The sequence below is a fragment of the Acinetobacter sp. IK40 genome, from assembly GCF_035615075.1.
Lineage (GTDB): Bacteria > Pseudomonadota > Gammaproteobacteria > Pseudomonadales > Moraxellaceae > Acinetobacter > Acinetobacter courvalinii.
Genome location: NZ_JANBOE010000002.1, coordinates 115344 through 230686, shown reverse-complemented (window position 1 = coordinate 230686; position 115343 = coordinate 115344). Strand labels below are relative to the sequence as shown.

General features: G+C 40.5%; 123 protein-coding genes and 2 pseudogenes (2 of these 125 cut by a window edge). 48 read left to right on the top strand and 77 right to left on the bottom strand.

All coding sequences use genetic code 11. The features are described from left to right. A protein-coding gene (locus tag MSG93_RS05110) for a hypothetical protein (protein ID WP_005285978.1) crosses the window boundary here: on the bottom strand, positions 1–646 show its 5' portion. 278 nt of this gene lie to the left of the window's left edge; only the first 646 of its 924 coding nucleotides appear in the window; it begins with the start codon at positions 644–646; its stop codon lies off the left edge, out of view. Beyond that, a complete protein-coding gene (locus tag MSG93_RS05105; RefSeq protein WP_126687321.1) occupies positions 646–1218 on the bottom strand; it encodes a DUF6932 family protein in 573 nt (190 codons plus the stop codon). Before MSG93_RS05105 ends, MSG93_RS05110 begins: the two co-directional genes overlap by 1 nt. Positions 1219–1403: 185 nt before the next feature. On the opposite strand from MSG93_RS05105, the gene MSG93_RS05100 reads away from it, so the two are divergent. From MSG93_RS05100 to MSG93_RS05085, 4 genes and pseudogenes are all read left to right on the top strand, one after another. Next, positions 1404–1622: a hypothetical protein gene (locus MSG93_RS05100; protein ID WP_324620842.1), complete on the top strand. Its 219-nt coding sequence runs from the start codon at positions 1404–1406 to the stop codon at positions 1620–1622. Between the two features lie 12 nt (positions 1623–1634). Beyond that, a complete protein-coding gene (locus tag MSG93_RS05095; RefSeq protein WP_324620841.1) occupies positions 1635–2300 on the top strand; it encodes a hypothetical protein in 666 nt (221 codons plus the stop codon). A 19-nt stretch (positions 2301–2319) separates the two neighbouring features. Next, complete coding sequence (locus tag MSG93_RS05090; RefSeq protein ID WP_005285987.1) at positions 2320–2568, top strand: CPCC family cysteine-rich protein; 249 nt, start codon at positions 2320–2322, stop codon at positions 2566–2568. A gap of 30 nt (positions 2569–2598) precedes the next feature. Then, a pseudogene (locus tag MSG93_RS05085) lies at positions 2599–2685 on the top strand (SOS response-associated peptidase); the annotation flags it as partial. A gap of 77 nt (positions 2686–2762) precedes the next feature. Here the strand turns inward: MSG93_RS05085 and MSG93_RS05080 are convergent. The 11 genes from MSG93_RS05080 to MSG93_RS05030 form a co-directional block, all read right to left on the bottom strand. Beyond that, on the bottom strand, positions 2763–3389 hold the full coding sequence (locus MSG93_RS05080; protein WP_324620840.1) for a glycine zipper domain-containing protein: 627 nt from the start codon (positions 3387–3389) through the stop codon (positions 2763–2765). 340 nt (positions 3390–3729) lie between these two features. Continuing rightward, positions 3730–4323, bottom strand: coding sequence for a DUF4142 domain-containing protein (locus MSG93_RS05075; protein ID WP_324620839.1), 594 nt, complete (start codon positions 4321–4323; stop codon positions 3730–3732). Positions 4324–5425: 1102 nt separating this feature from the next. After that, complete coding sequence (locus MSG93_RS05070; protein ID WP_324620838.1) at positions 5426–5770, bottom strand: hypothetical protein; 345 nt, start codon at positions 5768–5770, stop codon at positions 5426–5428. Between the two features lie 380 nt (positions 5771–6150). Further along, a complete protein-coding gene (locus tag MSG93_RS05065) occupies positions 6151–7170 on the bottom strand; it encodes a spore coat U domain-containing protein (protein ID WP_324620837.1) in 1020 nt (339 codons plus the stop codon). After that, positions 7161–9620 (bottom strand): fimbria/pilus outer membrane usher protein, encoded by a 2460-nt coding sequence (locus MSG93_RS05060; protein WP_324620836.1) that lies wholly within the window; start codon positions 9618–9620, stop codon positions 7161–7163. The genes MSG93_RS05065 and MSG93_RS05060 overlap by 10 nt, the downstream gene beginning before the upstream one ends. Positions 9621–9629: 9 nt before the next feature. After that, positions 9630–10334: a molecular chaperone gene (locus MSG93_RS05055; RefSeq protein ID WP_324620835.1), complete on the bottom strand. Its 705-nt coding sequence runs from the start codon at positions 10332–10334 to the stop codon at positions 9630–9632. 71 nt (positions 10335–10405) lie between these two features. Continuing rightward, positions 10406–10936 carry a Csu type fimbrial protein gene (locus tag MSG93_RS05050; protein ID WP_005286003.1) on the bottom strand — a complete coding sequence of 177 codons (531 nt, stop codon included), beginning with the start codon at positions 10934–10936 and terminating at the stop codon, positions 10406–10408. 615 nt (positions 10937–11551) lie between these two features. Next, complete coding sequence (locus MSG93_RS05045; protein ID WP_324620834.1) at positions 11552–11998, bottom strand: hypothetical protein; 447 nt, start codon at positions 11996–11998, stop codon at positions 11552–11554. Between the two features lie 295 nt (positions 11999–12293). Next, positions 12294–12611 (bottom strand): hypothetical protein, encoded by a 318-nt coding sequence (locus MSG93_RS05040; RefSeq protein WP_005230641.1) that lies wholly within the window; start codon positions 12609–12611, stop codon positions 12294–12296. Between the two features lie 374 nt (positions 12612–12985). Further along, positions 12986–13228, bottom strand: coding sequence for a hypothetical protein (locus tag MSG93_RS05035; RefSeq protein ID WP_005230642.1), 243 nt, complete (start codon positions 13226–13228; stop codon positions 12986–12988). A gap of 223 nt (positions 13229–13451) precedes the next feature. Next, the gene (locus MSG93_RS05030) at positions 13452–14219 is read right to left on the bottom strand and encodes a helix-turn-helix transcriptional regulator (RefSeq protein WP_324620833.1); all 768 of its coding nucleotides are present in this window, start codon (positions 14217–14219) and stop codon (positions 13452–13454) included. A gap of 101 nt (positions 14220–14320) precedes the next feature. On the opposite strand from MSG93_RS05030, the gene MSG93_RS05025 reads away from it, so the two are divergent. After that, a complete protein-coding gene (locus tag MSG93_RS05025) occupies positions 14321–15457 on the top strand; it encodes a multidrug effflux MFS transporter (RefSeq protein ID WP_324620832.1) in 1137 nt (378 codons plus the stop codon). A 69-nt stretch (positions 15458–15526) separates the two neighbouring features. On the opposite strand, the gene MSG93_RS05020 is transcribed toward MSG93_RS05025, so the two are convergent. The 4 genes and pseudogenes from MSG93_RS05020 to MSG93_RS05005 all read right to left on the bottom strand — a co-directional run bounded on the left by MSG93_RS05020 (position 15527) and on the right by MSG93_RS05005 (position 18322). Continuing rightward, a complete protein-coding gene (locus tag MSG93_RS05020) occupies positions 15527–15742 on the bottom strand; it encodes a hypothetical protein (protein WP_005230645.1) in 216 nt (71 codons plus the stop codon). Positions 15743–15762: 20 nt separating this feature from the next. Next, positions 15763–15939: pseudogene (locus MSG93_RS05015) on the bottom strand (phage head morphogenesis protein); the annotation flags it as partial. A 58-nt stretch (positions 15940–15997) separates the two neighbouring features. Next, the gene (locus MSG93_RS05010) at positions 15998–17275 is read right to left on the bottom strand and encodes an ISL3 family transposase (protein ID WP_000610830.1); all 1278 of its coding nucleotides are present in this window, start codon (positions 17273–17275) and stop codon (positions 15998–16000) included. 12 nt (positions 17276–17287) lie between these two features. Next, positions 17288–18322, bottom strand: a complete 1035-nt coding sequence (locus tag MSG93_RS05005; protein ID WP_086264315.1) for a permease — start codon at positions 18320–18322, stop codon at positions 17288–17290. Between the two features lie 111 nt (positions 18323–18433). Between MSG93_RS05005 and MSG93_RS05000 the strand changes: the two genes are divergently transcribed. After that, entirely contained in the window at positions 18434–18748 is a 315-nt protein-coding gene (locus tag MSG93_RS05000) for an ArsR/SmtB family transcription factor (RefSeq protein WP_008294929.1), read from the top strand. A gap of 103 nt (positions 18749–18851) precedes the next feature. Here MSG93_RS05000 and MSG93_RS04995 read toward each other — a convergent pair whose 3' ends face one another. The 3 genes from MSG93_RS04995 to MSG93_RS04985 form a co-directional block, all read right to left on the bottom strand. After that, positions 18852–19862, bottom strand: coding sequence for a minor capsid protein (locus MSG93_RS04995; protein ID WP_324620831.1), 1011 nt, complete (start codon positions 19860–19862; stop codon positions 18852–18854). Positions 19863–20186: 324 nt separating this feature from the next. Next, the gene (locus MSG93_RS04990; RefSeq protein WP_324620830.1) at positions 20187–20606 is read right to left on the bottom strand and encodes a hypothetical protein; all 420 of its coding nucleotides are present in this window, start codon (positions 20604–20606) and stop codon (positions 20187–20189) included. A 327-nt stretch (positions 20607–20933) separates the two neighbouring features. Continuing rightward, positions 20934–22067 (bottom strand): OmpW/AlkL family protein, encoded by a 1134-nt coding sequence (locus tag MSG93_RS04985; protein ID WP_262764401.1) that lies wholly within the window; start codon positions 22065–22067, stop codon positions 20934–20936. A gap of 489 nt (positions 22068–22556) precedes the next feature. On the opposite strand from MSG93_RS04985, the gene MSG93_RS04980 reads away from it, so the two are divergent. The 5 genes from MSG93_RS04980 (at position 22557) to MSG93_RS04960 (ending at position 26067) form a co-directional block, all read left to right on the top strand. After that, the gene (locus tag MSG93_RS04980) at positions 22557–23357 is read left to right on the top strand and encodes a hypothetical protein (protein ID WP_324620829.1); all 801 of its coding nucleotides are present in this window, start codon (positions 22557–22559) and stop codon (positions 23355–23357) included. 166 nt (positions 23358–23523) lie between these two features. Then, the gene (locus MSG93_RS04975) at positions 23524–23760 is read left to right on the top strand and encodes a hypothetical protein (protein WP_324620828.1); all 237 of its coding nucleotides are present in this window, start codon (positions 23524–23526) and stop codon (positions 23758–23760) included. 252 nt (positions 23761–24012) lie between these two features. Continuing rightward, positions 24013–24420, top strand: a complete 408-nt coding sequence (locus tag MSG93_RS04970) for a hypothetical protein (RefSeq protein ID WP_005230660.1) — start codon at positions 24013–24015, stop codon at positions 24418–24420. A gap of 6 nt (positions 24421–24426) precedes the next feature. Next, positions 24427–25248 (top strand): hypothetical protein, encoded by an 822-nt coding sequence (locus MSG93_RS04965; RefSeq protein WP_005230662.1) that lies wholly within the window; start codon positions 24427–24429, stop codon positions 25246–25248. A gap of 225 nt (positions 25249–25473) precedes the next feature. Further along, entirely contained in the window at positions 25474–26067 is a 594-nt protein-coding gene (locus tag MSG93_RS04960) for an undecaprenyl-diphosphatase (protein WP_324620827.1), read from the top strand. Positions 26068–26429: 362 nt separating this feature from the next. On the opposite strand, the gene MSG93_RS04955 is transcribed toward MSG93_RS04960, so the two are convergent. The 12 genes from MSG93_RS04955 to MSG93_RS04900 all read right to left on the bottom strand — a co-directional run bounded on the left by MSG93_RS04955 (position 26430) and on the right by MSG93_RS04900 (position 36563). Beyond that, the gene (locus tag MSG93_RS04955) at positions 26430–26690 is read right to left on the bottom strand and encodes a hypothetical protein (protein ID WP_005230671.1); all 261 of its coding nucleotides are present in this window, start codon (positions 26688–26690) and stop codon (positions 26430–26432) included. 172 nt (positions 26691–26862) lie between these two features. After that, complete coding sequence (locus tag MSG93_RS04950; protein WP_324620826.1) at positions 26863–27960, bottom strand: LLM class flavin-dependent oxidoreductase; 1098 nt, start codon at positions 27958–27960, stop codon at positions 26863–26865. 190 nt (positions 27961–28150) lie between these two features. Beyond that, the gene (locus MSG93_RS04945; RefSeq protein WP_324620825.1) at positions 28151–28849 is read right to left on the bottom strand and encodes a histidine phosphatase family protein; all 699 of its coding nucleotides are present in this window, start codon (positions 28847–28849) and stop codon (positions 28151–28153) included. A 189-nt stretch (positions 28850–29038) separates the two neighbouring features. Then, a complete protein-coding gene (locus MSG93_RS04940; RefSeq protein ID WP_324620824.1) occupies positions 29039–29911 on the bottom strand; it encodes an MBL fold metallo-hydrolase in 873 nt (290 codons plus the stop codon). Between the two features lie 2 nt (positions 29912–29913). Beyond that, the gene (locus tag MSG93_RS04935) at positions 29914–30333 is read right to left on the bottom strand and encodes a DUF6691 family protein (RefSeq protein WP_324620823.1); all 420 of its coding nucleotides are present in this window, start codon (positions 30331–30333) and stop codon (positions 29914–29916) included. Further along, complete coding sequence (locus MSG93_RS04930; protein ID WP_324620822.1) at positions 30333–30749, bottom strand: YeeE/YedE family protein; 417 nt, start codon at positions 30747–30749, stop codon at positions 30333–30335. Before MSG93_RS04930 ends, MSG93_RS04935 begins: the two co-directional genes overlap by 1 nt. Before the next feature lie 135 nt (positions 30750–30884). Further along, positions 30885–31361 carry a DUF6438 domain-containing protein gene (locus MSG93_RS04925; RefSeq protein WP_005230682.1) on the bottom strand — a complete coding sequence of 159 codons (477 nt, stop codon included), beginning with the start codon at positions 31359–31361 and terminating at the stop codon, positions 30885–30887. Positions 31362–31520: 159 nt separating this feature from the next. Then, the gene (gene ispD / locus MSG93_RS04920) at positions 31521–32225 is read right to left on the bottom strand and encodes a 2-C-methyl-D-erythritol 4-phosphate cytidylyltransferase (RefSeq protein ID WP_324620821.1); all 705 of its coding nucleotides are present in this window, start codon (positions 32223–32225) and stop codon (positions 31521–31523) included. Continuing rightward, complete coding sequence (ftsB, locus tag MSG93_RS04915; protein ID WP_005230686.1) at positions 32209–32580, bottom strand: cell division protein FtsB; 372 nt, start codon at positions 32578–32580, stop codon at positions 32209–32211. The genes ispD and ftsB overlap by 17 nt, the downstream gene beginning before the upstream one ends. Before the next feature lie 125 nt (positions 32581–32705). Beyond that, positions 32706–33995 carry a phosphopyruvate hydratase gene (gene eno / locus MSG93_RS04910; protein ID WP_005230688.1) on the bottom strand — a complete coding sequence of 430 codons (1290 nt, stop codon included), beginning with the start codon at positions 33993–33995 and terminating at the stop codon, positions 32706–32708. Between the two features lie 45 nt (positions 33996–34040). Next, positions 34041–34898 (bottom strand): 3-deoxy-8-phosphooctulonate synthase, encoded by an 858-nt coding sequence (gene kdsA / locus MSG93_RS04905; protein ID WP_005286061.1) that lies wholly within the window; start codon positions 34896–34898, stop codon positions 34041–34043. Positions 34899–34931: 33 nt separating this feature from the next. Then, on the bottom strand, positions 34932–36563 hold the full coding sequence (locus MSG93_RS04900; protein ID WP_005230692.1) for a CTP synthase: 1632 nt from the start codon (positions 36561–36563) through the stop codon (positions 34932–34934). A 370-nt stretch (positions 36564–36933) separates the two neighbouring features. Here MSG93_RS04900 and MSG93_RS04895 point away from each other — a divergent pair, with 370 nt between their 5' ends. Further along, positions 36934–37440 carry an internalin gene (locus MSG93_RS04895; RefSeq protein ID WP_324620820.1) on the top strand — a complete coding sequence of 169 codons (507 nt, stop codon included), beginning with the start codon at positions 36934–36936 and terminating at the stop codon, positions 37438–37440. A 73-nt stretch (positions 37441–37513) separates the two neighbouring features. Here the strand turns inward: MSG93_RS04895 and MSG93_RS04890 are convergent, their stop codons facing one another. From MSG93_RS04890 to MSG93_RS04875, 4 genes are all read right to left on the bottom strand, one after another. Beyond that, positions 37514–38599 (bottom strand): YheT family hydrolase, encoded by a 1086-nt coding sequence (locus MSG93_RS04890; RefSeq protein ID WP_262767822.1) that lies wholly within the window; start codon positions 38597–38599, stop codon positions 37514–37516. Between the two features lie 14 nt (positions 38600–38613). Then, positions 38614–39333, bottom strand: a complete 720-nt coding sequence (locus tag MSG93_RS04885; RefSeq protein ID WP_324620819.1) for an SGNH/GDSL hydrolase family protein — start codon at positions 39331–39333, stop codon at positions 38614–38616. Between the two features lie 39 nt (positions 39334–39372). Continuing rightward, positions 39373–39780, bottom strand: a complete 408-nt coding sequence (locus MSG93_RS04880; protein WP_005286072.1) for a nuclear transport factor 2 family protein — start codon at positions 39778–39780, stop codon at positions 39373–39375. Between the two features lie 67 nt (positions 39781–39847). After that, positions 39848–41872 carry an NADPH-dependent 2,4-dienoyl-CoA reductase gene (locus MSG93_RS04875; RefSeq protein WP_324620818.1) on the bottom strand — a complete coding sequence of 675 codons (2025 nt, stop codon included), beginning with the start codon at positions 41870–41872 and terminating at the stop codon, positions 39848–39850. Between the two features lie 124 nt (positions 41873–41996). Here MSG93_RS04875 and MSG93_RS04870 point away from each other — a divergent pair, with 124 nt between their 5' ends. Together MSG93_RS04870 and MSG93_RS04865 are read left to right on the top strand one after the other, a co-directional pair. After that, entirely contained in the window at positions 41997–42557 is a 561-nt protein-coding gene (locus MSG93_RS04870) for a PadR family transcriptional regulator (protein WP_005230699.1), read from the top strand. Then, positions 42557–43477, top strand: coding sequence for an alpha/beta hydrolase (locus MSG93_RS04865; RefSeq protein ID WP_324620817.1), 921 nt, complete (start codon positions 42557–42559; stop codon positions 43475–43477). Before MSG93_RS04870 ends, MSG93_RS04865 begins: the two co-directional genes overlap by 1 nt. Positions 43478–43524: 47 nt before the next feature. Here the strand turns inward: MSG93_RS04865 and MSG93_RS04860 are convergent, their stop codons facing one another. Beyond that, on the bottom strand, positions 43525–44568 hold the full coding sequence (locus tag MSG93_RS04860; RefSeq protein WP_324620816.1) for a 3-deoxy-7-phosphoheptulonate synthase: 1044 nt from the start codon (positions 44566–44568) through the stop codon (positions 43525–43527). A gap of 614 nt (positions 44569–45182) precedes the next feature. Between MSG93_RS04860 and MSG93_RS04855 the strand changes: the two genes are divergently transcribed. After that, entirely contained in the window at positions 45183–46754 is a 1572-nt protein-coding gene (locus tag MSG93_RS04855) for an ATP-binding cassette domain-containing protein (protein ID WP_324620815.1), read from the top strand. 55 nt (positions 46755–46809) lie between these two features. Here the strand turns inward: MSG93_RS04855 and MSG93_RS04850 are convergent, their stop codons facing one another. The 5 genes from MSG93_RS04850 to argC all read right to left on the bottom strand — a co-directional run bounded on the left by MSG93_RS04850 (position 46810) and on the right by argC (position 52447). Beyond that, the gene (locus MSG93_RS04850) at positions 46810–47172 is read right to left on the bottom strand and encodes a YnfA family protein (RefSeq protein WP_005257818.1); all 363 of its coding nucleotides are present in this window, start codon (positions 47170–47172) and stop codon (positions 46810–46812) included. Then, positions 47172–49457 carry an ATP-dependent Clp protease ATP-binding subunit ClpA gene (gene clpA, locus MSG93_RS04845; RefSeq protein WP_005230711.1) on the bottom strand — a complete coding sequence of 762 codons (2286 nt, stop codon included), beginning with the start codon at positions 49455–49457 and terminating at the stop codon, positions 47172–47174. The genes MSG93_RS04850 and clpA overlap by 1 nt, the downstream gene beginning before the upstream one ends. A gap of 673 nt (positions 49458–50130) precedes the next feature. Beyond that, positions 50131–50544, bottom strand: coding sequence for an ATP-dependent Clp protease adapter ClpS (gene clpS, locus MSG93_RS04835; protein ID WP_165569270.1), 414 nt, complete (start codon positions 50542–50544; stop codon positions 50131–50133). A 22-nt stretch (positions 50545–50566) separates the two neighbouring features. After that, a complete protein-coding gene (locus tag MSG93_RS04830; protein ID WP_420714301.1) occupies positions 50567–51316 on the bottom strand; it encodes a DUF6776 family protein in 750 nt (249 codons plus the stop codon). Positions 51317–51397: 81 nt separating this feature from the next. Beyond that, on the bottom strand, positions 51398–52447 hold the full coding sequence (argC, locus tag MSG93_RS04825; RefSeq protein ID WP_324621015.1) for an N-acetyl-gamma-glutamyl-phosphate reductase: 1050 nt from the start codon (positions 52445–52447) through the stop codon (positions 51398–51400). A 295-nt stretch (positions 52448–52742) separates the two neighbouring features. Here argC and MSG93_RS04820 point away from each other — a divergent pair, with 295 nt between their 5' ends. From MSG93_RS04820 to MSG93_RS04810, 3 genes are all read left to right on the top strand, one after another. Beyond that, positions 52743–54260 carry a hypothetical protein gene (locus MSG93_RS04820; RefSeq protein ID WP_324620814.1) on the top strand — a complete coding sequence of 506 codons (1518 nt, stop codon included), beginning with the start codon at positions 52743–52745 and terminating at the stop codon, positions 54258–54260. 145 nt (positions 54261–54405) lie between these two features. Beyond that, complete coding sequence (gene phoA / locus MSG93_RS04815; RefSeq protein WP_324620813.1) at positions 54406–55890, top strand: alkaline phosphatase; 1485 nt, start codon at positions 54406–54408, stop codon at positions 55888–55890. A 121-nt stretch (positions 55891–56011) separates the two neighbouring features. After that, positions 56012–56623: a CDP-alcohol phosphatidyltransferase family protein gene (locus MSG93_RS04810; RefSeq protein WP_324620812.1), complete on the top strand. Its 612-nt coding sequence runs from the start codon at positions 56012–56014 to the stop codon at positions 56621–56623. Here MSG93_RS04810 and MSG93_RS04805 read toward each other — a convergent pair. Both MSG93_RS04805 and rpiA read right to left on the bottom strand, forming a co-directional pair. Next, positions 56620–57315, bottom strand: coding sequence for a SprT family zinc-dependent metalloprotease (locus MSG93_RS04805; protein WP_324620811.1), 696 nt, complete (start codon positions 57313–57315; stop codon positions 56620–56622). The genes MSG93_RS04810 and MSG93_RS04805 overlap by 4 nt on opposite strands. Beyond that, positions 57315–57986: a ribose-5-phosphate isomerase RpiA gene (gene rpiA / locus MSG93_RS04800; protein WP_004772412.1), complete on the bottom strand. Its 672-nt coding sequence runs from the start codon at positions 57984–57986 to the stop codon at positions 57315–57317. The genes MSG93_RS04805 and rpiA overlap by 1 nt, the downstream gene beginning before the upstream one ends. 104 nt (positions 57987–58090) lie before the next feature. Between rpiA and ilvA the strand changes: the two genes are divergently transcribed. The 3 genes from ilvA to MSG93_RS04785 all read left to right on the top strand — a co-directional run bounded on the left by ilvA (position 58091) and on the right by MSG93_RS04785 (position 61774). Then, positions 58091–59629, top strand: a complete 1539-nt coding sequence (gene ilvA, locus MSG93_RS04795; RefSeq protein ID WP_324620810.1) for a threonine ammonia-lyase, biosynthetic — start codon at positions 58091–58093, stop codon at positions 59627–59629. Between the two features lie 155 nt (positions 59630–59784). Then, positions 59785–60435: a potassium channel family protein gene (locus tag MSG93_RS04790; protein WP_005286116.1), complete on the top strand. Its 651-nt coding sequence runs from the start codon at positions 59785–59787 to the stop codon at positions 60433–60435. 1 nt (position 60436) lies between these two features. Beyond that, the gene (locus MSG93_RS04785; protein WP_005230730.1) at positions 60437–61774 is read left to right on the top strand and encodes a TrkH family potassium uptake protein; all 1338 of its coding nucleotides are present in this window, start codon (positions 60437–60439) and stop codon (positions 61772–61774) included. Here the strand turns inward: MSG93_RS04785 and MSG93_RS04780 are convergent. Genes MSG93_RS04780 through MSG93_RS04770 form a run of 3 tightly spaced genes read right to left on the bottom strand, consistent with a single transcriptional unit; the run spans position 61762 to position 66416 of the window. After that, positions 61762–62289: a cysteine peptidase family C39 domain-containing protein gene (locus MSG93_RS04780; protein ID WP_324620809.1), complete on the bottom strand. Its 528-nt coding sequence runs from the start codon at positions 62287–62289 to the stop codon at positions 61762–61764. The two genes, MSG93_RS04785 and MSG93_RS04780, sit on opposite strands and share 13 nt — an antisense overlap. After that, a complete protein-coding gene (locus MSG93_RS04775; RefSeq protein WP_005286121.1) occupies positions 62290–63456 on the bottom strand; it encodes a phospholipase A in 1167 nt (388 codons plus the stop codon). It abuts the gene before it with no gap. Between the two features lie 20 nt (positions 63457–63476). Beyond that, positions 63477–66416 carry an insulinase family protein gene (locus MSG93_RS04770; RefSeq protein WP_324620808.1) on the bottom strand — a complete coding sequence of 980 codons (2940 nt, stop codon included), beginning with the start codon at positions 66414–66416 and terminating at the stop codon, positions 63477–63479. Positions 66417–66846: 430 nt separating this feature from the next. Here MSG93_RS04770 and MSG93_RS04765 point away from each other — a divergent pair, with 430 nt between their 5' ends. From MSG93_RS04765 to MSG93_RS04715, 11 genes are all read left to right on the top strand, one after another. Then, positions 66847–67860 (top strand): adenosine kinase, encoded by a 1014-nt coding sequence (locus MSG93_RS04765; protein WP_032873212.1) that lies wholly within the window; start codon positions 66847–66849, stop codon positions 67858–67860. Positions 67861–67876: 16 nt separating this feature from the next. Continuing rightward, complete coding sequence (locus MSG93_RS04760; RefSeq protein WP_104021878.1) at positions 67877–68182, top strand: Rieske (2Fe-2S) protein; 306 nt, start codon at positions 67877–67879, stop codon at positions 68180–68182. Between the two features lie 22 nt (positions 68183–68204). Then, complete coding sequence (locus MSG93_RS04755) at positions 68205–68816, top strand: OB-fold-containig protein (protein WP_005230735.1); 612 nt, start codon at positions 68205–68207, stop codon at positions 68814–68816. Positions 68817–69370: 554 nt separating this feature from the next. After that, complete coding sequence (gene cydP, locus MSG93_RS04750; RefSeq protein ID WP_004653758.1) at positions 69371–69562, top strand: cytochrome oxidase putative small subunit CydP; 192 nt, start codon at positions 69371–69373, stop codon at positions 69560–69562. Next, positions 69562–71139: a cytochrome ubiquinol oxidase subunit I gene (locus tag MSG93_RS04745; RefSeq protein ID WP_005230736.1), complete on the top strand. Its 1578-nt coding sequence runs from the start codon at positions 69562–69564 to the stop codon at positions 71137–71139. The genes cydP and MSG93_RS04745 overlap by 1 nt, the downstream gene beginning before the upstream one ends. Next, positions 71136–72281, top strand: a complete 1146-nt coding sequence (gene cydB, locus MSG93_RS04740) for a cytochrome d ubiquinol oxidase subunit II (protein ID WP_324620807.1) — start codon at positions 71136–71138, stop codon at positions 72279–72281. Before MSG93_RS04745 ends, cydB begins: the two co-directional genes overlap by 4 nt. A gap of 14 nt (positions 72282–72295) precedes the next feature. After that, the gene (gene cydX / locus MSG93_RS04735) at positions 72296–72397 is read left to right on the top strand and encodes a cytochrome bd-I oxidase subunit CydX (RefSeq protein WP_000270276.1); all 102 of its coding nucleotides are present in this window, start codon (positions 72296–72298) and stop codon (positions 72395–72397) included. Positions 72398–72401: 4 nt separating this feature from the next. Continuing rightward, the gene (locus MSG93_RS04730) at positions 72402–72698 is read left to right on the top strand and encodes a cyd operon YbgE family protein (RefSeq protein ID WP_324620753.1); all 297 of its coding nucleotides are present in this window, start codon (positions 72402–72404) and stop codon (positions 72696–72698) included. A gap of 202 nt (positions 72699–72900) precedes the next feature. Next, positions 72901–73158 carry a hypothetical protein gene (locus tag MSG93_RS04725; RefSeq protein WP_324620752.1) on the top strand — a complete coding sequence of 86 codons (258 nt, stop codon included), beginning with the start codon at positions 72901–72903 and terminating at the stop codon, positions 73156–73158. 1 nt (position 73159) lies between these two features. Next, on the top strand, positions 73160–73447 hold the full coding sequence (locus tag MSG93_RS04720) for a hypothetical protein (protein WP_005286141.1): 288 nt from the start codon (positions 73160–73162) through the stop codon (positions 73445–73447). 2 nt (positions 73448–73449) lie between these two features. Next, a complete protein-coding gene (locus MSG93_RS04715; protein WP_324620751.1) occupies positions 73450–75108 on the top strand; it encodes a PepSY-associated TM helix domain-containing protein in 1659 nt (552 codons plus the stop codon). Between the two features lie 95 nt (positions 75109–75203). Here MSG93_RS04715 and MSG93_RS04710 read toward each other — a convergent pair whose 3' ends face one another. Together MSG93_RS04710 and MSG93_RS04705 are read right to left on the bottom strand one after the other, a co-directional pair. Further along, entirely contained in the window at positions 75204–75893 is a 690-nt protein-coding gene (locus MSG93_RS04710; RefSeq protein ID WP_005230747.1) for a DUF2057 family protein, read from the bottom strand. A gap of 1180 nt (positions 75894–77073) precedes the next feature. Next, on the bottom strand, positions 77074–77535 hold the full coding sequence (locus MSG93_RS04705) for a hypothetical protein (RefSeq protein ID WP_324620750.1): 462 nt from the start codon (positions 77533–77535) through the stop codon (positions 77074–77076). A gap of 422 nt (positions 77536–77957) precedes the next feature. Here MSG93_RS04705 and MSG93_RS04700 point away from each other — a divergent pair, with 422 nt between their 5' ends. Then, entirely contained in the window at positions 77958–78446 is a 489-nt protein-coding gene (locus MSG93_RS04700) for a pyridoxamine 5'-phosphate oxidase family protein (RefSeq protein WP_324620749.1), read from the top strand. Between the two features lie 209 nt (positions 78447–78655). Here the strand turns inward: MSG93_RS04700 and MSG93_RS04695 are convergent, their stop codons facing one another. The 5 genes from MSG93_RS04695 to MSG93_RS04675 form a co-directional block, all read right to left on the bottom strand. Further along, on the bottom strand, positions 78656–79252 hold the full coding sequence (locus MSG93_RS04695; protein WP_005230755.1) for a nitroreductase family protein: 597 nt from the start codon (positions 79250–79252) through the stop codon (positions 78656–78658). A gap of 132 nt (positions 79253–79384) precedes the next feature. Further along, on the bottom strand, positions 79385–79975 hold the full coding sequence (locus MSG93_RS04690; protein ID WP_324620748.1) for a tetratricopeptide repeat protein: 591 nt from the start codon (positions 79973–79975) through the stop codon (positions 79385–79387). A gap of 101 nt (positions 79976–80076) precedes the next feature. Further along, positions 80077–81192 (bottom strand): signal recognition particle-docking protein FtsY, encoded by a 1116-nt coding sequence (gene ftsY, locus MSG93_RS04685; protein WP_324620747.1) that lies wholly within the window; start codon positions 81190–81192, stop codon positions 80077–80079. A 116-nt stretch (positions 81193–81308) separates the two neighbouring features. Next, the gene (locus MSG93_RS04680; protein ID WP_005230763.1) at positions 81309–81638 is read right to left on the bottom strand and encodes a hypothetical protein; all 330 of its coding nucleotides are present in this window, start codon (positions 81636–81638) and stop codon (positions 81309–81311) included. A gap of 113 nt (positions 81639–81751) precedes the next feature. Continuing rightward, positions 81752–82111, bottom strand: coding sequence for a hypothetical protein (locus tag MSG93_RS04675; protein WP_005230764.1), 360 nt, complete (start codon positions 82109–82111; stop codon positions 81752–81754). 226 nt (positions 82112–82337) lie between these two features. On the opposite strand from MSG93_RS04675, the gene MSG93_RS04670 reads away from it, so the two are divergent. The 3 genes from MSG93_RS04670 (at position 82338) to MSG93_RS04660 (ending at position 83853) form a co-directional block, all read left to right on the top strand. After that, positions 82338–82571 carry a hypothetical protein gene (locus MSG93_RS04670; RefSeq protein WP_005230766.1) on the top strand — a complete coding sequence of 78 codons (234 nt, stop codon included), beginning with the start codon at positions 82338–82340 and terminating at the stop codon, positions 82569–82571. Positions 82572–82905: 334 nt separating this feature from the next. Beyond that, on the top strand, positions 82906–83283 hold the full coding sequence (locus MSG93_RS04665) for a DUF2750 domain-containing protein (protein WP_009512710.1): 378 nt from the start codon (positions 82906–82908) through the stop codon (positions 83281–83283). A gap of 138 nt (positions 83284–83421) precedes the next feature. Then, positions 83422–83853, top strand: a complete 432-nt coding sequence (locus tag MSG93_RS04660) for a CBS domain-containing protein (protein ID WP_005230768.1) — start codon at positions 83422–83424, stop codon at positions 83851–83853. Positions 83854–83912: 59 nt separating this feature from the next. On the opposite strand, the gene MSG93_RS04655 is transcribed toward MSG93_RS04660, so the two are convergent. After that, on the bottom strand, positions 83913–85127 hold the full coding sequence (locus tag MSG93_RS04655; RefSeq protein WP_324620746.1) for an aspartate aminotransferase family protein: 1215 nt from the start codon (positions 85125–85127) through the stop codon (positions 83913–83915). Between the two features lie 164 nt (positions 85128–85291). On the opposite strand from MSG93_RS04655, the gene grxD reads away from it, so the two are divergent. Then, positions 85292–85633, top strand: coding sequence for a Grx4 family monothiol glutaredoxin (gene grxD / locus MSG93_RS04650; RefSeq protein WP_004772459.1), 342 nt, complete (start codon positions 85292–85294; stop codon positions 85631–85633). 51 nt (positions 85634–85684) lie between these two features. Here the strand turns inward: grxD and MSG93_RS04645 are convergent, their stop codons facing one another. Beyond that, positions 85685–86008 (bottom strand): hypothetical protein, encoded by a 324-nt coding sequence (locus tag MSG93_RS04645; RefSeq protein ID WP_324620743.1) that lies wholly within the window; start codon positions 86006–86008, stop codon positions 85685–85687. An 88-nt stretch (positions 86009–86096) separates the two neighbouring features. On the opposite strand from MSG93_RS04645, the gene MSG93_RS04640 reads away from it, so the two are divergent. Together MSG93_RS04640 and MSG93_RS04635 are read left to right on the top strand one after the other, a co-directional pair. Further along, positions 86097–86525, top strand: a complete 429-nt coding sequence (locus MSG93_RS04640; RefSeq protein ID WP_324620742.1) for a guanosine-3',5'-bis(diphosphate) 3'-pyrophosphohydrolase — start codon at positions 86097–86099, stop codon at positions 86523–86525. 55 nt (positions 86526–86580) lie between these two features. Continuing rightward, positions 86581–87501: a LysR family transcriptional regulator gene (locus MSG93_RS04635; protein WP_324620741.1), complete on the top strand. Its 921-nt coding sequence runs from the start codon at positions 86581–86583 to the stop codon at positions 87499–87501. A 31-nt stretch (positions 87502–87532) separates the two neighbouring features. On the opposite strand, the gene map is transcribed toward MSG93_RS04635, so the two are convergent. Then, positions 87533–88327, bottom strand: coding sequence for a type I methionyl aminopeptidase (gene map, locus MSG93_RS04630; protein WP_005286186.1), 795 nt, complete (start codon positions 88325–88327; stop codon positions 87533–87535). A 358-nt stretch (positions 88328–88685) separates the two neighbouring features. Between map and brnQ the strand changes: the two genes are divergently transcribed. Both brnQ and MSG93_RS04620 read left to right on the top strand, forming a co-directional pair. Next, entirely contained in the window at positions 88686–89987 is a 1302-nt protein-coding gene (gene brnQ, locus MSG93_RS04625) for a branched-chain amino acid transport system II carrier protein (protein ID WP_005286189.1), read from the top strand. 422 nt (positions 89988–90409) lie between these two features. Beyond that, entirely contained in the window at positions 90410–90670 is a 261-nt protein-coding gene (locus MSG93_RS04620; protein ID WP_005230776.1) for a hypothetical protein, read from the top strand. Positions 90671–90684: 14 nt separating this feature from the next. Here the strand turns inward: MSG93_RS04620 and MSG93_RS04615 are convergent, their stop codons facing one another. Next, complete coding sequence (locus MSG93_RS04615) at positions 90685–91140, bottom strand: hypothetical protein (RefSeq protein WP_324620740.1); 456 nt, start codon at positions 91138–91140, stop codon at positions 90685–90687. 136 nt (positions 91141–91276) lie between these two features. On the opposite strand from MSG93_RS04615, the gene MSG93_RS04610 reads away from it, so the two are divergent. Together MSG93_RS04610 and MSG93_RS04605 are read left to right on the top strand one after the other, a co-directional pair. Next, positions 91277–92134: an alpha/beta fold hydrolase gene (locus MSG93_RS04610; protein ID WP_324620739.1), complete on the top strand. Its 858-nt coding sequence runs from the start codon at positions 91277–91279 to the stop codon at positions 92132–92134. A 642-nt stretch (positions 92135–92776) separates the two neighbouring features. Continuing rightward, complete coding sequence (locus MSG93_RS04605; RefSeq protein WP_005230779.1) at positions 92777–93241, top strand: MarR family winged helix-turn-helix transcriptional regulator; 465 nt, start codon at positions 92777–92779, stop codon at positions 93239–93241. Between the two features lie 50 nt (positions 93242–93291). Here MSG93_RS04605 and MSG93_RS04600 read toward each other — a convergent pair whose 3' ends face one another. The 5 genes from MSG93_RS04600 to MSG93_RS04580 all read right to left on the bottom strand — a co-directional run bounded on the left by MSG93_RS04600 (position 93292) and on the right by MSG93_RS04580 (position 99574). Continuing rightward, entirely contained in the window at positions 93292–93957 is a 666-nt protein-coding gene (locus tag MSG93_RS04600) for an SOS response-associated peptidase (protein WP_005230780.1), read from the bottom strand. Positions 93958–94035: 78 nt separating this feature from the next. Beyond that, on the bottom strand, positions 94036–94656 hold the full coding sequence (locus tag MSG93_RS04595; protein WP_005230781.1) for a 2OG-Fe(II) oxygenase: 621 nt from the start codon (positions 94654–94656) through the stop codon (positions 94036–94038). Between the two features lie 181 nt (positions 94657–94837). Further along, a complete protein-coding gene (locus MSG93_RS04590; RefSeq protein ID WP_324620738.1) occupies positions 94838–97000 on the bottom strand; it encodes a malate synthase G in 2163 nt (720 codons plus the stop codon). A 290-nt stretch (positions 97001–97290) separates the two neighbouring features. Then, positions 97291–98436, bottom strand: a complete 1146-nt coding sequence (zapE, locus tag MSG93_RS04585) for a cell division protein ZapE (protein WP_009512745.1) — start codon at positions 98434–98436, stop codon at positions 97291–97293. A 118-nt stretch (positions 98437–98554) separates the two neighbouring features. Continuing rightward, a complete protein-coding gene (locus MSG93_RS04580; RefSeq protein ID WP_324620737.1) occupies positions 98555–99574 on the bottom strand; it encodes an AraC family transcriptional regulator in 1020 nt (339 codons plus the stop codon). A gap of 155 nt (positions 99575–99729) precedes the next feature. On the opposite strand from MSG93_RS04580, the gene MSG93_RS04575 reads away from it, so the two are divergent. Both MSG93_RS04575 and MSG93_RS04570 read left to right on the top strand, forming a co-directional pair. Next, entirely contained in the window at positions 99730–101244 is a 1515-nt protein-coding gene (locus MSG93_RS04575; protein WP_324620736.1) for an NAD(P)/FAD-dependent oxidoreductase, read from the top strand. Between the two features lie 220 nt (positions 101245–101464). Next, positions 101465–102691, top strand: a complete 1227-nt coding sequence (locus tag MSG93_RS04570; protein WP_324620735.1) for a multidrug effflux MFS transporter — start codon at positions 101465–101467, stop codon at positions 102689–102691. Between the two features lie 26 nt (positions 102692–102717). Here MSG93_RS04570 and MSG93_RS04565 read toward each other — a convergent pair whose 3' ends face one another. After that, positions 102718–103293, bottom strand: a complete 576-nt coding sequence (locus MSG93_RS04565; protein ID WP_199973032.1) for a TetR/AcrR family transcriptional regulator — start codon at positions 103291–103293, stop codon at positions 102718–102720. A 208-nt stretch (positions 103294–103501) separates the two neighbouring features. Here MSG93_RS04565 and MSG93_RS04560 point away from each other — a divergent pair, with 208 nt between their 5' ends. After that, positions 103502–104419 (top strand): lysine exporter LysO family protein, encoded by a 918-nt coding sequence (locus MSG93_RS04560; protein WP_324620733.1) that lies wholly within the window; start codon positions 103502–103504, stop codon positions 104417–104419. Between the two features lie 12 nt (positions 104420–104431). Here the strand turns inward: MSG93_RS04560 and pyrF are convergent, their stop codons facing one another. Together pyrF and MSG93_RS04550 are read right to left on the bottom strand one after the other, a co-directional pair. Beyond that, complete coding sequence (gene pyrF / locus MSG93_RS04555; protein WP_005230791.1) at positions 104432–105112, bottom strand: orotidine-5'-phosphate decarboxylase; 681 nt, start codon at positions 105110–105112, stop codon at positions 104432–104434. 113 nt (positions 105113–105225) lie between these two features. Then, entirely contained in the window at positions 105226–105774 is a 549-nt protein-coding gene (locus MSG93_RS04550; RefSeq protein ID WP_005230792.1) for a helix-turn-helix domain-containing protein, read from the bottom strand. Between the two features lie 89 nt (positions 105775–105863). Here MSG93_RS04550 and MSG93_RS04545 point away from each other — a divergent pair, with 89 nt between their 5' ends. Next, entirely contained in the window at positions 105864–106520 is a 657-nt protein-coding gene (locus MSG93_RS04545) for an AzlC family ABC transporter permease (protein WP_005230793.1), read from the top strand. Then, positions 106517–106843: an AzlD domain-containing protein gene (locus tag MSG93_RS04540; protein WP_324620731.1), complete on the top strand. Its 327-nt coding sequence runs from the start codon at positions 106517–106519 to the stop codon at positions 106841–106843. Before MSG93_RS04545 ends, MSG93_RS04540 begins: the two co-directional genes overlap by 4 nt. Before the next feature lie 83 nt (positions 106844–106926). Here MSG93_RS04540 and MSG93_RS04535 read toward each other — a convergent pair whose 3' ends face one another. From MSG93_RS04535 to gspJ, 11 genes are all read right to left on the bottom strand, one after another. Then, on the bottom strand, positions 106927–107292 hold the full coding sequence (locus tag MSG93_RS04535) for a lipopolysaccharide assembly protein LapA domain-containing protein (protein ID WP_005230795.1): 366 nt from the start codon (positions 107290–107292) through the stop codon (positions 106927–106929). A 14-nt stretch (positions 107293–107306) separates the two neighbouring features. After that, positions 107307–107609 (bottom strand): integration host factor subunit beta, encoded by a 303-nt coding sequence (locus MSG93_RS04530; protein WP_004653854.1) that lies wholly within the window; start codon positions 107607–107609, stop codon positions 107307–107309. Between the two features lie 156 nt (positions 107610–107765). Next, entirely contained in the window at positions 107766–109448 is a 1683-nt protein-coding gene (gene rpsA / locus MSG93_RS04525) for a 30S ribosomal protein S1 (protein ID WP_004639293.1), read from the bottom strand. 115 nt (positions 109449–109563) lie between these two features. Continuing rightward, positions 109564–110244, bottom strand: coding sequence for a (d)CMP kinase (cmk, locus tag MSG93_RS04520; protein ID WP_005230798.1), 681 nt, complete (start codon positions 110242–110244; stop codon positions 109564–109566). A gap of 9 nt (positions 110245–110253) precedes the next feature. Then, positions 110254–110694 carry an SRPBCC family protein gene (locus MSG93_RS04515; RefSeq protein WP_005286233.1) on the bottom strand — a complete coding sequence of 147 codons (441 nt, stop codon included), beginning with the start codon at positions 110692–110694 and terminating at the stop codon, positions 110254–110256. A 66-nt stretch (positions 110695–110760) separates the two neighbouring features. Continuing rightward, positions 110761–111270 (bottom strand): tRNA adenosine(34) deaminase TadA, encoded by a 510-nt coding sequence (tadA, locus tag MSG93_RS04510; protein WP_324620722.1) that lies wholly within the window; start codon positions 111268–111270, stop codon positions 110761–110763. Positions 111271–111276: 6 nt separating this feature from the next. Next, positions 111277–112401 carry an enoyl-CoA hydratase/isomerase family protein gene (locus tag MSG93_RS04505; protein WP_171067740.1) on the bottom strand — a complete coding sequence of 375 codons (1125 nt, stop codon included), beginning with the start codon at positions 112399–112401 and terminating at the stop codon, positions 111277–111279. Next, the gene (gene ung, locus MSG93_RS04500; protein WP_005230812.1) at positions 112398–113111 is read right to left on the bottom strand and encodes a uracil-DNA glycosylase; all 714 of its coding nucleotides are present in this window, start codon (positions 113109–113111) and stop codon (positions 112398–112400) included. Before ung ends, MSG93_RS04505 begins: the two co-directional genes overlap by 4 nt. A 43-nt stretch (positions 113112–113154) precedes the next feature. Next, complete coding sequence (locus MSG93_RS04495; protein WP_005286237.1) at positions 113155–113751, bottom strand: 6-pyruvoyl trahydropterin synthase family protein; 597 nt, start codon at positions 113749–113751, stop codon at positions 113155–113157. Between the two features lie 107 nt (positions 113752–113858). Then, positions 113859–114818 (bottom strand): type II secretion system minor pseudopilin GspK, encoded by a 960-nt coding sequence (gspK, locus tag MSG93_RS04490; RefSeq protein ID WP_202739916.1) that lies wholly within the window; start codon positions 114816–114818, stop codon positions 113859–113861. A 4-nt stretch (positions 114819–114822) separates the two neighbouring features. Next, on the bottom strand, positions 114823–115343 hold the 3' portion of the coding sequence (gspJ, locus tag MSG93_RS04485) for a type II secretion system minor pseudopilin GspJ (protein ID WP_324620720.1). Its footprint extends 94 nt past the window's final position; 521 of the gene's 615 nt are visible here — the last part of the coding sequence; its start codon lies beyond the right edge, outside the window — the gene reads right to left on this strand; it ends in the stop codon at positions 114823–114825.

Below are 115343 nucleotides of genomic sequence, written 5' to 3'. Positions count from 1 at the left end.
GCGCAAAAGAAATTTGTTTACTATCCTGAAATCTGAAAAAGTGATTATCGAATTCCAATCCACATCTTGCATCTTGTTCATCTAAAAAACTTAGAAACTCATGAATTTTTGATATAGCTCTTGGATGTATCTCTTCAAGAATATCAATTAATTCATCATCTGTCCCAGTAGCGGCTAACTCAAATAAGGTCCTAATATTATTAATCGCCTTTTCAGTAATTGAAACTTCAGGACATAAATCAGTTTGATCTGGTCTTGGTAGCTCTAACTCAAAACCAAACGATCCAATGGCAGTTCCAGTGATCATAAGCTGATTCAAGTTGCTATGTGGTATTTTACCTTTAAAATGGAACTCACCAGTTAATCCTGCTGATATTGCAGAAACAGCATCAGAGAATATCTTTGTGGCCTTCGTTGCAAAACTAGCGGAAATAGCTTCACTACCGATAACAGGATTACCTCGAAACGTTAATTTCGCTCTTTTTACGATATGGTAAGGATTGGCTGATTCCAAACAGTTCTCGACCTCTTCAAGCCTATTTTCCAATCCATATCTATCAATAACATTCTCTTCTGGAATATTTGCTAATAACTCTTTAAGAGTATTTCTTTCCGCAGTAAGGTTAGCATACATAAGAGCATTCATTACGCTATACCTCCTTTGCAATTAAGTAAAACTATAGCTTGTTGATCTTCCTCATAATTAAGTGGCACTTCTAGAAATCCTTTCCATAAATTATCACTTTTACGATGTGACCACATGCTATACCAATAAGTGATGCGTTGAATTAACTCATAAGTTAAATTTTGCCCTAAAATCACTGGATATGCATCAACTTTAAAGTTCAACTTAGTAAGTTTTGTTGTAAATAAATCTTTTGTTTTTGGCAAAAAACTTAGTTGTGTTTCACCATTTGGAAGATGAAAAAAGGTAACAACATCAATATCATTAGGAGGCCTATTTTCCAAAGTTTCTATGTTAGTTGTAAAACTACCATTTAGCCATTGATAACCAGATGCTAAGCCCGCTTTATATAATTCTGCTCGATATCGTAATAAACCGTCTAAAATTGCTCTTCTTTCTTCTGTGTACGCAAATAACTCAATCAAATTAACAATAGAAATTGTATACGGAGATCTATGAGGACTTGTTCCATCATTTTCATCAATAGGAGGAATTACACCTGCCATGTTAAAGATTTGAGGTTTAGTATCCATAATTACTTATTATTCCTTCCCAATACTCTGAATTAATACGACTTTACAGAGTAATCAACTTATCTAATCCATTAAACTATAACTCATATTGGGGTATGTTGTGCTACCATTTGGCGCATAAATTATGGCATTTTAATTCACCAAACTATTTTTAGTAAAATTTACACTGTGTTTAAGTGGTAATAATGAAGTTTATTCTATTAGTAATATTTTTATTTATTCCTTTTTCTTTGCAAGCTAAAAATTGCTCTGACTTTGGAACTCAAAAAGAAGCACAAGCTTGGTATGAGCAAAGAAAAAAATCTGGGCAAACTGGCTGGAAAAGCTTAGACCACGATGGAGATAGTAAAGCATGTGATTGCTTACCAGGTGGGAATGGCAAGAATTACCCGAAGAAGAAATAAAAAGGAAAGAATATGAAGTTTAATTTTTCATTGGATACAGCAATCATTATTTCTTTAATTGCTATTTTTCTATTTGTATCTGGGCAAGCTTATTTAGGTGGTTTATTACACACATTCTATGTTGACCCTATAGTTCTAGGATTTAGCGTTCAAGACAAAATTTACTGGGGTTACATTAAAGGATTGAACCCAATTGCATATTCCCTTCTAATCATTTTTTGCTATTTTTTTATTCGTTATATAGACACTTCTTTGGAAATAAGATCTCGAATGTCTGAGAAAATTGCCAATTTTGTTCGTAAGAAAATTGATTTCCGTCTTGAACATAAACCATATATTCACAATCAGATTTCAAAAACTGAGACTGAAAATGGCTTTTTTTCATCAATCATGCTTATGGCAATTATTTATGGTTTATTTTTATCAAGTTTACATGGCTTAAATCATCTAGAGAAAAAAGGTTCAAGTTCTGGAAAACTTATCCTTAATAATATTAAAGATTTACCATTAGTAAGAATAACTGGTGTAGAAACCAACCTAAAACATTACCGCATCTTATGCGGTTCTACCCTATGTGCTGTGATAGATGAAGAGAAAAATGTCTCTTTGGTGGAGCCAAAGAATGTAGTGTATGTGAGTTCTAATTTTGCTGAAAAGCTTGAGAAAAAAAGCTCATAAGAATTAATGGAGAAATAGAATGCTCTACCCGTGTTTATGCTGTGGCTATTTAACCAGAGATGAGCCATCAAACGGCGACTATGTTATCTGCTCTGTATGCTTCTGGGAAGATGATCCTGTGCAAGCAGAAGACCATGATTACGCTGGCGGTGCAAACCTACCTTCGCTAAACCAAGCCCGTGAGAACTTTAAAAAGTATGGTGCCAAGGAAAAACGATTTGTTAAGGATGTGAGAAAGCCGAGAGATGAAGAGATTCCGAAGGGTTAGAGTGTGTTATTTATAAAAATGGAGGTTGTAATGTGCGCAAGCTACGAACCAATAGCTCGAAGTCGAGCACAGTTACTAAATATACTTGAGCCAACTTTCGACTATAAAAGCGATCTTTAAAATTAAAAATTAGCTTAAAAATATAGCATCGCAAAGTCTCCCCCATAGAGGAGACTTTCTAAGTATTAAATGACTTAAGGATTAATTTTCTCCCATCCATCTTTTACAGCAAATTTAGCTTCCTCCCACTGTAAACGTGAACTGCCTTTAACTTGCTCCCATTTAGTTTTCAATGTAGATTCAACCTCGGAAAAATTAATTTCTGCATTATTATGCACGCGATTTTCATAACCTAAACGATAAGCTGCTCGATAATCACGATCATATTCTAGATTCTTGCTTTCAGTATAATATGGCATTTTTTTATAGTTTTCTCGCCAATAATTATCATCTTGCCAGTAATCACTATCATCTTGTTTATTATCTGTTTGGGCTATGTCATTACCTGCTATTGCCCCTACCACACCACCAATAATCCCCCCAACAACAGCACCTGGAGGGCCACCAACAACACCAAATGCAGCACCTACCGCCGCTCCTCCCAAGGTTCCTGCACCTGTAGCAACCAAATTCTCTCCCCCTTCATTCATATCGGGTACATGATTGTTATTAGCCGGTGGAGAGTTTAAATCCGGACGAGCATTATCAATTGTGGATGAAGTATCTTGTAACGGTTTGCTATTTGATAGATTACCATTAGAAGATGGCTCTTTTTGAGTCGTATGATTACCATCTAAATTTGATTGTTTTGTATTTACCATTTTCTTACTCCCTATATTTTAAAATCTAGTGTCTTTCAAAAGAGCTAGAATATTAAAAGAACTTTTGAAATATGCTTGATGATTATTAGTATAATTCACATTTAGGTTGGTTATGTTTTACAACTGTCCCTATTAAGTAAGGAGATGTTATTAATTAAAAAATATTTATCATCAATAAAAATTCTTGTTTAAATAGTCTTCACGATTATATCGTCCTTCACCCCACAATCATTATATTTCTCTAGATTAAACATTACCCATAATATTCAAGCTTTACACTACCCTGCTGGAAATAATGATTTTATGTATACGCAATTTTAAAAGATATTGTGATTGTATATTATTTCATATTTTTAAATGTATCTTCAGCCGCTTTTAAGTGTTTCGCAACGGCCTCACGTGTTTGTACGAGCATATTTTTTAATTCAGAACTTTTCGTGTTTGGTATCAACTGCTTATCAATGATCGTCAAAACTTTACGGTGACCTTCAACTTGACTCATCATATAATTTTTATCAGTATCTGATGTTGTTTGATTAAGCTTACTAACAATTTTATCACTATCATTTTGCAATGATTTACTAAGATGGCTGGCTTGTGAACTCAACTTTAAACGACTTGCTAATGCTTGTGCATTTTTTTCATTGGCTGAATGTTCATTAATCATCATTTCAGCATATTTCTTAGCTTTATCCGTTTTTAGCTTTGGCAATGCAGTTTTCGCCTGCTTAATTTCACCATTGTTAGCTGTACTTAATATCTTAAAAATTTGACTATCAGTCAGATTTTCATGGTTTTCATTTAATATTTTAGAGTGATTCTTTTCATCATTTATAGTTTGTGGATTCGCTGCCATACTCTCAAATGCACTAAAACTTAAAATACCACTAACTGCGACACAGCTAATAATTTTCTTCGTTAAAATAGCTTTCATACTAATATCCTTTAACTTAATTCATGAGCATTTCCACTTATGGGAAGCTTTTTCATATTTCCATTCTATATCCCTACTTGTAAATTCAAGAGTGGGGTCATTTGTTCATAATTTTAAACAGCCATACTTATGCCACTCGTTGAATATTCTTCGTAAAGGGTTAATAGCTCATTTAAAGTAGATGATATAAATTCAATAAAGAATCATACATCTGTATCCAATATTATTAATGTAAATATAAAATATATATAATTTTAAAAAACATAAACTTAAAAATATTTTTTATTTTTTATTTTTACAAAATTAACAATAAAGTTCGTTGTATTTACTTATAGATACTAAAGCTTAAATTAAACATATCTAAATAAAATTTAAATCAATTCAACATATTAGTATTTATATTAAAACATTCTCCTATCTCCTAAAGACTTTAATTCACACACTGCACACAAACAGTGACATGCATTTTTGTAGATATCGAATGAGCTGTGCATGCTGAAAATAGAAAACATTCCAATTTGAAGTTACAAATTAAATCATCTAAGAATATAGGAGAAATCAAATGCTCTACCCGTGTTTATGCTCCAACTGCTTAATCAGAGACCAACCATCAAATCAATAAAAAAAGCCCTGAGTGATTACACTAGGGCTTACGCTATCAAACCAACCGAATTATGCCTGTTCTTATCAAGTATCAGTATTGGCAAAATCAAAATAATGTTTTTGTCATAGAACTCTTGTTATACAAATGTTGATTTTTTATTACTAAGGTTTCTTTATTTGTCTTTTCTGTATCCAAAACAGAAAAATAGCGGCAAGCTTTATCCACTTGCCGCTATTTTTTTACTCAAATAAATGTAAAGCAATAACACTCAAGATCAAGTTTGGAGTTGATCTTTTGCAATTTATATGTAGAACATCATTTTTATTTTCTACCATAAATTTTTACTCCTACACTTATGTAGCCCTATAATTTTCTAATGATTAATGTGTAAGTAATGTATGGTTCACTGCACTATTTCGTTCCATATGATTTGAATGAGTTAACTCTCTGAAACAAGTATTTCTAAATAGCTTTTATAGATGACGCTGAAAAATTGAATTATTTATCTAACTTATAGCAGATATTCATACTTCCTTTTTCCTGTTTGTAACAATTCCAATCACTGTGTTTATAGCTTTTTGCAACCAATACATCTTCTGGGGTAGTGCCTAAGTAAGGTTTACATACTCCTCCACAAGAAGTTGATTGCTCAATCAAATATTCTTTTTGATCAAATTCGATATATACAAACTTCCCCCCATAACTTTTACCTTTTTGAATTGAGCAGGAAAATGTTTTTTTATCATTTTGCAAAAAACATTTGCCGCTATGTTCTGTAATTTCATAAGCAAAACTTGTGTTTGATATGAACAAAAAAGTGAATAAAGAAATCCATTTCATCATTAGCATGTCCCAAAAAAATACCCACAAGAGGTTTTTGTGGGTTCTGAAAGAAAATAATTAAACTTACTTTTTAAGCTTAGTTTGACTGAGATCAATATTTCATATTTATCAAATATATGCAAACCTTTTCATTTTGATTGAGCAACATCGCGTGCTTTTTAATTGCAATTTTTAGTTATGCGCACACTGGATTAACAATACAATACCCATAACATGTATATCAACAGGCCTTCTGGTAGCAAAATCTGCTTAGTTGGAACGTTTAATGTTCGAACTAACAAAAATAAATTGAGTGAAAAGCTGTGCACAAGACCTTAAAAAACCGCTTCAATAAGCGGTCTTTATAGAAACGAGTTGAGTTTTGAATTTTTTGAAATGGCTTAATACGTGACCGTAACCACCACAGTATCTGAGTAATTCCCTGGAGTGCTTGCAATGCTGGTACCTTGCGGAATTTTTCCATAAACAGGAGTACTTTGCGCGTTACCTGTGCCGGTTTTTGAGACGCCTCCTGCACCCCCAACATTGGTGACACCACCTGTAGCATCCCATACCGTACTATAACTAGAATCTTTATAGAGCTGATACGGAATAAATCCATTATTACCGTTGCTCATGCGCCTAAATCCACCACTTATACGGTTATTACCATCGCCTAAATAAATACTATAGGGTGTTCCATAATTACACGTGGTATTCACAGCCCCTTGAGTTATGTAGTCTCTTTTTGTCACACCTATATCGTTAATATTGCCAAAATCAACATTTGAAGTTGAGTTTAATTGACACAGACTTGGAACCACGAAGTTAGCTGTGAGCAGTGTATCGCCTGAATCCCAGCCACCGATTAAATCACCGCACACTAAGCCCAACGCATCCATATCCCAATACAGACGGACTGTAGCCGTATATGTTCCTTGCGGATAGGCGACAAGCGATCCTGTTCGGGCAGGCACTTTCACGTTCACTGAGTAATTAATGATATTGTTTGAAGCCACGGTTCTTACGGGCCCATACCAGACATTAGAGGTTTGGTTAGTGGTGGTAGACCCTGCTCCACCTACTGTAGCGGCTACGGTATAAGGGAGTGAAACATTATTAAGGCTATTGGTTGTTCCGGTAAAAACGGTTTTCATGCACATATACGTAGAAGTCTGGGGAATTCCCAGAGTCGTACAAGTTATTGTTCCTGATAGGTTTACGGTGGCATCACTATTAATATTTGCTGCGGTATAGGTAAAAGTATTGTTGGTGGTTCCAGTTACCGTACAGGCAGCATGGGCTGGACTAAAAAATGCGTAAAACAGATAAAACAAGCAAATACCGAGGAGGTATTTCAAAAACCATGGAAATGTCTTGTAGCTTTCTATTTGAGTCTTATTAAAAATTCTTATCGACATATATATGGTCCCAATTTCTGATTTGAGTACTGATTGCTGTTATAGCTGAAGTCAACTTGGCACGAGCCATGATCCAGAAGATCAACTTCAAGTTTGTTTTGCTTTAATAGATTTTGAATAAATACTTCACCGTCATAACCCACTACACCCTGCTGCTGTCCATTAATTCGAACCGAATAGCCCGGCAATAACGGTGAGTTGTTTTGATCCACAAGTCTGACTAATCCGGAAATAACCTGATGCGCACCGAAGTCAACCAAGGTTCCCTGGCGATAGCCGACCACGGTTTTTTGGTCGGTCGCTTTAACACTCCAATTTAAAGGAAGATAGGACGGATCTAAATAAATGTGATTCTCTTGATATGGCATGAGACTAGGAATGAGAAACCGACCGGCCTTATCGGTAAAACCTAAATTAACCCCACCATTTAGAATCTGGCTTTGCGGTCCTGCATTGGTCACCACTGCATAACCTTCGCCAATTTCATTGGCTGCAAAGATGCGTCCCGCTGCCGCAACCAGTGAGCCCGTCGCTGAAAGTGCCACCTGGTCGTTATCTCCAGATCGGTTATAACGTCCGGTCAGGTAGGCTGCGCGAGCACGGTAAGAAGCATAGAACGAAGCATTGTTTTCTTTGGCATCCTGATCTCGTTCCACATAGCCACCCCATCCAAATGAACCGATTTGCGGTTCTGACAAACCAAATATTTCCTGGCGATAATTCAAGCTGCCGCTGTCACTGGATACACTCGTGATTGCATTGAATTTGCTAGACGGTGTATAGCGCAGCGCAAAGTAAATGCCATAGTCTTTATTATTCTCATAGTCTTTATAGGCAGAGGTATAAAATCCCCAGTTCTTGTTAATACTTCCGCTTAAATTGGCAGACAGCAATTTGTAGGAATTATTGCTGTATTTGATCTGGTTATACCCCAGATAAGCCCCATAGCCTGCATAAAAGTTATAGTTAATCCCTACCCTGAAAATTTCATTTGCCAGTGCGCTATAGCTCAGATAGTTTTGTGCTTCGGCATTGATCTGGTTATCTTTTAAATATCTGACTTGAGAGACACGGGCAAGGTCAAAATAATTATCAAATACTTTGCGGTAACTGCTGTTAAATGAAATATTCTTGCTAATTCGCCCTTCCAGGCCAAGCAAGGACGAATAGCCGTTTTCATCTTTATACTGGCTTGCTGCGATATCCGCATTAATCACTGCAACACCCAAAATATTCTTGGCAAATCCGGTGCCGAGATTCGAAAGACCATCTGTCGAAGCTTCCACACCACCGCTTAATGTCAGTGAATTGCTGTAACCGTATCGGATCGCACCGGATGCAAAGGTAGCATCATCATATTGGTTTGATTTCAGCCCATAGTTATAACGTGGAACCCCGACATCTACTGAAAATTCATTAATGTCTTTTGCCAGAATCTTGGATGAAAAGTAGTAAGGTTTTTTGGTAATACTTTGCTGTCCGGTTGCATCGGTAGTCACCAGCGTAACTTCATTCCCGGAAATAAACGGAAGTTGTTTAATGTCAAATGGTCCTGAAGGCACCAATCCTGAATAAATCTTTTGCTGGTTGACGTATAAATCAAGTGTCGAAGGCAGTGCAGCCGAACCGGAGAATTGCGGCAATGCCGAGGTCACAATATCACCGCGCTGGGTATAGGCGCTGGACCACTGGAAACCGGCAAGACGTACACTACTGCCCCAGTCAGGACTATTGGAAATAAAGTCGCCTAGGGTATATAGCCTGATCTTTTCAGGATCGACATATTGCCACTTTGTTTCCAGACGTACCCATTTTTCATGGCGATCACTATTGTCATTGCTGCCATTATATAAAGCGCCTGAAGAAAAATTACCGATCGCACTGTTAAAAATGCCCTCAACGGACCCGGAAAAGGTATTTTCGTCATTGATGATGCTGTTATACAGGCTATAGTTGAGAATAGCCGCGTTTAAGGGTTTCATCTTGAGCAAATCCGGACTGGTGATCTGTTGGCCATTGAGGTCCACTGCATAGCCTGTCAATATGCTCGAAGGAACCTTTAACTTTAGAGCTTGCTCATTCTCTTGGTATTGAAACTGGATGCCCTGTAGATCATTAATACATATCCATTGGTTTTCAGGCGTCTGTTCATCTATTTTCAGTCTTAACGCTTTTAAGTCACGGGCACGGATATATAACTTACCCTGCTTAGATTGTTTCACCGCAACCAAGTCTTCGGACGCATTGGTATTCATGGAAATATTTAAAAAAAGCTGAGTAAAGTTAAGATCTTGTTCCGGTCCGGCATCCTTTGCTTGCGCAAACTGATTATTGCGATTAATCGCATCTGGCACATCAGGAGTTGCGGTATTGGTATGATCTTGAAGTTGCTCAGCAAAACAATATGCAGGAAGATATGCAACACATAAGACACCTATAATGTATTTCATATAAGCCTCTTAAAGTGTTGTTTTCTTACCATTTATTGTCAGAGATACACTGTATTTATGAGTTGGCTGATATGTAAAATTATCAATCGGGTAACTTCGGCTCTGCTGTCCAAGAATATAACCATTTACGGTGTTTACTTGTATGGGATAACTTTTTCCTGCGGTCGTATCAACAAGCGTTAAATCATTTAAAAGCGCATGTCGATTTCCAATATTGCTCATCTTTAAAGACGGCGTCTTCTGATCAGGATCTATTTTCCAATTCAGTTGAGTAATCGCGTCTTTATCTACCACGAAAACAGGTAATGAAGAGCGAAGTAATACATTTAGGCCTTGCGCGGTTTTACGGCTATCCATTGGCTTAGGTAACTCATCAATAATAATACGATAGGTTTTTTCACCAGAAATCGCTGCTGGATTAATTCTGACTACACGCAAGTTATAAGAATCATTCGCTTTTAATTTTAAAAAAGGCGGGCTAATCGCAATCTCATCGGTTGGAATTAACTCATCTTGTCCATTGTTTTGTATCCATTTAAACACCCGAATCTGCAAATCGGTACTTTCATTCGACTGGTTAAACAGACTGATCGAAGAAGCATTCTGATTGCTCAATAATTCTACATTCACAGGTGAAATTCGGATTGTAGCTGCATTCAAAGTGCTAGATAGAGATAAGAATAAACTTGTAATAATAATGATGTTTTTTTTCATGACTTACTCAAATAAATCTTTTAAAGCATTAGCCCTTTTAAAGGGCTAACAGTATTTCTTATTTATAAACATTAATAAGTTACAGTCACTGTTACTGTATCTAAATAACTTCCAGCGCTTGGTAAAGTGGTGCCGGCTGGAATACGGCCATAGACGTTAACGGTTTGAACATTACCCGTCCCTGTACCACTGTAGGCAGTTGTGGCAATACCGATTGCTGTTGCGCGACCCGTGTCCGAGAAAAGGTTATAAGGAATATATTCGGTCGTGGTTGCTCCACCGATCATACGACGTTGGGTTGATAAAACATTCTGTCCACCATCAAATGACAAGGTCCAAGGTACGGTGTTATTGCAAAGGACTCTGATCGGGGTACCGCCTGTGGTTGTGGTGTCTGCGTCTACATTGCCCGCAAGTGAACTTAATGTTCCAAAGTCTAAGACTGCATTTGAAGTGGTACCTGTGGCTGAGGTATTTAAAACACAGCTATTGGTTACTGTCGCTCTAACAGTCAATGTACCCGTTGCTGTAGCGGCATTTGCTGTATTGAGAGAAAATAACCCAACAGCAATTGCTGATAAATAATAAAAAGTCTTTTTCATGGTTTAAACCTTTTTACATTAAATTGTTGGAATGAATAGATGTGAAAAAACTAACCCTGAACATTACAATCGTTTTAATTTGACTGCTCTTTTAGAGCTTATTTTTTTACCCTATTTTTTGCATAATACATAAATAACTTTTATTAAAGCACTACTTTTTATTTAAAATTGCTATAACAATACTGTTTTCACCCAAATTAACTAATCCCTTACATCAAAAAAACAATAAACTTAAATATTTGTTTTTAATAGATTTTAATTAAAATAAAACATAGTGCTTCTCAAGTCATCATGCATAAATTTATTCTTGAATTTTCAATGAAATAAGATTGGATTATTTAATTTTTTATTATTTAAAAAATATATTAAAAGTACAGTTTTATTATTTTTTCAATGCAAACCTTTGATGATTAAATAAATATTCCCTTAGAAAAGTTTAATGTTTTTGCATATCTAAAGACTGATTGTTTAGTCATAATAAATTAATCCGTCTACTGTTCTCACTTATTATTTAAATATTTATTTACATATTAATACATTCTACAACCAATCTAAAAATAATGACATGTAGTCATTTTTAATAAAAACTATGACCTGATTAATAGTTTGGTATATTTATTGGTCGCTTAAATTACCTTTTTGAATAAATAGTTTAAGAAAGATCCCTGTGTAGAGAGCAACCGAAAGGCACCACAAGATCAGGTAAATATTATGATCAAACTTGACCGTATTTATAATAAGTTGATTCAGAGGATCGCTATCTGTCGTGAGTGCACATAGAAACAAGGATACATATGCAAAGAAACCCATTCTCAGAATATAGGCAGTATTCTTTAGAAGATACATTATGCTGCCAAGAAAAATGCTTATGATCCCGAAAAACCACAACAGTACGCTTTCGTCTTCATTTGAGCCTTGCATTTCTCTCAAGTAAACAAATTCACCACCGCCATACGGTACATAGGTGACAAAGCCTTTTGTAAAGGATTCAAAGCAGATCGCAAAAATGCCCGAAAGAGCGAGGGTAAGCGCCAAATAATGTTTTAATTTTAAATTTTTCATGGTCTGGAGTAGCTCTTACAGGGCGTTCAATATTTATCTAATCTGCACGGAGTAGCAGTACAAACATTACAACTGGCTGATTTAGAATAAACGATTTCCCGTAAAGCTTATCTGTTTGATGCTTGCAACTGCTTAGATAAGTTTGATCGCTCGACACGCTGCAAAGCAGTAAAAATCTCCAAAGAGTATAAACGTCCTAATCAGAAGGAAAAAACTGAGTCAATGCGACGAATTATTAATGACCATCAATAAATCATTAAGATAAAAAGCCCACATCTCGTGGGCTTTTCATTTCTTACTTCGCTGAATTCACACCAACTACAAACTGACTACAGTTTGAACCTTCTGATGCATTCGCTAAATTCTTTTCAGAGAATTTAAATTTCGATGCAACCGATGCATAATCTTTCTTTAAGCTCTGACCAGTCAATTCACCTAACTGTTTCACCTGTTCAGTAGTTAAAATTTGATGTTCCACTGCCTGATTAACCATTACACATGCAGTAGTCATTACATCATAACGCGCAGCAGTTTTAGAGTAGCCAATAGCGCCAAGAATACCACCAACAATTAAACCAATAATGACGGAAAAAGTGACATGCATTTTATTCATTTTAAGTTACCAACATTTAGCTAAGTTTTGATATTCAACACATAGGTTGAAGTCATCTCTACGTCGCATACAAAAATAAAAGACCAAAACACTAAGCGCGTAAAAAACAAAAAAGGCACATTTCTGAAGTAATGTACCTTTCTTTTAATTCTGTAAAATTAATTGAGATCATCAATAATTTTATGCTTAGTTTTGATTAGGATAAGGACATACGGATGAAAGAAAAAGTTAGGAACTATCAATTTTATTGATGGTTAAGTGATACATCACAAAAAATCGTATATTCATATTAGTTTTGAGGTCTAGGACTTTCTATAAATTCTTTAATGCTCAGCTCTTTTCTTTAGACAATAAAAAAACCGCCTTGCAGCGGTCTAGGGTTGATTGTCTATCTTATAGATGAGATAGCGCTCATCTATCATCTGGTTAACTATGGGTTTTTTCAACTTGTCTTGCAGCTTATCTGGTAGTAGGTCCCCGTTTTCCAGATACAACCATTTATAGACTGGGATAATTTTAACTTGACAATTTATGTCCATCCCAACTTTAGGATCGACAACTTGCCTAATTTTGATCATCTCTCCTGAATCAATATCTTGTAGGGTGATGATGGGCATTTAAGGCTCCTTTGTGGAAAAATATTATACCACTTCAACCAACAAGATTTGACATTAAACTATTGATATTTCATTTTTTATATGAGCAATCCTGATATATAAACTGTACTTAACAATGACTACTTTTCTCCTGCGCAGAACGCACAAAATAGAAACTACACGCTATTGTGAAAATTCTCGCGATAAAACCTGTTCCAGTCTTGATTATTTTGCTCGTTTTCTCTCAATAGATTTTATTCAGGTATCGGCTTGGAGTTGTCCCGGTATGCTGCCGAAAAAAAACGATAAATGCACTATCACTGACAAAATCCAGCTGCTGGGCAATCTGACTTATTGGTAGCCCTTCCGAGAGCATCTCCATGGCTTTCAATAATCGCCACTGCTGTCTCCAGCTTTGGTAATTCATTCCTGTGTCCCGGATAAATATTCGACTAATCGTACGTTCACATGCACCGACCCTTTGCGCGACTTGGCTCAACCGTGGCGGTAACTCGCCCATACGAACACTGTCCAGCCATAAGTCAAGTCGCCCATCTAAAGGATAACGTAATTGCCAGTTTTCAGTTTTTGCCGCCTGTATTTCTTCAGTAAAAACCGTCATTAGACTGGTTTGTTGTTCTGCCTTCATGCCCCAGGGCCAAAATGCCATCCTTTCGATAACTTCAAAAAATAAAGGATTGACCTCAACGATCTGCAATGGCAATTGAGCGAAGATCTCTGTCGGTGAAAAATACAATGAGCGATACGCCATCACCCCACGCATGATTGCGCGATGCGTTGTGCCGGCAGGAATCCAGGCTGCACGGCGTGGTGGAAGCAAACACAGCGTTTGATCTAATTCTATGGTGATACTGCCGGCCGCCGAAAAAAGTAACTGATGACGACGGTGACTATGCCGACCGGAATCATGTATCCCCATCTCAGAGGCAATCCCAATGACGGGATCAGAAAAAATATCCGGATCAAAAAGAGCATCGGCTGCAATTTTCACAACTTGTCCAATAATAAATATATCTAGTCCTTATTATTGTAATCAGACATCTCGGTTTCAACAATAATGCCCATTCAATACTTTTAGAGATAAGACATGGCATGAAAGTTTCAGCACGTCCCCCATTATGGTTATTAACCCTGCTGATTATGTTCCCGCAACTTGTTGAAACTATATACAGTCCTGCACTGCCGCACATTTCCAGTTCATTTGCTGTCAGTCATGAACAAGCGGCGCAGACCCTTTCTGTTTATTTCATCGCTTTTGCAATAGGTGTCGCAGTATGGGGCTGGGCCAGCGATAAAATTGGTAGACGCCCTGCCATGTTGTTAGGGCTGTTCTGCTATGCGGCCGGAACCCTGTTCGCAGTCATAACAACAGAATTCAGGATTTTATTAATTGTCCGTATGATTTCCGCCGTTGGCGCGGCAGCAGGATCTGTGGTCGTTCAAACCATGCTTCGGGATAGTTATGAATCGGTAAAATTAGCCCGTGTATTTTCACTGATGGGTGCAGCACTGGCCCTCAGTCCTGTGTTTGGTCTGGTTAGTGGAGGATGGCTGGTGAGTCATTGGGGGCATATGGGGGTATTTATCGCCTTATCCTTACTCGCCCTGCTTTTGCTGATTCTCAGCGCTACTTTGCTCCCTGAAACCCGTCCTGTTCATTCACCCCATATTCGGATAGGAACATTAGCGACAAGAATGTTTTATGATTCCTCACTATGGCGAAATGCCATGTTGGTTGCTCTACTTAATACAATGATTTTCAGCTACTACAGCCTGGCGCCATTCCTGTTTAACAATCTTGGCTGGAGTTCTGAGACATTTGGATGGACGGGATTATTACTGGCAATCTCTGCTCTGATGGGTAGTTTCATTAATGCAAAACTGCTCGCCTCCCAGATTAGACCAGAAAAACTGGTTGTTCAGGCCTGTAAGCTGGCGTTGCTCGCTAGCCTTATTGCCTGGGCTTTACAGACAACAGCATGGATTTTAATCCCTGTTGCAGGCATTGTTGTTGCCTATGGCATTGCTATCCCAAATATTTTGAGTCAGGCACTACGACATTATCGAGAACATGCTGGTAAAGCAGGCGCCTTATTTGGACTGACTTATTATTTACTGTTGGGTTGCATGCTTGGCCTTGCAGGTCTGGTGCAACAATTGGGACTGGTACTTAGTGTATGTGCATTAGCTGCTTTATTTTTTAAGCCCAAGTTAGATTCAAACTCATAAAAATAAGCCAACAAACAGCATTGTAACAATTTTCTCAGTTGATCAAAGTAGTAAATCTGATTAATCAGCTTAGTCAGATTCCTGCGTTCTGACCGTAACACTGGTAAAAACATATTTATCCGGACGGTCGATCTCAGATACATCGGTAAAATTCAGGTAAATATCTTGAATATTTACTCCGGTCTCAATTTCAAACTGATTGACCAATTCTGCAATCTGAACAGTGAGCGCCTTTTCCAACGCTTGCTTGCGTTTCTTACATTCCACGACTGATACTTTTGACATTTTAAACACCTCAATTTGCTTTAGATTCCCGACACTTTAAAGGTCTGTTCATCCAGAAGTCTTAATTGCTCCAAGCTATACAGCTCGCCTTCAGGATCAAAGAATTTATCGAAATCAAACTTACCCTCTTTGTAGAGCTTATAACGTTTCGGGCCAAGCCATTCTTTTTGAAAGAAGTTATCTGTTTTGTTAAAAAAGGGTATACGGATTTAATGGTTGATGGGGCACCTTTACCCCACCAACCTGATACCATTATCAGATGGTTGATAGATCGACTCCGTAGTTGAGTTCCTCTGCGAAGTCCGGCAGTCCGTAACCGATGGTTTTCTTGTAGAAAGGAGAGACCTTCGCAGTCGGTGCCTTCTTCTTGTGCTTCGTGGTGTAGAGCATTCGTGCCCGCATCACCTCGAAGGAGTAACCGCGCCCTTCACGGTTCTTGTCCTTGGCCAGTCGGTTGATGGACTCCGTGTAAGCGTTGGTGACGGGCATGTCCGTCTCGAAGTAGGTCATGGTCTCTTCGCGCCAGTTTCCCACTGCCCTGACCAGATCGCTCCAGACTTCCTTTTGGCCCTTCGGGATGGTGGCTATCCACTCGTCCAGGGCGGCTTCTGCCTGGAGCCGTGTGGTGGCGTCCCAGATGCCGTAGAAGCGCTCCTTGTGCTCGTAGGCGGCCAGCAGTTGCGGGAACGCGCCTGTCCAGGTCTCCATGATGAGGCGCTCCCGGTCTGAGACTTCGTGAGCGCGTTTCAGCAGGATTTTCCGGTCTCCCTTGAGAGTCCGGCTCTGGGACGGTTTCAGCTCCTTTCTGAGGCCCTTGCGCACTCTCTCTAGGGCATCGTTGGCCATGCGCACCACATGGAACTTATCGACCACGATACGGGCCTGGGGCAGCACAGCCTTGACCGCTGCCCGGTAGGGGTTCCACATGTCCATGCTGACGATCTCGACCTTCTGCCGGTCTTTCAGCTTCATCAGGTAGTTGGTCACCACGTCCTGGCGGCGGGTGGCCAGCAGGTCGAGCAGGGTTCGCTCCTCAATGTTGGTCAGAATGCAGCGGTAGCGCTTGTTCAGGTATAGCTCGTCAATGCCCAGGATGCGGGGCGTCTCGAAGCGGTGCCAGCGCCCCAGGAACTCGGCGCGGGCGTTGAAGATGTCGCGCACCGTCTTCTCGTCCAGGCCGGTCTGTGCCGCCACAAAGGTGTAGGGGTGGTTGAAGGATTCCTTCTCCACGTACTCATGCAGCCGCAGTGTCATACGGAATCCGTCCACCATCTCCGGTAGCTGGGGCCTGAATGTTGTCTTGCAGGCCCGGCAGGTGTATCGGCGGCGGACCACCCAGAGAGTGACCCGCTTGCCGTGGATGGGCAGATCACGATAGGGAACGTCACGCTTGCCGAACCGCACGAACTCACCCTGCACGCCGCACCCCTCGCAGGCTACTGGTGTAGGTGCTTCAAGCCGAAAATGTATGTCTTCATTCTGCTCATCAGAATCCACCAACTGGTACCCAGGAAGGCTTAACGAATTAATCATCTCCCGCCTTGATCAGAAAAACAGGTAGGTGGCGTAACCGGCAATCATCGCCATAGCAAAAATGACTGCTAAAAACGCCGCTAAAAGCTTCAGCGTGAACAAAGAGCGCAACAGAATGAGCTCAGTCAGGCTGGCTCCGGCACTGCCGATGATAAACGCTAGCACCGTCCCGGCACCCACGCCTTTGGCCATCAGAGCCGCTGCCAGAGGTATGACGGCTTCAGCGCGAATATACAACGGCACGCCGATGACAGCGGCAACTGGAATGGCAAAGGGATTATCTGGGCCTGCATACTGCTCCAATAAGTCAGTGGGCATGAAACCATAGATCACGCTGCCAATCGCAATACCGATGAGCAGGTAAGGCAACACATCGATAAAGTCCGACCAAGCTTCCCGCCACACACCACTGTACTTCCCTTCTTTCTTAACCGTGACAGTGGGTTGACTGTCACAGCATTCGCTAGACGTAGAGACTGTTGTCTTCCTATCAGCCCCGCAAGAAGCCGTCTTCGGAGTGGTGTCGCAGCTGTTGGTGCCGCAACTCGATGCGGTCGATGTAGCACTGCACGGGCTTGCTGATGAACTACATCCACTGCTCTCTTGTGTCGCCGTCCGGCGCACATAACGCTCGAAGCCAAGCGTGTGAAGCAGCCATCCGGCACCTACCGCGACCACCAAAGCGGCGAGCACATAGATAGCAGTAAGTGTCCATCCAAACGTGGCAACCAGCAGGCCGACGACGATAGGATTCAGCAACGGAGATGTGAAAAGAAACACCATCATCGGCCCAAAACCGGCCCGTGCCCGAATCAACCCTTTCAACATGGGGATAGTCGAGCAACTACAGAAGGGCGTTATAGCTCCTAAACCAGCAGCAAGAAAATAGCCTCGCTTCCCACTGGAAGTCAGTAACGCTTCCACCTTGGATGGTGGGATGTGACGTTGAAGAACTCCGACCAGCAAGCTAATGCCAATGAATAAAACCGATAGCTCGATAGCGAGAAAGGCGAACATGCCTAGAGCGTCTTGGAGTTGAGATGACATTCAATATTACTCCTATATTTCTAGTATTGTCGAAATGATGTACGCAGCCTACTTGCGTTTATCCGACCTGTCAACTATAATTCTAGAAACATCGAATTATTGGGGCGTGCTATGGATCACGAAAAGGTTGCAGCCAGCTTAGCTGAGCTAGGGAATAGTCACCGACTGTCCGTGTTCCGCTTTCTGGTCAAAGCTGGCCATGATGGGGCTTCGGTCGGAGATATCCAGAAGGGGCTGGGTATTCCTGCTTCGACGCTATCACATCACCTTGCGCGCATGGCCAAGGTAGGGCTGATCCGGCAGGAGAAACATAGCCGCACGATTGTCTGTATATCCGAGTATGGGCACCTAGAGAATTTGATCGGTTTCTTACAAGAGGAATGTTGTGCAGGTGTCCGGATTGCGCATGAACCAGAACCGCTTTGACGCTTGCCCAGCTCTCGCTGTCCTCCCTAGTCAGCATCGCTATGAAGACTCAGGCGAAGGTGGAAACAGAAAATTGGCAGTAGAGTAGGCTGAAGAGGATCAATCAGATAATCCGCTGAGAAAGATTTTCTTCTTTACATCTTTGGCATTTTATCAACCAGAAATTCCGGATACCCTTAAAAAACTCCTTGAACGTGATATTTGCATCTAACTGGCCAGTCAACTGCTCGCGTTCATGTTTAGGAATATCCTTCAGTTTACGCTCATCCATTACATAAGGACGTTGCCCTATAAGTTGCCCATCTTTATCAACCGGCACCAACGTACTCCGACAATTCGGATGTAATGGCGGGATACGTTTTGTTGGATCATTAATTTTCCAGACTGAACCATCCAAGGCGGCACACAGTTTTGAAGTTCGCCCATCCAGTACACTGATGAAGCGGATATATTGAATATCCAGTTCTTTAAAACTGTTTAAATAAGCCTGATTGGAGACATGACTACGTATGGTTCTTACCGTACGTTCAATATCCGTTTTGCTACTATTTAAAAGCCCGTCTTCATATTTCAACCGTTTGGTTCCACGAAGCCGTTTAATAATCTGGTGATTGCTTATGCCGGTATTCATGCCATCCCGAACTGCATATTCCACTCTCTGACGCGCAGTTTCAGCAATTTTAGATAAAAGTTCATCTACCAGCGCACCGCCTGCCAAAGGTATATGTTTTGCTTCTATATAAAGCTGTTTGCCTTTATCGGCCTTTTTGGCGTGACCGAAAAGTTTGGCCATATAGTTGGCTTCATAGCTGGCAAATGAAATGGCTGATACTGTAAACCTTTCAGATATAGCAATATCAATTGAATTAAACCATTGCTGAATCAGTTCCTGGATCGCACGTAGATTTGCGGTGGTGTACTGACCACCCGCAAGAGCAATCTTTTCAACAGCATTTAATTCATCGAGTAGACCATTTAATCTGCTCAGCATATCCATCGTTTCATCATTAAACATGCCAAGCAGCTCATTCACTGAGCGTGAAGCGGCACGATATAAATAGGCCTGATGCTGGGTCAGAATATTAAACAGAATTTTTTTATCATGATTGGCCATAAACCGTTACCTCTATAGCGGTGAAGTCTCCTGTTCTACTGCTAGACGCTCTAATTCATCTTGATCTTAATATTGTGGTAATTTTCCGATCACCAGATATTTTCTTTCAGTATGTCCAGAATGAATTCTTGCCCGCTAGTACAGCTTGGTAAAGTTATTTAGCAAGATTGAAACTCAGCATCAACCGTATATGAGAATTTTGATGATCTACGAGTTCTAGCTATTAAAAAACCCACCGAAGTGGGTACAGACCTTAAAACCAATTTGAATAGAGCATCTTTAATTTTGAAAAATATATGGAGATGGGTGCTGATTGATCAATGATTAAAATATAAAACCTCTTTCAACGTAATGCGTTTTTCTATACTGCTCCATTTGTTGCTGATATTCTTCTTCTGAAATTACCTGTCGATTTGGTGTTGGCTCAATGTGGGGAGAAGAGCCTTTGAAGTTTGAGAATTTATTTTCCCTAGAATACTGGGCTTTATCATAATCACTTAGATTAGACGTTTGAAATATCACATCTTTATCTTTTTCGGCCTGTTTAAAGAGCTGATTGGTGCGGTATAATTTTTGTTGTTTCGATAAATCGAAAAAATCAACGACCTCACTACTGTTTTTAGGATTTTGGAATTCTTTGTCTTTAAGTATCAGGACAGAAGGTTTTTTGTCAAAAAAAACTTCAGCACTGTACACTAAATTTGCAATTACAGAGCTAAGAAGAAGTATTAATATTCTATACATAACATGAAAATGCTTAAATAAATTATTGGAGTATATAAATTTTATATAATTTTAACAAAAAATCTAGTTATGTATTTATTATTGCCAGCTCATAGCTGTAACAGAGAACTTTTATTACTTTCGCACAACAGTCCATTCAAGCAGATGAAACTATGTATTTTATAAAAATTGCTTAAATCCTAAATCATGGCTATAACCTAAAAAACCATAACTTTTAAATTATGGTTTTTTATTACTAATTTGTCTCTAACAAAACATCGGACTTAGATCTATTACTAGACTTGAAACACTAATAGGTCAATCCAAGCCTTCTTATTTATGGGCTAACTAAAAACGATATCCCACACCTAAAAATGTAATCAAGGGATCAATATCAACTTTAGTTGAGGCGTGAATCAATTTTTTCCCAGTATTTTTATCGATTACATCAATATTCGCCTTATTGTTTAACTTGGCGTAGGACACTGAACCAACTGCATACCAGTTTGAATTGAAATCATAGGTCGCTCCCAAGCTAACTATAGGTGCAATCGCATCGGTTGTTTTTACTTTAACATAAGGATTTGCACTAGAAATTTTCCCATCTAGAGCCGCACCGGCTTGACCATCCAGAACATTCTGAATCATATGCCCCGCAGCGATTAAATCACCGTGAATTTGATGATTTAGCTTTATATCAGTGAAGCGTGAATACATGATTCCAGCACCAATATATGGCCGTAATTTATTTACACCTGATTTGCCGAATTGATACTGAGCTTCTAATGCAGGCGTCCAGGCACGTACTGAAGCAGCTTTAGACTTATTGCCAAGATTAGTAATTGGAATATCCTGTAATAAATCTAACTTATCTCCAATCACGCCAGCGGCCAAACCTTCCGGATTTGCAAAACCGGATAACGGCGCACTAATTTCACCTTTCCCCTTAATATCGACTTTGGGTGGTATGCCGCCAATTAATTGTAAAGACACATTGTCATTAATATAATAATTAAACATGAGTCCCAAAGTATCTACATCTTCAGCCTCCAGCCCAGTTCCTTGTGCCTCCCATCGTTCTAATCCGTTTATCGTGGCAGTACCAGTGATATCAGGCGAAACCATATCATTTTCATCAACAAGGCCTAATATCTGACCTATCGATTGTTGTGGGTTACCGTCCTGATCGACAGGATGACTGAACACCATATCCAGAATTTCCTTGGCATTTTCCCCAGTTGCCAGTGTAGCATTTGGATCTATGGATTTCATAAAAGCCGTTGTAGAAATGGCGCCTACTTTAGCCCTCGTTCCATTCGCAACTGCAGTATTGATATTAAAGGGATTTGCCTTACCTTGAGGCATAACATGCAACCAACCCGCTGATACAGAAAACCGCTTAAATTCTGCATGTACTGTCTGTGTTCCCGCAATAACTGCGAAGGCGAGTAGATTTCCGCCGACTATTTTTAATATTTTCATTTCTTTTCCTTGAGTTATTTAAAAGGGTTCCCGTTAACCCTCCTTTACTATATTTAGATTTTTTAACAAATGGTAAAATTTCGGACAGATAGCATTTACACAAAATCCATGCAGGAAAGAGAAAAAGTCGAAGCAGAATGTATCAGTTAAGAATGATTATTAATTAATCAGTGAGGGTAAAATACAATGACTTAACCTAGGCTTTAGCAGCCATCGCATACTTATTTATAAGACCTCATGCGTATCCAATAGAGTCTGGACAGCGATTAAGTAATATTTTTGGAGTCTATAATCAGAAAGAAGAAGTTAATTTTAAAGTATTGGTTTATCAATAAAATGATAACTTTAAGTTATATGAATTACGAAAATGAACAATATTTACGATTGAACTCTATTTCTCATTACAAAAAATGAAAATATTTCTCATTTAGAGGGTAAAGAAGGGTCCTATGATTTGCGCCTTTAAAATATTTGTACCACTTGATTCTAATGACCAAACTTTTCATTCCATTATTATGTTTCACTACCCTATTGGGCTGTTCAACAAAAGATACAGAACTATTGCAAGCCTATCAACCTCTCACAGCAGCAGAACTGACAGAGGAAGAAAATTATGAACTGTGTTCTGATTCAGCCTATTCATTATGTAATCATCAATTTCAATTAAAAAAATTAGGATCTTTAATGGTAGATACAAATCAGGCACCTGCGCCAACAATTGGCGTTGATATCGGATCGGAAAGTATTATGGGTTATGCCCACCCCTACCATTACACTGCTTCAATGATACGAGATGGCAGAAAAGTACATTTTAATTCTATTAACTTTCATAAAGTCAAAGCGATAGCAAGCTATAGCGTTGCTGAGGAATTTCAGAAAGTCATTGAGCAAACACGAAGTTATAGCCTTGAAGGAGAGATACTTCATTTTTATAATGCGCAAGGAAAAGAAATCGCTGAATTTATCAATAAAACGCCCACTTTACTTGAAGATGAATGGGCAGGATATTGTAGCGCTTTGGGCACTGAGGCCGAAAAAGTTGTTGAAAGATTTCAGGATGGCTTAAGCATTGGAAAAGCCAAAAGTCTGGTCAACACAGAATATAAAATTAATCAGGAAGTTACAGCCAGCATTTTCGAAAAAATCTCTTCTAAGCCTTTTGCGCAATGGGATGAAATCCCCGATGAATTGATGGAAGACTGCAAGATAAATTATTTACCTCGAGATATCGCAGAAATCCCCCGATTTGATAGAGAAAAGAATATCTTACTCAGCAAACTTTTAAATTAAACTTTGATTCTTTTCGTTTTTAAGATATTCGAAAATTTGAACTTGGGCGGTTAAGTTCATTTTTTCGAAGTCCATTCCCTACCTAACGTTTTAAGGCGAGATCATGAGATTTTTATTTGCAATCTTAGGCATAGTTATCGCATTTATACTGTCAGCATGTGCTGAAATGACTTACTTTCAACTGACCAAGCGGTTTTACCCGCTTGATCATGGTGTGAGTGTCTTTCATTATGTATATTTTACCGTGTTGTTGCTTTCCCCACTTTTGGGCGCGATATACGGCTATAAATACTGGACCAGTAAACGGAAAAAGTTGTTATGGTTTTTTCCTGTTTATTTTATCGTGATGTATCTGTTTCACTGGTACTCCGCTATTTATGCTGGCTTTCCCTTCTCTGCATGATTCAGTCATTATTTAAAGCAATTACTCTACTATTCACATAAAAATTAAAAATATTCAGCGGTTAGATATAATAAAACACGATTAGCAAAAAAATGTGTTTTATTATATTTTTCAATATATTAACAAAATAATAGATCTAATAAAATTTTCTAAACCTTTATTTATTTACATTTTATAAAAATATATAAGATGAATTGAAAAACAATATTCAGTATAAGCCTTCTATCAAGTCATAAATTATAGGTAAAATAAATGGTTTTAAAAAACCTACTTCTTTTAACCTGCTTAATTGTAGCAACGCCCTGTGTATTTTCCGCTACCGTTCCTGCCGAAACATTTAGTCGAGGCAACTGTAAATTCTATGTTCCAAAAATTGGTTATGGCTGGTACAACGAATCCATTTCTTATGATGCTTTAACAGGTAAACATAAAAATATGTATGCCAAGACGGATCAAAAAGCAACTAACGGGAATATCCGTACCGATCACTCAAGCAATCCGGACGGCTATCGAGTAAGAGCGGGTTTTGTAGACCCAACAACAGATAACAGATTCTGGAATGTTTCTGGAACGCATTATGAAACACTAGACAGTGGTCGCGCTGTTTCACAATATACATCAGCAAAAGACTGTAACGGCAAAATTGGTCAAATTTTATAAGATATTATGAATAAACAAAAAACTTTTCTGATCCTTGCATTCATCATTGTGGCTCTTGTATCTATTGTGCTATTTATCCAGTCTCAAAGCGTTGTAGAAACCCAAAGATTAGGGAATGGTAAACAAGACGCCATACCTTCGGAAAATACTGCTTCGACAGAAATGAAAAGCTTAAATCATGAGCGAGAGACGGTAGTTAACACTCAAGCACTTCCTTCGACACGTTCTTCCATTTTATCTTTCGAGCGGGATTTGAAATCTTTACGTCAGAGATACCCAGATGGTGTTTTGTATATCACCCTTGCTGAATCAAATTTACCAAAAAGTCAGAAAGAAGCCCTTGCTAAAGAGTTTGATAACTTAAATCGTTATGGCAGTTTCAGCGGCGGTAAAATTACGCATGAATTTTCTCATCTCGATAAGAAAAGAGCAGCGTTAAAGCAAGAGAAAGCTTTAGACTTTGTACCGACCAATACCGATAATTTGTTACCCGGTATGGATCTGACTGGTAAATGGTATTCTGGGGCAATTAATGAAGGTAAATACAACTCTTTGTATCGCCTGTATGAGGGTCAAGGAGAACAGAAGTTGGAAATTACTGAAATGTACCTGAATCCTAATAATAGTTCGATTGTTGAGGTGTACAAAGAAAGTCTGAACTATAACATCAACAATGTTCCAATGACGATAGAAACACTAAAGACAGATAATAACGCCGATATCTACAACGTTCACTTCAATTATAAAGATAGATACTATTCGTTATCAACACTGAACCTCTCTCGCAATCAGGTCGAAACTATCCTGACGACTTTAACCCAACCTTGATCGGTCAAAAGCTAAATCCTATCAATGATGCCACTGGTTAAACCTTGGCATCATTCTAATTTATAGTAGGTTCAATACCCTCAGAGTCAGGGCGAAACTACACTGAACAAAATAGTGCTATGCCCGTTCATGCTAATTTCGGTTTTTAACAAAGACACAGCAATCCTCTTCCGAAGTGAGCCCCCGGAATTGATATACTTTTCCAGTTTTGTTTAGGTGAATTGTATGTCTTTAGAGCGTTTAAATTTAAGTTTATTTCATTCATTAAATGCCCCGGAAGTGGCTTCTGACTGGACGATTAAAACGGCTATATTCATAGCAAATGACTTGTTTTATATCGTGGTTCTATTTTTTCTTATCTGCTGGTTTAAAGGCGGCCTCAATGTAAAAAAACAAATTATAAAAGCAACTTTTTTTACCCTATTGGCCTTTGTTATTGGCAAAATAATTTCTGGCTATTTCTACTCTCCACGCCCTTTTGTCATGGAAGTGGGAAGAACACTGATCGACCATGCGCCAAGTGGATCATTTCCGAGTAGTCATATGCTGTTTTTTAGTACGATTGCTTTTTCACTGTTATTTTCAAAAAGACCTGTCGGTTTAATATTTTTAGGCCTGGCTTGGTTAGTTGCATGGTCTAGAATTTACTTAGGCGTACATTTTCCTCTGGATATGCTTGGCGCATTTACCATCGCATTTTTACTTAATCTCTTAGGCACGCCATTGTGGAAATCGTATGGACAATATATCGTTAATCCGCTCATACATCTATACAATTTAGCTTTCTCAAAATTATTAAAAAATGGATATATTCGTTAATAATTCAAAGTTAAAAATCTATCGTTTTTATATCCTCAATCAATATTAAACAAAAAGCCCTCTGTCGAGGGCTTTTTCTATACAAGTAGTTTTTAAATATGAAATTAAATCCACTTTTTCAACCCCTAGTTGAAACTCTCTATTTATAAAAATTATTCAGGCAGTAAAAAAGTGAAAACTTTCGACTTAAATTTATAACTATTTGTTTACTTCCTACTGCTTTTGACCAACCATAACTATTTGGGTAGCTATAAAAGACTGCTATTTTTTCAAACACATTCATATTAAGAGGGTGTTTAAATTCATATTAAGAGGGTGTTTAAAATGAATATTTAAAAAACACATCAGACATTTCTAAGGCTTTAAGCATTAAACTGAGTTTGAGTCATCTCCCCCAGATAACAAATTGACATGGCAAACAAGTTCACAGGTTGGGTTGAAGGATCACTTTTCTTGATCCATTCGGCTCCAATTGCATTCAGTTCATTCAGCTTTGTTTTGGATACAGGCGGCAGAAATGACTCTAAGGGCAGCTGAATGTTGAAACTTCTGGTATTACCGTTATGGCTTGCATCATTAAAAGTATAACCAATCAAGTACCAATGATATTTTTGTTCAGACATTTTTTATTCTCAAGTTGAATAATTGAGATATTTTTATACCACAAAAAATCAAAAAACAAGCTCAAAAATCATTCAACTGCTTGTTTTTTGATATAGAAATAAATTAAATAAAGAGTAGTATTTAACGTTTGAATAGTCTTTACCTACAAAGACTATCTAGCCTCTCAAGAAATCAGCAAGCTGCTCGAAGCAGTCCTTTTTCTTTTAAAATTGGCATAACCTGATCCCTAAAATATGGGAATTCTTGCGTATAGTTTAAAAATGATAAGGTACTGCCAGAGAAACCTGTTTGTTGTAAAGAAATTAATCCGTCCGCAACCTGTTCTGGTGTCCCTACCAGCGGGTAACCGCCGTGGCCCACTACGATTCGTTGGCGCAGGCCTTCAAATAAGTCAGGTGGAAACGATTTACAAAAGGCGAATAAAGTATCAATTAAATGTTGTACCGCAGCTTCATCGGCATTATTCAATTGTCGATCCCATTCCGCTTGCGCTTCTTCTTCAGTAGGACGACAAATCACATGTGAAAAAGTTAATACTTTAATATTTCTATCAAGTGCTTCGGCTTCTTTCTGAAGCTGTTTAATTTCTATCACGGAACGTTCAAGATCGGATGCGGGGGTGAACAAAAAATCTGAATTTTTAACTGCAAATTCTCGGCCCTCTTTCGAACCCGCTGCATTAAATAACGGTGGGGCTGGTATCAGATTCGGCTTGCCATAGGTTCCTTTGGTTTGAAAGAATTTTCCATCCCAGTTAAATGGCTCAGAACTGTGCCAGATTTTTTTAACCAGTTCACACCACTCATCGGCATACTCATATCGGGTTGCATGATCATCGGGTAACTTCAATCCCATTGCATCGTATTCTGGCTTATTCCAACCAGCCACAATGTTTAATCCAACCCGATTCCCGCTGATTTGGGCCATGGTTGCAATTTGCTTAGCAACTACGACGGGATGATTTAGTACAGTATGTAATGTAGCAAATACATGAATATTATTGGTTTTGGCTAATAAAGCTGATGTCCAGGTCACAGTTTCCAGCACGGTACCATGAAAGTCCTTTTCGCCGCCGTGACCGATAAATCGTGCAGCGGATAAAAGAAAATCGATCCCGGCTTCATCCGCCATTTGTGCCAGTTCCAGATTTTTGGCCCAACTGGCATCCCAACCATCTTCCAGCGTAGAAGCAGTCAGTCCACCTGAACAATTAGAGGCAAAAATACCCAATTTAAAATGTTCTGATAAATTAAAGTCATGTTGAGACATATTCTTTCCTATTTTTAATGTAACTGAATAAATTAAATTCTTTGTTTATCAAGTAAAAAATTAGAGCTTAGCAAGTATTTAAAATTTTTAAATCATATGAAATATAATTTTTTCTCAGCGCTTAAGTCTTTCTATTGCTTCTGATGATGATTACCTTAAATACAGAATCAATATGATGCCCAGCTCTTGTTTAGAGCCAGGTTAACAAGTCCGGATTTTTTGATTTAATAAATTGATGTTCATTCATACTGATGAGTTGAAGTTGATCATTATTCAGTTTTAATGTAGTCACGCTCGTATTTGCAATCGACCAGCTGAGTGCGAAAGTACGTTGTACGCTTAGTTCAAGTAATTTTCCGATAATCACGGAAATGACACCACCAGACGTATATACGATCGCTTCTTTAGGCTGCTGTTCTGCTAATTCTATACATAAATTCTGTAAGGCCTGATCTACTCTGGTTTTAAAAATAGGCCATGATTCATCGTATTCATGATGAAACGCGTCATCAGCCCAGCGCTCAATCGCCTTATCAAAGATTTGTGCCAGATAAGCTCTAGGGTCGACCTCTTTAGAGATATCCTGCTTTAATACTTCTGGCTGGGAAAATCTCGGTTCATACAATGAAAAGACCTGATGATGATTAAACTCATTCCATAAACCATCTGTTTTATACAACGCTTCAGGAAAACACTCTTGCAAAGAGATTTGTGTGGTTTGCTGGTGACGCTTCATACTGCCTGAGACGATAAAAGGCTGTTCAGTAAAAATATTTTTAAAATATTGACCCAAAAGTTTGGCTTGTGCTTCACCATTTTCTGACAGCTCATCATAATTAGTTTTGCCAAATGAAGCTTGGCCATGTCTGACTAAATAGATGGTGGTCATTTTTATATCCTAACTGCTACGAGTTCCAAAATAAGAGCTAGTTTTAACATAGCCCTTTCATAAAGTACAAAATTTTTGTTTTGTTTTTCATTGACGATTGCTTGTGCTGCTTTTTAAATCTTTATATTTACTTAGGCTATTTTGAGTCTAAATAGCAAGGTGGCAATACTTTGCCACCGTTTCCATGCATCAGGATTTGAAATAATTTAAAGGAAGTTTTAAATAACGAATTCCATTGGCTTCTGGTTCAGGAAAACGCCCTGCATCCATGTTGATCTGAATCGCAGGCAAAATGAGCCTAGGCATCGATAAAGTTGCATCACGCTCCTGCCGCTTACGCACAAACTCATGTTTCCGGGTGTTAGCATTTAAATGAATATTGGATTGTTTTTGTGCTTGAATGCTGGTTTCGCAAATATATTCATCGCGCCCTTCTGGTTTATAGTCATGACAAAGAAAAACCCGGGTCTGTTCTGGTAATTGGTAAAGTTTTTGTATCGAATCAAATAACTGGTCTGCACTGCCTTTAGGGAAATCACAACGTGCTGTACCATAATCAGGCATGAACAGGGTATCACCGATAAAAACGGCATCTCCTATCACATAGCTCAAGCATGCCGGTGTATGACCTGGCGTTGGAATATTGTATGCTTCTAACTGCCCGATCTTGAAAGATTCATTATCCTTAAACAGATGATCAAATATTTGTTGGGAATTAAAATACTTTATATCAAGATGATAGATCGCACTGAAAGTCTCCTGAACCACTGCAATTTTCTCACTTATCGCAATCTTTCCACCAAGTTGTGACTTTAAATATTGCGAAGCGGTTAAATGGTCCGCATGTACATGCGTTTCCAGTATCCATTCAACTTTTAAGCTATTATTTTGAATATACCCAATGATTTCATCCGCATGTGTAGTAGAAGTTGTCGCAGAAGCTGCATCATAATCCAGTACACTATCGATAATTGCACAATGGAGAGTTTCTGGATCAGTCACAACATAGCTAAAGGTATGACTATCGTTATCAAAAAAAGCTTTTACTAATGGATTTGACATTGCTACTCTCCTCGCGATTTAGCCCAAAGATGATGAATAAACATACCGATTAACATGGCAATAATGAAATACCAGATTTGGGTATAACCCAGCCCGATCAAGGTGATCGCGGGTGCCGGGCAGATCCCTGTAATTCCCCAGCCGATTCCAAATAGTACAGCGCCGACAATAAGCTTTTTATCAAGCTGGCGATTTTGAGGTAAAACGATCGTTTCTCCCAAGACAGTTCTAGGATGACGGATTGCTTTTTGGAATGGAATAAATGCCACAGCAATTGCACCAATCATTACAAACATTAAACTGATATCCCAATCACCAAAGATATCTAAAAAACTTAATACTTTTGCTGGATTAGACATGCCGGAAACAATCAAACCTAATGCAAATATACTGCCAAAGATAAAGGCAAATAAGTTTTTCATTATATTGCTCCGAATAGATGGCGTAAGACATAAACGGTTAACATTCCTGCCAACATAAAGGTCATAGTTGCAATCATTGAACGTAGAGATAAACGGCTAATTCCACAAATTCCATGGCCGCTGGTACAACCGGAACCTAAACGTGTACCAAAGCCTACCAGTAAACCTGCTACCATCAACATCACCGGAGAAGAGTTCAAATCAATCTGTGGTTTTAAGAATAGTTGATAAATGAAAGGCGTACCCATAAGTCCCAGTAAAAACCAGAAAGCAGAACTTCCGACAAAGGATTGAGGATGTAAAATTTGCGAAATTAAACCACTGATGCCAGCAATCCGGCCATTTACATACAAATAGCCAACAACAGCCAGACCAATAAGAGTCCCACCTAGGAGCGCCAGAATAATGCCAGACATGTGTCACCATAAAAACATTATATATTTTTATAATATATTATTTATAAAATTAATTAAAGCAATTAATTTACTTTATAAAAAAAAGGCTTAACTACTTTAAGTAATCAAGCCCTTTTAATTAAGCCAAAAACCAGCTTAACGTACTAAATCTTCAATACCGATCAATTTAGGTAATTTTTCAATTACTTTGTTCAACTCAGCATTTGCCGGTGAAATACAGCCGGTGTAATGGCTCAGCTTTGTTACCGTACCGTCCGCTTGTTTCCATGCAAAATATGCACTTTGCTGGTCAGTTGCAGTTTCTGCACAACCGGTAGTTTTAACACTTGCACCTGTGGCAGGACGATAAGTTTGAAGCTCTTGCTGAAGCTTTTTATAAACAGAAGGATCAACTTTTAAATCCTGAGTTCCAGTCACTTTGGTGTACTGTTTACCATCAAAATGAACAGCGCCTTCAGGAGTAATCTCAACAGAATAGATTGGACATGCGCCAAAGCATGGACTGGTAGAGTAACGAATCGTTTCTTGAGCAGTCTCTTGTGGTTGTTGAGGAGTCGTTGCACAGCCCACTAAAGAAAAAGTAAAAAGGCCCGCAAGTAATAATTTTTTCATTTATTGATCCATTGTTAAGTATGTTATTCAAATTTAACAAATCGTCAGTTTTTTGTCATTTAGGTTAATGTAAAAAAACAGTAAACTTCACTTAAGTTTACTTAGGCTATTTATGGAAATAGCATCTTAACCCTGCCTTCTAGTTAAAAAAATTAAAATTTAAGATGAGATTTGAGATTGTAGAATCAGTCGTGCCAGTTCAAGATCATCGGCATAGGTGATTTTAATATTATCCGATCTTCCCTGTACCACTTGCACAGGTTGCTGTGTATATTCCAAAGCACTGGCTTCATCTGTTATCACAATATGATCAGCCAAGGCCTGCTCAATAGCATTTTTTAGCACTCCCAATCTCGCCATTTGCGGAGTTTGAGCTTGCCATAACAATTCACGGCTAACAGTTTTATCAATTAGATTTTGCTGCGCAACCTGCTTTAAGGTATCACGAACAGGAATGGCCAGAATTGAACTTTGATTTGAATGCTGTGCAGATTCAACCAGACGGGTTAAACAATCTGTCGTTACACACGGACGTGCCGCATCATGAACCAGTACCCAGTCATTTTCATCTGCGATTTCAGATAAATACATCAAAGCATTTAAAACAGAATGCACCCGCTCTGCACCACCTTCACAAAAATGCAGTTTATCTTTATGTTGAAATGCTAGTGTCGCGGCAAAATGATCTTGCTCACCAATGGCCAGTACACATCCGGCCAAATCAAGTGTATGAAGGCGATTAACGGTATGCTCAAGCACAGTATGATTTTGAATATACTGATATTGTTTTAATTCGGTTTTGGAAAAACGACTGCCCGATCCCGCTGCTGGTACAACCGCCCACAGCTTAGTCTGGGTTTTCATTGGTTGCCGTATCTTCTTTTGCGTTTGGATCAATATAAATTGGTTTGTAATGGGTACTAATTGTACTCATTTGTACAAAGGTTTCATTTGGCTTAATTAAACCTAAGTCTAGACGGGCATGCTCTTCAATCGCTTCGCTGCCATTTTTCAAATCAAACACTTCGGCTGCCAAAATACGATTACGTTCTTTTAACTCAGTATTAATTTCAGCTTGCTGACTGATTTGCTGAGTTAAGGCTTGGTGAGGAAAATAACCGCCCTCACCTAACCAGAATTGGTACTGTAAGCTTGCAACCAAAACGACTGCAAGCAACAGAATCAATTTACTCGAGGTCGATCGAAATATCTCTAACATGAAAAGGCCCCTACATCCTTCTGAAAGGAAGATCATCTGCGAATTCTATAGGATTATGAATTTGCAGAGTTTCTCTCTTTTGTAAAGAAAGATGATCAGAAGTTTTCAACATAGATTATTTGACCTTATTTTAAACCTTTGAATTCAGCTTTACCGCGGTAAGCTGCTTTCGTTAACTCTTCAATACGAAGCAATTGATTATATTTCGCGACACGGTCAGAACGGCAGAGAGAACCCGTCTTGATTTGACCCGCTGCTGTACCAACTGCCAAGTCAGCAATTGTTGAATCTTCAGTTTCACCTGAACGGTGTGAAATTACAGTGCTATAGCCATTTGCTTTCGCAAGGTAGATTGCATCTAGAGTTTCAGTCAATGTACCAATCTGGTTGTATTTGATCAGAATCGAGTTACCGACTTTCTCATTAATACCACGTTGTAAAATCTTAGGATTGGTTACGAATAAATCGTCGCCAACCAACTGGATTTTGTCACCCAGGATTGATGTTAAGTAGCTCCAGCCTTCCCAGTCAGATTCATCCAGACCATCTTCAATCGAAATGATTGGGTACTGGTTTACAAGACCAGCTAAATAGTCAGAGAACTGGTTGCTTGTGAATGCTTTATTGCCTTCACCAGCAAGGACATATTGACCATTTTTGTAGAATTCTGAAGATGCACAGTCAAGTGCCAGCATGATATCAGAACCAGCTTTGTAACCCGTTTGACCAATCGCTTCAAGAATAACAGTGATTGCTTCTTCGTTTGAACGCAAGTTTGGCGCAAAACCACCTTCATCACCTACAGCAGTGTTTAAACCTTTTTTGTTTAAAACTGATTTAAGCGAATGGAAGATTTCTGCACCTGCACGTAATGCTTCAGCAAAAGATGTGAAGCCCACAGGCTCAATCATGAACTCTTGAATATCAACATTGTTGTCTGCATGCGAACCACCATTGATGATATTCATCATTGGTACAGGCATCGTCAAAGTCGTTTGACCACGAAGATCTGCGATATATTGGAAAAGAGGAATTTTCTTTTCTTCAGCAGCAGCGCGAGCAGCAGCCAATGACACCGCTAAAGTTGCGTTAGCACCTAATTTTTCTTTGTTTTCAGTACCATCAAGTTCGATCATCGTATTATCGATGTCTTTTTGTTCAAATACTGATTTGCCCACTAAAGCGTCACGGATAATCGTATTTACGTTATTAACCGCAGTTTTAACACCTTTACCCAAATAACGTGCTTTATCGCCATCACGAAGTTCTAAAGCTTCACGAGAACCAGTTGAAGCACCAGATGGTGCACATGCACGACCAACAACACCAGATTCTAAAATAACGTCTGCTTCGATGGTTGGGTTACCACGAGAGTCCAAAATTTCACGTGCACGGATGTCAACGATTTGGCTCATGAACAATTCCTCTGTTGAATGAAAAACAAGATGCAAATTATTGCATCAGTGGGTGTCTAACTTTTTGAATCCTTTAACTAAAGTATCCAATTCTTTTAATTGTGCCAAGAATGGCTCAAGCTGAGATAAACGCAATGCACATGGTCCATCACATTTTGCAATTTCCGGTTCCGGATGCGCTTCCAGGAATAAACCTGCTAAACCGGTTGCCATACCCGAACGTGCTAAGGTTGTGATTTGCGCACGACGGCCACCCGCAGAATCAGCACGTCCGCCTGGTGTTTGTAAAGCATGGGTTACATCAAAGAATACTGGCACATTCATTTCTTTCATGGTGTCAAAGCCAAGCATATCTACAATCAGATTGTTGTAGCCAAAAGCTGAACCACGTTCACAAAGAATGAGTTTGTCATTCCCGGCTTCCAGACATTTATGCAAGATATGACGCATTTCATGTGGCGCTAAGAACTGTGCTTTTTTGATATTGATAATGGCTTGGGTTTTTGCCATTGCTTCAACAAGGTCAGTCTGACGACTAAGGAAGGCAGGAAGCTGGATAATGTCTGCAACTTCAGCGACAGGCGCTGCCTGGTAAGGTTCATGGACATCGGTAATGATTGGCACATTAAAATGCTTTTTAATATCTGCCAACCATTCGATGCCCTTTTCCAGACCGGGGCCACGGAATGAATTCAGGCTCGAACGATTTGCCTTGTCAAAGCTTGCCTTGAACACGTAAGGAATATCTAAGCGTTTGCAAATATCAACATACGTTTCAGCAATTTCAAATGCTAAATCTTTCGATTCAAGTACGTTCATTCCGCCAAATAATACAAATGGCAAATGATTTGCCATTTGTATATCGCCTAAACGTACAACTTCTTGTGGTTTTAATTGTGACATTTAAACTATCCCAGTTTATTTAAAACTCAGTATTTACTTTTGGTGCTGATTTTTAGCAGCCCCGATAAAACTAGCAAATAATGGGTGTCCATCACGTGGTGAACTTGTAAATTCCGGGTGGAATTGTACAGCAATAAACCAAGGATGTTCAGGAATTTCTACAGTTTCAACTAAATGTTGTACTGATGAATAACCTGAAATTTTCATACCAGCTTGTTCAAGTGCCGGAATAAAACGATCGTTCATTTCATAACGATGGCGATGACGCTCAGTAATTTCAGCTTTGCCATAGACTTCACGGGTCTTGGTGCCTTCAACCAGTTCAGATTTCTGTGCACCTAAACGCATGGTACCGCCCAAGTCAGACTCAAGGCTACGTTGCTGTAATTCACCACGTTCATCTAACCATTCAGTGATTAAACCAATGAGTGGATATTTAGTTGAACGGTTAAATTCTGTTGAACTTGCTTCTGGCATGGCTGCAACGTTACGTGCATATTCAATCACGGCCAATTGCATACCTAAACAGATGCCAAGGAATGGAATCTTGTTTTCACGTGCATATTGAATGGCTTTCATTTTGCCTTCAGTACCGCGCTCACCAAAACCACCTGGGACCAAGATCGCATCAGCTGTACTTAAAACACTAATGTCTTGCTGTTCAAGCTCTTCAGCATTGACATAATCAATCTGAACTTTAACGCGGTTCTGGATACCTGCATGTAGAAGTGCTTCGTTTACAGATTTATAAGCATCTGGAAGTTCTACATATTTACCCACCATTGCAACACGTACGGTATATTCTGGGTTCAGTAATGCTTCAACCACATTATCCCAATCTTCAAGATTTGCTTCTGGAAGATCATTGAAACCAAAACGTTCGCAAATCAAGTCATCAACATTCTGTTCGTAGAATGTACGTGGAATTTGATAAATGGTTTTAGCATCTTTACATACCACAACGGCACGCGCTTCAACATTAGTAAACAATGCAATTTTACGTTTAGTATCAACATCGACATCGTATTCAGTACGGCAGATCAAGATATCTGGCTGAATACCGATTGAAAGAAGTTCTTTCACGGAATGCTGGGTTGGCTTGGTTTTCAATTCAGCAGCAGATTTGATATATGGTAATAAGGTCAAATGCATCAGCATTGTGCGTTTATGACCCAACTCAACCATAAGCTGACGGACTGATTCCATAAATGGAAGTGATTCGATATCACCAACCGTACCACCAATCTCAACGATTGCAACGTCGTAACCTTCACCTGCACGAAGTACGCGTTCTTTAATGTTATCGGTAATATGTGGAATAACTTGAACCGTACCACCGAGGTAGTCACCACGACGTTCTTTGTTCAAAACGTCCTGATATACTCGACCGCTGGTAAAGTTATTCAGTTTGGTCATTTTCGCACGACGTAAGAAACGTTCGTAATATCCCAAATCTAAGTCAGTTTCAGCACCATCCTCTGTGACGAAAACTTCACCATGCTGAAATGGACTCATGGTACCTGGATCGACATTAATGTATGGATCCATTTTTACCATAGTGACTTTTAAGCCACGAGCTTCCAAAAGTGCAGCAACAGAAGCAGCAGAAATACCTTTACCTAGTGATGAAACCACACCACCAGTGACAAAAATAAAATGGGTCATTGAGTTTCTCGTACAATCGAGCCGAAATCGGCCTACAATGTTGGGCAATTTTACTGTACTCTGCCCCTATAAAGCAAAGTCAAACCGCATCAATTCAAAGAACTATAAACAACTGGTTATTCTATCAGCATTTTCGATAAAAATTTACGGGATTTGTCGATTTTTCATCCTTAAATTACGTTTCATCGCGCAAATTTGTCCTCAATGCCGTTAAAAATCTGTTTTTCAATTCCTACAAATGAACCATTTGGCTGACGACAATTTGCAAGCAATTATAAAATATAAACAAACTCAACAAAGCATGGGGATTTCTTCACTTACTTTTACTGTTATAATTGCGGCTGTCCTTATTCAATATGTTGTTTTAGCAATGGCAAATAAAAAACTTTTAATTTGTGCAGCACTGGCGACTGGTCTTTTATTAACTGCGTGCGTGAAAAAAGAAGAACCTAAAAACGAAGAGCAGCAAGACCAGACCACGACTGAAACTCAAACTCAGCCACAACCTGAACCTGAAAAAATTCAGGAGTTTGAATCGCTAGAAAGTGTTGATAAGCAAGAAGCTCCTGCAGCTGCTGTTGAAACAACGCGTGAACAAACTGAAAATACCACCACTGAAATTCGTCGTGAAATCCGCCCTGCTCAGACTGAAACACCTGCTGCAACCGAGACGCCACGTACTGAACAACCAAAACCAGCTAATACAGAACAGCCTAAAGCTGAGCAATCTGTAAAAGCTGAACCAAAACCAGCGAAAGTAGAGCAGCCTAAAGCTGAACCAACTGCAAAAGCGCCAAAATCATCTACACCAGCTCAAAGTGAAGATGATGCTGTTGCTGCCGCGATTGCTGCTGCTACGCCTGCATTAAACAACTAATGTTTTAATCGCTTGCTGTAAAAAGCCATGAGCTGACTCAATTGCAGCTCATGGCTTTTTTATTTCTACAACATTAATAGTTCTTAAAGAAATCAGCCATCAAACGTGAAGCCCAGGATTTCACACTCAACGTTTCATAGAAACCGCAATGGCTGCCCTTCTTGGTCGTGACTACTGCTATATTTTCCATCTGCTGTATGGCTTCTTTATACGGCTCCAGATTCTTGATTGAGCATACTGGATCATCTTCGGCATTCAAAATCATCAATGGAATTTTGACATTTTCAAAAACATAGATCGGGTTGATGGCCTGACAATAACTTTGATAATCCTGAAATCCTGCCATTTCAAAATATTCTTTCTCAAACTCTTCCAGGCTGGTTGTGGCAAGCACTTTTTCTATAGATGCAAGCTGTGTCCATGTGTTCTGATAGGGATAAATGAAGTATTTAAACAGCTTCTTGGTCATCATCTTGCTATAAAACGGATGAACATTCTTAAAGCCAATTTCTGTGTTATAGCCTGGACACATTGCAAATGCAGCTTTGAACGGTGTATCTGCACCTTGCTCACCGAGATAGCGCACTAACAAACCGGTACCCGCAGAAGAGCCAACGGCATATAAGTCTGAGTCCGGAAACAAGCCTTGAATATGCGCCAGTTGCTCTTTTAAATCACTGGTCGAACCAAATAGTGAAATGCGTGGCACAGGCATCGGTAACCCCGCATGGCCACGGCGCAAACACAGCGCAATTCTCCATCCGGTATATTCATGCAAGTCTTTGACCAGTTCGCGCATACTCTCAGGTGTACCAGTAATGGTATGCATGATTACAACCGTTGGCGTATCTGCCGGTAAATCATAACCATACCATGCTATTGCCGTTACCCCACCATCCTGCATGTGCAATTGCTCGATTCGATCATATTCAAGTTTGACCATCTTTTTACGGATCACATCAAAATACAGAAGATGGAGATGGGTATTGCTCAGCCACGGTGTTGGACGATATTTTTGCTTTAATTGCGGTAATTTTTCCAGAACATCTTTAATTTTCCCTTTAGGGTCATAATACATTTTCGGTTGTTCGGCACCGAGCACTGTATCAAAAAGTTCTGAACCTAAAACTTTGATTTTATCTAAAGCTGATATACCCATATCTAGTACCGCCTCTAATGATGAGTAAATGTTTGTCGCACTAAAGTAGCGACCTGTTGTCCCCAGATGGCATAAATTTCTTTGCCAGGATGAAAACCATCGCTGGCCATTGGCAGATTCATCGCCTGAAAAGTTTCTACATCATACTGAATGAAATGAAATTGTGGCTGCGGCGCCAGCCATTGTTGTAATACTTGGTTCATCTGTTCTGCATATTGTCCAAATAACCAAGCCAAAGGATTCGGCAAGGCTGGAAAATGCTGCATCGGTGGTACACCAGACACAATAATAAGCTTGGGCTGAAACTGTTGTTGGATATAACTAAAAAGTTGTTTTTGCTGTTTCAACCAAGACTTTGCCGAAGTCAGTTTGGTGACGTCATTGACACCCATTGAGGTGACGATTACATCATAACATTGCTGATCTAACTGTTGTACTGTTTGGTAAACTTGTGCAGTGGTATCGCCTGTTTTTGCTTGCAGTTTCCATTGTAAGCGATATTCATTTTGCAACTCGGAAATGATGGCGCCCGATAAAGCCTGGTGTTGGCTTTCCACTCCCACGCCAGCAGCAGCTGAATCTCCGATAATCAGCAGAGACAATGACTTGCCTTGGCCAATAACACCTTCGCGCGCGCCATCGGCCTCTAAAAGTCGTGGTGTATTTTTACGAACTTTCGTACCCTGAATGAGTAATACAGGCAGTAAAGCCAAAGTTGAAAGTTTTAACCACATTTTAAATCTCTTTATATTACTTAGGCTATTTTTAGCGCTTTAGTTGGGTTGATACTTGGCAAATCTTGCGCCCATCTTCTCTGCCAATGCTGCCAAACCACTCATCGGACGGATCATGACTTCAAAATCAATGATTTTTCCTTGCGCATTAAAACGAATCATATCAATGCCCTTGAGCGATTTCCCGCTGACATTGGCACTAAATTCCAGCACTACATTCTCACCATCTTCAGTATAAAATTCACGATGATAAGTGAAGTTCTCAAATACCTGAATCACATTGGTCAAAATAAAAAAGACCACATGTTTGCCTTCATAAGGTTTATAAGCAACGGGTGAGCGGAATACCACATCTTCTGCGAGCAAGTCATTCAACGCAGACAAATCGCCAGCTTTGATCATGTCATGCCAGATTGCTAAGGCTTGTTTTGTTGTTTCAAGTGTCATTGTTATTTTCCTTCATATCTAAAAGTGAATGAGCACCTCCTCTCATGAGAAAATGCTCATTTCCACCTTATAAAACGGCTGCTAATTCAGCACCTTGACGAATAGCACGTTTAGCGTCCAATTCACCGGCTTCTTTCGCACCACCAATCAGATGAACATTTTTACCATCAGCTTTAAGTTGATCGAACATTGCAGTATAGGATTCCTGACCGGCACAAATCACTACATGGTCTACCTCAAGCACCCGGCTCTGACCATCGACGGTAATATGTAGACCTTGGTCGTCAACCTTGTCGTAGCTTGCTCCTGCAATCATTTTCACATCACGATGTTTTAAGCCAGTACGGTGAATCCAGCCCGTAGTTTTACCTAAACCAGCGCCAACAGATGCTGTCTTACGTTGTAATAAGTAAATTTCACGTTCAGACTTTTCCAACTCAGCTGCTTTTAATCCGCCGACATGCTGGTAAGTTGTATCAATTCCCCACTCTGCATAGAACTTTTCAGGATTTAAGCTACCACTATCCCCTTCGTGGGTTAAGTATTCTGCAGTATCAAAACCAATACCACCGGCACCAATAATGGCAACACGCTTACCAACAGGTACACGCTCTTTTAAGACCTGGATATAGCTCAACACTTTTGGATGATCAATACCTTCGAATTGTAATTGACGCGGTGTTACACCTGTTGCAATCACGATATCATCATAGTTGGCCTGACTTAGCTCTTCGTAAGTGGCCGTATGATTCAGCACCAACTCAATATTCGGCTGTAATTCAATCTGGCGTTTGAAATAGCGTAACGTCTCGTAGAACTCTTCTTTACCCGGAATGGTTTTGGCGATATTAAATTGCCCACCAATCTGATTACTGGCATCAAAGACTTTCACTTTATGACCACGACTGGCTGCATACACCGCAAAACTCAAACCTGCTGGACCAGCACCAATCACGGCAATATTTTTGACTGCATGGGTTTCTTTAAAAATTAGTTCTGTTTCATAACACGCACGCGGGTTGACTAAACATGTCGCAATCTTCATTGAGAAAATATGGTCTAAACAGGCTTGGTTACAACCGATACAGGTATTGATCTCATCGCTACGGCCTTCACTGGCCTTTAATACGAACTCAGGATCGGCCAGCATTGGACGTGCCATAGACACCATATCGGCATGACCAGAGGCCAATACATGTTCCGCCATTTCAGGAGTATTGATACGGTTTGAAGTAATCAAAGGAACTGAAACTTCACCTTTGAGCTTTTCAGTCACCCATGTAAATGCTGCACGCGGTACTTTGGTTGCGATGGTGGGAATACGCGCTTCGTGCCAGCCAATCCCTGTATTGATAATGGTTGCACCCGCTTTTTCAATTTCTTTCGCCAGTTGAATCACTTCTTCTAGGGTTGAACCACCTTCAACCAGATCTAGCATCGACAAGCGATAAATAATGATGAAGTTCTCACCGACCAACGCACGGGTCCGCTTTACGATTTCAATCGGGAAACGAATACGGTTTTCATAACTACCGCCCCATTCATCATCACGATGGTTGGTACGGGCCGCAATAAATTCATTGATCAGATAACCTTCCGAGCCCATAATTTCAACCCCATCATAACCTGCATATTGTGCAAGCTTGGCGCAGTTGGCAAAGTCATCAATAGTTTGCTGCACTTCGGCTGAAGTGAGGGCTTTGGGTTTAATCGGGTTAATTGGCGCCTGAATCGCAGAGGGTGCCACAATCTCAGGCTGATAAGAATAACGGCCAGTATGCAAAATCTGCATGGCTATCTTACCGCCCGCCTCATGCACAGCTTGGGTAATCACTTTATGTTTGTCTGCTTCGGCAATACTATCGAGCTTAGACGCATGGGCAAAGGTTAAACCAGCATCGTTTGGCGAAATCCCGCCAGTGACAATTAATCCAACATCCCCTTTGGCACGTTCCGCATAGAATGCAGCCATACGCTCATAACCTTGAGGTGCTTCTTCCAGGCCAACATGCATAGACCCCATAAGCACACGGTTTTTTAAAGTGGTAAAGCCCAAATCAAGTGGCTTTAATAAATGTGGATAAGCTGACATGTTTTCTCCTTTGGCTCGCATTCTGCTTGCTAATGCAACTTGTTGCATAAAGTTATAAACAAGATTTGATTTTTATGCAACATATTGCATAATTCTGATGAGTCATTTTTTATTATGGAACATCATGTCACTCGCCCATGTTTTATTGACCAGCCTATTAGAGAAACCAAGCACAGGTTTTGAACTGGCTCGTCGCTTTGACCGTTCAATGGGCTTCTTTTGGAATGCGACTCATCAGCAAATCTATCGTGAACTCAATGGTATGCTGAAAAAAGGATGGATTTCGACATTAGAAGAACAAGCTGCAAATAGCCGAAAAAAGACCTATCAAGTGGAACAACTGGGTAGAATACAACTGGCTGCATGGATTGAACAGCAAAGCGAACCTGCACAATTACGCGATGATCTTATGGTCAGGTTAAGGGCTGAAGCTCAACTGGGCGGCAATAGCATTTTGCCGGAGCTGGAACGCCATCTATCGCTTCATAAGGAAAAATTAAGCCTTTATCAAGCCATTCATGCTAAAGATTTTGACAATAGCGAACCCACCAACCGTGTACTGTTCATCCATAAAATGATTCTTGAACTTGGTATCATTACAGAAAGTGAATGGATAAAATGGTTGGAACAGATGATCCCTCAATTGAGAAAGTTTGAGGAAGCAAACGAGACTGGAGAACAATAATGCCATTTTATAGCATGCCGGATCAGGAAAAATTATTTGTACGACGTGTCGGTGAAGGTGAACCTGTGCTGGTGTTGTCAGGTCTGGGCATGCAAAGCTGGCAATGGCTGCCTTTCTTATTTGCCAATCGCAAACAATATGAATTTATCATTCCAGACTGGCGCGGTTTTGGCGGTTCAAAACATTGCGCAATTCCGGATCTCGATGCAATTTCGAGCCACTGGAATGATGTCAATAGTCTCATTCAGCAATTAAAACTGGATCAGTTTATCCTGATGGGCTATTCCATGGGAGCGACCACAGCCATGCATGGCATGAAGCATGGTAATTTGGCCGAGAAACTCAAAGCCTATTTACATATTGACCAAACGCCAAAGATCTCTGTCGATGACTCCTGGCAGTACGGCTTATTTGGTGAAAAGCATCCGCAATTTAAACAGCTCTTGCTTGAAATTCAAACCCTATTACTCCAATACAAATATGCACAGAAGCTTGAAGATTTACCGAATGATATTCGCTATAAGCTGGTGAGCTTATGGGGTGCCTTTATTGAGCTACAAGGCAGTAATAACTATAGTCCGAAAATTTTCAAACTGGCGCTCAATCGTCCTTTCTTACAAAAATATTTACTCCCGATTCAACGTCTGGATTACTTGCTTTGGTATGTAGAAAACTATCTTAACCATGATGAAGATTATCGCGATGCAATTCGCCAGTTAAATTGCCCGACCACCTTCTTTATTGGTCGAGAATCTACCCTGTACCCTGAAATAGGACAAACCCTGATCGCAGAGAGCTTGTCAAATGCGACAGCGGTTTATTTCGAACGCTCTGGGCATACGCCTCTGATTACTGAACCAAGAAAGTTTAGTCAGGAAATTGGTCATTTTCTTGCGGCTCATTCCATTCAGGCCGCTTAAATTAAGCTGAATAAAAAAAGCCAGTCTGATGACTGGCTTTTTTAGCTTTAGTTTTTATGTCGCATTTGTTCAGCCATATCCAGCAAAGCCTGTGCTGTTTTATCCCACCCCAGACAACCATCAGTAACTGACTGACCATAGGTCATATCACAGGAAATTTTTTGATTACCATCCACCAGATGACTCTCAATCATGACACCGCGTACTTTCGATTCAGCACGTTCGGCAATGATTTGCTGCAAGACTCGGGGTTGTTTTAATGGATCTTTGGCACTATTGCCATGACTACAATCAATCACCAATGCCGGCAAATGCTTATGTTTGAAATGCATTGCTTGAATTGATGCCAGATCATAATTGGTACCATGATTTGAACCACGTAAAATCAGATGTGGCAATGGATTACCTGCACTATGCAGAATCGCAGGCAGACCTTGTTGAGTCATACCGAGGAATTGATGCCCGTTCATGGCAGATTGAATCGCATCTAAAGCGATCTGGATCGAGCCGTCAGTGCCATTTTTAAAACCAATGCTGTATGGCATGTGGCTGGCAATTTCACGGTGAATTTGTGATTCGCTGGTACGCGCACCAATTGCACCCCAAGCCAGCAAGTCATCAAAATAACCTGTAGCCATTGGACTTAAGATTTCACTGGCAATCGGCAAGCCTTTTTCCACCAGTTGCAAATAAAGCGCACGGGACTTTTCTAGACCCAGTTGTAAATCTGATGATCCATCTAAATTTGGATCGTATAAAAAACCCTTCCAGCCGACTGTAGTACGTGGTTTTTCAATGTAGGCACGCATCACCAGGAAAATCTGATCTTTGACTTGTTCTTGGAGTTGTTGCAGTCGATCAGCATATTCGAGTACTGCGACAGGATCATGAATCGAGCAAGGCCCGGTAATCACCATTAGGCGATGATCATGTCCTGATAAAATATTTTGAATCGTTTGACGATGTTTTGAAATTTGCTGCGCTAAAGTTGCAGACAAGGGATACTGCGCTTTGAGTTGTGATGGCAAGCTAAGCATTGATTCTTTTGTGTGTGTTTGTGGTTGTGTCAAAGCAGTATTTAAAGCATTCATTTTTCAATTCCTTTGGACTGGCCTTCTTCGCAGTCCTTTTCATTTATTTGAGCAAGAGTGATCTAAGCGATGTTGATTTTTTTGCAAAGTAAAACCAGGTGATCTTGCTAAAATATGAATAATTAAATGTGTACATGCTATTTCTCCTAAAATGATGATTGTTAAAGCATAAAAAAACCTGATCGGTGTTGCCGATCAGGTATTAACTGGTTGGGCAACCCTTTTTGCTGCCCGAAACGCATCAGGCAACGATTAATATTGCCAAAAATAAAAGTATGCGTTTGTGTTTACAGTATGCTTTAACATGTTTATTTCAAATATCTAAAAAACTGTGTCTAAGTATTAAATTACGCACTATTTCAGCATTTGACAAGCATTTTTTATGTTTTTTTAATCAGCACTTAAAATCCTGAAATTTGACCTTTGCCCGCTTAACTCATAGAATAGATGAAAAATACAGCAATCCGAGATTACGCTAATGAAGTAAGTCCTATTTATATCATCAAAATCCATTTTTATTTTTGATGTGCAAAATAGACTTATCTATCATTTAGCAACATTCCTAAAATTATCTATATTTCTCTATTTTGCATATCCTGTTTATGAGGTTTCTTATGACTCAGCAGGCATGTATCGTTTCAAATCTATCGCTTGAATTGGCGCAGCACAAAATCTTTGATCAACTCTCATTCCAGCTTCCCTTAAATCAGTTTTGCGGGTTGATTGGACGTAATGGTCAAGGTAAATCACTATTGATGTCTCTGCTTCAGGGGCAATCGCCTGAATTCGCTTATTCAGGCCAAATTAACTGGCAATGCCCACATCAGCATCTTGCTCAGCTTCAGCGTGTACAAGCCCATACCATTGCTCAAGCATTGGATATTGAAGATTTATATCAGTGCTTTGAACGGATTCAGCAAGGTACGGCTTCATTTTCTGATTATGATCAAGTTGAACAACTTTGGCATTTACCCACCGAATGGCAACACCTGCTAGAAAGTGCAGGATTACCTACTGCACTGGATACACCTACTCAACATTTGAGTGAAGGCCAAAAAACCAAGCTTGCGCTTTGTCGGTTATTCCTTCTTAAAGATCATTATCTTCTTCTAGATGAACCGAGTAATCATTTAGATACTCAGGGACGACACTGGTTGATTGAGCAAATGGCACAACACCCTACCGGCGGTTTAATTATCAGTCATGATCGACAGCTGCTGTCTCATGTACAGGGTATTTTTGCCTTAAATGAATTGGGGCTACATTACTACGGTGGCAATTATGCACTCTATCAGCAGCAGCATCAGCGACAAGTCGAAGCATTGTCAAATGCAGTGCAGCAAGAAAAACGCGAATTAAAACAGCTGAAAGAGCAACAGCATCAAAGTCAGATGAAAGCACAAAAGCGTAAAAAAACAGGTGAAAAATTAAGAGTCTCTGGTTCTCAGGCTCCTATTTTATTGGATGCCAAGAAAGAACAGTCTGAGCAATCGCTTTCACACCTGCGCAAACAGCAGAGCAAACAGCTTGCAGATGCAAAAGATGAGCTGCAGCAAAAACAAACGCAACTCGAACACTTTAAATCCCAGTCTTTTGAGTTTACTCAAACGACGGGTAAATCAGGTGAAATCTTACGTTGCCAGCAATTGCAACTAGTTTACACAAAGACCAAGCCGATTGATCTGGCTCTATCAGCGAGTGAAAAATTGCATTTACGTGGTGCAAACGGTACGGGCAAATCCACTTTACTCAAAACCATTCAAGGCTTAATCCCGCCACTTGCAGGAGAAATTTATTGCAAAGCCAGTGTTGTCTATCTGGATCAGAATCTTTCTTTACTCAATGAAAATCTATCTGCCGTTGAATATCTATGTGGTTTAGATTCAAATCTGACCGAACAACAGGCCCGTACCCTATTAGGTAACCTACAAATCCGTAGAGAGAAAGCCCTGAGCCCTTTAACAACATTGAGCGGTGGAGAACGTTTGAAAGTGGCATTATTGGGTTTAAAACAACAAGCAGTTGAGCTGTTACTTCTCGATGAACCAGAGAACCATCTCGATATTGAATCTCGTGAGTTACTCGCCCAAGCGATCCGCTCTTTTAATGGCGCTGTGATACTGGTGTCGCACGATAAAAGCTTTGTTGCAGAATGTGGAATCCATGCAAGCTATCTACTAAGTTAATACTTATAGGACTAAATATCAGCATGTTGATCATTTGCACCATGCTGATGTTTATTTAACGCACCAAACCTTGCGGTTGTAAAATAATCAGGCAGGCGCCACAAACAACAACGATCCCACCCAAAATATCCCAACGTGTCAGCATGACCTGGTCAACATAGCGTAACCACATCAAAGCCGTAAAAATGTAGATCCCACCATAAGCCGCATAGATACGACCCGATGCAGCCGGATGTAAGGTTAACAGCCAAACAAATACAGCCAGACTTAAGGCCGTAGGAATCCATAACCAATGTGACTTTCCTTGATTTAAAATCAAATAAGGAAAATAACACCCTAAGATTTCAGCAATTGCTGTGACGAAAAATAACCCAAATACTTTAAGTACTTGGGTTATTGAGAAAGAAAGTTCAAACATTAAGCAGGTTCAGCACTCGGGTTAATATGATCTTCAAATACTTCCAGTTTTAAACCGACTTCTTTGCCATTTTCTGTTTTCACAGAAACTGCAACGTTACCGCCATGCTCAGCAAGCTCACCGAATAGAATCATCTCGGCAAGTGGCTTTTTCAGATGTTCCTGAATCAGACGCTGCATCGGACGAGCACCCATCAGACGGTCATAACCATTAGTCGATAACCAGTCACGTGCACTTTGATCGACATCCAGCACCACCTGTTTCTCATCCAGTTGCGCTTGCAGCTCGGTCAAGAACTTATCGACCACTGAATCAATAATCGTGGTTGGAAGTGCTTTAAATTGTATCACGCCATCTAAACGGTTACGGAATTCAGGTGAGAATGCACGTTTCATTGCATCCTGATTGTCTGAACTATGATCTTGTTCAGTAAAGCCAATGCTGGCACGGACTATACTTTCAGCACCGATATTGGTGGTTAAAACAATAATCACATTTCTGAAATCAGACTTTCGACCATTGTTATCGGTCAAAGCACCATGGTCCATGATTTGCAACAACAAGTTGAATACATCTGGATGCGCTTTTTCAATCTCATCAAGCAAGAGTACACAATGCGGATTTTTATGAATCGCATCAGTCAGCAAACCACCTTGATCATAGCCCACATAGCCCGGAGGTGCACCGATCAAACGGGAAACCGCATGACGTTCCATATATTCCGACATATCGAAACGAACCAGTTCGACACCTAACAGCTTGGCAAGCTGTTTGGTAACCTCAGTTTTACCTACCCCTGTTGGACCAGCAAAAACAAAACTACCAACTGGTTTATCTGGTGCTTTCAAGCCGGCACGAGACAATTTGATCGCTGATGAAAGTGCCGTAATGGCTTCATCCTGCCCAAATACCACACGTTTCAGATCACGTTCCAGATTCTCAAGTACGGACTTATCATCTTTAGAAACCGTTTTCGGTGGAATACGAGCAATTTTGGAGACGATGTCCTCGATATTTTCAACAGAGATAGTGGTACCATCTACTTCCGCTTTTAAACGACGTTGCGCACCTGCTTCATCAATCACGTCGATCGCCTTGTCTGGCAAGAAACGGTCATTGATAAATTTCGCAGACAACTCAACAGCCGCAACTAACGCTTTATCATCGTATTCAACATGATGGAAATCTTCGAACTTGTTTTTCAAGCCACGTAAAATTTCAATCGTTTCATTGACACTTGGTTCATTCACGTCAATTTTCTGGAAACGACGAGACAATGCATGATCTTTTTCAAATACCTGACGATATTCCTGGAAAGTGGTTGAACCAATGCAACGCAAGCTACCATTTGCTAATGCAGGCTTGATCAGATTCGATGCATCCATGGTGCTACCCATGCTCGAACCAGCGCCAATAATCATATGAATTTCATCAATGAATAGAATCGCATTTGGATTCTTTTTCAAAGCATTCAACAATTGTTTTAAACGCTTTTCAAAGTCACCGCGATATTTGGTACCTGCAACCAGCGCACCGATATCCAGACTATACACTTCGGCATTTGCCAATGGTTTTGGCGCTTTACCGTTCACGATTAACCAAGCCAGACCTTCAGCAATTGAGGTTTTACCCACGCCTGGATCACCCACTAAAAGCGGGTTGTTTTTACGACGACGGCATAAAATTTGTGCCGCACGCTCAATTTCTTTTTCACGTCCAATTAAAGGATCTGTTTTACCCTTTTGAGCTTCAACATTTAAGTTAAGGGTATATTGCTCCAATGGACCTGCATTGGCAGACGCCGCATTTTCACCTTCAATATCTTCAACTTCTTCCTCAACCTGAATCTCATCTTTACGTGTGCCATGAGATAAGTATTGAGTCAGCGTCAGACGGTTAATTTGATGACGTTTAAGTAAATAAACGGCAAAAGAATCTCGTTCCGAATACATTGCAACCAGTACATCCGCGCCTTCAACGGTACGATCGCCGCCGCTTGACTGAACATGAAAAATGGCACGTTGCAGAATTCGATCAAAACTCTCTGTCGGATGAGGCGCCTGTTCACTATTATCACCAAGTTTCGGGGTATGTTGCTCTACATATTCCTCTAGTTCTTTACGCAAAGTAACGATATCAGCCCCACAGGCTTTTAACGCATTTACGGCTGAATCATTATCCAGCAAGGCAAGCAACAAATGTTCAACTGTCAGAAACTCATGTCTCTTTTGACGAGCCATGCTAACAGCCAAACGTAACGATACTTCTAATTGACGACTGAGCATGTAACCCCCTTATATCTTGGGCTCTATCAAAAAAAGAGAATCTTTTAATGAAAAAGCGAATTATTAACTTGATCCGCTGAGCTTCTGTAAACGTGGTTGAATCTACATCTACAAGTCTCTTTGCTTCATATTCTACTGTTAGCATTAGTTGACTATCTTGGTCAAGTTTCAAAACAAAGTATTGTTGTAAAAATTCAATTACAAAGTGGATAAAAACCAGCCATTTGATTAAATATTCAACAAATTTGATGATTTACTTAATAAATATCAGAATAATGTGGTTAAAGTGAATTTTTCAAATATTCATTGTGTCTCTTAAGAATTAAGCCAATTTGATTTAATCCTTTAAGCTGAATAGCTCATCCCGCTATAATCAGCATGCGCTAAACTCCCGAGAAGTGTAGAAACTTCTCAAGTGTCTTGCTATGCGTTTATAGAGCAGGAATAAGTTTTAATGCCTTCACTCTCAGCATAGGAGCCATACATCGTGCAAGGTCTTGCGCTTGGAACAAAGCGTTGCTTTTCTTAACGCTTTCACTCGCAACATATGAGCCATAACATGGCGCAAGGTCTTGCGCATGAGGAATGGAATTCCGCAAGTGCTTCGCTTTTCTTAACGTCTGCACTCACAGCATGGCTGTTCGTCTTGCGCAGCTAAAAAGCGTTGCTTTTCTTAACGCTGCTCAGGTTCGATCTGGCATAACAATGGATGACCTTGCGCGCGGGCATAGTTATTCACCTGATTGGCTTTAGTTTCAGCGATATCTCTTGGATAAATGCCTGCTGTTCCCTTACCTTCATAATGAACGGTCAGCATTACCTGACTGGCCTGATCAAAGTCCATACCAAAATAGCTTTGTAGAACTTCAATGACAAAATCCATTGGGGTGTAATCATCATTCATTAAAACCACCGCATATAATGGCGGACGCTTTAATTCAGGTGGGGCTGTCTGTACAACCACTTCACCTTCATGATCTTCCTGCGAATCACTTAAACGTGGATTTAAGTGCCAATCGACATAACCTGATTGATGAAAAGAGTTTTTCACTTCACTTAAATTCATTTGACGTTTGTATCTTCGCATATCCAGTTCTTAATCTAAAAAATTATTGAGCATTTGCTTCAGCTTGAGGAATTTCTGACACAAAGGCAGAACTTACATCCACAGGCTTACCACGTTGCCAGCTAAAACGTTTAATGATCGGTGTACCTGATCCATTTAAGCGCACTTCAATAAATTGCGGCGTAAAGCCTTTTGGCATGGTCCAGCGGCCAGTTAAACGCTCAAAATCTTCAAAGTTGAAGTTTTTATCTTCTAAAGGTACCACTAAAACTTCAGTATCCTTAATCAGACGTAATTCGACTGAACCTGAAGCACGGCGTTTGTTCGGGCTGACCTGAACAAGATCAATCTGATATTCATACGCATTTTCAGGTAATGACTTAATTGCCATATTTTGAATCGTTAAACTTACACCACCACGTTGTCTGAGGATTTCACGATAAATCGCATTCATTCCCTCAAACTGGGCTTTGTCCGCATTGGCCTGATTCACAGATTTGAATAGATCATCTGCGTTGCCTACTGCCATATCACGCTCTTGTACAGCCGCATTTAAGCTCTTACTCACAGCATCCAAAGCGGTCTTCTGTTTCTGGACAACATCGACCAATTGTTCCGCATCAGCATCGTAACCAACCACGGTTAAACCCTGACGGTGTCCGACAGTATAACCCAGCATAAAACTACTACCGATCAGAACAGTAGCACCAATAATCAAAGGTAAATTCGTTTTTAAAAACTTATTTTTTTCAACGGAACTGTCTGGTGAAGTAGTCGGTTCAACGTTTTCCATCATCATCTCTATCGTTATGATTTGCATCAAAGCACACATTAAAATCGAAATTTAAATGTGTGTGAAGTAAAAAAGCGTTTTTTATGGTAATAAACCAATACCTTCTAAGCCAGCAGCCTCATCGAAACCGAACATAAGATTCATATTTTGAATCGCCTGACCCGCTGCACCCTTCACTAAATTGTCCTGAGCCACCAACACAATCAGCTTACTCGGCTGTGGGCGATAAAGTGCAATTCTGAGCTCATTCGCACCGCGAACACTACGAGTTTCTGGTGAGCTATTTGCAGGCATCACATCAACAAAACGTTCATCTTTATAGAGATCTTCATAAAGCTTCTGCAAGTCAGCTTGCTGTCCCTGTTCATTTAAATCCACATAAATCGTGCTCAACATACCACGAATCATCGGAACCAGATGAGGAACAAAAATCAGCTGATCAAACTGACCTTTTTGTCCTGAAATATTTTCCAGTGCTTCAACAATTTCTGGATGATGACGATGTCCAGCAACACCATAAGCCTTGAAATTATCTGCATTTTCACTGTAGATCATACCTAGACTGGCCTTACGACCAGCCCCGGATACACCCGATTTTGCATCCACAATGATACTTTGCGTATTGATTAGTTGCGTTGCCGATTTTAGCAATGGCGCCAAACCTAATTGTACTGTGGTTGGATAACAGCCAGGATTACCAATCACTTGCGCCTGTTTGATCTTTTCGCGGTTTAATTCAGTTAAACCGTAAACTGAGTCTTTCAGAATCGCTGGACAGCTATGTTGCATACCATACCATTTCTCGAATTGCTCAAGATTTTGTAAACGAAAATCGGCTGCTAGATCAATCACTTTAGTACCAGCAGCTGTTAAGGCTTCTGCATGCTGCATGGCAACACCATGCGGTGTTGCGAAAAACACCACATCACATTGTTTCAACTGTTCTAAATCCAGATCTGAAAACTCAAGTGTCGTGTGGCCACGTAAACTTGGGAACATATCCGCAACGCGCTTTCCTGCTTCTGTACGAGAAGTGAGAATACGAACTTGAACCTGTGCATGTCTAAGTAATAGACGTAATAGCTCAACCCCTGTGTATCCAGTTCCACCAACAATACCAACAGAAATCACGTGTGACACCTCTAGCTTTCATTTAGGCCAGTAGTATGGCAGTTTGCCCTGTTTTACACAATCTTCAAGTCTCTAACTTTTAACAAAATAAAGATGGGTTAGCTAAGAAATTGATAGACGGGTCTTCATTCTTTATGTTTCCTGAATGTTTAATAAAGTTCAAAACAAACGGCTTAGACCAAAATGATTTCACCATTGGTCAAGAAACACTATTGTTTCCACTAGCGATTCGAATAGAATAAAAAACATTGCGGTAATAATAAATTTCATGGATGCAAAATTTTGGAGAGCTGGAATGCCTTCTTTGAAACAAAAACAAAGATTAAATCACTATATTTGTTTGGGACTCAGTACCCTGCTATTAAGTTCAACATTGGTTGGATGTGGAAGTGGTGAAAGTCAAGCGAAGATAGAGACCACACCTACGGTTACAGAACCCAAACCAAAGAACTTTAGTATTAAGACTGTGGTTGAAATGCGCGATGTGGTACTTAAAATCTATGATAATTTTGACAATACACTGATTTTAGAACAAAAATTAAGTACTACTTCTAATATTAATGTTACTCTGCCGCGTACTCTAGATAAACAGCGTTTATACCGTATTGAAATATCAACCACCCCTAACTCACTGGTTTATGACTTTCAAAGTGGTCAATACCAAAATATTTCAATGACCTTACACAGTTTGGTTGAAGTCAATACCAGTAATCTAACCCAAACAATTTATATCAACCCCAATACAGAAGCTGTTTATCAGCGTGCTTTAATACGCTCAGGTAATTTACCAACGGATAGTAAGATCAATCCAACAAAAGTGAGTGCATCTCAATTAAATCTTGCTATAGCCGACATAAATTCAGCTTTAACCAATGCATTCTATCAACTGGATATTCCAAACTTAAATCCTTCTTATATTTTGAATGTATTTTCACCCTTAGATGCAACGTTAAATACAAACCTATATGTCAACACATATCTCAGTTTTGGCTTTATTCAACAATGGATCAATGCCTATCCTAATAATAACTTTGCTGAATTTACCAAGAACTTGGCGATCGATTTAAAAGATGGCTATCTGGATGCAAAAACAATCCGTGGTGATCAGAGCTCATTAACAAGTCTAGTTCCACCAACTCCAGACAATGTTGATCCTTCTAAAAATAACTTGGTATTTATTGCAGAAAATCAAAAAAATACGAGAGACACTTTTGCTAGTTCACTCAAACAGGCAGTTTTGCAATTGGCAAATCGCTATAATCAGGCCTCCACAAATCCGCAAGCTTATACTTTATTACAGCAAAAATCCTATGCTGGAAATGGTCCTGTCAATAATAACAATAATGCTTTCCGTGTCATTGGTGCGGGTGACTACCGTCGTGCTGTCGGCTTTTCAGATAGCACCCAAACCTGCAATGGTTCTATTTTCCCATGCAAACAAGGTATAACAGGCATTAATATTGTTAGTGCAAGTTTACCTTCAATTGAATATCTAATAGGCAATTACAAGGATACTAGCAGGAACTGTCAACTCAATATTCGTGCAGATGGAGAGTTGGAGTTAATAAAAAATGGACAAACATTTAGCTCAAAACTGGACGGCGATAGCACTGACAATCTATTACAGGTTGATAAAGCCAATTTTGAATATCTACTGAATAGTAGTTCTACCGAACCCAACAATAGCACCCTACAATACAATTTCATTCAGATCAGAATCAAAGCCAATCAGGTAATCAGTGCAAGTGCTGGCCTTGACAATCGTAAAGCTCCAGATCAACTGCAAACAACACAATTACAATGTAGTTTTTAAAAACTTAAAATATTAATGAAGGCACTGGAATTTCGATTCCAATGCCTTTTTAAAATAATATAAAGAAAATCAAAATATAATTTTAACCAAACCTTAACATTTTATTATTACTATCTATTTCAACTAATATTTAGGTTGAAATTAAGTGAAACTTAAACCATTACTTTTACCAGCCCTTATTTCATTGCTTGTTGGTTGCGGAAGCGACAATGATTCCGCTAATAATAACCAGCCATCCCCACAACCCAAACCACCAACAACAGAACCTCCGATTTCCTCTCCCAATCCACAGCCCGGAGAATTATTAGAACCGGGTGCAAACGGTGATATTCGTCAGTTCGGTGGTGCAACCCGCTTAAAACAAGAACGTACCCAAGCTTTAAAAAATTCTTTAAGTGACAAGACCGTAAAAAATATTATTTTGTTTATTGGCGATGGCACCAGTGATTCCGAGATTACCTCAGCCAGAAACTATGCCGAAGGCGCTGCGGGTTATTTTAAAGGTTTAGATGTTCTCCCTTTTACCGGAAGTTATACCACCTATGCACTGGATAAGAATGGTGCGATTGATTATGTAACAGACTCGGCAGCTTCAGCGACAGCATGGACTTCAGGTGTTAAAACTTATAATAATGCGCTTGGCGTAGATATTTATCAAAAACACCATGCAACTATCTTGGAACTTGCGAAAAAAGCTGGTTTTGCGACAGGTAATGTCACGACGACTGAACTGCAAGATGCAACTCCAGCTGCTTTGGTCTCTCATATCAGCGCACGTAAGTGTTATGGGCCAAATGAAACAACCAAACGCTGTCCAGAAAGCGCACTGGAAAATGGTGGATTAGGTTCGATCACAGAACAGCTTCTAACAACACGTGCTGACGTGACTTTAGGTGGCGGTAAGAAAACATTCTATGAAGTTGCAAAAGCAGGTCCTTTCAAAGACAAGACTTTGCTTGAGCGTGCGAAATTAGAAAATTATCGTATCGTTGAAGATCTGAACTCGTTAAAAGCCGTTAATAGCGCCAATCAAAACCAGCCTTTACTCGGTTTATTTGCAGAAGGTAATCTTCCTGTGATCTGGACAGGTCCCGCAACTCAATTGAATGGCCATAAGAAAGAGGCAGAAAGCTGTAGAGACAATGTTGAATTTACGGCATCTACACCACGCTTGGCACAAATGACCGAAAAAGCCATTGAGTTACTTAAACCCAACCCTAAGGGTTTCTTCTTACAAGTTGAAAGCGGTTCAATTGATAAAAGAAATCACGCAGCTGATCCATGCGGACAGATTGGGGAAACGGTACAACTCGATGAAGCGATTCAGGTTGCTTTAAAATTTGCAAAACAACATGGCGACACCCTGATTATTGTTACAGGTGACCATGCGCATACCAGCCAGATCATTCCTGTGGATGGTGACAGCCCTGGTCAAACAGCAGCACTCAAAACCAAAGATGGCGTCGCAATGGCAATCAATTATGGCACTGCACCTGAAGGTAAGAGCCAGCATCATACCGGCGCCCAAGTTCGTACAGCGGCTTATGGTCCGCGTGCTGCCAATATATCAGGCTTACTCGATCAAACTGATTTATTCTTTATTATGAGAGATGCTTTAGGCATTAAATAAAATAGTTTTAAGGACAGCAGTCTTTCGAGGCTGCTGTCATTTACATGAAAGCGATCATGTTAAAATTCTTTCATTTATCCAAATGCTATACTCAAAATAATTATGCTATTTCAATTTATTCATGTCTTTAAAATATCAAATTCCGACCTTGCTGGTTTATTCCAGAGTCATACTCGGTTTTCTTATCGTCGCAGTAACTTTATTCCAACCGGAATTTTATCCGATCTATACCATCATTTTTCTCACAATGGGTCTGCTTAGCGATATCTTCGATGGCATGCTTGCCCGATATCTCGGGGTTTCAAATGAGCGCTTACGCCGACTTGATTCCAATGTTGATCAAATCTTTTTTATTTGTGCAATCGTTTCGATTTACCTGCAACAACCAGCTTTTTTCCAACAACATCTCTATCCAATCATTATTTTAGTTGCATCTGAAATTGCAATTTATGTGGTGAGTTTCATTAAATTTCGCAAAGAAGTTGCCACCCATAGTCTCGGTGCCAAAATCTGGACTTTATTTTTATTTGCACTGTTGGTACAAGTGACGCTAACAGGACAATCCCACGTTCTATTTCTGATTGTGTTCTGGTTAGGAATTCTGACCCGTGCAGAAATCATTACTATCATTCTTGTGCTAAAACAGTGTCAGAATGATGTTCCAAACCTTAAACAGGCCTGGCGTATCCGAAAAGGCTTAGCTGTACAACATAACCGCTTTTTTAACGGTTAGTCCTTTTTATAATACCAACTCGGTAATTGAATTTGTTTCAACTGCTGACGATGTACAAGATAATCTGGATCATATTTGGCAACTTCATTCCAGAACGCAGCGCTATGATCAAAATGTCTGGTATGTGCCAATTCGTGTACACAAACCGCCCTGACATTGTGTTCAGGCATCAGCGCTAATGCGGCACTGAGCATAATGTCATGTTTGGAACTACAACTCCCCCAACGGGTTTTCGGATTTCGAATACTACAAGATTGATAAGCCAAGCCGATTTCCTGACTGACCTGATCCAGATAATCAGGTAAAAATTGCTTGGCATAAGCAATGACGGCTGCCTGTAACGCTTTCTCCGACGCCATATCTCGTATAAAGATGGTTTGTTGTTCCCAATCAAACTTAAAAATATGTCGTTGTGTTTGTCGAATGATCTGAAACGGTTGAGAATGAAAAAATAATGAAAGTTGCTCAGGCAAATCCACGTTCAGACTAAATTGTTTTTGTTGTCTACTCCAAGTTTCAACCAGCCATTGCTCAGAATGAGTTAAAAACTGCTGGATCTGTTTTTTACTGCAAAATAGCGGAACCGTTAAACGAATACCTGTGGGCTCCACACGCAAGCGCAGATTCCTCGCCCTTGCATGTCGAACCGCCTTAATTTCAGGTAATAACGTTTCTAATGAAACTGCCTGCATTATTGTGCAGTACGCTCTTCGATACCATTATTGGTTGCAACAATCGCAATGCTTGCTGCATTTAATGCAAAGATACCGTTCGTGACAACACCAGGAATGTCATTAATGGTTTTTTCCAGTTCAAGTGCATTCAGAATGTTTAAGTTAAATACATCCAGAATCACGTTACCGTTATCTGTTACCACGCCTTCACGGTAAACCGGATCACCGCCTAAAGCGACGATTTTACGTGCTACAGCAGAACGTGCCATTGGAATCACTTCAACAGGAAGTGGAAAATCACGACCCAACTGGTCGACCCATTTTGAATCATCAACGATACATACAAATTTCTTTGCGATCGAAGCAACGATTTTTTCACGGGTTAATGCAGCGCCGCCGCCTTTAATCATATGCATATGACGGTCGATTTCGTCAGCACCGTCCACATAGGCATCCAGGCCACCTACCGAATTCATATCCACAACTTCAATACCGAGCTTCTTCAAACGCTCAGCGGTTGCATTCGAACTAGCGACAGCTGCTTCTAATTGCAATTCAGGCAATAAATCAATTAAAAAATTAACGGTACTTCCTGTTCCTACGCCCAAAATGCCGCCTTTAGGCAAATGTTTCAAAGCTGCTTTTGCCGCAGCTTGTTTTTTTTCATCTTGGGTTGCATATAGACTCATGACTTCACTCAACTATTTTGACATTTGCTGCAAGAAAACAGCGCAAATGCACAGGGGTTTGCTACAATGATCGTCTATTTTAAACTGTTATAGGGAAGAAGAACATGCTGTCTCGTGTGGTACGACAAATTTTACAAGCAACGGTTTATGATGTTGCAATTGAAACACCGCTTGAAGCAGCTCCACGAATTAGTCAAAAAATTAATAATAACATTCGATTTAAGCGTGAAGATTTACAACCTGTGTTCTCTTTCAAACTCCGCGGTGCTTATAACCGTATCAGCCAGCTTCCTAAAGACCAGCTTGATCGTGGTGTTATTTGTGCATCCGCAGGTAACCATGCGCAAGGCGTGGCATTGTCTGGAAAAAAATTAGGTATTCCTGCGATTATCGTTATGCCAAGCACGACACCTGATATTAAAGTCCAGGCTGTTAAACGCTTGGGCGGTCAAGTGGTGTTATACGGCGATAGCTTTGATGTTGCCAATAAATATGCAAAACAACGTGCGGAAGATGAAGGACTGGTTTTCATTCCGCCTTATGACGATGAGCTGGTGATTGCCGGTCAAGGCACAATTGCCAATGAATTACTGCGCCAATGGCGTGATGTTGAATATGTTTTCGTTGCTGTTGGTGGTGGCGGACTCATTGCGGGCGTTGCGGCCTATCTCGGTGAAGTCGCACCACATGTCAAAGTCATTGGCGTTGAATACGAAGAATCAGCATGTTTAAAAGCGGCACTCGAATCCAATGAACGCGTGGTATTGCCGCATGTAGGTCTATTTGCTGACGGTACAGCGGTCGCTCAAATTGGTGAATTACCTTTTGATGTGATCCGTTTACGTAAATCGGATAATTCAGGCCCAATCGTTGAACCTGATATCGTAACGGTTGATACAGATGAAATCTGTGCTGCCATTAAAGATACCTATGATGAAAATCGTAGTATTGTCGAACCGTCCGGTGCAATGGCCTTGGCTGGCATCAAGAAATATGTTGCAGAGCATCAATTGACTGATAAAAACATGGTCTCGATTGTATGTGGCGCCAACATGAACTTTGATCGTTTACGTTATATCGCAGAACGTACCGAGCTAGGTGAACGCCGTGAAGCAATTTATGCCGTGACGATTCCTGAACAAAAAGGTGCATTCCTCAACTTCTGTCGCGCATTGCAAGGTCGTAACATTACTGAGTTTAACTATCGCGCGAGCTCAAGCAATCTGGCTCAGGTCTTTGTCGGAATTAGCTTAAAAGGTGGTGAAGCTGAGCGTCATGAAATTCACATCATGCTGAAACAGCAATATGAAGTGGATGATTTATCTGATGATGAAGTGGCAAAACTGCATATTCGTTATCTGATTGGCGGTCATGCCAATATTGAAAATGAGCGTTTGTTCCGTGTTGAATTTCCGGAACGTCCAGGTGCACTACTCACTTTCCTTGAACGTTTAGGCCCGACCCATAACATTACCCTGTTCCACTACCGTAATCACGGTGCAGCGGAAGGTCGTGTATTGGTGGGTCTGGAAGCGACTGATGCCAAACAGAATCCAGATGGTCTGATTGAAACACTGGAACAGATCACTTATCCATATGCCGAAATCAGTAACAATATTGGTTATCAACGCTTCCTTAAATAAGCAGTTTAATGACTTAAAGCCGGCTTGATGTCGGCTTTATTTTTTCGTCTCTGTTGATGGGTTGCGCGACAACAACACAAAATCATTACAAACGGAAAACCATTCCATTTTAAAATGAACAAAAAGACATTTTTATCATTTAGTTAAGGACAGTTATGGCACAGTTTGCAGTCATTGGTTTAGGCAGTTTTGGGGCAACTGTTGCGTTAGAACTCACCCAACTGAAACATGATGTCATCGGGATCGATACCATCAAACGCAATGTGGAAAATCTGGCGGATCGTATTACACATGCAGTGATTGCCGATGCTACAGATGAACATGTTCTGGAAGAACTGAATATCCAAAATTGCGATGCCGTGGTCGTTGCCATTGGCGAAGATATTGAAGCCAGTATTTTGTGCGTACTCAACCTGAAAAATTTAGGTGTTGAAAAAATTCTAGTCAAAGCCAAAACCAAGGCCCATCATACGATTCTTTCCCATTTAAATGTCAGTAAGATTATTCATCCAGAAGAAGACATGGGGGTCCGTGTTGCTCAGGCATTGAACTATCCAATGGTGAGCCGTTATATGGCACTGGATGATGATCACTATATTGTCAAAGTTCCAGTTAATGAAAAGCTCAACAATGTCAACTTATCAGGGATTTTGAAGCAAGAGCCCAATATCAAACTGTTATTACTTAAACGCGATCAACAGATTTTTTATGACACTGATCCAAATTTCACCTTAAAAACAGATGATGTACTGATTTTGGAAGGCTCGCTTAGCCACCTCAGAAAACTTTCAGGATGTTTTGCATAACATGGCATTGAAAATAAACTCCCAAAAAATTTTTAATCTGAGCCCACCTTCTTTGCTGGCAATCGGTTTTTTAAGTTTTATTGTCATTGGCACCTTATTACTGAAACTCCCGATTGCCAACAAAGGCAACGTGAGCTGGATGGATGCCTTATTTACTGCGACATCAGCGGTGACCATTACCGGTTTATCTGTAGTGAATCTAAATGAGTCATTCAATCATTTTGGGCAGTTTATTATTCTGTTATTGATCCAATCCGGTGGCTTGGGTTTTATGACCTTCGCCATACTGGCAGCGTTAAGCCTAGCACCCAAGTTAGGTCTTAAACAGCAAATGATGGCACAGGACAGCCTTGGCCAAACCAGCCTGTCTAAAGTTACCTTTGTCGCCAAAGGCGTAGTGTTATATACCCTGCTGTTTGAGTTGATTGGTGTTGTGATCTTAACCGCCTCGTTTGCACCGATGTACGGATTTGCCCGCGGGCTTTATTACGCTATCTTTTACAGCGTGTCTGCCTTTAATAATGCTGGCTTTTCCCTATTCGATAACAGTCTGATTAATTTCCAGAGCCATTACCTGATCTGTTTAACCATTAGCCTGCTGTATACCTTAGGCGGGATCGGTTTTCTGGTCTTAATTGATGTTAAACAGAATAAGCGCTGGAGCAAACTGACACCAAACAGCAAACTGATCCTGAGTACCATCGCGATTCTGAATCTGGTCGCGTTTATCCTGATCTGGTTATTAGAGTCCAATAATCCGCTGACACTCGGCTCGATGAGCTTGGGTGAACAAGCCATGAATGCCTGGTTTCAGGCCACCGTTCCCCGATCTTCTGGGTTTAATACCATCGATACTGGCGCAATGGAACATAGTACAGCCTTACTGACCATGTTATTGATGTTTATTGGTGGTGGCTCTCTGAGTACTGCAGGTGGCATTAAAGTCGGTACGTTTGTGATCCTGTTGCTGTGCGTGCTTTCTTTTTTACGGCGTAACGAAGAAATCCGGATCTTTAATCATTCCGTTTCAGCAGAAACAACCTATAAAGCACTTGCTGTGACGGCAATTACAGGCATGCTGGTGTTTGTAGGTTGCTTTATCATTTTCTTGCTTGAACCAAAACTGGATGTACTGGACCTGATGTTTGAAGTGGTTTCTGCCGCCTGTACTGTCGGTTTATCACGTGGCGCCACAAGCCAGTTACATGACGGCAGTTTGTTTGTACTGAGTCTATTGATGTTTACAGGTCGACTGGGGCCTTTAACCCTTGCCTATTTGATTGCAACACCGAAAAAGAGCCGTTTAAAACACGCCAATGCCAATATTCAGATTGGATAAGCATGAGTAGGCTGCTCAATTACGATCACTTGCTGGCAGATGCCATCAGCTTGGCGTTGTTGCTCAAATACGGCTTTAGACATCACATCAAAATGATCACAGAAACTGACTTCCTGTTGATCAATTGAATACAGCAAGGACTGATTACCCACTCCTTGCAAGGTGTCGTAAAACACAATCACAAAGTGACCCTGTTCAAAAGTATACTGAATCTCAGCATAGGTTAAAGCAGCCTCAACAGAAATTCCGAGACGCTGTGCCTCTGCATAATACTGCTTTTCATTTTTATCGATATGGGGATCAGGCGCCGTATAAAATGAAACGCTATAACCTAATTTCTTCATGGCTACAGCCAGCGCAATCGTGAATGTGCCATCTATACGATCATGACCACACAGCTGGATCAGGTCAGCAATATCAATATGAGTTTGATATTGCTTTAAGATCAGCCATAGGGCAAACACCCCACAATTTGCTTCAAGCTGTAATAAGGGTTCCGGAATATGTAAACTCATTTAATACCAGTTCATCAATGAAACACCCAAGCCCGCATAGGTTGCACGATGGTTGTAATCAATCAGGCTTTCACCATAACCGTCAAATAGTTGCAAATGACCACGCAACTTCCCTGTGATCGGGAATGCCCAGTCAAACTGCACCGCACCGTGTGAACGATCACCACCTTTTAAGGAGTGACGCAACATCAGAGAAAAGTCGTTATCGCCCTTCCGGTAAAATGCGGTTAAATCGCCACGACCAATATAATCTTTAATATCCGGGTTATTGTCATCTTTGGCATCTTCTTCAACGCGATACCAAGGACGCAACATCAGTGCAAAGTTATCTTTTTCAAAACCAAGATTAAAAATCACACGGTTCCAGCTACGCGATAACGGATCAGAACGGCCATTGGACTGGTGATTCAAGGTCACCCCAAGCAAGCGCGCATTCAGACCCAAAATTTCATAATTGGTTCTAAACATCAAGCTGGCTTCAGGCTCGTAATTGGTCTCACGGAAAGGTCGCGACTCATCCGAATTATAGACTTGCCAGCGTGAGGACTGGGTATAGCCTAACCACAGATCGCCATTATCGCCAAAGATGTTTTCCCAGGCCTTGGTCTTGAATGAGATCTGAAACTTGGCTTCACTCGAAGTGAGTTCTTGCTTGTCTTTGACCGTATTTTCAGGATTTGGACTACTCGGAAATTCATTTTTGTCGCTGGTCCAGAATACAGGCAACAAATACACAGGTTGATAGGCACGGATATTCCATGTACCCAACTTGCTGTCTTCTGAGAGTTCCCAACGGCGATCTAGCAAAGAGACATTCGGATCAAACTTTGGCGCAGCGCCCAGAATATGCAGATCACTCACCTTCTGAACCACTTTTTCTTTTAAAGATTCAGGTTGAGCTCTCACCGTACTGGCTGCAGCTGGTGCAGCCGCCACAGCGACCGCGGGTTCTGGCGCCTGCAGTTGTGACTGGATCACCACCGGTGCCTTAAAAAGTGCATCATAACATGCCAGACGCTCAGCATTTGAAGCCAAGGCCACACACGCATCCGCGGTTGCAGGACTGGCAGGTGCAGTCGCTTCCGCGTGTGCCAGCGATGTAGTCAAGCCAAGTATCGTCAGGACACTTAGCTCCAGATAACTACGCTCAAAAGATTTGAACGCCATAGATTTCTCCAATTTTTCTTTTAATTGACTTGCTTGATGCTAAACCCAAGTTTCTGCAATTCTTCACGTTTCGCAAATGGCGCAACCACTGCTTTTACAGGTTTTTGAGCCAATAAGTACTGTTTGGCAACGCGTTGTAAATCATCCAGATTCACGTTTAACAAGCGTTCACGCAAAATCTTGCGGAATTTTGGTGTACGTGCATGCAGCAATGCATAACATGCTGTAATCGCTTCACCCGCCGGAGAACCTGGTTTATCCATACTTGCGACTAAGCCCAGAATCGCTTCTTCAAGTTGGTGCGGCTGTTGCTCGGTATTGATTAACCATTGCACACTGGCTTCAAAATCATTAAACGTTTCAGCTAAGCGTGGATCACGGTAGCTATAGAAACGGAACGAACATGCGTTACCATCATAGCTTGCACCACCGCCATAGGCACCGCCTTTTTCTCGAATGGCACTATGCAGGAAACCATTACGTAAATAAGCTGCTAACACCATCAACGGTGCTGCATCCTGATGCGCCACATCTACCGCCTGATAGGCTGACGCGCAGAATTGAACATTGGCTTGAATCAACCAGGCTTCATCGTCTGAAGTATTGACCTGTTCAACTGACGTTAAACTCACAGGTGCCTGATCAACAGCCAGTTTGTCCCAGACATTTTGCACTTCTTCAACCAAACGGTCTGATTGATGTTCTTCACAGACCAATAAGAATTGTTTAGGCGCTTGTAGCAACTTGCGGTGAATCGACTGTAACTCGCCAATCAATGCTTGATAAGCAGTATCATCCTGATCAATTTTGGTCACCAAGTCACTGAGCCAGTTTAATGCGCCCAAGCCGGTGTTATGATAATCACGGCGCGCCAAGGCACTCATTTGACGAGATGCAGCCTGCATTGCATAGCTATGGCCAGAGCCAGACAAACGTGACTGCCAACGGGTTTTACGCTGCTGTAATAATTCAATAATGCGATCTTTCTCATCAAAACGGAGCTGCTCAAAAGCAAGTTTCAATAATTGAATGGCATCCAGTTTTTGGGTCAGCGATTTGGTAGTTAAAGTGAGCCATGCACTGATCCGGTCTTTGTCGTCGACCTTACTGCGCAAAGAAGCGCCCATGCCTAAACCGCCACTGACGGCTGTCTGAATCTGCTGGAATTCAAGATAATCATATTCACCAGCACCGACCTCACCCATCAGGATAGACAGCAAGTTGAAGTAAGGTGACTGAACAATCTCATCCGGGATCTGAATCAATACCTGTTGATAGTAAATCCCATTGGTGCCTGCATGATATAGGTTTAATGGGGTATCCAGACCATTACAGATAATTTCACGCAGCTGGCCTTGAACGATCTGCAACTCGGCCGGGACATCTTCCAGACCGACTTTTGGTAGTAGCTCAAGGTTATCAGGGGTGTCCTGACGCTGTTTTAATGCTGCGGTTTTTGCTTCAATCTCGATTTTCTGTGCATCGGTTAAAGTTGCAGTAATGTCAGCCAGACGTGCCTGTTCTGCCTGTTGCTCTTTCACCGATTTGGTTGCATCCGGAACCAAGGTCATTTGTACACGGTGCGGGTTATCCAGCAAGTGCGTTTGAATCAGGTTTGACAACCACATCGGGTCTTTTAACTCTTCTTTGACTTGTTCAATCGCAGAATCCACATCCCAGACATGCACCGGATCACTATGGTGAATGGCACTGCCCAATCCATTTAAGATCAGACTGAGTCCATACGGCGTACCATCACCATTAATTTCACGTTGATGTAATTCAATTTGATGCAGGATGGCATCGACAAAATCAGTATCAACCGGCTTGGAAGCCACCTCTTTCAGAATATCCAGAATGCCATTTTTAAAGGTTTCTGCATGTTCAGCATTTGAACCTTGCACCCCACAATAGAAGGTCATTTCAAAGTTGCTGTCATCAACGCCCATTAAAGGACCTGTTGATTGTGCATAACCACAGGTTTCCAGATAGTGACGTAATGGCGAAGCCGAATTCTCTAATAGAATCCCTTCGACCAAACGCATCCCTAGGCGTAGTTTGGTATCACTGGTTTCTGGCAACAACCATGACATCACATGATAGGTTTTATCTTTTAAATCTTCACTATCAACCGCATAGCTTTCAGTCACTTCGACCGGAGCCGTTAAACGCTTCTCAGGTTTTGAGTATAAGGTCGTGCCTTGAGAGAATTTGTGTAATGCCAGCGTCTCAAACTGTTCTTGCAGGTCATAGGCGCTTTGGTTACCAAAGGTCATGAATACTGCATTACTTGGGTGATAATGGGTTTTATAGAAATCAACCAGTTGCTCATAGCTTAAATCTGGAATGTCTTTTGGATCACCACCAGAGTTATAGTGATAAGTTGTTTCCGGGAACAAATGGTGCGCAAGTTGATGATAGAGCTGATCGGTTGGAGAGCTCATCGCGCCTTTCATTTCATTAAAGACCACACCTTTGTAAACCGCCTGATCATTTTCAAGCTCGATGCGGATTCCTTCCTGAGCAAAGTCTAAAGGGTTCAGATTGGCAGCAAAAGCGGCATCTAAATAAACAGACAGTAAGTTTTGAAAATCTTTTTTGTTTTGGGTTGCAAAAGGATAAGCGGTCCAGTCTGCCGCAGTAAAAGCATTCATGAAAGTATTCAGCGAACGACGGATCATCAGGAAAAACGGATCGCGTACCGGAAACTTCTCGGAACCACATAATGCGGTATGCTCTAAAATATGAGCCGTTCCTTTTGAATCCATGGGCTGGGTTCTAAATGCCACCAGGAATACATTTTCATCGTGATTGGTGGCCAAATGATAGTGAACTGCACCAGTTACTTTATGCTTATATTCTGAAACTTGAATATCGAGTGCTTCTACATGGTGTTGACGTAATAGCTGAAACGCGGGATGAATAGTTTGGGTAATGCTTTCAGTAACATCTACAGTCATGTGATCTCCAATTTATCTCTATTAAATCATTACGATTGATTATAGAGAGTCTACCGAAGAATACGTATCGATATCCATGTAAATTACTCTATTTTTGTAGAAAAATGCAGCGCCTAAGCGAAAACAGCATTTCCTCAAATCTTCTAGAAATTGCACTGTGCTATTCCAACAGATTGATCACCCTGAATTTATAGGAATCAGCGGCTGGTGCAGTATCTGTGATACAGATTAAGTCACTCAAAATAAGCCTTTATTTATGATTCGCTCTACTCCTAGGAAGATAGATCGGTTCTCTTGACCCCAATCTTGCTCATCTGGTCATCTTGATTTGACTGTAATGCCACGATTTGCTGAATTTTCTTCAACAAACTATTGTAATCCTGAGCATTGGTGTAAACTTTGCTTTTTGATTTTTACTGTGATGACAAACATGGCAACTGTTGATCTTTTTGCAATTGGTAATGCACTCATTGACCAGGAATTTAAGGTTTCAAATGAGTTTCTAACGCAACAAGGATTGCCGAAAGGCACAATGCATTTGGCCGATGGCGAAACACAGGCAAATTTATATCAAAAATTACAAGCGACCCAAAGCTATAAAGGCCAAGCCAGTGGCGGTTCGGCAGCGAACACCAGCGTTGCTTTTAGTGCTTTAGGCGGTACTGCATTTTATGGTTGCCGTGTCGGCAACGATGACCTTGGTTCAATCTATTTAAGCGGTTTAAACGAAGCTGGTATCCAAACAGCTACCCAATCTATCAGTGAAGGCGTAACAGGCACCTGTATGGTGCTGATTAGCCCGGATTCTGAACGTACCATGCAAACCTATCTCGGTATTACTGCTGAACTGACCGCTGAACAGATTGACTTTGAACCGTTAAAAACAGCGAAATGGCTCTATATCGAAGGTTATTTATCTACAAGTGATTCGGCACGCGTTGCAGTAAAGCAGGCACGCGCGCTCGCCAAAGCACATGGTGTTAAAATTGCCCTTTCGCTTTCTGATCCTGCAATGGTGCAATATGCACGATCAGGTCTAGAAGAACTTCTGGATGAGGGTGTGGACCTGCTGTTCTGTAACGAACAGGAAGCACTGATGTTCACCGAGACAGAAAATCTTGAAGCTGCAATCGAAATGCTGAAATTAAAAAACCAGCAGCTTGTGATCACACAAGGTGCCAAAGGTGCAGTGATTGTAGATGCAGCCCATCAGTTCCATGTCAATGGCCGTGCAGTAGAAGCCGTCGATACTAACGGCGCGGGCGATGCATTCTCAGGTGCATTCCTGTATGCAATTAATGCAGGTTTAAGCTTGGAAGCTGCCGCTCAACTTGCTATTTTAATCTCTAGCGAAGTTGTAGCACAATTTGGTCCACGTCTAAGTGTCGAAAACTACGCAGAACTTTTAGAACAATTTAAAAAAGCTCAACAGGAATGTGCTTAACATGGAAAAGATTTGCATGACTGAAGAAGTCCCGGAGCGTGAGTCTCGTGCATACGATACGATGAAAGGGACCACCATTTTCATTACTCAAAAAGATGGCAGTTTTTATGCCTATCAGAATGTTTGCCCGCATTTGCAAACAGAACTTGAGTTTTTGGAAAACCAGTTTCTGGATCAGGATCGCGAATATATCCAGTGTTCTACTCACGGTGCATTATTTTCTGTCGAGACAGGTGAATGTATTTCAGGTCCCTGTCTGGGTGAATTTCTTGAAAAAGTAAATCTGGAAGTGCACTCGGATGGCGGTATCTATATTGATTGATGCTTAAATCATGAATTCTGCAATGACTGAGTTTTTTCTCAACTACTACCTGATGCCATTTCATATGAGCGTCGTGGCTTTGATTGTGCTTAGCATTGCAGAAACCATTGGTATCTTTATCGGTTTACGTCCGAGTCATCTGGTGAAGAAACTGACACCGGAGTGGTTACTGCACTCACCTTTGCTGGATGTAAAGTTTTCCAAATACCTGATTTTTGTTTTCTTACTGATTAACTTTAGTTTTGCAGGCTATTTTCTGGAACTGTCGTTCTTCGCCTTACAACATTACTTTATTTCACCCTATTATTTATTTGTTCCTGCGCTGGTCATCGACATCTTCTTTACCGTGTTTATGATTCACTGTCTGGATCAGGTCATTAAACCCAAAGTCATTCATACCCATACCAATCTGGTGGGTCGGCTCGCAACGATCTCAACAGGTAATGCCCGTCCAGGTTTTTCAGCTCAGGCGCGTGTTCGTGATGAATTCGGACAACTGTATTATGTACAGGTTGAACCCGAATACGGCGAACTTGAATTGCAGTCACAAGTGTTGCTGATCAGTCAAAAATCAAATTCGCACTATCTTGCCAAGAAGATTTCGCTTTCCAATAACCTGTTTACTCCAGACTAAAACTCCCCCGATAACGTTTAAAACGAACTTTAAGCGCAAACCAAACACATTGTTACAAAAGTACACAATAAAAAGTTTAGATTTGTACCTTCCTTTTTTAAATGATTCGTGATCTAGAAATCCCAAAAAAACAAAAGTGATGTTGATCACATTTTTGCAAATAAATCCAAGCTAAATACTAGGTTTTATGAAAATGAGATCGTAAAAATATTTTAAATTGATGACTAAAATGATAAGCCTATGTATATATTATATATTTTATATTCATACCATTTTAGTTGGTTTAATTTTTATTTAATTTATTTTAAATCATAGCTTTTTAATCAGGTTTAATATTATAAATACAACTGTTTTAATCAGATTTAAAAGTTAATTCCAATTATTTTAGTCGGCTAAATAAAATATTTTAATTTTTAATCAAAAATAAATACAAATTATTGTTTTTAATGCATTATTTTAAATAAATTATTTTAAAACCCTTAAAGGTTTATTTTTAATACTTTTTATTTAATAATGTTTTACATCTTTTAAAAATGTGTATGAGGCTAAGTTCTATGAACACGAGTTCTCAAGATCCAAATCGGCGGCTCATCCGAGAAATCACGATTATTCTTATTATTAAAGTTGCACTTCTCTTGGTGATTAAACACATCTGGTTTGACGCCCCTACGATTCCAAAAGATTTTAACAATGAAGTTGCCGAGCGTATTGCTGGTGACATGTCTAAAACTCAGGAGACACGTTGATGATTTCTGAAAGCGTGGTCGATCTTTCGCGGTTCCAATTTGCAATGACCGCAATGTATCACTTTCTTTTCGTCCCTCTTACTTTAGGTCTGGCTTTTATCCTTGCCATTATGGAAACCACCTATGTGATTTCTGGCAAGGAAATCTATAAGGACATGACCAAATTCTGGGGGAAACTCTTCGGGATTAACTTTGCCTTAGGTGTAACCACTGGTCTGACCATGGAATTCCAGTTTGGTACCAACTGGGCCTATTATTCTCACTATGTCGGCGATATTTTCGGTGCCCCGCTTGCCATTGAAGGTTTAATGGCCTTCTTCCTTGAATCCACCTTTATCGGTTTGTTCTTCTTTGGCTGGGATCGCCTGTCTAAAGTCCAGCATTTAGGTGTGACTTGGCTGGTTGCAATTGGTTCGAATATGTCTGCCTTGTGGATTCTGATCGCCAATGGTTGGATGCAAAACCCGGTCGGTGCTGCATTTAACTACGAAACCATGCGTATGGAACTGGTGGACTTCGGTGCATTGATCTTCAACCCGGTTGCTCAGGTGAAGTTTGTACATACCGTTTCAGCAGGTTATGTCACAGGTGCGATCTTCGTCCTTGCGATCTCTAGCTACTACCTATTAAAGAAACGTGACTTACCGTTTGCACGTCGTTCATTCGCGATTGCTGCCATCTTCGGTTTAGCGTCAACACTTTCTGTGATATTGCTTGGTGATGAATCAGGCTATGAACTCGGTGATGTTCAAAAAACCAAACTTGCTGCGATCGAAGCAGAATGGCATACCGAACCTGCACCTGCAGCATTCACCTTATTTGGTCTCCCAAATCAGCAGGAAATGCGTACCGACTATGCAATTAAAATTCCTTATGTGATGGGGATTATTGCTACGCGTTCTACAGACAAAGAAGTGACTGGTTTACGTGACCTGATGAAAGAACATGAAGTGCGTATCCGTAACGGTATGGTGGCTTATAGCGAGTTAGAAAAACTTCGTGCGGGTGACCGTTCTCCAGACTTATTGGCTTCATTTGAGAAAAATCAGAAAGACTTAGGTTATGGCCTGCTCTTGAAAAAATATTCTCCAAATGTGGTTGATGCAACTGAAGAACATATCCAAGCCGCGACCAAAGATACTATTCCAAATGTCGCTGCTCTGTTCTTCTCCTTCCGTGCGATGGTGGCTTCTGGCTTCCTGATGTTATTGCTCTTCCTTTTAGCAACCTGGTCCGTGGCAAAACGTAATGCCGAAGATAAACCTTGGTTACTCAAATTTGCTTTGTTTGCTCTCCCGCTCCCATGGATTGCAGCTCAAACAGGTTGGTATGTAGCTGAAGGAGGTCGTCAACCCTGGTCAATTGGTGAAATCTTACCAACACACCTATCTGCTTCAAGTATCAGTACAGGCGATGTATGGGGTTCAATTATTGCGCTGGCTGCGTTCTATACTGTACTGCTGATTATCGAAATGTACTTAATGATCAAATTTGCGCGTCTAGGTCCAAGCTCGTTACATACAGGTAAATATCACTTCGAAAAACTCGAAGCAAAAGCTGGGGAGGCTCAGTCATGATCGAATATGAACTCCTAAAAATTATCTGGTGGGTACTGGTTGGTGTTTTGCTGATTGGCTTTGCCCTCACCGACGGTTTCGATATGGGCTCAATGGCACTCATGCCATTCGTAGGTAAAACCGATTCTGAACGCCGTGCTGCAATCAATACGATTGCACCCCACTGGGATGGTAACCAGGTCTGGTTCATTACCGCTGGTGGTGCTTTATTTGCAGCCTGGCCAATGGTTTATGCCGTTGCCTTCTCAGGCATGTACTGGGCCTTGCTTCTGGTTCTATTTGCCCTGTTCCTGCGACCTGTCGGCTTCGACTATCGCTCTAAATTAGAGAATACCCAATGGCGTACTTCTTGGGATTGGGGCTTGTGTATCGGTGGTGCAGTGCCTGCGCTGGTGTTTGGTGTAGCATTCGGCAACTTGTTCCTCGGCGTACCCTTCAGTCTGGATGACACCTTACGTTCACAATATACCGGTAGTTTCTTTGGCCTATTAAATCCCTTTGCACTGATTTGCGGTATTGTCAGCTTATCGATGCTATGTGCACACGGTGGCGCCTGGTTGATGCTACGTACCGATGGCGATTTACATAATCGTTCTGCCAAGGCAACGCAAATCATGGCAATTGCTTTCCTTGTATGCTTCTTGGCTGCGGGTGCCTGGTTATTCTTCGGCAATATCTCTGGTTATAGTTATGCGACTGCGGTGAATACCAATGCTGCGCTGAATCCGCTTGCCAAAGAAGTAGTGACCAATGCCAATCATGGTTGGTTCAATAACTATGCCACTTATCCCATTACCATGGCTGCACCTATTGTTGCAATTTTAGGTGCACTATTGGTCATCATTAGTGCAGGCAAACATAAAGCGGCTGCAAGTTTTACAGGCACAAGCTTAATGATTGTCGGTGCAATCCTGACTGCCGGCTTTGCATTATTTCCGTTCTTGTTACCGTCAAGCATTGATCCAACATCAAGCTTGACCATGTGGGATGCTGTTTCCAGTCATAAAACCCTTGGGGTAATGACGGTTGCTGCATGTATCTTCGTACCTCTCATTTTGATCTATACCTCTTGGTCGTATTACAAAATGTGGGGCGTCATCACCAACAAACACATTGAAGAAAATTCACATAGTTTGTACTAATCAGGAGATGTGACATGTGGTATTTTGCATGGATTCTAGGCATTTTGATGGCATGTTTTGCAGGTGTACTCAGTGCACTGTATATCGAACATCATCAAAATTTAGATGAGGAATAATAAAATGGCTGAAGCAATGACAACACCGAAGAATCGTAAAGCGCAAGTGCTTGCAATGACCATTTCGTTTTTGTTGGCATTGCCCCTTGCTACTATTTTACTGGTCCATCCATCGCTGATGCTGGATGCTAACGGACACTATAATCATAGCCTGCTGATGCTGGTGATGATTGGAATCTCCGGTGGCTTCGTGCATGGGGTTGGATTTGTGCCAAGATTCTGGTTATGGAAATGGTTATTTAGCCCTTATATCGCCTGGCCTTTGATGATTCTCGGGTACTTTATCTGGTTAGGCCAATAAGTTATTTTCCATTGCTGTATCTTTTAAAAAAAGGCTGCCAGATCTGGTGGCCTTTTTTAATTTAGACCGTCAATAAAATTCTTATGAAGTAGCCTGATAAATTGCTCTTTGTTAGTACGATCTTAATAAATTTCTATATAAGCTCTAATTCTGCTAAAATTTAAATAATAATTATTATCATTCTTATTTATGGATTTTACCTATGTCTTTAAAACTACTCGGAATCATGGTTTCGCTTCTATCCTGTCTGGGTCTTTATCTCAGCCATCCCAATCAGCTTTTCTTAAAAACCCAACTAGGTCGTTATTCTTTTTACATAGCCCTCATCGGTTTATTGCTCGGTTTAAGCATGTTGCTTTATGCGCTGCCTTTACTCGTGGCAATCTTGATCTGGCTTGCAATTGCGACACTGGTCTGGTCGTTCGCGCCTCTGCTGATGTTCATAAAAAGGCCAAATTAAAATGAATCTACTCAAACAAAAACTTCAACCAGACTGGTGGACAAAAACGCTTACGGGTTGTTTTCTTGGCTTGAGCTTTGCGATGGCGATCGGTGCAATCATTGTTCTACTCAGTAAATCTCATACAGATTCTTCCCTAGCCCCTCAGTTAGGCATGTGGTCGATCCCGTGGTTCTGGCTATTTAGTTTCTTTATGGCCTATTTCATCCCGAAAGGTTGGCAAAGTATTGTGATTTTCAGCATTGCGAATGTGCTTGCTTATGCCCTGTTGTTCTGGTTGAGAGGTTAAAAATGAAAGTTCGCGCAGATATCATTAAAACCGGTAAAAATCTTCATACATGGGTCGGAGTCAGTGCCGGTATTCTTCTCTTCATCTGCTTTTTTGCTGGTGGACTAACCATGTTCCAGCACCAGCTGAGCCAATGGGCAACGCCTCCTCAACAAAAACTAGCGGCCATTCAACCTAACCAATATAACCAGCTCGTTGCACAGGTACAGGCACAATATCCAGAGACAAAGCAAGCCTTTACCCTGAGTTTTAGCTCACCAGATGGCCATAATGCACCGATTCAATGGCAAGCAGCACATGAGTCAGCGGAAGATCATCATGGAGTTGATATCGCTCAAACCAGTATGTTGGCAACACTCGATGCCAATGGTCAGTTGATTGCACAACAAGAGAATGTATCTAAATTAGGCTGGCTGATTGAACAACTCCATGAAACCGCAGGTATTCCCGGCATGATGGGTCATCATACTGCGGGTGTTATGGTGATGGGTGTGGTTGCAGTTCTCTACTTTCTTGCAATCATGTCCGGTCTGATCGTGTTATTGCCGACATTGATCAAAGATTATTTTGCGATCCGCCCAGGTAAAAATAAGAAACGTTTTTGGTTAGATACCCATAATGTCATTGGCATCACCAGCTTACCTTTTCATATCATTATCAGTGTTAGCGTCGTTGTTTTTGCCTTTCATGATATTTTCTACAGTGCACTTAGCCAGCTGGTCTCAAAAGACAAACCACTTTTTGAACGACCACCTGCGGTAAAAATTGTTGATCCAGCTCCACAGCTCGATGTAGAAAAGATTTTGCAGAATATACAGAAAGCTGCCCCTAATTATCGCATTGATGGTATCCGTTTCAATCAGCTGAATCATCCTGAACGGGCCTCTGCATTCGTTGCACTGTATCATCCAGATCGCATGCTACGAGGTGATACTTTTGATTATATGAGTTTTAATCCTTATCAAGATTCACCATATCCAACCAAAACCCTCTCAACAGAAGAAAGCACGGCTGCGTCACTGATCCGTTCTATGTTCGCATTACATTTTGGCAATTATGGTGGCGAACCCATTCGCTGGATTTATTTAATCTTCGGTTTAGGTGGGGCTTATTTATTTTATTCTGGCAATATCCTGTGGATTGAAACGCGCTTAAGGAAACAGAAAAATCCTAAACTGCCCGCTCCACAACAACGTAAGGATGTGATGTTTATTGCTAATCTTACGATCGGTGCCTGTCTAGGCTGTATACTGGCAATATGTGTGAGCATGCTGACTGGACGATGGGCCTACGTCATTCCAATGCAATTACAAAGTCATAACCATGTATTTATGTGTAGCTACTATTTTGTATTTATTGCTTGTATTTTATACAGTTTTCTTATTGGCGCAGCCAAAGCATTAGCTCAACTCTTCTTTGCCATTGCGGTAATTTTATTACTGATTCCATCCACCTCTATTCTCGCTTACCTATTTCCTATTCAAGGGTTATGGTATTCAACAGGGCATTTAATCTGGATAGATATTGTTGCGATATGCTTCTCTTTACTGTTTTTACGCTTTTACCAACAAGCAAGAGGTCGAGCACAAAGTGCACCAAATGGTTCGATCTGGTCTACTCAAAAACCGCATCGTACAGTTCTAACAGAAAATCAGGTTTAACGTACTGCTAGATATTTAAGTAAGAAACACTCTAATTATTTTTTAGAGGCATAAAAAAGCCGATGAGATCATCGGCCTTTTTATTGATATGAAATTTAGTTGCTTTGACCAGCTAACCATGCCATGAATTTTTGACGTTCAGCCTTAGATGCTTTTTGCCATAAATCTGCCATTTGCTGATCGGTCGTCTTTGCTGTTCCCGTTGGGGCTGTCGTTGTGACCGCAACCGGCGCAGATGCAACTACCGCTGCTTGTGAGGTAGCCCCTGAATAAACAGGTGCTGGCTGGTTTACAGCATTGTTTTTATTCTTTTGCGTTAAATCCAGGGTACGGCTTAGGAAATTATTTCCTGTAAACCAAGGTTGCGCTTCATTGTTCGCACCGGTTTGTTGTACTACAAGTTTTTTATTTTGATCATATAAAGCCACTGTCGGTTGATCAGCATATTTTTTGGCAGCATCAAAGTCTTTTGGTGCATTTACAAGCGCCAGACTATAAGACTGATTATCCTGCAAGTTAGGGGCCTGAAGCGTGACCACACCGGATTTAACGATGTCATGTTCACCGTTCAAATGCTCGAAATATTCACGATAACGCACATTGACCAGCAAATTGCCAGGATCGACCTGATAATTATTTTTCTTCGAAGGAATTAATCCGTTGTTTACTTCCTGTCCATTTACAGCAAGAATCACGATTTCTTCAGGTGCAGTGATTGTGACTGCTGAAAAAACTAAACTACTTGATAATAACCCTAAAGCAGCAACACCAACTCTTAAAGACATTAGACTCTTCTCGTTATAAACAATTTATGAAACCGTATGCACTATGCAATGCGATTATGACGATTTTATGACAAAAATTGAAACTGTCTATTGCAAGAATTTAGCTTTTTTTCAGATATCTACAGCACAAAATCAACATAAGCCAATAAATTGATTTAAGCTATTATTTATAAAGAGAAATATTACTTCATTTAAAAACGCCTACAAAATCTTTTTGCATTTTTTCACATAAGTTACCTAGCCTTTGATTTTGTTAAAATTTAAACTAGTTTCACGCAGATTAAAGGTTTATTCCAATAAGCTTTGTTCTATTGTTATTAATGTGATCGAAAAAACATTTTCAAGCCTTTTACATCATCATATCTCATCAACAGGATCAACCTTGCAATGTGGGCGTCTAAAAACGCCAGACATCACTTTTGCCAGTTTAAGCCTCATTTCAGTTCGGGCTTACAATATAAAATAAACATATCAGTACTGCGAGCATAATGCTTGCAAGCACCAAATAGAAATCTACCGTATTAAAGCTTTTTAAAAACTTAAAAATATTCATAATTATCAACCTCTTTTTATTAAAATTTTTTATATCAGATTAGATGTAACACTTTACAATAAGTTTGTAATTAGAATGTTTAAATTGTTACCAATAGGTAAATAATACTGTGTAATTATATCTAAATCAAAAAATATCCAGCATAAAAAACCACCCACAGGTGGCTAAAGACAGACTTTGGTATTTAATTGGGGTTAATAAAATAAAAATATACAATCAACATCAGCAACACAATACTTGCTAGTGTTAGATAAAATCCCATTGTATTAAAGCTTTTTAAAAATTTGATAATATTCATACTTTTCAACCCCTTGAAAAGTAAATTAAAGTAGCACAAAAAAGTTAGATTTTTAACCTATTTTTTTACCAAATAGTAAAAATAATTGATTCAACCTTCAGCTTACCTGCACTGCTTTTATAAAATAATTTCACCTATGCAAAATTGATTCTCAACGAGATCAGCCACGCATGCGAATTGATTTTTTCATCAGCTTATCTATCAATAGTACATTAATCCACCTATAAAAATAGCGATACTCTACGACATGAGAGTTCGCTTCTTAGAGAGCAAAGATGTGGGTAGTTCAATAAACTGTCTACCCCATCTTTTAAGACAAGGGGAGCTTTTTAATCTCCGATAGGAATCGTTAATTTAAGCTGGTCGCTTCGATGTGCTATAGGCGAAGGATTGTATTTTACAATTTTCTGTTGATAGTCCCGATTTGAAATTACTCCTCTATTACGGGCTTTTTCTAATGAACTGAGTTGTTGACCATTTCCATGCGCATCTAAAGCCCCATAATGTCTATGCTCCAGATAATACTGGGCTCTATCATGCGGACTCATGTTAGCGGTATTTGCTTGAATTTCGTGTAAATTCTCTAAATCTTGAGTGCGTTGATTGATCTGATCCTGTTCTTGCTGTTTCAATGACTCAAAAAAATCGACCTGCTGATCGTTTTTGAGCTCCAATTGGGTGTCCTCCTTCTGCAACACCAATATAGACTGAGGCTTAGCCAATACATCATCAGCACTAAACACCGAACCAGAAGCAACCGTAGTTATAGAAAGAATTAGTATTTTTTTCAAAAAAGCCACCCGTTAAAAAAACAAATAAAGACAAGTGTATATTTTACACTTTTCACATAATTATTTCAAATTTAGCATTATAAAACAAAAACTTATAATTAAAACCACAAATCATAACCAGTTATAAAAATGAACAGGACTCAACAATTCCAGCTTCCTAATCTCATACTTTTTAAGGGAATTAATTCATGCGTTGATGTTTGTGCCCAAGCTCAGCTCTCGTGGGCTTAATTATCTTTTGACACGTTTTAAGCCATTTTTTTAAAAGATATTGAGATCATTCGATTTAAATATTTTTTAATAATTTCATTAACAGGAAAACAGCATTTCTAGCTGGATAAAACAAATAGCGCACAAACCGAAACCCTTAACCCTTTTATTTTCAGTGATATTGGAAAAACAAACTTTAGGAGAATTTCGTCATGAACAACCTGAATAGTGAATATCAAGAATTAAATCAGCTACTTAAAGGCATTAAATTTGCCATGATCACGTTTATTACTGAAAAAGGTCATTTGCATTCAGCACCAATGACCACACAGGATACTGATTTTGATGGAGTGGTCTGGTTTTTAGGTTCTAAAAGTTCAGAGCTTGTAAAAAGTATTCCTCAAAACCATCAAGTCAATTTGGGTTATAGCAATACATCAAATAATGACTATGTCTCAATTAATGGCGTGGCTGAGTGTGTAAATGACCCTGCAAAGCTGGATGAAATATGGTCTTCGGCTTATGAGGCATTCTTTGAACAGGGTAAAACCGATCCTGACATTCAACTGCTTCGTGTGAACTGTAATGGAGCCCAATACTGGAAAGGTTCAGGTAAGATAGCGACCCTTTTTAAACTGGCTAAAGCTTCGGTCACAGGTGAATCGGAACAATTGGGCACAACCAAAAGCATTTCCCTGTAAATTGATTGTGTTTATTCAAGACAAGCTTCATTTAGTCATGCATTCTGCAGGTAACGTCCAGTCCTTCATTTTAACTGTTAGACCTCTTACTTCACGTAAAAATGATGTCTAGGCTATCCATTGGGATATACAGGATAAATGCAATCTGCATATTTTATGCAAACAAAAAAAGAGCACTCAAGGTGCTCTTTTTACTGCGCATTCTTTACTTAGTTAAAAGTTTTGAAACGTGCTGCATCATCCATATATGTTTTTTCACCCGCAGCAGCTTCGATAGAACCGAATACCAACTGAGCGCGTAATTTCCAGTTCGCAGGAATATCAAATGTTTCTGCAACTTCAGCATCAATAATTGGATTGTAATGTTGTAATGACGCACCAACACCAATTTCAGATAAAGCAGTCCAAGTGGCAAACTGTGCAATCGCACTTGAATGTTCTGACCATACCGGGAAGTTATCTGCATATAACGCAAATTGTTCTTGTAAACCTTTCACAACATCTTGGTCTTCATAGAATAACGCTGTACCAAAGCCTGCTGCAAAGCTATCAATTTTCGCACTTGTATTAGCGAAAGCTTCTGCTGGAACCATTTTACGTAATGTTTCACGTACAATTTCCCAGAACTTAGTGTGAGACTCACCATATAAAGTCACAACACGAGAAGTTTGTGAGTTAAATGATGATGGGCTTTGTTTTACAGCTTCACGGATCGTTTCTTCAATTGTAGCTTGGTCTACAGTCAGGTTTTTACCAATTGCATAAATTGTACGACGTGATTTAATACTATTTAAGAAGTTGCTCATGTTGTTATTCCTACCTTGTGCCCTGGGGCGTTATCTTGGATTGAATGTAGTGTATAACGACATATTTTTTAGGAATAGTCTAAAAAACATGACAGATCGTTTTATTTTTGAAACAATTAAAATCCTCTTGCATTAATCCGCTTCTGCGCTCGCTTCTTCTGCCTCAACCACAGGAATCACCCAGTCTTTTGAAATCATTTTGTATTTCTTCTGTCCTGCTTGATCGAGTTGCTTAAGTAAATAAGACATCCTTAAATAATGCTGTGCATCCAGATCTCCCTGTTCGGCTGCCTTAAAATACCATTGATGGGCTTTATTATTATCTTTCTGCACACCCCGCCCATGCGCATACATCACCCCCAGATTATATTGTGCATTGCTATCGCCTTGATGGGCTGCACGTTGATACCACTCAAAAGCCTTTTTATGATCCTGTGCGATTCCTTTGCCATTTTCATACATCCAGGCTAAATTATTCTGAGCGTTAACATTTCCTTTATCTGCGGCCATAAGATACCAATGTACTGCTTTAGCATTATCTTGTTCAACTCCGTCGCCATCCGCATACATCGTCGCTAAAGAATATTGTGCTTCACTATCACCTTGTTCAGCATATTGGGTGAGTGTGTTTATGGCATCAGTATCGCCTAAGGCCAATACTGGAGTTGTGCCTAAGAGGCTGGTTAACATAATAAAGGCTAAAGGTTTTAAGAAAAAATTCATGTTAAAGGCTCTTTTTTAAATTATTCATGTATTTTTTTAAAAGTTTATTTTTAAAAAAATAAAAGCCGAAAACTCGGCTTTTATTACATATAAAAAACGATTTATTTATCTGTTTCAAATAACGCAGCAACAAATGATTTTGCTGAGAATGGACGTAAATCATCAATCTTCTCACCTACACCAATATAGCGAATCGGCACATGAGTACGGCTTGCAATATTGAACAAGACGCCACCTTTTGCTGTGCCATCCAGTTTGGTAATGGTGATACCGGTGAGACCAACAGCCTCGTCAAACAGCTGTACCTGATTAATCGCATTTTGACCGGTGCCCGCATCTACAATCAGCATGATTTCATGCGGTGCGGTTGCATCGATCTTTTGCATGACACGTTTTACTTTTTTCAACTCTTCCATCAGGTTGGCTTTGTTTTGCAGACGTCCAGCGGTATCTGCAATCAATACATCAATGCCTTTGGCACGTGCACTTTCAAATGCATCAAAGATCACAGACGCACTGTCAGCGCCATGGCCCTGTGCAACGACTGGAATGTCATTACGCTCACCCCATATTTGCAATTGTTCAGTTGCGGCTGCACGGAAGGTATCACCCGCAGCCAGCATGACTTTCTTGCCTTCCCCCTGTAAACGCTTGGCCAGTTTACCGATGGTTGTGGTTTTGCCTACACCATTTACACCCACCATCAAAATCACATACGGTGATTTATTCGGATCAATATGTAGCGGTTTAACACGGGGTGCCAATAAAGCAACCAATTCTTCTTGCAACGCCTTGTATAAAGCATGTGAGTAGATTAAATCTCCACGCGCAGTACGTTCAGTCAGATTCGCAATAATGGTTTTGGTCGCATCCACACCAATATCTGCCACTAAAAGCTGCTCTTCAACTTCTTCCAAGAGCTCATCATCAATTTCTTTACCGCCAATCAGAATGTTGACCATACCATCCGTAAAACTACGGCGGGTTTTGGTCAATCCATCTTTCATACGACCAAAGAAACCTGTTGATTTGGCTTCTTCTTCAACCACTGGCACAACAGGTTCTACCGCAGCAGTAACAGCTGGCTCTATTGGCTTTTGTACTGCAGGCTCTATAATGGGAACATCGACAGCAGGTAAACTTGGTAAGGTGACATCATCATCGCCGATATCAGCATTTATCAAGAATTTATTTTGCATATTCGATTGCTGTTGCATGTCGATTCCTTGAAAGTAAAGCAGCTTTTAAAATGGGGCCAGTCTAGCATAAATTGCTATCCTTTTCCCGAATAAGGCAATGCATTCATTTATAATGGAAATGAGTCGATTAAAACTCACTCATCTTCTTTTGCCATCGCTGGATATTGTTTAATCCGGTTCGATTCAAATTGATAAGCATTTAATAATTTTAAATAATTAATACGGCGAATGGGAGTCTGCTCTAACACCTCAATGGCCATATGCTGGGTCCGCGGATGGCTGGCCTGATGAGCAAACTGCACCACTTGCTGATATTGCAATGAACTGACTGGACGTAATAATGCGTTATACGCAAGTATAAAAATGGACAAAATAATAATAGCGACCAAAATATTATAAAATTGGTCGAGTTTGAATCCTACTCTGGATTGCATCAATTTATGTTTAGAAAGTATAGACAACATAACCTACCTCGAATTAGAGGTAGTGTATGTCTCTGATTCGCTTAGGACAAGTACCACGTTCAATAAGTCACAATTCCACAACCTATTGAACATGCAAATAACTTTAGCCGTGATTAACTGACCAGCGAACGTACAAAAGCAAAGTACAGGATAAATGCGATTATCACCAAAACAATGAAAATCGCAAACATGCCGACTCCACTTTCTGCATCAGCGGGATGCAAATCGTCATCGTCGGCAATATTCCTCAGCTCTCCATCATAAATTTTATAAAAACGGTCTTTCTGCTCAGGGCTTAAATGGCTGGCAAAGTCATACACACGTTTGCGTTGTGCCAGACAATAGTCACCTAAATGAATTTCCTGATGAAAGATCGCTTCATCCAATAATTTACGGTGATGATGCGCTAGCGCAATAATCTGGCTTTCTAATGGTGGAACATCAACATTCACACCATCAATGACATTTGACATGTTATTCTCCTTTTCTCTTATTCTCACTTTGATTCTACTTAAAATTATTTGTGGTAAATGTTTAATCGTGTAAGCTTTTATTTACGCAAAATTGCTGAATATATTTGACAATTCCATCAATTTGTCATATTACTTTAATAATTCTAAGTTAAAGTAGCTTAAATTCGAAGTAGTATAACTTTGGATAGAATTTGCGGTAATCATAATTAAAATAAGGAGTTATTATATGATTCAACATGTTACACACCATGAACTAGAGCATCTATATGCAAATGCGGTCAATACAATTCAATCGCAAAAAAACTTCCAAGATGCAGTAAAAGAGCTTGAGGAAGTTGCTAAAGCAGGCCACGGCAAAGCGGCACTATTTTTAGCAGAATTGTATTATCAAGGCTTCCGAGTAGAACGAGATTCCTTAAAAGCCCAGTATTGGCAGAAGATGGCAACCCTCCAAGCTTAAAGAAACGTCCTTGCGCTATATCAAAGCTTTTATCGCTTTGATTTGCTCAGGTGGCGTTTTTTTAATGCCTGTTAAATTATAATGTGTAAAATGATCTCTACTTCTCCATTGGTACTGCATTAAAACATTAAGCTACCCAGATCAAATTTCCTGATTACTAAAAATACAATAATTCTATTTTATCCAACGCCTTAGCTTACAAATTCAAAGAACTTACCAATCAATTATCTAAGCAACTACAATATTTGCTTACGATTTTAGTCAATTGTTAAACATAAATGACATCTAGATTTCTTATAATGAGCCATAAGTTTAAGAATATTAGTTCAATAACATGTATCGCTTTAACCATTTTCAGCCGGTTTCACGAGAGTTGATGATTAAAATTTCAATTCTAAAAACAATGATGTACTGTGGTGCACTTTGGGGCCTTTACCATCAAGGTTGGGCAATCAAATCAGATCAGGACGGTCATGTCTTCCCTTTCTGGCTCAATGGGGTTCAAGCCCATCGTTATGCCAAGGCCAACTGGAAACACTACACGCCACGGAAAATCACCCCTAAGGACTTTCATGAGTCCTTGCTTCCCACCTTAACCCGTTTACAGGTTGAACCTGCATTATTCAACTCATCACACCGCAAATTTAAGCTTTCAACCCAGCAAATGCAGCATTTCTTTTTTATGCCACGCGAAGCGGTCATACCTGCTTAAAATTTACTTGCAGACCAATGATGACTTTTTGAACATTTATGCGCAAAAGTTATCATTGGAATGAAATTAGCGCTTTGCAATTAAAAAAAATACCGTTAAGTTAAATGAAAACGACAATACAACACAGGTGGATAAACAATGACAATCGTTGCTCAAGTCATCAAGAATAAAGCAGTACAATCCATTTTTACGATTTCACCCAATGCGACTGTACTTGAAGCAATTAAGATCATGGCCGAGAAAGGTGTTGGGGCCTTGGTTGTTGCTGAAGATGAAAAAGTCGTTGGCATTTTTTCCGAACGTGACTACACCCGCAAAATTGCCCTGATGGAACGTTCTTCCAATAATACGCCTGTTGCAGATATTATGACCTCAAAAGTGATCTCGGTCAGCCTGAATCATACCGTAGAAGAATGTTTACAACTCATGACCGATCGACACTTACGTCATCTGCCAGTACTGGATCAGGAAAAGCTGGTGGGCTTTATCTCGATTGGAGATCTGGTAAAAGCAGCGATGGACGATCAACGTATTCTGATTGAACAGTTACAACAATATATTTCTGGTTGATTTTAATCAAACATAAAAAAGGGCAAATGAATTGCCCTTTTTTTATGAATATTAGCTATTTAAGCTTTGAGAAAATTCTGGATGGCAGGGACCAGACGTTTAAGCAATTCATCTGCTTGTGCTTGAGTCATATTCAAAGGTGGGAGTAAACGCACCACAGAACCTGCAGTCACATTAATAATCAACTGATATTGATCACGTGCAATAGCAACCAGCTCGGCACAGTCTTTTGGCAATTGAATCCCGATCATCATGCCGAAACCACGCACCTGAACATGATGATCCGCCAATTGCGCTCTTAACTGATCAACAATATACGCACCTACGGTTGCCGCATTTTCAACAGCATTCTCTTTTTCCAGCGTATCCAGCACCGTGTAAACCACACGTGAACCCAATACCGTACCGCCATAGGTTGAACCATGACTGCCTGCACCCAGCAAGCCTACCGCTTTACCTTGGGTCATCACCGCACCTACAGGAAAGCCATTCCCCAAACCTTTTGCCGTGGTCATGACATCAGGAATGATATTGGTATGCTGATAGGCAAAATATTTACCGGTACGGCCATTGCCAGTCTGGATCTCATCTAGCATCATCAACCAGTTGTGCTGATTACATAAAGCACGTACCTCTTCCAGGTAGCTAAAGCCCTGAGGTGCAGTATTTACCCCACCTTCGCCTTGAATGGGTTCAATCAGGATCGCCACGATATCTGGATGAGTAATGGCTGCTTCCTGAATTGCTTCAACATCGCCAAATGGCACACGAACAAAGCCCTCTACTAAGGGAGCAAAACCTTCCTGTACTTTCTTGTTACCTGTTGCAGATAAGGTTGCAAGTGTACGGCCATGGAAAGATTGTTCTGCCACTAAAATTTTAGGATTGACAATCCCTTGTTGCGACCCGAACTTACGCGCAATTTTAATCGCACCTTCATTGGATTCCGCCCCGCTATTGGAGAAGAAGATTTCCTGCATTCCAGAAACTTCAGCCAGTTTTTGTGCTGCCGCCGTTTGCCAAGGAATTTCAAATAAATTACTGGTGTGAACCAGAGTTGCAGCCTGTTCAGCGATCGCTTCAGCAATTACCGGATGAGCATGCCCTAATCCACATACCGCAATCCCGGTTAATGCATCTAAATACTCGGTTCCATCTGCGGTATATAAATGCGCCCCTCGCCCTCGTACAAAGCTGATCGCCTGACGACCATAGGTCGCCATAAGATGTGTGGGTTGATCAGGTTGCACGGGAGCAAGAGTGATATTAGTCATAACAAACTCAATCTATCAGTAGTTGGAGTGGAAAAAGTTATATAAGCAAAAACTTGCATAGATTGAAAGCTTAAAGTCACTTTTATACAAGAAAAATCTTTTGCAATCCTCCGCCACGCTTTTTTTTAGGTATAATGCAGAAAGATTAGTAGAGGATCCTATCTATGACGGAACAAGCGCGTGATACAGTAGCGTTAATTCGTGATCAAATTGCGAAACACCCTGTTTTACTTTACATGAAAGGCACTCCACAATTCCCGCAATGTGGTTTTTCTGCTCGTGCAGTAGAAGCACTTAGCCAAATTGGTCGTCCATTTGCCTACGTAAATATCTTGGAAAATCAAGATATTCGTGCAACTTTGCCGCAAATTGCAAACTGGCCTACTTTCCCACAACTCTGGGTCAATGGCGAGTTGATTGGCGGTAGCGATATTATGCTTGAAATGTTCCAGAATGGTGAGTTAAAGCCATTGGTTGAACAGTACAGCCCAGCGCCTGAAGCATAAGCTGTAAAGCAAAAAGCCAATCACATGATTGGCTTTTTTATTGGGAGTTGTTTAGTTTTGGCTAAAGCCTACATAGCGAAACATACCTTCTACCCCCAAATCGGCTTTAAAAATTTGCATTTCAGGATAATTTGCCTGACTCACCGTGGCGAAAATATTCATATTCGGATCTTCATGAATTTCATCAACCGATTGTGACAAAACCTCGTCGAAACGATCGGCGATAAATTCAAAGCCTAAATCCATGGCCATAAATAAGGTATGTTCACAAGGTTGGATATACTGTTCCTGTTCCCAATCTAAAACGGCATGCTGGCAATACGGACAAGCAATATTTTGAGTAGCATCGGCAATGTGAATAAGTTGATAGGACATAATAATAAAGCATCAAAAATTTGATCCAGTTTAAAAGAATATGATGCCTGAATCTATCGTCTATACTTTGAATGAGAGGATTTCAATCATGGCAACACTTGAACGGGCGATTTCACTTGCAGCAGAACGGCATGCAGGCCAAGTAGATAAAGCCGATGCCCCCTACATTCTGCATCCCTTGAGAGTGATGCTCAACATGCCGGATATAGAGCACAAAATCGTTGCGGTTTTGCATGATATTCTAGAGGATACCGCAACTACGACGGATGAGCTGTATGCGCTTGGTTTTCCAACGCATTTGATCGACGCAATTGTTGCCCTGACAAAACAGCAGGGTGAATCGCGTATACAGGCTGCGCAGCGCACGGTACAGAATCCGATTGCACGTATTGTGAAACTGGCTGATCTCACCGACAATATGGACTTATCACGGATTCAGTCTCCGACAATGAAAGATTTTGAACGATTGAAACAATATCAACAGGTTCGAGATATCTTATTATCCCAAAATGTTTAATAATTACATTTATACTGTTTTAACCTGAACACAATAAGCTGGAGTTTATAGCGTAATGCTAACGGATTTAGATGATTTTTATTGCTTTGCGCTGGTGGTTGAACACGGCGGTTTTAGTGCAGCAGAACGTGCAACCGATATTCCTAAATCTAAACTCAGTCGTCGGGTATACAACCTCGAAGAGCAACTTGGTGTACGTCTGATTCAGCGTAGTTCGCGTCATTTCGCCGTGACCGATATCGGCATGGATGTATACCGCCATGCACAAGTCATGATGAATGCGGCGCAAGCAGCGCATGATGTGGTCAATCATTTAAGTAGCCAGCCGCGTGGTGTGATCAAAGTCAGTGTGCCGGTCGACATTGCCCAGAACCAGATGGCAAAAATCCTGCCAGCTTTCTTGAAAAAATATCCTGAAGTACGTGTTCAGATGATGGTGAGCAATCGCCGTGTGGACGTGATTAATGAAGGCATTGATCTGGCCTTACGGGTGCGCTCTAAACTGGATGATGATCCAAATCTGGTGCTCAGACAGTTTGAAGCGATTGAACAACGGCTTTTTGCCAGTCAGGCTTATTTAAATGAGTTTGGCAATCTCACTACACCAGAACAACTGCCTGAACATCGAATTATCAGCATGGCTGAAGATCATCTTGATCAGCAATTTCTGTTAACAGGTCCGGATCAGCAGCAGAAAAAGATTAAGGTCAACCCGGTCATTATGGGCTCAAATCTTTTGATGCTGGCCGAGCTGGCAATACAAAATTGTGGAATTGCCTTATTACCGGACAGCATTGCACAAGACTTTGTTAAAACAGGACAACTGGTAACCGTACTACCAGAGTGGACCGCTCCGCATGGTATTTTCCATGCCGTCTATCCATCCCGCCGTGGCCTATTACCCGCTGTACGCGTCTTTATTGACTATCTGGTTGAGCAACTCACCCAATGCTCAACAAAGAAAAGGCCCGGTTGATATCCGAGCCTTTTCGACATCACAATAATAATTAAACGGCTGGATAATGCCCTGTACCTTCCGGCCACGGGGTAAGTAATTCAAAACCATCATCCGTTACCGCAACCATATGTTCCCATTGCGCTGACAGTGATTTGTCTTTAGTGACCACCGTCCAGCCATCATTAAGTTCTTTGACATGAGGTTTGCCTGCATTGACCATCGGCTCAATGGTAAAGACCATGCCCTTTTTCAGGACCATGCCCTGACCCTTTTGTCCGTAATGTAAAATATTGGGCTGTTCATGATAGATACGACCGATACCATGCCCACAATATTCACGAACAATGCTATAGCCGGCATTCTGGGCAACGGTCTGGATTGCATGCCCAATATCACCCAATGTTGCACCCGGTTTGACGGTATGAATGCCTGCCAACATGGCTGCATAAGTGGTTTCGACCAGTTTCTTGGCCTCAGCGCTTGGTTGACCGACAAAATACATGCGGCTGGTATCACCGAAATAGCCATCTTTAATCACGGCAACGTCGATATTCAAGATATCACCGTCCTGCAAAATCTTTTTGGCAGAAGGAATCGCATGACATACTTCTTCATTCACAGAAATACAGGTCGTCTTGGTAAAACCGTGATAACCAACATTGGCTGGAATCACCTGCAAGGTATTCACGATATAATCATTGCAGATATCATCTAAATATTCAGTTGAAACACCCGGTTTAATATACGCACCGATCATTTCTAACACTTGTGCCGCCAAACGACCTGAGATTCTTAATTTCTCAAGATCTTGTTCAGTTTTAATGGTCACAGTAGAAGCTCTCATTCGAGATTTTCCTTATTCATCTATCAGATTAATTTCACATGCAAGCAAAAGATATGAGGGCTGCATAAAGTATTTCAATAGTTGTACGCCCTTGCATGGAAATCTTCAATCTTTTTAAGACTAAAAGCGTACTTTTATTTTACATTTAATTTCGATTGTGCTGATTGAGAAAAGACATCAGCACTTTTTATTTTCTGAGTTTTAAAAACCTTTTCAATGCATTAGCTTTACCACAGCTAATTATATGATTTTCATAATTTCTTTTTAGTCAAAAAACAGACAATTTTCACATAAATTAGTTTCAAAAGAACGCTTTTTTATTCTAAAATTTGCACTTTTATTTTATGCCTCCCTCTTTATGAATCAACTTCGTACAGGAGATATCATTGCTTTAGGGTTTATGACCTTTGCGTTATTTATTGGCGCAGGCAATATTATCTTTCCTCCTATCGTTGCGCAGCAGGCTGGTGAACATGTCTGGCTGGCCGCTTTCGGTTTCTTAATTACTGCAGTTGGTTTACCTGTGATTACGATCATGGCTTTATCTCGCATGAAAGGCTCGATCGAAATCATCAGTTCGCCGCTTGGCCGTTTCTTTAGCTTACTGCTCACCATTGCTTGCTACCTGACTGTAGGACCTCTATTCGCGACACCCCGTACAGCAACCGTTTCTTATGAAATTGGCTTTGCTCCTTATTTTGGTACCTCCGGTAGCAGCCTTTTTATCTATAGTATTGTTTATTTTGCTTTTGTGACTGCAGTTTCGCTGTATCCCAACAAACTGCTCGATACTGTAGGCCATGTACTGGCGCCTTTAAAAATCATTGCCTTGGCCATTTTAGGGATTGCCGCTTTTGCTATTCCAACCGGTCTGATTTCACCTGCAGTGAATAATTATGTCAGCAGTCCGGTATCTGAAGGTTTCGTCAGTGGTTATCTCACCATGGATACCTTGGGTGCGTTAGTATTCGGTATTGTGATTATTCAGGCGATTCAATCTCGTGGTGTCACAGATACCAAGCTCATTACCAAATATGCCATTATTGCAAGTTTGATTGCCGGTGTAGGACTGACCCTGGTCTATATCAGTTTATTTAAACTGGGTTTAGGCAGTCACGAAGTTGCGCCTGACGCAGCCAATGGTGCCATCATCCTCCATGCTTATGTACAGCATGCGTTTGGTGATTACGGTTCTTACTTCCTCACCTGTCTGATTTTCCTTGCCTGTATGGTGACTGCGATTGGCCTGACCTGTGCTTGTGCAGAATATTTTAATGAATTAACCGGTTTATCTTATAAATTGCTTGTTTTCATTCTGACTGGCTTCTCGTTATTAATTTCCAATCTGGGTTTAACCAAGCTGATTGCTTTCTCTGTACCTGTACTGAGTGCCATTTACCCGCCAGCAATTGTTGTGATCATGCTCAGCTTTTTCTGGAAACGTTGGAATAATCCTTCTATTGTGGTTGGATCAGTTACCGCTATTGCGTTTCTATTCGGCATTGTTGAAGCAATTAAAGCTGCCGGCTTTACCGCACAACTTCCAGCATTTATTCAGCACTTACCTTTAAATGAACAAAACCTTGCATGGTTACTCCCATCCCTGGCTGTTCTGGTAATTGCGATTGTGATTGACCGAGCGATGGCTCAGAAAAAGTAAAATGATTTGTCGTTAAAATGATGTTTTACCCAAACATGATTTTAGCTATACAAAAAATGTTCTTTTATCCAATGTTCATTTTTTGTTTACGACAAATCTTTCTTTTTTGATCAGGCAAGCATAAAAATTACTTATTTACATTGATGTGGTGATAGTAGATATTTTACGATAAAGTGATATCACTCACTTTATATACCCCTTATAAATATTTCATATTGTAAAAATATCGACCAATATTTAACTAAAAAATACTATAAATTAATATAAAAAATACTTTAAACCTTTATAAATCAATACATTCAAAAATTTATTTTCAAAATCCCTCTTTTTGCTCTTGAAATGCTCAGAAAATACCAGTACAACTTAAAAAACAATTCAGACAAAAACGCATGGTTTTGTCGTCACAACAAGGAGGGATGGAGATGTTATCAATACATTTCAACAAGCAAGTCTTCATTAACGCTCTGAAGGCAAATGATACAGTAGTATATGCAACCACAACGCTCGCCTTAATGGTTACGTTGTTATTTCAAGGCACAATTAAAGGTAATTTAAAACCTGAATATTTTGCATATGCATTGATTGTCTCTGTTGCCTTTTGTATGTGGGCGATCGTCGATCGAAAGTTTCGACAGTTAAGCGTAGCACGCCAAAAAAATTCTCTAGGGAGAATGGATGAGTAATCATCCATTTTTTTTTAATTTAAAAACTTCGCTATCGTTCCACATAACAATACTGTTGTAGCACCCAACTCGACAATAATTAAACTTAACATCATTAATGACATGCACCATGCTGGCAAATTCAACCGCCCCACTTTATGCGGTTGCTTAAACTGATTGGTGGTGTCCTTTAATACACCATGCAAGATATAAATCAAAATCGACATCGCAAAAAAGAATAAGTTTGCAACCACACAGAATAAAACAAGCTGATCAGATAAAACCGTGAAATAGCTAAGTGCAGCTAAAATCAGGCTTGCAGATGCATATAGCAGACTACTCCGATGAGCGATATCGACATAATAGTGTGCTCTGGCCAGTTCAGACTGTCTGATCTGATAATACTTCCAGACCCCGGTTACCATGCCCACCCAAAGAAAAATACCACTGAATACAATAGCCAATTGCGTTGCTGTATTTAATACATACATGTTCTTTCCAGATTTCCTATACTTTGTTTTATACGGTTATATAACATAAAGTTTGACTTTTAAGTCATTTTTTAAATGGGTTTCTTTTTGGAACTTATGTAAAGTAATCCTATATATACATAAGAGTATCGTTTCCATGAATAGCGTTGAATCTTTCTGGATCAGTTGCAAGGACGGTTATCAACTTGCTGCTCAATTCTATCCAGCACTCAATTCCGATAAGTCCTACCCGATTCTAATCTGCCCAGCGACTGGTATCACCAAAAATTTTTATCATGCATTTGCCCAATGGTTGAATCAACAAGGTTATCCAGTATTGAGTTTTGATTTCCGTGGAATTGGGGAATCCTTACATGGTGCATTAAAAGACTCCACAGCAAGCATTAATGACTGGGGAATTTATGACATTCCTGCTGCAATTGAGGCATTGTTGAATCGTACACAAGCGGAAAAAGTCATTATTGTTGGCCATAGTGCCGGAGGACAACTGCTTGGCATCGCATCAAATTATCACAAGGTTGCCAAAGTATTAGCAATTGCGGGCTCAACAGGCCATGTCAAAGGCCTCAAAGGTAAAACCAAGGTACTGGCACCGCTGATGTTCAATATCATTTTCCCAGTTTCAAGCTTTGTTAAAGGTTATGGCGCAACCCAATTTATCGGGATGGGCGAAAACCTGCCTAAAAATGTTGCAAAGCAATGGGCTGAGTTTTGTAGTAAGCCCGGTTATGTCATGAATGCCATAGGAAAAACTATTTTTGAAGATTATCATCAGCAAATTCTATGCCCTATCACCTCCTTCTGGGCAACCGATGATGAAATTGCCACGCACAGCAATGTCAAAGATTTACTTCGTTTGTATCCGAATGCACAGACCAAATTAATTGAACTGAATCCGCAACAGCTCGGTTATAAGCGGATTGGACACATGCTGATGTTCAAGAAATCACATCAAAAGATCTGGCCAATATTGGAAAGTGAATTACGGATTTAATCTGGACGTTTTAAAAGGTTTAAGTTCATTGCCTGTTCTGTTTTGCGCATCTCAACCTGTAATCCTGTTGAGATGCATTTTTTTTGTATGCTGTATCTAAAAAAACACAACACAACCTGATTGCCCTAAGCATCTTTTTATAAATTTACAAGAAAAGTGTGACAAAGAATGTATTTATTCATCTTTTAAAAAAGATTCCACAAGTCATATTTTAACCAATTGTTCAAAGCAAACTTATGTATTCGCTATTTATTTAAGCTTTATTTATTTTATAAATATATTGATTTTGTATATTTATGACATTTTAGACAGAAATTTTTATAAAAATGTCACGTCAAAATTCGTATTTTTTTTCTACAATACAAATATTCTATAGTCCAGCACAGCTGTAAAACTGTAGAATCCCGTTAGGGGTTAGACGACTGGATAGTTCATCTTTAATAGCTGATTTATGTGACTTTTATGATGACTTCTCTATTCAGAACAAAGATAATTCAAAAATTATCTTCGGACAAAGATGTTAAAAATGGAATGTTAAAAAAATCAGGAAAGGGATTTTTGTTAACAGGCAAATTGTAGACATTTCATGGAATCTTAGAGCTAAATTGGATTAGCTCCTTGTGCAAGCATAGGAAATAAGTAATGCCAAAAAAATATGCGCGTTTTTTACCTACAGCCGATTCATTTAATCTGGAAGACTTCCCTTTTTACTGGATTTCTCAAGTAAATGCTCAGTATGTCCAAAACATCGATAATGTACTGAAAAAGTATGGTCTAGACAATTCACGTCGCCGTATTCTGATTGCCTTGCACGTCAAACCTCATGCCAGTGTGTCTGAACTTTCCGAAATGGTTATTTCAAAAATGTCGACCACAACCAAGATCGTGTACCGCCTCAAAGATGAAGGCTATATTGATACTTATTCGTGCAAGGAAGATGGACGCATTACTCGTGTTCATCTGACTGAAAAAGGTCAGGAAATGATTACCAAAATCAATGATCTGACCGCCATAATCCTGGAACAGTCTTTTGACGGTTTGACACCATTACAAATCGAGAAGACCATGGAAATCCTGCGACATATGTTTAAAAATCTCGCACGTTAATACAATGATAAAAAAGGCTTCATCAGGAAGCCTTTTTTTGATTTGAAAAATTAAAAATCAAACATATTTAATTGTGGTGTGACTTTTTCTATTTTTGCCTTTGGTACATGTAGGCACTCAAACTCTTCCACCGGAAAACCTTGCATAAACTCATACAGCTGATGAGGTTGTTTTAAGCTTAACCATTCATCTAAGCGCTCATGCGGAATCACCACGACCGACCGTTTAACATCACCCGGTTCATGGAAATCCTTCATCATCGGGTGGTCTATGGCATCCATGGTCAGCATGGTGGCCGAACGGATCACCTGATCATTCAGTTTGCGGATCTCATATAACGCTGCGATAAAGAAAGCTTTTCCATCCTTGCGACGCACTGCCCAACGTTGCGGCTTATTATCAATATACTTGCTTTCATAAAACTCGGTCACTGGAATGACGCCGAACTTACATTTGGAGGCAGCTTCCAGAAAACTCGGTTTTTGAAACAGTGTTTCATGTCGGGCATTATAGGTATGCTTGGAAATATTGGTATCTTCCGACCATTTCGGCACCAAACCAAATAACACCTCACGCCATTCATAGCCGTGGTCCGATTTAAATAGCAACGGGGTTTTATAGCTCGGATAGACCTCTTCCACATATTCAAATGGAATCGGAGGCAAGCCCAACTGCAGCGCTTGCTCAATGGTCAAGGGTTTAAAATTGGCACACATGACTGTTATATGGGTGTAATTCGCAAAGTTTAAAGTTAAAAAAAGGAGGTTTATTCACCTCCCTTTTTATGGAAAAATTTATCCAAATAATTTTTTCATCTTTGCACTTAAACCATGAATAAAGCGGTGCTTGGCATTGGCTTTATCGCTGGTTAAAAAATTGATCTGGATTGATTGACGTTGACCTTCATAAGGAACATAGCCATGCCAGCCATTATCCGTGACTTTAAAGGCAACTAATGTACCTGGACCCGCATCAATCTCAGCCACATAGTCATCCATGTTCTTTTCATCATTCAAGATACGTAGACGACCTGTAGGCGCATCCCAAGATTCATTTAAATAAATAAGGATAGTCAGCAATTTGGTTTTTGAATCCGAGTGAATCCGGCCATCTTTTTGACGTGAATAACCACGTAACGTGATCATCATCGGATGTTCCATCACATCCACATCAAATTTTTCAGTTAAAATCTGGCGAAATTCTTTGGTATCTAATGATTTTAAGAAACGATCAAAATTAGGCTTAATTTCAACATCTTCAATGTTATAGCTTCCACCTTGTTCAATCTTTGGAAAATCCTGAATCACAGCTTTCACTTCGCTGTCTACAATTGAATTTTCCACTACAAAGTAAGGATATGGCGTAGTTGAAACCTGCGCCTGTTTTAAAGCATCTAATTTTAGAATTTGTGACATCGCTATGATTCGGCTAAATGATCAAACTGCGATAATTATAACAAATATTTCAGCGCTAATCTGTTTAATCCTGTTTTTAACAATATTTGATCCTCACCCAAACAAAGCAAGCAGATACCTCGTTTTTTTGAATCGCAGCTATAAAAAAAGCCTCCGAAGAGGCTTCTTTATTCAGATGAAATTAATCACCGGTATAACCTTTTAACTTTAAACGTGCGGCATGTAGTAATGGCTCTGTATAACCCGATGGCTGCTCTGCACCTTTAAAGATCAGGTCAGACGCTGCCTGGAATGCAATACCATCGAAGTTAGGTGCCATTGGCGTATAAAGTGCATCATTGGCATTTTGCTGGTCTACAATCACAGCCATGCGCTTAAGCACTTCTTCAACCTGTTCACGCGTTACGATCCCGTGACGCAACCAGTTTGCAACGTGTTGAGATGAAATACGTAATGTTGCACGGTCTTCCATCAAGCCAACGTTATTGATGTCGGGCACTTTAGAACAGCCAACACCTAAATCTACCCAGCGAACTACATAACCCAAGATACCTTGACAGTTATTTTCAAGTTCGTTGTTTAACTCTTCTGCAGTCCAGTTGGTTTCTGCTGCAAACGGCGGTGTTAACAAGTCATCTAAAGACAACATGTTTTCAGCAGCCAATTCGTCTTGGCGTGCTTTTACATTGATCTGGTGATAATGCAAGGCATGTAGTACCGCACCTGTTGGAGATGGAACCCATGCACACGATGCACCTGCATTTGGATGCGCCGTCTTGGTTGCCAACATATCTTTCATGCTGTCTGGCTTAGGCCACATGCCTTTACCAATTTGCGCTTTGCCTTGTAAACCGCATGCCAAACCTATGGCAACGTTACGGTTTTCATAAGCAGCAATCCATTTTTGTGTTTTAACTGCTTCTTTACGAACCACTGGTGCAGCTTCCATAGACGTATGGATTTCATCACCCGTACGGTCCATAAAGCCCGTGTTGATGAAGATAGTACGGTCTTTTGCAGCAGCAATACAGTTCTTCAGGTTGACAGAGGTACGGCGCTCTTCGTCCATGATCCCGATTTTGAGCGATTTTTCTGGTAAACCAATCGCTTGTTCAGCACGTTCAAACAATTCAACGGCAAACGCAACTTCTTCTGGACCATGCATTTTAGGCTTAACAATATACATTGAGCCTTTACGAGAGTTTTTATTCTCGTTTTGACCACGAATATCCGCAACGGTAAGTAACGGTGTGATTAATGCATCCATGATGCCTTCAAACACTTCTTCGCCATCTACAAGGATCGCAGGGTTTGTCATCAAATGTCCAACATTACGAAGCAACATCAATGAACGACCATGTAAAGTGGTTGTACCACCAATCAGGTTTTGAACAGTACGGTCTTTATTTAAGGCACGGGTAATGGTTTTACCATTTTTCTCGATAGATTCTTGCAAGTCACCTTTCATCAAGCCTAACCAGTTACGGTAGCCTTCAACTTTCTCTTCTGCATCGACCGCAGCAACCGAGTCTTCCAAATCCTGAATCGTGGTTACAGCAGCTTCAAGGGTTAAGTCTTTGACACCCGCAGCATCAGTTTTACCCACTGGGCTATTTGCATCAATCTCAATAATTACATGTAAGCCATTATTTAATAAAACGATTTCTGCAGGAGCCGCAGCATCGCCATTAAAGCCAACAAATTGAGATGGATGCGCCAAAGCAGTGGTTGAACCATCTTTTAAAGTCACAGCCAAAGCGTTGTTGATCACTGCATATTGGGTTGCATCTGCATGTGAACCTTGTGCCAATGGGAAAGTCTGGTTTAAGAAGTCCTTAGCAAAAGCGATAACCTTGTCACCACGTACCGGGTTATAGCCCTTACCTTTTTCTGCGCCACCCTCTTCAGAGATGACATCTGTACCGTAAAGCGCATCATATAAAGAACCCCAACGCGCATTGGCTGCGTTTAGGCAGTAACGTGCATTACGTACAGGTACAACCAATTGTGGGCCTGCAAGTAAAGCAATTTCTTCATCTACGTTTTCAGTGCTGACTTTGAAGTCTGCAACTTCAGGTACCAGATAACCGATTTCGGTCAAGAATGCTTTATAAGCATTAAGTTCAAATTTATTATTACGATGCCATTCATCAATCTTCGCTTGAAGATCATCACGCTTAGCCAATAATGCCTTGTTCTTTGGGCTAAGGTCGACAACGACTTGCTCGAAGTTTTTCCAGTAAGTTTCACTCTCTAAACCAGTCCCTGGTAAAGCTTCATTTTCGATGAAATCATAAAGTTCTTTAGCAATCGCTAGCTTGCCTTTTTGAATACGTACAGTCATTGTCTTTCCTGATGGTGCTAACTTTTTATAACAAGAATTCTAGTATACTGATTTATACTAGCCTGAATAGTAATATCACATTCCTAAATAGTAAGCATTTTCCCTATTAGACGTATTGACAAACAAGATTTTTTATATTCATCAAAATATCAAATACAGATACTTTTCTTTTTAGTTATGCAACATACTCCCTTTTCAAACTCATCTAGTTATAACAAAATTCAATCAGGAATAAAGCGTTATGCACGTAACTTTATAAAAAAAGGCATTCCGAAGAATGCCTTTGTGATTTATGAGGTCTGTGCGACCTGAATCTGCCGATGCTCCGAATGCAGATAATCATCCGATTGCATTTCCAGTAAACGTGAACGCGTCCGTTCAATTTCAAATGCCAGTTTCTCACCTTCATACAGATCAATGATTGAATCTTCAGAGGTAAGAATCAGTTTTACGCCACGGTCATAAAATTCATCGACCAGATAAATAAAACGGCGTGTCCCTTCAGACAGGAAATCAGTCAAATGCGGAACATTACTCACCAATACGGTGTTGTAAATGTTGGCAATTTCAATAAAGTCGGCCGGACTACGCGGTTTAAAACATAGTTCCGAGAATTCGCACCACAATACATCTTCAGTATGACCTAAAGTCTCTACTACACGATTATTGATCATGATTGGAGAATTAGATTGTGCCTGCGTCTGGGTCAATGCTTTAAAACGACCTGATAACCAAGCTTGGGCATCATCGGTTAATGGATACTTGAACAGTTGTGCTTGTTTCAAGACGCGTAAACGATAATCCACGCCGGCATCTACGTTTAAGACTACGCAATTTTTCTTGACCAGCTCAATGGTTGGCAAGAAACGGTCACGATGAATCCCGTTCTTATATAAGCCATCTGGTGCAATATTTGAAGTTGCAACCAGTGTAATGCCACGTTCAAATAGCTTCTGGAATAAATCGCTCAGGATCATTGCATCAGTAACGTTCGATACGAAAAATTCGTCAAAGCAAATTACAACAGCATCTTTATAAATCTGATCTGCAACCAAATCTAAAGGATTGCGTTGACCTGCAAGCTTATTCAACTCTTTGTGGACATGTTGCATAAAGTGATGGAAGTGCATACGCATTTTACGGCGGAATGGAACAGATTCATAAAACTGATCCATTAACCACGTTTTGCCACGACCTACACCACCCCACATATAAACGCCTTTCGGATAGGTTTGACGACGGAAACGTCGAAACGCCTTCTTGGAAGCCTTATAACGGGTGAGTAACTCTTTCCATACTCGGTCTAACTCTCGCACAGCCTGAGCTTGTGCTTCATCTGGCATGAATTGTCCTGACTCAAGTGCTTGAGTATAACGCTCAGCAGGTGACGTTGGGATAAATGCAGTGCTATGTGAGTCTGGTTTAGAATTTGACATAAGGTGTTATTGCAATTTTAATTGGTGAAAATTATATCGAACATTCTGTTCAATGACATTAGATTTTAGGCTTAATTATCATGGAGTTTAAACATCATAATGTACCATTTTTAATCATTTAATGATTGCGGCTATATTGTCTTGGACTCAGTCCAAACCATCTTTTAAAAGCATGATTAAACGCTGCCGGTTCAGAATAACCTAACATTTCTGCCACCTGTTCAATCGAATATGAACTGTTTTCGATGAATTTTATCGCCTTCTGTTGAATCAGCTTTTCACGAATTTCCTTATAGCTGGTCTGCATTTGCTGCAATTGATGTCTTAAAGTGCGCTCAGGAATATGCAAGGCACAGGCCGTTTCCGCCATAGTCGGAATGACCCCGTTTTGCATTTCCAGATAATCCTTCACATACTCCACCACGGTTAATTTCAGACTGGCACTTTTTTCTAGATTTTGAATATCCGCTAGGCATTTTTCTTCATAAATGCGATAGGTCAATACATCAGCAGAGGGGATTTTAATGTTCAGTATTTGGGTATTTTCTAATATGAAGGCAGCCTCTCTGCATCCGAATTTAACATCCTGCCCATAATAATCCTGATACGCTGCAAGCAAATTTAAGTCTTTCGGACGGGTAAATGGCAATTCGATCCGGATATTCGGGATCTCCAGCCCCATCATTTTAAAAATATCTTGTAAGAATTTATAAGTCCCTGAAATTTCACATTGCGCGCGCAATTGCCCTAAATGCGTATTCAGGTCAACCGGCTGATAGAACAGATAAATAAAATCTTCTTTAATTTCGAGATGTAAAGAACCAAACAAATGGGTTAATTGCTGAAACTGCACACCATTCAACAATGCCTTATGTAAGGTTTCACTGGTCACCAATAGCATCAGGAATGGTCCATAACCGGCCAGCGCATAATGCTGCCCGATAAACAGACCTTGTTCAGGTGAAATATCCTGACTAATATGTTGCAGGATATCCCATTCGATTTCATCAGGAATAATTGAAGCTGGATCTAAGGCATCAGCGTGTATACCCATATTGGCTAAACGTGCATCCACATCAATGCCGACATGACGCATGCCCTGAATCAAATACATCAATCCGAGGATAGATCTCTTCATAGTTCCTAATGCAGTTCTCAAAACTTTAATGTTTTACTATAAAAACCTGAGCAAATGAATTGCCGAAATGGTCAAGTTTTACGTCGGTACAATCATATTTAATCTCGATAAAACCGTTAAACTGGCACAAAATTTAGCTGTACAGGATATACGCTATGGGTAATGTAACCAAAAATGCGATTCAAAAAACAAAAGTGGCAATTATTGGTGCAGGTTTTGGTGGTTTAGCGATGGCCATTCGCCTGTTGCAAAGTCAAATTAATGATTTTGTAATTTTAGAAAAAACCAATGACGTCGGTGGTACATGGCGTGAAAACCAATATCCAGGCGCAGCATGTGATGTGCAGTCACATATGTATTCCCTGTCATTTGCGCCAAAAACCGACTGGTCAAAACGTTATGCAGAAGCAGATGAGATTTTTACCTATATTCAGGACATCACAGCACAATATCAATTAAAAGACTATTGCAAATTCGGACATGAAGTGACCAAAGCCGAGTTTGATGAAAACCGCAATGTCTGGACCTTGGACTTTAAAGATCAGGCCACCCTCGAAGCTCAATTTGTGATCTTTGCTTCTGGCCCGTTGCATGTTCCACAAATTCCTCATGTCAAAGGCATTGAAAACTTTAAGGGTAAAGTCTTCCATTCGTCTCAATGGGATCACGATTATGATTTAACGGGTAAATCCGTTGCATCTATTGGCACCGGTGGTAGTGCCATTCAGTACATTCCAGAAATTGCACCCGAAGTTAAGCAGCTCTATGTATTACAACGTACTGCCGCCTGGGTCATTCCACGTGATGAACGTAAATACTCGCAGCTTAGCAAAACACTCTTTAAAGCGTCGAATATTTATCGTCAGATTCACAGAACCCGCCTGTACTGGACCAATGAATCTCGTGTTGTACCGATTGTGCAGCCACAAATCATGAAATATGGCCAAAAACTGGCAGAAGCTTTTATCCGTTTCCAGGTCAAGGATAAAGAACTGGCGAAAAAACTGACCCCAGATTTTGTCATGGGCTGTAAACGTATTTTGATTTCTAATAAATACTTCCCGACCTTTAACCGTGACAATGTTGAACTGGTGACGGATGCTATTCAGGAAATTACAGCGAACGGCATTATCACTAAAGATGGCAAAGAACGCCAAATTGATTGCCTGATTTATGGTACGGGCTTCATTACCGATCCACGTATTTATTTAAAGCATTTCAACTGTATTGGTCGCAATGGCATTGAACTGAAACAGGCGTGGAAAGACGGTGCGGAAAGCTATTATGGTATCAGTACCAAAAATTTCCCGAATTTGTTCCAGTTGCTTGGACCCAATACCATTCTTGGTCATAACTCTGTAATTTTCATGATCGAATCACAAGTGAACTATATTCTGCAACTAATTCAAACCGTCGATCAAACCAAGACCCAAGCTGTCGAAATCAAGCAGGATGTTCAGGATCAGTTCAATGAACGTATACAAGAGCAACTGAAAGGTACGGTCTGGCAAGCGGGTGGCTGTAGCAGTTGGTATCAAGCTGCTGATGGCAAAAACTTCTCGCTATGGCCAACCTACACTTGGAGATACTGGCTTGAGACACGCAAAGTAAACGTGGCTGATTATAATTTTATTAGTCACTCAACTGCTGCCAAATCCGATGCTGCATAATTAGCAAAATACAGCTAAAAAGCCCTTGAACGTCTCAGGGGCTTTTGTATTTCTGAACCATAAAATGACTTTTACCTCTCACCTAGCACCTTCTCTAACTTAAAACCGCATTTCTTTTTATAGGCAAAAACGAAAAATTCATGCTAAGATTTTAACTACCTACCGTTAGGTAGCTAAATAATGTTTGTTCACTTCCTGCTTGTCCTAGAGTCTACAAGATATGCAATCTGCTCCGCCAATCTCTAAAATCAGTTGGTCTTTGTTACTGCTGCTGTCCTTATTTACCGCCTTAGATGCACTGGCAATTGATATTTATTTACCTGCATTTCCACTACTTGCCGAAAGCTTTGCAACCACACCTGGACATATCCAGCTCACCCTGTCGGTGTTTCTGATTGGTCTTGCCATAGGTCAAGGGATGTATGGGCCTTTACTGGACCGTTTTGGTCGACGCAAACCGTTATTAATCGGTATTGTAATCTTTATTTTGGGTTCATTACTGGCTGCAATTGCACCGTCGATTGAATGGTTACTGGCTGCCCGATTCTTACAAGCCATAGGTGCATCCGCGGGTTTAGTGGTACCCCGAGCGATTATTTCCGATGTATGCGATGCACAAAGTAGTGCCAAAAACTTTTCCATCCTGATGCAGGTGATGATGATTATTCCCATCATTGCACCTTTATTCGGTAGCTTTATTCTTCGATTCGGATCATGGACGCTTATTTTCTATACATTGGCCGTACTCGGTATGCTCTTATGGCTATGGGGCAATTACGCCATACCCGAAACCTTAAAACCTGAGTATCGCCAGCCACTCCAGCTCGGCATCATCAGAACCAGCTATCAAACATTGAGCTTAAATAAAAGCTTTATGGCCTACACTCTTGCGGGTGGTTTTATCTTAGGTGCTTTCTTTGTTTACCTGAGCCAGTCGCCTTTTATTTTTATTCAGCATTATCATATTCATAATGAAACCTTTAGTACCTTATTCGCGGCTAATGCGATTGGGTTAATCATTCTTGGACAGGTTTCAATCCTGCTATTAAAACGCTGGTCGGCGCAACGCTTACTGGTCCTCGGTATGTGTATATTCAGTGGGGCTAGCTTGGCACTCTTATTGGGGGTGTCTTTTTATAATTTAAACTTATGGCAATACATTGTACTTTTGGGACTGAGTATCTGGTCGACCGGGTTTATCTTTGGTAACGTCACCGCACTGACCATGCAACAAAGCCCACAGCATTTGACTGGCGCAGCATCATCCTTGATGGGCTTACTCCAATATGCGCTTGCGTCACTGATTGGTTTTATGGTGAGTTTGATCGAGGTTAATATCAGCCTGCTTCCCGCGAGTTTATTCATCTGTGGCAGCATCGCACTGGGTTTATCTATTTTTGCCGCTTCAGGACAACGGGCTAGTTTTCCTGTCGCAGAAGCTGAATAACGATATTCAACAGTATCAGTACCCTTTTAAATTGAGGTACTGATCAATACATTCAATGCCTTTAAGATGGCATCCAGACGAAGTCGAAACTTTTCTCGACCGCCATAGATCAATTCACTTTGCAAGGCATCCACAAAACTCATGCATACCCGAGCAAGTGTCTGAGCGTCAAGTTGATGCTGATTTTTAATGACTTCAGAATTCTGAATCGCTTGCGAAAATAGCTGCTCCAGATCAGCCATGAAGAGGTGCATCGGCTCAATCACCTGATCATACAAATGCACAGGTGGACTGATCAAGGCATTCATCCAGAACTGAACCGCATAAGACGCGTTAAAGCGCTGTTCGATACTGATAAAATAATCATGCAATTGCTGCTGGAGCTGCTCTCCACCCTGCAAAACCGTTTGGGCATAGCCCAGCTCTTCATCAATCATGATCGGAATCAGGCTAAGATAAAGTTCATCCTTATTCTTGAAATGGGCATAAATCGAAGGTTTCTTGATACCAACATCGGTTGCAATTTCATTTAATGACGTGGCTGCAAAGCCCTGTTTTGCAAAACGTTGTAATGCATATTTTTGAATTTTGGCTGCTGTCACAAATCATCTACCTCTTGTACTGATAAAAGTATATTTCACCTGATGCGATCTGCATAGATGAATCAATGCATTCAATCTGCATATCCCAATAGCATAAGAATTCCAGAAGCTTTACAAGCTTAAACTTTCTTGATCAAATGATATATAAACCTACCCAAGTATAGGATTTCCCTGCATAATAAATCAGCACTGTAAACGCTCTGATTGTATGACCTCTTTCGTTCTGATTTTCCAGATTTTTGTTTGTATTGGCTTAGGCTATTTTGTAGCACCACATTTATCTCCGTCGCTAAAAAAATTTGTTTTTAAAATTCTTCCCTATTTTTCTTATGTTTTACTGGTCAGTGTTGCCTTTGAACTGACTCAGGCACTGAATCATATTCAGAATCCAGCAACCATCTTGCCACCTGCGCTACTCATTGCATTTACCACGTCAATTGGTTCTTTTTTCATTTGTTTAATGACCTATAAGCTGATTGATCGGCAAAGTGTGCAAGGGAAAATCTCACTGCACCTGTTTCTCAATGCGCTAAAGAATATTGGTAAAGCCTTTCTGGCCTTGGCGGCCGGGATTGGCTTGGGGATGCTCATTCAAAGCTTAGAGCTGCAGATCGCCTTTAATAGCTGGTATTTATTACTGATCTTTATTTTCTTGATTGGCGTTGAGCTGGCCTTTACTCAATTCGATCGTAGCTGGTTAAGCTGGAAAATTTTACTGGTGCCCGTGGCTGCATTCATCGGATCTTGTCTGGCAGCAATTCTGAATTATTTTATTCTATCGAAGCATTACAGCCTGAATGAAGTCATGGCCCTAGCACAAGGTTATGGCTGGTATTCAATGTCTGGGATTTTATTTACCGAACTGCATTCGGCCAAACTGGGAGGTATTGCCCTGTTAACCGATTTATTTAGGGAAATTTTTGCAATTTTATTGATGTATTGTCTAGGTTGGCGCTTTCCACGCTCGGCGATTTCCAGTGCGGGTGCGACTTCAATGGATGTGACGCTTGCGATGGTGAAACAGTCATGTGGCACACATTATGTCCCACATGCCATGATGAGTGGATTGATTCTATCGCTGCTCGCACCACTCTTGATCAGTTTATTTCTTAGTATGAGGTTTTAACCTTCGACTTCATTAAATCGAAGCCAAAATTGATTTCAACATCTCAGTCGGTTTTTCCGCTTTAGTGATTGGACGACCTATCACTAAATGGGTTGAACCATCAAGGATTGCCTGTTTTGGGGTTACAATACGTTTTTGGTCATCCGCATTTGAACCCTCTGGACGAATACCTGGTGTCACCAATGCAAACTGCTGACCTAACAGGTCACGAAGGATTTTAGCTTCTTGGGCTGAACACACCACACCATCCAGTCCACTTTCCTGTGTAAGTTTGGCTAAGCGCTTCACCTGTTCAACTGGCTCGATATCCAGACCGATATCGCGCAAATCTTCACGTCCCATTGAGGTTAAAACAGTCACTGCAATCAGTTGAGTCTGATAGTTACCTGCTTTCAATCGCTCAACACAGGTTTCCATCATCTTGCGGCCACCTGAAGCATGCACATTGACCATCCATACCCCTAAGTCGGCAGCAGCACATACCGCTTGAGCTGTGGTATTTGGAATATCATGGAATTTTAGATCAAGAAAAACGTCAAAACCTTTGTCTTGCAAGTTCTTCACAATTGATGGGCCTTCATGAGTAAAAAGCTCTTTGCCAACTTTTACACGGCAAAGTGACGGATCAAGCTGATCAACAATTGTTAAGGCGTCATATTGGCTTTTTGCGTCTAGGGCAACAATAATACTCACGAATCTAGTTCCATCACATAAAAATCAGTTAATTATAAAGTGATTCCCCCCATGAACAAAGTAACAATCTACGCATAATGCAAAAAAGACTTTCTAGCACAGGGAAATCATCGCTATCTTTGTTCAGAGATCAGGATTGCTCTGGTATCCGCCTGTAAAGCTTCAAAGATATGCGGTTGATCGGCAGGATAACAAATGTAGTCTCCTTCATTAAGCAAGATCGGCTCGGAAATTAAACCGACTCTGGCCTGACCTTTCATAATCACAATATGTTCAATGCTGCCAATCGGATGTGGCTGACTACAACGCGGTTCACCGGGCTGGGTGGTGAGCATATATACATCTCGTCGGGCACCCGTTGGGCAATTGGCCAATAGAATAGCCTGATAATGGGCAATTTCAGATGAAACAGATGGCCCCTCACCAAAACGTATCACCTGGGTCTGGGCAATATTGCTTTCCATTAACTTTGCAAATGGAATATCCAAAGCCACACATAAGGCCCATAAGGTTTCCAGACTAGGATTGCCTTGTGCGGCTTCCAATTGCGATAAGGTTGATTTGGCTATACCTGCACGACGTGCGACCTCAGCCAACGACAATCCTGCTTTTTGTCTCTCTCTTTGCAATCCTTTTGCAACAATTTCAATTGGCAACGCCATAACCCACCATAAAAAACGAATGTTCGTTTTGACGAACGATATAAGATTAATCTATTATAACGTACGGTCGTTTGATATAGAAAACAAAGATGCAAGATAAACAGCGGTATCACTTAATCAAAGCCATTATTCTCATCTCGGTCGCAACAGGAATTGTCGGAATTTCTCTCGGCTCGGTTGCGGCCAGTTTTAACCTGCCCATGTGGATTCCTTTAGCGCTTTCCTTAACGGTACTGGCAGGTGCAGCGGAATTTACTTTTATTGGCATGATAGCGACAGGAGCCAATCCGGTATTTGCCGCATTCACGGGCATACTCATCAATTTGCGTCATTTACCTTTTGGATTATCTGTCGCAACCTTCATTGAGAAGAATGTCTATCACTTTATTGCCTGTCATATCATGAATGATGAAAGTGTCATGTTCGGGCTAAGTCAACAGGAACCACATTTAAAGAAATGGGCTTACTGGATGTGTGGCGTAGGTATCAGCATACTTTGGCCGCTCGGCGTGTTCACCGGTTATCTGCTGAGCAAAAATATCCCGGATATTTATGTATTTGGTATTGATGCAGCATTCCCGGCTATTCTTTTTGCCTTGATTTTGCCCATGCTCAAGAATAAGACCACACGCAATCGGGTATTTCTGGGTACCTCGCTTTCCCTAGCTTCTATTCCCTTACTTCCAACAGGCCTTCCTGTTTTAGTGTCTATGCTTGGTTTAATGATAGGTCGAAAAACGAAATGAAATACAGTGAGAGTTATATATTTATCGGCGTTGTCGTTCTTGCTTTAGGGACTTATCTGATCCGTTATTCAGGCTTTTATCTGGCAAATCGCATCGAAATTAAAGAACATCATAAGCAGTTACTGGCAGATTCCGCCTGTGTTTTGCTGTTCACCTTAGCGGTATTCAATACCCTTTTTACGGAAACCCATTTTAGCGGGATCAGCAAAATAATGGGTGTTTCGGTTGCGATCATTTTTGCATGGAAAAAATATTCGCTTATTGTAGTAATTTTAGTGGCGATGCTGATTACAGCTACGTTGAGATATTTGGGTCTGCCATAAAACAAAAAAAGCTCTTAAAATAATAAAGAGCTTTTAAATGCCTTATACAATCATCAAGATCTTATAAGGCTGCAATATAAAGATTATAACGGATTACGTGGATGGCTTTCCGGGTTAATATCCAGAATGGTTTTCTCATGTCTTACATTTGCAGCAGCTTCTGCGGCAGCTTGCTGTGCAAGTTGAATTTGCTCTTTACGCAGATGATCGATATCTTTACGTAATCGCTTAATTTCCCAACTGGTTTGGAAAACGCGGAAAACCTGGACGCCAAGAAGGAGCCCAACAACAATACCTAAGACCAAAGTCAATAAAAGTAATAACCCCAAACGCATTGCTGGAACTTGAGTAAATAACAAGTCTACTTGTAGCTCAGCTGGGTTTTGAAGCACCAAAGCAAGTGAATAACCAAAAATGGCAACGAGTAATGCAATTAGAACATAACGCATAAAGACCTCAATACTTATTCAGCAGATTCGTTTACTGCGTCACGAAGTGCCTTACCAGGTTTAAAGTGTGGAACTGCTTTTGCTGCAACATCAACCGACTTACCTGTTTTAGGGTTACGCCCTAAACGCGGCTCACGATGATGCAATGCAAAACTACCAAAACCACGAATCTCAATACGATCACCACTTGAAAGTGCTTCGATCATTTGATCAATCATAATCTTAACTGCGTCTTCAACTAAAGGTTCAGCCAAGTGTGGGTTTTTAAGCGCAATCCGTTCAATTAAATCAGATTTATTAAGTGCTTCAGTAGTCATTGATGACCTCTTTAATTATTGCTACTTCCAATGTTTTTAATAATAACCTGTTTAAATACAAAACGGTAGCGCAGTACATGATTACTACGCTACCGTTTACAGTATTTTTGTATAAAAAAGTACGTCTCTGTTACAAGAAACGTACTTTTTAACAAATTACTTCATTTGAGCTTTAATTAAGTCACCAATAGTCTTAGGACCATTGCTTTCTGCAGCTTGAGTCGCAGCAGCTTGGCGAGCATTGTTCACAGCTTCTTTCTCTTCAGCTTCGTCTTTCGCTTTGATAGACAAGTTGATAGAGCGAGATTTGCGATCAACGTTGATGATCTTCGCTTCAACTTCTTGACCAACTTCTAGGAATTTAGTCGCATCTTCAACGCGGTCACGGTTGATTTCAGAAGCTTTAAGTGTTGCTTCGATGTCATCAGCTAATTTAACTGTAGCACCTTTAGCATCAACAGCAGTTACAGTACCTTTAACTAAAGCACCGCGCTCATTCGCAGCCAAGAAGTCATTGAATGGATCGCTGTTTAATTGCTTGATACCAAGGCTGATACGGTTACCTTCAGCGTCTACAGACAAGATAACTGCTTCAACTGTGTCGCCTTTCTTGTAACGACGAATCGCTTCTTCGCCTTGTTCGTTCCAAGAAATATCAGACAAGTGAACTAAACCGTCGATACCACCGTTTAAGCCGATGAAGATACCGAAGTCAGTGATTGACTTGATTGTACCAGAAACTTTTTCGCCTTTTTCATGCGCTTTAGCAAACTCTTCCCATGGGTTAGCACGAGTTTGTTTGATACCCAATGAAATACGACGACGTTCTTCGTCAACTTCAAGAACCATAACATCAACTTCGTCACCAATCTGAACAACTTTAGATGGGTGGATGTTTTTGTTCGTGTGGTCCATTTCTGAAACGTGTACTAAGCCTTCAACGCCTTCAGCGATTTCAGCGAAGCAACCGTAGTCAGTTAAGTTAGTTACACGTGCTTTAACGATAGAACCTTTAGGGTAACGGCTCATGATCGCTAACCATGGATCTTCGCCTAATTGCTTAAGGCCTAAAGATACGCGGTTACGCTCGCGGTCAAACTTAAGTACTTTAACTGTAACTTCTTGACCAACTTCAACAACTTCTGAAGGGTGCTTGATACGCTTCCAAGCCATATCTGTGATATGTAGAAGACCGTCAATACCGCCAAGATCAACGAACGCGCCGTAATCAGTAAGGTTCTTGATCGTACCTGTAACTGTTTGACCTTCTTCAAGTTGAGCAAGTAATGCTTCACGGTCAGCTGAAGATTCAGCTTCCATAACTGCACGACGAGATACAACAACGTTGTTACGTTTAGCATCAAGTTTGATTACTTTGAACTCTAACTCTTTACCTTCAAGGTGAGTAGTGTCACGGATAGGACGAGTGTCAACTAAAGAACCCGGTAAGAACGCACGTACAGGACCGATGTCAACAGTGAAACCGCCTTTAACCTTACCAGAGATAACACCAGTAACGATTTCGCCGTCTTCAAAGATTTTCTCAAGTTTAGTCCAAGTTTCAGCACGTTTCGCTTTTTCACGTGATAAAACTGTTTGACCCATACCGTTGTCAAGCGCTTCAACAACTACGTCAACAGTATCGCCAACTTGAACTTCAAGTTCACGTTGTTCATTTAAAAATTCAGCACGGTCAACAACGCCTTCAGATTTAAGGCCAGTGTCAACAGTAACCCAGTCAGAATCGATACTAACAACAGTACCTTGGATGACTGCACCCTTTTCAACGTTGAGGTTTAATTCACTTTCTTCAAAGAGGGCTGCAAAAGATTCGGTCATGATATACCTGATAAAGTCCGCGGTCTTGGATCAGACAAGGCCGGTTTAGTTAAGTTGTTACATTGTCCAAAAAATCTGATCAAGCAATGCTTCAACTGAAAATAAAATGGTCTATCTATTGAATACGGCTATCGATATAGTCCACCATTAACTGAAACACTTCATCGATGCCTATTGTAGAACTATCAATGACATACGCGCCTTCAGCTGGCTTGAGCGGAGCAACTGTTCGCTCCATATCTCTTTTATCTCTAGCCTGTATGTTAGATAAAATGTCGCTTATTTTAGCATCAAGACCCATACCCTGCAACTGTTTTACACGGCGCGCTGCACGAGATTCAGCCGATGCGGTCAAATAAATCTTGGCTTGGGCTTCTGGAAAAATCGAAGTTGCCATATCACGACCATCAGCCACCAGACCAGGTGGCTGAATAAATGCGCGCTGACGTTCGAATAAAGCTTTTCTCAACTCCGGAACAGCCGCAACTCTAGAAGCGTACTCACCGACCTGCTCTGTACGGATGGTATTGGTGACATCAACCCCTTCGAGAAAAATCAGTGTCGCTGCTGGTGTCGATTTAAATTCAATATCGAGCTGGGTCGCATATTTAACACACTGCTCCAACTGGGTATCCAGTTGATCGAGTAAGCCATGCTGAAACAAAGACAGCCCAAGTAAACGATATAACGCACCAGAGTCTAATAAACTAAAACCATAATGTGCGGCAATTTTTGCAGCCAATGTGCCTTTACCAGAACCACTTGGACCATCAATCGTAATAATATGAACTGTCATTCCCATCTCTTATGAAGCAACTGATTTGGCTAATTTTGAAAAACCTAGTGTAATCGCTGCTTTGAGTTGTGCAAGAATTAATTTACTTACAAAAGGTGCTTTTGCTGTAAATTCAATCTTATAAGTGACCAAAGTTACAAAAGGTGTGATTTCTTTAAAGTCAATTTGTCCTAAATGGTGTTTTACCAAAGGGTTATTGATCAACTTATACTCAATTCGTTTATTCTCTTCCAATAAGGTGATTTCTTCTTGTAGCGGTTTAATCGGTCCAAATCCCATGCGGCGAACTGAACCGATTCCGTCAGGACGTTCTGGATCAGCCGAATCCTTCACACGAACCACCTGTAACGGTGCAAATGCCTTGTTATAGGTGGCGTGTTTTGACAACAAGTCAAAAACCTCAGAGATCGGTGCATTAAATTCTTTTTTTATCGTGATTGCATTACGCATAACTTCGCCTTTTGATTTTACCCAAAAATATTGGAGGCTTAGTGTGCCACAACTCATGAGACATTTTTAATCATTTAAGGACGTTTTTGACGAACGGATTTTCTTCTTTTCACTTCGTCTCTGTTTGAAAAATTCACTCAGCTGCAAGGAACACTGCGCTTGCAGACATCCTTGTTCAAAAACAAATTTATGATTGTAATAACCGCTTTCAAGCAATTGACGGGCGCTGACCAGAGAACCAGCTTTGGGCTCTGTAGTAGCAAAAACCACCCGCTTTACCCGTGCATGCACTAAAGCGCCAACACACATGGTGCACGGTTCAAGCGTGACGTAAAGCGTAGTATCTTCAGGTAGGCGGTAGTTATTCAATGCCTGACAAGCGGCACGCAACGCCTGTATTTCTGCATGTGCAGTGGGATCTGACAGTTTAATCGGTGCATTGTAGCCCGCACCAATGACCTGCTCATTACTAACCAGAACGGCACCGACAGGAATTTCTCCCTGTGATGCCGCTAATGCAGCCTGCTCATAGGCAAGCTGCATCCAGTATTCATCATCATGATTTTCTACAGTCATAGCAACTTAAGCAATCACGCCATAGTGCTTTAATAACGCATTCCAGCTCTCAATATTGGTTACAGGCGCACAGTCAGCCAAGATGCCTTTAAGCGTTAACTGTTCAGTTGCTTTCCATTCAGGTGACAAATCTTTATCGACCAGACGGGCGCGCACACCTTCAACAAAGTCAGGATGGCGGATTTTCCATTCAGAAATTTGCGCTTCCAGGGCAAATACTTCATCCCAGGCATGACCTTGTTTACCCCATTGCCATAACAACCAGGTAATCGCCGCCGTGCTTGGTGAACCCTTTTGCAGGTTTTCACTGGCCTGACGTAACCAGTCACTACTTGCATCACTGAGGCCAATAATCGATTGATAGTCATATTCAAAGCTCTGACCACGACAAACGCTATGAATCACATCAATTGAATTTTGCAACGGCCCCGCAGCCACAGGACGATGTAAGCTATTCAAGGTATCATCAATGGCACGGAATGCACCTGCTGGATAATGGTTCCAGTCGACATTTAACACTTTTTGCAGCACATTATCACGTTGCGCTTCACAGATATGCGTTGCCCAACCCACACTGAACGCACCCGCTGCAGTCATGATTGAACCGGTTAAACCGGTAAACAATCCGATTTGGCCACGGTCAGCCAGAAAACGGCTTGCACCAACATCTGGATATAAACCAATATTGATTTCAGGCATTGCCAGACGCGAATATGGCGTCACCAGACGGAAAGGTGCGGCCATAAACAGGCCAAGACCACCACCCATGACATAGCCTTCGCCCCAGACCACAATTGGCTTTGCATAATTGTGTAACAGTAAATCCAGTGCATATTCTTGCTGGAAAAACTGGTTTGCTGTTTCCACTTCCTTATTGATGACGAGCTGACGTAATTTACGCACATCCCCGCCTGCACAGAAAGCCTTTGGTGTGGTCGAATCGAACCAGATTGCCTTGACAGTTTCATCTTCATGGAAATGTTCAAATACTTTCAGTAGCGCACTTACAATTGGTTCATCTAAAGCATGTAACGATTTAGGGCGATTAAGACGAATGATTCGCCAGCCATTTTGTGCATGTTCAATAACCAAATCAGGATGATAGCTATTTAAATCGGGAGAAGTCATTATGCGTCCAATTGCCAGTCTATAGGCTCAATGCCATGTTGTTTCAAATATTGATTGGTTTTAGAAAATACTTTGCAGCCAAAGAAACCACCACGGTTTGCAGCAAGTGGTGATGGGTGAGCTGCACTAAGCACAAGATGCTTGTTACGATCGATACGTTGCCCTTTACGCTGTGCATAAGCACCCCATAAAATAAACACGATATGTTCACGCTGCTCATTCAATACATCAATGACCGCATCGGTAAAGTCTTCCCATCCCTGTTTTTGATGTGAAGTGGGCTGTCCTGCTGCCACTGTCAGTACACTGTTAAGTAATAACACGCCCTGTGCTGCCCATTTACTCAAGTCACCATGACGAGAAACCGGAACACCCAGATCGGTATTTAATTCGTGAAAAATATTACGCAAAGACGGAGGTAATGCAACCCCTCTTTGTACAGAAAAACTTAAACCGTTGGCCTGATTCGGACCATGATAAGGGTCCTGTCCCAAAATCACGACCTTTACTGCATTTAAGGGTGTGGTATTTAATGCATTAAAAATCTGTTTGCTTGGGGGGTAAATGACTCTTTCTGCGAGTTTTTCTTGTTGTAAAAACTCACGTAAATTATCCATTTTAGGACTCAGAAGAAACTCTGACAATGAGATTTTCCAAGACTCGTCCAACTGAACTTTATTAAGTTTGTCCTGTTGCTGTTCAGTAAATTGCATCAACATTCCTTGAAATAGATTCTTTTATTTAAGTGAAAATTACTTAAATATTAACTTGTAATTCTACATTCGGATTCTGGAATTTTGTTCCTTTTTTCAGGTTTTCATACATCTGAACATCACTCCATTCAGCCTGTACCTGCTCTGAAAAGACAATCTGTTCCAGACTCAATTCACCCATTTGTATATTTTCAATATCTTCCTGAAAACTCTGTGCATAGCCCGTATCAGTTTCATGAACAATGACGGAGTAAACCTCAACATCACCTTCACCATTCTGGGTTACGGTTGAATTTAACACTTGCTGGGCGAGAAAGAAAAAGATACGCGAAAACTGTTCTGCCGAAGGCGAAACCGGTAAGGAAATCCAGCGTGCACTAAATGTTTTACATGCATCAATATAAGCAGGATCATCTTTCTGCCAGAAACAAATGGCATGGTCGAAGCTATCATATAGCTCTTTAATCACGCCTTTAAGCAAGCCAAAATCATAAACCATTTGTCCATGATCCAGCTTTGACGCTTTTAATAATAATTCAACTTTATAACTGTGCCCATGAATCGAACGCTTACAGCGGTCCGATGTACAGTTACGTACAATATGAGCATTCTCAAACTTAAACAATTTACGAATTAACATGCACCAAGCTAATCTTTATCTGCAAACGGATTTTATTATAAAGCAAAAAAACATGGATTGGGATTGATTTTAAACCTTGTCACCATTTGACAAATCAATCTACACATTTACTGGAAAGGTGAAAGACTTCTTGAATAAACAGTCACTTGCTTATCTTTACGTGCTAAAGCACTGGTAAACTGACGCTTCCGTTCGCTTAAAACCACTTCAATCTGTGCGGTAAAATAATTGGATTTACTGTCCAGCAAAGCTGTTGCATCGGCTTTGTTTGCTTCATCTATTCCAGAAAAAACACTTAATTGCCATAAATCATCCACATTATTGAAATAGGTCAGGTTGGCCTGTTTGGTCTTTAATGCTTGTTCAAGTGCTTTGACATCAATCTTTGGATCAATACTGGCCAATAACAGGGCTGGTGCTGTATTCATATTGACCTTGGTGTACTCTGGTAATGCCGTGACATAAGCCTTAATCAAATCATAATTTTTGCCTTCAAAACCTCTGACCAGTTTCAATTCTTCCACACTATGAAACTTGGTATTTGGTGTCAGATAAGCGGGATCCAAGCCCTGATAATAATTACTTTCCGCACCCATCGCACCTGTAGTTTCATCATCAACATCTTGCCAGTCAATCACGGCCTGACTGAGCTCTGCAGGCAGACCGACCCGTTGCAGCAGCTTTTCAAACCAGCGTCGCGAAGCCTCATCTACTTGGGTTCCATCTGCCTTGACCAGATTATTCAGGTTAAATTTGCCCGACTCATCGACTAAACGCCCCGCAACATAGCCATCATCCACAGGAAATGGCGGCATTGGTTTGGCCCAGTTTTCCTGTAAATGATCAATACTTTCACCATTATCACTGTCTTGAATCAGCAATTCCGAAAAAAATGCTTCTGCACTTTTGGCATACAGTAAGGACTGGTTCTGACGCATCAAATAGCCGGTATTCTCGGCAGTATTGGTCTGTCGTTTGGCAATAGTTGCCGCCAGAATTGTGGCCAAGGCCACCATCACCAGAATGGTTAACAATGCGATGCCATGTTGAGATGAGTGATTTTTCATGGCATTACTGACCGCCCATATCTGGATTGTTTAACAGACTATACACCCACTCATAATCAGTCCCCGCAACCGTCAACTGAATTTTGATACCACGGGGTAATTTCTTCAATTCAGCGATATTACTTGGGTCACTGTTTTCAGGCCATTGCGTCAATTCTTGCGGGTTCAATACCGTCAGCTTAAATTGGTCGACATTTTCCAGCAAAGTACTTGAAACAGGTTGTACACGATTGGGAATATTCAAATTCGAATATTTCAGGCGATAGACTTTCTTTTGGGCAGCATCATAGCGGTATTCAATACGCTCGTAAGGAGACAAACCCTGTTTCAATGGATCAGAAACACCTGCCCTGCTAAATGCAAAGTGCTGATCATTCAACACCAGCGCTGCCTGCAACTGTCGGCCATCATTGGCAGTTAAAGGAATCATCTGCAGACTGTCTCTTAGCACCTGCTGATAGGCGTCCTGCAAGGCAAATAAATGCATTTCATGTTCGGCATTGCGATCTTTGACTTTTAATAGAT

Excerpts from the sequence above, each read along its gene's own strand:
- MSG93_RS04855 (WP_324620815.1), top strand. The coding sequence starts at position 45,183 with ATGACTCAGCAGGCATGTATCGTTTCAAATCTATCGCTTGAATTGGCG.
- MSG93_RS04970 (WP_005230660.1), top strand. The coding sequence starts at position 24,013 with ATGGTTTTAAAAAACCTACTTCTTTTAACCTGCTTAATTGTAGCAACG.
- MSG93_RS05090 (WP_005285987.1), top strand. The coding sequence starts at position 2,320 with ATGCTCTACCCGTGTTTATGCTGTGGCTATTTAACCAGAGATGAGCCA.
- MSG93_RS05100 (WP_324620842.1), top strand. The coding sequence starts at position 1,404 with ATGAAGTTTATTCTATTAGTAATATTTTTATTTATTCCTTTTTCTTTG.
- MSG93_RS04765 (WP_032873212.1), top strand. The coding sequence starts at position 66,847 with ATGGCAACTGTTGATCTTTTTGCAATTGGTAATGCACTCATTGACCAG.
- MSG93_RS04885 (WP_324620819.1), bottom strand. The coding sequence starts at position 39,333 with ATGTGGTTAAAACTTTCAACTTTGGCTTTACTGCCTGTATTACTCATT.
- MSG93_RS04775 (WP_005286121.1), bottom strand. The coding sequence starts at position 63,456 with ATGGCGTTCAAATCTTTTGAGCGTAGTTATCTGGAGCTAAGTGTCCTG.
- kdsA (WP_005286061.1), bottom strand. The coding sequence starts at position 34,898 with ATGTCACAATTAAAACCACAAGAAGTTGTACGTTTAGGCGATATACAA.
- MSG93_RS04720 (WP_005286141.1), top strand. The coding sequence starts at position 73,160 with ATGAATCTACTCAAACAAAAACTTCAACCAGACTGGTGGACAAAAACG.
- MSG93_RS04865 (WP_324620817.1), top strand. The coding sequence starts at position 42,557 with ATGCCATTTTATAGCATGCCGGATCAGGAAAAATTATTTGTACGACGT.
- MSG93_RS04820 (WP_324620814.1), top strand. The coding sequence starts at position 52,743 with ATGCCTTCTTTGAAACAAAAACAAAGATTAAATCACTATATTTGTTTG.
- MSG93_RS04495 (WP_005286237.1), bottom strand. The coding sequence starts at position 113,751 with ATGTTAATTCGTAAATTGTTTAAGTTTGAGAATGCTCATATTGTACGT.
- MSG93_RS04875 (WP_324620818.1), bottom strand. The coding sequence starts at position 41,872 with ATGTCAGCTTATCCACATTTATTAAAGCCACTTGATTTGGGCTTTACC.
- MSG93_RS05050 (WP_005286003.1), bottom strand. The coding sequence starts at position 10,936 with ATGAAAAAGACTTTTTATTATTTATCAGCAATTGCTGTTGGGTTATTT.
- ilvA (WP_324620810.1), top strand. The coding sequence starts at position 58,091 with ATGCTGTCTCGTGTGGTACGACAAATTTTACAAGCAACGGTTTATGAT.
- MSG93_RS04725 (WP_324620752.1), top strand. The coding sequence starts at position 72,901 with ATGTCTTTAAAACTACTCGGAATCATGGTTTCGCTTCTATCCTGTCTG.
- ispD (WP_324620821.1), bottom strand. The coding sequence starts at position 32,225 with ATGAAAACCCAGACTAAGCTGTGGGCGGTTGTACCAGCAGCGGGATCG.
- MSG93_RS04530 (WP_004653854.1), bottom strand. The coding sequence starts at position 107,609 with ATGACTACTGAAGCACTTAATAAATCTGATTTAATTGAACGGATTGCG.
- MSG93_RS05045 (WP_324620834.1), bottom strand. The coding sequence starts at position 11,998 with ATGAAAAATTTAAAATTAAAACATTATTTGGCGCTTACCCTCGCTCTT.
- MSG93_RS04860 (WP_324620816.1), bottom strand. The coding sequence starts at position 44,568 with ATGAATGCTTTAAATACTGCTTTGACACAACCACAAACACACACAAAA.
- MSG93_RS04935 (WP_324620823.1), bottom strand. The coding sequence starts at position 30,333 with ATGAAAAACTTATTTGCCTTTATCTTTGGCAGTATATTTGCATTAGGT.
- MSG93_RS04880 (WP_005286072.1), bottom strand. The coding sequence starts at position 39,780 with ATGACACTTGAAACAACAAAACAAGCCTTAGCAATCTGGCATGACATG.
- MSG93_RS04545 (WP_005230793.1), top strand. The coding sequence starts at position 105,864 with ATGCAAGATAAACAGCGGTATCACTTAATCAAAGCCATTATTCTCATC.
- MSG93_RS04980 (WP_324620829.1), top strand. The coding sequence starts at position 22,557 with ATGACCAAACTTTTCATTCCATTATTATGTTTCACTACCCTATTGGGC.
- MSG93_RS04605 (WP_005230779.1), top strand. The coding sequence starts at position 92,777 with ATGCCAAAAAAATATGCGCGTTTTTTACCTACAGCCGATTCATTTAAT.
- MSG93_RS04945 (WP_324620825.1), bottom strand. The coding sequence starts at position 28,849 with ATGACCACCATCTATTTAGTCAGACATGGCCAAGCTTCATTTGGCAAA.
- MSG93_RS04760 (WP_104021878.1), top strand. The coding sequence starts at position 67,877 with ATGACTGAAGAAGTCCCGGAGCGTGAGTCTCGTGCATACGATACGATG.
- MSG93_RS05060 (WP_324620836.1), bottom strand. The coding sequence starts at position 9,620 with ATGAAATACATTATAGGTGTCTTATGTGTTGCATATCTTCCTGCATAT.
- MSG93_RS04995 (WP_324620831.1), bottom strand. The coding sequence starts at position 19,862 with ATGGCCAATCATGATAAAAAAATTCTGTTTAATATTCTGACCCAGCAT.
- MSG93_RS05005 (WP_086264315.1), bottom strand. The coding sequence starts at position 18,322 with ATGTCATCTCAACTCCAAGACGCTCTAGGCATGTTCGCCTTTCTCGCT.
- MSG93_RS04615 (WP_324620740.1), bottom strand. The coding sequence starts at position 91,140 with ATGTATGTATTAAATACAGCAACGCAATTGGCTATTGTATTCAGTGGT.
- MSG93_RS04940 (WP_324620824.1), bottom strand. The coding sequence starts at position 29,911 with ATGTCAAATCCATTAGTAAAAGCTTTTTTTGATAACGATAGTCATACC.
- MSG93_RS04900 (WP_005230692.1), bottom strand. The coding sequence starts at position 36,563 with ATGACCCATTTTATTTTTGTCACTGGTGGTGTGGTTTCATCACTAGGT.
- MSG93_RS05025 (WP_324620832.1), top strand. The coding sequence starts at position 14,321 with ATGAAAGTTTCAGCACGTCCCCCATTATGGTTATTAACCCTGCTGATT.
- MSG93_RS04635 (WP_324620741.1), top strand. The coding sequence starts at position 86,581 with ATGCTAACGGATTTAGATGATTTTTATTGCTTTGCGCTGGTGGTTGAA.
- MSG93_RS04575 (WP_324620736.1), top strand. The coding sequence starts at position 99,730 with ATGGGTAATGTAACCAAAAATGCGATTCAAAAAACAAAAGTGGCAATT.
- clpS (WP_165569270.1), bottom strand. The coding sequence starts at position 50,544 with ATGCGAAGATACAAACGTCAAATGAATTTAAGTGAAGTGAAAAACTCT.
- MSG93_RS04570 (WP_324620735.1), top strand. The coding sequence starts at position 101,465 with ATGCAATCTGCTCCGCCAATCTCTAAAATCAGTTGGTCTTTGTTACTG.
- MSG93_RS04680 (WP_005230763.1), bottom strand. The coding sequence starts at position 81,638 with ATGTTGTCTATACTTTCTAAACATAAATTGATGCAATCCAGAGTAGGA.
- MSG93_RS04850 (WP_005257818.1), bottom strand. The coding sequence starts at position 47,172 with ATGTTTGAACTTTCTTTCTCAATAACCCAAGTACTTAAAGTATTTGGG.
- MSG93_RS04805 (WP_324620811.1), bottom strand. The coding sequence starts at position 57,315 with ATGCAGGCAGTTTCATTAGAAACGTTATTACCTGAAATTAAGGCGGTT.
- MSG93_RS04960 (WP_324620827.1), top strand. The coding sequence starts at position 25,474 with ATGTCTTTAGAGCGTTTAAATTTAAGTTTATTTCATTCATTAAATGCC.
- MSG93_RS04710 (WP_005230747.1), bottom strand. The coding sequence starts at position 75,893 with ATGTCTTTAAGAGTTGGTGTTGCTGCTTTAGGGTTATTATCAAGTAGT.
- MSG93_RS04755 (WP_005230735.1), top strand. The coding sequence starts at position 68,205 with ATGACTGAGTTTTTTCTCAACTACTACCTGATGCCATTTCATATGAGC.
- clpA (WP_005230711.1), bottom strand. The coding sequence starts at position 49,457 with ATGCTCAGTCGTCAATTAGAAGTATCGTTACGTTTGGCTGTTAGCATG.
- rpiA (WP_004772412.1), bottom strand. The coding sequence starts at position 57,986 with ATGAGTCTATATGCAACCCAAGATGAAAAAAAACAAGCTGCGGCAAAA.
- map (WP_005286186.1), bottom strand. The coding sequence starts at position 88,327 with ATGAGAGCTTCTACTGTGACCATTAAAACTGAACAAGATCTTGAGAAA.
- MSG93_RS05105 (WP_126687321.1), bottom strand. The coding sequence starts at position 1,218 with ATGGATACTAAACCTCAAATCTTTAACATGGCAGGTGTAATTCCTCCT.
- MSG93_RS05080 (WP_324620840.1), bottom strand. The coding sequence starts at position 3,389 with ATGGTAAATACAAAACAATCAAATTTAGATGGTAATCATACGACTCAA.
- MSG93_RS04955 (WP_005230671.1), bottom strand. The coding sequence starts at position 26,690 with ATGTCTGAACAAAAATATCATTGGTACTTGATTGGTTATACTTTTAAT.
- MSG93_RS04870 (WP_005230699.1), top strand. The coding sequence starts at position 41,997 with ATGTCACTCGCCCATGTTTTATTGACCAGCCTATTAGAGAAACCAAGC.
- MSG93_RS04595 (WP_005230781.1), bottom strand. The coding sequence starts at position 94,656 with ATGTCACAAATTCTAAAATTAGATGCTTTAAAACAGGCGCAGGTTTCA.
- MSG93_RS05035 (WP_005230642.1), bottom strand. The coding sequence starts at position 13,228 with ATGCCCATCATCACCCTACAAGATATTGATTCAGGAGAGATGATCAAA.
- MSG93_RS04830 (WP_420714301.1), bottom strand. The coding sequence starts at position 51,316 with ATGGAAAACGTTGAACCGACTACTTCACCAGACAGTTCCGTTGAAAAA.
- MSG93_RS04695 (WP_005230755.1), bottom strand. The coding sequence starts at position 79,252 with ATGAGCAACTTCTTAAATAGTATTAAATCACGTCGTACAATTTATGCA.
- MSG93_RS04715 (WP_324620751.1), top strand. The coding sequence starts at position 73,450 with ATGAAAGTTCGCGCAGATATCATTAAAACCGGTAAAAATCTTCATACA.
- MSG93_RS04790 (WP_005286116.1), top strand. The coding sequence starts at position 59,785 with ATGGCACAGTTTGCAGTCATTGGTTTAGGCAGTTTTGGGGCAACTGTT.
- MSG93_RS04655 (WP_324620746.1), bottom strand. The coding sequence starts at position 85,127 with ATGACTAATATCACTCTTGCTCCCGTGCAACCTGATCAACCCACACAT.
- MSG93_RS04950 (WP_324620826.1), bottom strand. The coding sequence starts at position 27,960 with ATGTCTCAACATGACTTTAATTTATCAGAACATTTTAAATTGGGTATT.
- MSG93_RS04975 (WP_324620828.1), top strand. The coding sequence starts at position 23,524 with ATGACTTACTTTCAACTGACCAAGCGGTTTTACCCGCTTGATCATGGT.
- MSG93_RS04690 (WP_324620748.1), bottom strand. The coding sequence starts at position 79,975 with ATGAATTTTTTCTTAAAACCTTTAGCCTTTATTATGTTAACCAGCCTC.
- rpsA (WP_004639293.1), bottom strand. The coding sequence starts at position 109,448 with ATGACCGAATCTTTTGCAGCCCTCTTTGAAGAAAGTGAATTAAACCTC.
- MSG93_RS05055 (WP_324620835.1), bottom strand. The coding sequence starts at position 10,334 with ATGAAAAAAAACATCATTATTATTACAAGTTTATTCTTATCTCTATCT.
- MSG93_RS04600 (WP_005230780.1), bottom strand. The coding sequence starts at position 93,957 with ATGTGTGCCAATTTTAAACCCTTGACCATTGAGCAAGCGCTGCAGTTG.
- cydP (WP_004653758.1), top strand. The coding sequence starts at position 69,371 with ATGAACACGAGTTCTCAAGATCCAAATCGGCGGCTCATCCGAGAAATC.
- ung (WP_005230812.1), bottom strand. The coding sequence starts at position 113,111 with ATGCAATTTACTGAACAGCAACAGGACAAACTTAATAAAGTTCAGTTG.
- ftsY (WP_324620747.1), bottom strand. The coding sequence starts at position 81,192 with ATGCAACAGCAATCGAATATGCAAAATAAATTCTTGATAAATGCTGAT.
- MSG93_RS04660 (WP_005230768.1), top strand. The coding sequence starts at position 83,422 with ATGACAATCGTTGCTCAAGTCATCAAGAATAAAGCAGTACAATCCATT.
- MSG93_RS04890 (WP_262767822.1), bottom strand. The coding sequence starts at position 38,599 with ATGGGTATATCAGCTTTAGATAAAATCAAAGTTTTAGGTTCAGAACTT.
- MSG93_RS04610 (WP_324620739.1), top strand. The coding sequence starts at position 91,277 with ATGAATAGCGTTGAATCTTTCTGGATCAGTTGCAAGGACGGTTATCAA.
- MSG93_RS04810 (WP_324620812.1), top strand. The coding sequence starts at position 56,012 with ATGTCTTTAAAATATCAAATTCCGACCTTGCTGGTTTATTCCAGAGTC.
- MSG93_RS04540 (WP_324620731.1), top strand. The coding sequence starts at position 106,517 with ATGAAATACAGTGAGAGTTATATATTTATCGGCGTTGTCGTTCTTGCT.
- MSG93_RS04515 (WP_005286233.1), bottom strand. The coding sequence starts at position 110,694 with ATGCGTAATGCAATCACGATAAAAAAAGAATTTAATGCACCGATCTCT.
- eno (WP_005230688.1), bottom strand. The coding sequence starts at position 33,995 with ATGAGCCAAATCGTTGACATCCGTGCACGTGAAATTTTGGACTCTCGT.
- MSG93_RS04700 (WP_324620749.1), top strand. The coding sequence starts at position 77,958 with ATGAACAACCTGAATAGTGAATATCAAGAATTAAATCAGCTACTTAAA.
- MSG93_RS04770 (WP_324620808.1), bottom strand. The coding sequence starts at position 66,416 with ATGACTGTAGATGTTACTGAAAGCATTACCCAAACTATTCATCCCGCG.
- grxD (WP_004772459.1), top strand. The coding sequence starts at position 85,292 with ATGACGGAACAAGCGCGTGATACAGTAGCGTTAATTCGTGATCAAATT.
- MSG93_RS05020 (WP_005230645.1), bottom strand. The coding sequence starts at position 15,742 with ATGTCAAAAGTATCAGTCGTGGAATGTAAGAAACGCAAGCAAGCGTTG.
- zapE (WP_009512745.1), bottom strand. The coding sequence starts at position 98,436 with ATGTCAAATTCTAAACCAGACTCACATAGCACTGCATTTATCCCAACG.
- MSG93_RS04550 (WP_005230792.1), bottom strand. The coding sequence starts at position 105,774 with ATGGCGTTGCCAATTGAAATTGTTGCAAAAGGATTGCAAAGAGAGAGA.
- tadA (WP_324620722.1), bottom strand. The coding sequence starts at position 111,270 with ATGACTGTAGAAAATCATGATGATGAATACTGGATGCAGCTTGCCTAT.
- MSG93_RS04620 (WP_005230776.1), top strand. The coding sequence starts at position 90,410 with ATGTTATCAATACATTTCAACAAGCAAGTCTTCATTAACGCTCTGAAG.
- MSG93_RS04640 (WP_324620742.1), top strand. The coding sequence starts at position 86,097 with ATGGCAACACTTGAACGGGCGATTTCACTTGCAGCAGAACGGCATGCA.
- MSG93_RS04895 (WP_324620820.1), top strand. The coding sequence starts at position 36,934 with ATGGCAAATAAAAAACTTTTAATTTGTGCAGCACTGGCGACTGGTCTT.
- MSG93_RS04580 (WP_324620737.1), bottom strand. The coding sequence starts at position 99,574 with ATGAAGAGATCTATCCTCGGATTGATGTATTTGATTCAGGGCATGCGT.
- MSG93_RS04930 (WP_324620822.1), bottom strand. The coding sequence starts at position 30,749 with ATGTCTGGCATTATTCTGGCGCTCCTAGGTGGGACTCTTATTGGTCTG.
- MSG93_RS05040 (WP_005230641.1), bottom strand. The coding sequence starts at position 12,611 with ATGAATAAAATGCATGTCACTTTTTCCGTCATTATTGGTTTAATTGTT.
- MSG93_RS05070 (WP_324620838.1), bottom strand. The coding sequence starts at position 5,770 with ATGATGAAATGGATTTCTTTATTCACTTTTTTGTTCATATCAAACACA.
- MSG93_RS04645 (WP_324620743.1), bottom strand. The coding sequence starts at position 86,008 with ATGTCCTATCAACTTATTCACATTGCCGATGCTACTCAAAATATTGCT.
- gspK (WP_202739916.1), bottom strand. The coding sequence starts at position 114,818 with ATGAAAAATCACTCATCTCAACATGGCATCGCATTGTTAACCATTCTG.
- MSG93_RS05095 (WP_324620841.1), top strand. The coding sequence starts at position 1,635 with ATGAAGTTTAATTTTTCATTGGATACAGCAATCATTATTTCTTTAATT.
- MSG93_RS04780 (WP_324620809.1), bottom strand. The coding sequence starts at position 62,289 with ATGAGTTTACATATTCCGGAACCCTTATTACAGCTTGAAGCAAATTGT.
- MSG93_RS04925 (WP_005230682.1), bottom strand. The coding sequence starts at position 31,361 with ATGAAAAAATTATTACTTGCGGGCCTTTTTACTTTTTCTTTAGTGGGC.
- MSG93_RS04560 (WP_324620733.1), top strand. The coding sequence starts at position 103,502 with ATGACCTCTTTCGTTCTGATTTTCCAGATTTTTGTTTGTATTGGCTTA.
- brnQ (WP_005286189.1), top strand. The coding sequence starts at position 88,686 with ATGAATCAACTTCGTACAGGAGATATCATTGCTTTAGGGTTTATGACC.
- MSG93_RS04730 (WP_324620753.1), top strand. The coding sequence starts at position 72,402 with ATGGCTGAAGCAATGACAACACCGAAGAATCGTAAAGCGCAAGTGCTT.
- cydB (WP_324620807.1), top strand. The coding sequence starts at position 71,136 with ATGATCGAATATGAACTCCTAAAAATTATCTGGTGGGTACTGGTTGGT.
- ftsB (WP_005230686.1), bottom strand. The coding sequence starts at position 32,580 with ATGTTAGAGATATTTCGATCGACCTCGAGTAAATTGATTCTGTTGCTT.
- MSG93_RS05075 (WP_324620839.1), bottom strand. The coding sequence starts at position 4,323 with ATGAAAGCTATTTTAACGAAGAAAATTATTAGCTGTGTCGCAGTTAGT.
- cmk (WP_005230798.1), bottom strand. The coding sequence starts at position 110,244 with ATGACAGTTCATATTATTACGATTGATGGTCCAAGTGGTTCTGGTAAA.
- MSG93_RS04985 (WP_262764401.1), bottom strand. The coding sequence starts at position 22,067 with ATGAAAATATTAAAAATAGTCGGCGGAAATCTACTCGCCTTCGCAGTT.
- MSG93_RS04785 (WP_005230730.1), top strand. The coding sequence starts at position 60,437 with ATGGCATTGAAAATAAACTCCCAAAAAATTTTTAATCTGAGCCCACCT.
- MSG93_RS04670 (WP_005230766.1), top strand. The coding sequence starts at position 82,338 with ATGATTCAACATGTTACACACCATGAACTAGAGCATCTATATGCAAAT.
- MSG93_RS04675 (WP_005230764.1), bottom strand. The coding sequence starts at position 82,111 with ATGTCAAATGTCATTGATGGTGTGAATGTTGATGTTCCACCATTAGAA.
- MSG93_RS04965 (WP_005230662.1), top strand. The coding sequence starts at position 24,427 with ATGAATAAACAAAAAACTTTTCTGATCCTTGCATTCATCATTGTGGCT.
- MSG93_RS04665 (WP_009512710.1), top strand. The coding sequence starts at position 82,906 with ATGTATCGCTTTAACCATTTTCAGCCGGTTTCACGAGAGTTGATGATT.
- MSG93_RS04990 (WP_324620830.1), bottom strand. The coding sequence starts at position 20,606 with ATGTATAGAATATTAATACTTCTTCTTAGCTCTGTAATTGCAAATTTA.
- MSG93_RS04745 (WP_005230736.1), top strand. The coding sequence starts at position 69,562 with ATGATTTCTGAAAGCGTGGTCGATCTTTCGCGGTTCCAATTTGCAATG.
- MSG93_RS05000 (WP_008294929.1), top strand. The coding sequence starts at position 18,434 with ATGGATCACGAAAAGGTTGCAGCCAGCTTAGCTGAGCTAGGGAATAGT.
- MSG93_RS04590 (WP_324620738.1), bottom strand. The coding sequence starts at position 97,000 with ATGACTGTACGTATTCAAAAAGGCAAGCTAGCGATTGCTAAAGAACTT.
- MSG93_RS05065 (WP_324620837.1), bottom strand. The coding sequence starts at position 7,170 with ATGTCGATAAGAATTTTTAATAAGACTCAAATAGAAAGCTACAAGACA.
- MSG93_RS05010 (WP_000610830.1), bottom strand. The coding sequence starts at position 17,275 with ATGATTAATTCGTTAAGCCTTCCTGGGTACCAGTTGGTGGATTCTGAT.
- MSG93_RS04535 (WP_005230795.1), bottom strand. The coding sequence starts at position 107,292 with ATGCGTTATGTTCTAATTGCATTACTCGTTGCCATTTTTGGTTATTCA.
- cydX (WP_000270276.1), top strand. The coding sequence starts at position 72,296 with ATGTGGTATTTTGCATGGATTCTAGGCATTTTGATGGCATGTTTTGCA.